We start from the raw sequence: 114,264 nt of genomic DNA on the forward strand, positions 1-114,264 counted from the left end.
GCAGGCAGAGCTGGAACAGTTAGCAGCCCGCGGTGCGAAGGTGGACCGCGAGGCGCGCAAGGAGGACTGGGGCCTGATGGAAGCATGGATCCAGGATCCCGACGGCACCAGAATCGTGCTGGTGCAGGTACCCGAAGGGCACCCGATCCGCCGGGACGTGCGCGAGCCCTAGCAACTGGTGCTGGCCTGCGCGGCTCGCCGCGATCACCACGTGTGCTGGCATCGAATGGGATCCGGCCACCGCCTGACCCCGGCGGGTACTAGCGGCTGGCGGCGAGGGCTTCGCGTACCTGCGCGGCAGCTTCGAGCAGCTGCGGCAAGACCACCTCGGCTGCCTGTTCGGCGCTCTGCGTAGTATCGGGGCGCACGCTCATCGACACGTTCATCGCGGCGACCACGGTGCCATCGGCACTGAATACCGGCACCGCCACCGAGCGCAGGCCGATCTCCAATTCCTGGTCCACCACCGCATAGCCCTGGGTACGGATCCGCTGAAGTTCAACGCGTAGCTGATCCGGGTCATCGATCCCCAGCCCGGTCATCGAATGCACGCCGGCGGCGATCACCGCCTCGCTGATTTCTTCAGGCTGGTAGGCCAGCAACACCCTGCCCATGGAAGTGTTGGCCGCCGGGAAGCGGGTGCCCACCGAAATGCCCACGCGCATGATCGAACGGGTATGCACCCGGGCGATATAGACGATCTGCGATCCGTCCAGGATGGAAGCGGAGGCCGATTCGTGCACGGCGGCCGACAGTTCCTCGAGCACCGGCTCGATCAGCTGCGGCAAGGTGGCGCTGGACAGGTAGGCATAGCCCAGCTGCAGGACCTTGGAGGTCAGCTCGAAATGCTTGCCGTCGGTGCGCACATAGCCCAGCTCCACCAGGGTCAGCAGGAACCGCCGGGCGGTGGCCCGGGACAGGGCGGTCCGTCCGGCGACCTCGGAGAGGGTCATCGACGCGTGATCGGCATCGAAGCTGCTGATCACTGCCAATCCCCGGGCCAGGGACTGGACCGATGTGGTTGTTGCTGCCTGCTCGCTCACCGTGCTCCTTGCGCGCGCTGGAAATGATTGCGGGGTGCGCTTCCGGGAATCGGATGCGCACCCCACTAATCTACTGGGTCTTCTAGGCCTGGGTCAGTTCCACCGGGACCTTGGCGGCCAGCTCCTCGAAGCTGATGCCATGGGTGGAGCGCACGAAGACCTTGGCATCGCGCAGCTCGAAGACGGCCACTTCGGTGTAGATCCGCGAGACGCAGCCCAGCCCGGTGACCGGATAGCTCAGCGTTTCAACCAGCTTGGATTCCCCGGCCTTGGTGAACAAGCTCATCATCACCCAGGTCGCCTTGGCGCCGATAGCCAGGTCCATGGCGCCGCCCACAGCAGGGATGGCACCTTCGGCACCCGTGTGCCAGTTGGCCAAATCGCCATCCTTGGAGATCTGGAAGGCACCGAGCACGCATACATCCAGGTGGCCGCCTCGCATCATCGCGAAGGAATCCGCGTGATGGAAGAAGGAGGCGCCGGGCAGCTGCGTGACCGGGATCTTGCCTGCATTGATCAGATCCGGGTCGATGTCCTCGCCGGTGGCCACCGGGCCCATGCCCAGCATGCCGTTCTCGGTGTGCAGGGTGACGCCCTGTTCCTTGGTGAGGTAGTTCGAGACGTTGGTCGGCTGGCCGATTCCCAGGTTCACGAATGCTCCGGCCGGGATGTCCGCGGCAACGAGCTGCGCCATTTCATCGCGGGTGAGCTTTGCTTCGGTGGTGGTCATTGCGCTCATTACTTTTCCCCTCCCAGTTCCACCACGGTATCCACGAAGATGCCCGGGGTGATGACGTTTTCCGGATCGATGGAACCGGCCTGGACGACCTCGTCCACCTGCACGATGGCCGACTTGGCCGCGGTGGCCATGATCGGGCCGAAGTTCCGCGCGGTCTTGCGGTACACCAGGTTGCCCAGCGTGTCGGCCTTCAGTGCCTTGATCAGCGCGAAATCGGCGTGGATCGGGGTTTCCAGCACATAGCCCTTGCCATCGATCACGCGGGTTTCCTTGCCCTCGGCCAGCAGCGTGCCGTAGCCGGTGGGGGTGAAGAACCCGCCGATGCCTGCGCCGGCGGCGCGGATGCGCTCGGCCAGGTTGCCCTGCGGAACCAGCTCCAGCTCGATTTCCCCGGCCCGGTAGGCCTCATCGAAGTGCCAGGAGTCGGACTGGCGCGGGAAGGAGCAGATGATCTTCTTGACCCGGCGTTCCTTGATCAGCAGGGCCAGGCCGGCGTCGGCCTGCCCGGCGTTGTTGTTCACGACCGTCAGGTCCTTCGCGCCGCAGTCCAGGAGCGCGTCGATCAGTTCCATCGGCTGGCCGGCGTTGCCGAAGCCGCCGATCAGGACGGTGGCGCCGTCGGTGATCCCGGCGACGGCGTCCGCGGCCGAGGTGGCAATACGTGGTGCCATGATGCTGCCTTTCTACAAGCTACTTGGTTGCGTTCACGTTCTCGACGACGACGGCCAGTCCCTGGCCCACGCCGATGCAGATGGCGGCGATGCCGAAGCGTTCGCCGGATTCCTGCAGCCGGCGGGCGACGGTGCCCAGGATGCGCAGGCCCGAGGCGCCCAGCGGGTGGCCGATGGAGATGGCCCCGCCCCAGGCGTTGACGATCCCCGGGTCGATATCCCAGGCGCGGATGCAGGCCAGGGACTGGGCGGCGAAAGCCTCGTTCAGCTCGACGGAGGAGATGTCCGACCATTTCAGCCCGGCCTTGGCCAGCGCCTTGTTGGCGGCCTGGACCGGGGCGAAGCCGAAGAACTGCGGGTCCAGGGCGGCGGCGCCGTTGGAGACGATGCGGGCGATCGGTTCGGCGCCCAGCAATTCGCCGCCGCGCTCGGATCCGATGAAGGCCGCCGACGCGCCGTCGTTCATCGGCGAGGCGTTGCCGGCGGTGACCGTGGCATTCTCCCCGGTGCGGAAGACGGTGCGCAGCTTGGCGAGGGTTTCTGCGGTGGAATCAGCGCGGATGGTCTCGTCGCGGGTGACTTCGGTGCCGCGCTTGTTCGCCGGCGGAACCGGGACCACCAGGTTCTCGTACTTGCCAGCCTCCCAGGCGGCCGCGGCATGCTGGTGCGAGGCCGCGGAGAACTCGTCCTGGTCCTCACGGGAGATGTTGTGCTTCTCGCGCAGCTGCTCGGTGGCCTCGCCCAGCGATACCGTCCATTCCCCCGGCATGGCCGGGTTGACCAGGCGCCAGCCCAGGGTGGTGTTGGCCAGTTCCAGATTGCTCATCGGGAAAGGACGCTCGGTCTTGGGAAGCACCCATGGAGCACGGCTCATCGATTCGACGCCGCCAACCAGGACCAGGTCCGCGTCGCCGGTGGCGATCTGCCGGGAGGCCGCGATCGAGGCATCCAGCGAGGAGCCGCACAGGCGGTTCATCGTGGTGCCCGGCAGCGAGGTGGGCAGCCCGGCGAGCAGGGTGGCCATGCGGGCCACGTTGCGGTTTTCCTCGCCGGCGCCGTTGGCGTTGCCGAAGATCGACTCGTCGATGTCCGCGGCATCCAGCTGCGGTGCGCGGGCTACCAGCTCGCGCACGACATGGGCGGCCAAGTCGTCGGGGCGGTGGCTGGACAGTGCGCCGCCGATCTTGCCGAAGGGTGTGCGGATTGCGTCGTATAGGTAGGCCTGCTGCATCATCTCACTGCTCCATCGCTACGGGATGTTCACATTGTGAACTTATGTTCGTATGTTGAACTTTATCATTTACCGCCGTCGGCTTCAATAGATTTCCCGCACCGAGGCACCGGCCACGAAAAAGGTGCCCCACCGCCTGGGCGGTGGGGCACCTCGGACCCGCAATCCCCTAACTGGGCGTTGAACGCGACATTCAACGGCTGCCACCCGCTGGCTGCGTCGAACACCGGCTCCTGCACCGCCAGGCTGCAAATGGATCCGATAAAGCTTCCGTCCTCGCCGTAGGCGATCTCATCCCATCTGGCATCAAGGTCCTGGCAGGACACCGGCTCGATCCCGCTGCTCGACTTCCCGCCGGAGTCGAGAACTTCCCCGGCGGCGCGCTCCAGCCCGAAGTTGGCGAAGGCAACCTTGCTTTCGCCATCCTCGTCCTGGAATTGATCGAGGCTGCTGGAGATTTCCGTGATGCTGAATTCGCCAGCTGCGATGCTCCCGCCCCCGGCGTAGGCCTGGTCAATCTGCGCGATCTGCTCCTGGCACAGCGCGCAGTCCGAGGCGGAGAACTCCTTGAGTGCCGCCGTGTCGCCGGTTTCCACCGCATGATTCAGCAACGCCACCCAGTAGCCGATGGCGGCCTCGAGGCCTTCCCCGGAATGCTCTTCGAGAACTTGGGGCCGCTGCGGAACTTCGGCGGCCTGCTGCGTGGAACCCGGGCCAGCTGCCGCCGTGGCGCCTGGCGGATTGCCGGATCCTTCCTCGGATACGCTGACGCAACCGCTGGCGGCGAGCATGAGCGCAGCCGACAGTGCAACAAGCTTCACTTCGCGAATTCGAACCATAACCGCCCGCTTCCAGTAGGTACGCCCCCATCCGCAACCGTTATTACATCAATCATTTGGAAAATAAGATGGCCCGGAGGTTAACTTCTGGATTGCTTTCGGCTGTTTGCAGCTCGTGTTCCCTGGTCATTCGGGCTACTCGTTGCTTCCTCAAGGGAGGATGGTTACGGCTGCTCGGCCAGCTCCCCGGGGCCCTTGCTCAGTTCCGAGCTGGTCATCGGTGCGCGGGATTCTTCTGCCCCGATGTGCTTGGGCTTCTTGCTGACGCCGAACTTGCTGCGCTCCACGACGGGGTTCAGCTTCCCGTCTGGATCCGGCGGCGAGTCGCGGTGCTCTGCCATGGTGTCCTCCCTCAGTCCTGGCGCGTTCACGGCTCCGGACCACTGCGGGCGCCTGGCCGGGCCCGCAGGCTAGTGGTCATCGGGATGCCTGTGCTCATCGTAGGCGTGCTCCGGGCTGCGGGTCTAACATTTCTCGTGTTGGCTTGCCCTGAATCGGCTTCTGGCGGGCCACTGGCGTGCTGGCCTGCTGGTCTAGAGTAGTTCCATGGCCAATTCGACCAGCGGGGACTCGATGCTGGACCGCCTGGTGCGGATCCTGGATGCCTTCGACGCGCACAACCCGCAGCTGACCGTCAACGCCCTGTCCCGCCGGGCCGATGTCCCCCGGGCCACGGCCTACCGGCTGGTCGAATCGCTGGTCTCCCACGAACTGCTCTCCCGCGATGACGATGGCCAGGTGCGCCTGGGCCTGCGGCTGTGGGAGCTGGCCAACCGCAGCGCTTCCACGCTGGGCCTGCGCCAAGCCGCCTTGCCCTTCATGGAGGACATCAACCAGCTCATCGGCCAGAATACCCAGCTATCGGTCCTGGACCGGGATGAAGTGCTGATCATCGAGCGACTCTCCCGGCCCGGGTCCGTGGTGAACCAGGCCAGCGTGGCCGGCCGGATGCCGGTGCACCGCACCTCCATGGGCATGGCCTTGCTGGCATTTGCTCGGCCCGAGGACATCGCCGGCTATCTGGGGCGCCACCATGCGGCGGTGGACGCAACCCATCCGGATTTCCGCGCCGAGATCGCAGAGATCCGCCGCAACGGCTTTGCCTCCTTCGATGGATTCATCGACCCGGAGACTACCGGGGTCGCCGCCCCGATCTTGGACGAATCGGGCTACCAGCTGGCGGTGATCTCGGTCGTGGTGCCCAGGGGTTCGGGAAACTTGCAGTCCGCCGCGCTGGCGCTGCGCACCGCGGCCCGCGGCATTTCGCGGTCCTTGGCCCCGGCTTCCTGATTCCGGCTGGCCCCGGCTAGGCCCACTGGCCCTGCAGGGCCGCGAGCGTCTCGGTGACCATGGCGCTGCGGCTGACCGATTTCGGCATGGCCGCCACCAGCGAATTGGGCTCGGTGCGCTCGGAGAGCGGCCGGAAGACCAGCGGCCGGTCCTCCAGGCTGCTCTGCGTGGGCTGCATCAGCAGCGAGTAGGCCAATCCGCGGCCCACTACCGCGTGGATGGAAGGCACATTCGCCAGCAGCCAGCTGACCTGCGCGGTGGCCCCATGGCGCTTGAACTCGTCCAGCGTATGCTGCAGGGCGGGCTCCAGGTCCAGGAAAGCGGCCGGGTACCGGGCCAGCTGGGAGAAGCTGATCTGCTCGAACCCGGCCAGCGGATGCTCGGGGCTGACCACGACCTGGCGGTGGAATTCCTTGAGCACCACCAGCGCGCAGTCGGGCCCGAACTGGGTCTCGTAGCCGATGGACAGCTGGGTGCGGCCGGAAAACAGCGCCTCCTGGATCTCGGGGCCGCTGCCTTCGATGAAGCTGAGCTGCAATTGCGGATGCCTGGTGCTGAACCACTCGATGAGGTGCGGGATGACATGGACCGCCAGCGTGGTGAAGACCCCCAGGCTCAGCCGCCCGGTCAGTCCGGTATGCACCTGGGAAACGGCTTGGCGCAGGTGCTCCACCTGGTCGGTGATGATCCGCGCCCGGGTGGCCACCTCCTGGCCTTCGACGGTGAGCGCGATGCCGCGCCCGCGCTGGCGCATGGCGAGCGTGACCCCCAGCGCCTGCTCCAGCTGCCCCAGGGCCAGGCTGACCGCCCCCTGGCTGACGTGGCACAGCCGCGCCGCCTGGGTGACGGATTGCGTTTCGGCGACCGCTGCGAAGTATTCGAGTTGCCGCAATGTCAGTTCACTCATTAGTTCTCCTTATGCCTGTATGCAGTAATTCTAGCTAGGCAAATGTGACGGGGGCCACCAAGATGGAATGAGCACCAGGGGAAGCAGCCCTTCCCCGGCACCATCCGTTGAAAGCGAGAGATCCGCCATGGGCCAATCCGAAGAACCGGCCGACCTGATTCCCTACGTCGTCACGCTGGGCACCGCCGGCGGCCCGCGCTGGTGGAAGGACCACCGCGGCACCCCGCGCTTCGGCATCGCCACCGCGGTGGTGGTCGGCGAGACCTGGTACCTGGTCGATTGCGGCCAGGGCGCAGGGCGCCAGGCCAATGCGGCCGGGCTGCAGCTGCCGCAGCTGGGCGGGATCTTCATCACCCACATGCACTCGGACCACACCGTGGATTTGCCTTCGCTGCTGCTCTTCGGCGCCTTCGAGCTGAAGAACACCGAGCGCGGGCCGATCCCGATCGTGGGTCCCGGCGACCGCGGCAAGCTGCCGCCGCTGTCCCCGCGGGCCACCTCGGTGCCCGAGCCCATTGCCCCCTCGCGTCCGACGCCCGGAATCGAAGGCCTGGTCTCCGGGATCCTCTCCGCCTACGCCACCGACTGCAACGACCGGATCTTCGATTCGCTGGCGCTCTCCCCGGCCGTGCAATTCGACCCGCGCGAAATCCGCCTGCCCGAGTCGCTCGGCTTCGACCCGGATACCGATGTGGCTCCGCCGATGGATCCCATCGAGGTCTTCCGCGACGGCAACGTCACCGTGTCGGCCATCCTGGTCTCCCACCACCCCACGGCCCCGGCCTACGCCTTCCGCTTCGACACCGCCGCCGGTTCGGTGACGATCTCCGGGGATACCGCTCCCTGCGCCAACCTGGCCACCCTGGCCCGGGGCACCGACCTGCTGCTGCACGAGGCCATCAACCTGGAGGTCCTGGCCGCGCAGTACTCCGACGCGCAGATGCTGCAGGCCACCATGGACCACCACCGCCGGGCCCACACCACCGCCGCGCAGGCCGGCAGGATCGCCACCGAAGCGGGGGTCGCCCACCTGGCCCTGCACCATCTGGTTCCCAGCTACAGCCCTCCCGAAGCCTGGCAGGAAGCACGTACGGCCTTCAGCGGGCGGCTCACGATCCCCGATGACCTCGACGTGATCCCCTTCGGGCCGGCCGCCCGCGCCACCCCGGCGCCGGCCACGGCCAGCACCCGCAGCAACTAGCATCCACAGCAAAGCACCGAAAGGACAGGGCCATGAGCCAGAACCCGCACGCAGGACCGGCAACGCCGGCACCGCAAGGCACGACCTACCACGCCAACCCCAAGGAGATGCGCAGGATCCTGTTCTCCAGCTTCCTGGGTACGGCGGTGGAGTACTACGACTTCATCCTCTACGCCACGGCCGCGGGCATCGTCTTCAACCAGGTGTTCTTCGCCGGCCTGGATCCGAATGCGGCCCTGTTCGTCTCCTTCGGCACCCTGGCAGTGGGCTATATCGCCCGCCCGCTGGGCGCATTCATCTTCGGGAACCTGGGCGACAAGATCGGGCGCAAGGCCATCCTGATCACCACGGTGCTGGCCATGGGCATCGCCTCGACGCTCATCGGCCTGCTGCCCACCACCGCGCAGATCGGCCTCTGGGCACCGGTGCTGCTGGTCAGCCTGCGCATCTTCCAGGGCCTGGCCGTGGGCGGCGAATGGGGCGGGGCGATGCTGCTGGCCTTCGAGAACTCGAAGAAGAGCTCGCGCGGCTTCGCCTCGGCCTTCGCCTACATGGGCGCCCCGGCAGGCACCATCCTGGGCACGCTGATCCTCTCCGGGATGTCGCTGCTGCCCAAGGCCGAATTCCTTTCCTGGGGCTGGCGGGTGCCGTTCGTCTTCTCCGCGGTGCTCATGATGCTGGCGATCTTCATCCGCATGCGCGTTTCCGAGTCCCGGATCTTCACCGAGGTCTCGGCCGCCGCGAAGAAAACCAAGAAGCGCATCCCCATCGCCGAGCTGTTCCGGAACCACCGCAAGCCGCTGATGACCGCGGTGGTGGCCGGACTCTCGGGCCAGATGGCCCAGGGGCTGATGGGCGCGTGGGCGATTTCCTTCGCCGTGCAGCAGGCCATCCTGGCCCAGACCGAAGTGCTGAACATCAAGGCCATCGGCGGGGTCTTCACCGTGCTGGCCATTATCACCGCCTCCAAGCTCAGCGACCGGCTGGGCCGCCGCCGCATCCTGATCTGGGGAAATATCGCCGCGATCATCCTCGCCTTCCCGGTGATGGCCTTGCTGGAGATGGGCAGCACCATGGCCTTCATGCTGGCCATCGTGCTGGGACTGAGCCTGGTCCAGGGATTCACCTCCGGGCCCTATGGCGCCTTCGCCGGCGAGCTGTTCCCGACCGCGGTGCGCTATTCCGGAACGTCGGTGGGCTACCAGCTGGCTTCCACCCTTGGCGCCGGGTTCACCCCGATGATCGCCACCGCCCTGGTGATCGCCGGCGGCGGGAAGCTCTGGCTGGTGGCGGTGCTGTGGATGGCATTCTCCGCCATGTCCCTGGCGGCGCTGCTACGCTCGCAGGACCGCTCCGGCTCCGAGATCCAGAACCTGGATGCGGAGATGGGCTCGGGCCCGCTGGTGGACAAGTCCCGCAGGGCGCAGGGCCAGGAGGCTGCCGCATTGCGCCACTGAATCCCGCGCGGCTTCGGCGCAGGTGTCAGCCGTGCTGCGCGGTATCCTCGCGCAGCAGTTCCAGCGCGGCGGCAACCCGCCGCGGCATGGTGTGCCCGGCGGGCAATACCGCCACCACCGAATTCTGCTCCATCGCATCGGCTACCGGCACATAGACGACCTCCAGCCCGTCGTAGGTCGTCCCGGTGGCCGGCACGCTGTTGGCGAAGGAATAGCCCAAGCCGCGGCCCACGAGCGAGCGGATATTCTCCATGCTGGTGCTGCGCCACCTGATGTCCAGCTCCAGCCCGTGCGACTGGACCAGCGCGGTCAGCCGCTCGGCGGTGGGCGGGACATCGAGGATCACCGCCGGCTCCTCAACGATCTCTGCCAGCCGCAGCGAGTCGCGCCCGGCGAAGCGGTGCCCGGCGGGCAGCATGATCTGCAGGTGTACATCGACCACATGCTCGCTGCGCAGGTCCTCGTCCGTCTGCCACGCATAGCCGAAGGCCAGATCCAGCTTCCCCTGGCGCACGGCGTCCTGGATCGGGCCCGGGGCTCCCTCGGAAATGCGCAGGTCCACCAACGGGTGCCGCTGGGTGAAGTACTGGGCCAGCGGCGGCACCAGCCGGGGCGCCAGCGTCGGGCTGCACCCGACGCGCAGGGCGCCGCGCATCTGCTCGACGCTTTCGGACACGGCCAGCTCGGCCTCGGCCACGCGCTCCAGGACCGACCGGGCATGGCGGGCGAATTCGGTGCCGGCCGCGGTGGGCAGCAGCTTGCGCGACCGGCTGCGGATCAGCAGGTCGGCGCCCAGGGATTTCTCGAGCTGCGCGATGGCCATGGAGGCCGCGGCCTGGGAAATATGGCAGGCGGCGGCCGCGGCAGTGACCGAGCCGTGGTCAACGACCGCCACGAAGTACTGGAATTGCCGCAGGGTCAGCTCAGCCATAAGTTCCTCTGATGGTTTGTATTGATTCAATTGATTATCCATATTGTGTGTCGCGGAGCACACTTGTTACAAGCCAAGCCACATCGACCACCAAGGTGACACCCATGAGCAACAAGACCGCCGGGACGGCAAGGACGCCGCATTCCCTGCACTCCGATTCGCTGAACACCAAGGACATGCGCCGCATCCTCGCTTCCAGCTTCATCGGCAGCGCCATCGAGTACTACGACTTCATCCTCTACGCGACGGCAGCTTCCATCGTCTTCAGCCAGGTGTTCTTCGCGGATCTCAGCCCCTCCTTCGGGCTCTTCGCCTCCTTCGCCACCCTGGCCGCCGGCTACGTGGCCCGCCCGCTGGGCGGCATCGTCTTCGGCCACTTCGGCGACCGGATCGGGCGCAAGAAGATGCTGGTGCTGTCCATGATGATGATGGGCGTGGCCACCACGCTGATCGGGCTGCTGCCCACCACCGCGCAGATCGGCATCCTGGCCCCCACCGCCCTGGTGCTGCTGCGCGTGGTGCAGGGCATCGCGGTCGGCGGCGAATGGGGCGGGGCCGCGCTCATGGCCCTGGAGCATGCCCCGGCCTCCAAGCGCGGCTTCGCCACCTCCTTCGCCAACGCCGGCGGTCCGGCCGGCGCCATCCTGGCCACCCTGGTCGTCTCCGCCTTCTCGGCCATCGCCGGGGACCAGTTCCTGATCTGGGGCTGGCGCATCCCGTTCCTGCTCAGCGCGGCGCTGATTGCCGTGGGCCTGGTCATCCGGCTCAAGGTCGCCGAGACCCCGATGTTCAGCAAGCTCGCCGAAGCCAGCGAGAAGCGCAAGCTGCCGCTGCTGGAGGTGCTGCGCAACCACCCGCGCGCCGTGGTGCTGGCCCTGCTGGCCACCGTCAGCTTCTACTGCTGCCAGGGGCTGCTCACCGTCTGGGGCGTCTCGGTGGCCGTGGGCGAGGGCGTGGACCGCTCCGGGGTGCTGAACTGGAAGGCCGCCGGCGCGGTGCTCACCTTGATCGTCACCTTCTGGGCGGCCCGGATGAGCGACCGCGTGGGCCGCAAGCGGATGCTGGTTCTCGCCGGAATCGTCGGCATCGTGCTGGCCTACCCGCTGATGGCGCTGCTGAACAACGGCACCCTGTGGGGCTTCGCCGTGGCCATCGTGATCGGCAACGGACTGGTCCAGGGCCTGCTCTACGGGCCGATCGGCGCCTTTGTCGCCGAGCAGTTCCCCACCCACGTGCGCTACACCGGCGCCTCGCTGGCCTACCAGGGCGCCTCGGTGGTCGGTGCCGGATTCACCCCGATGATCGCTTCCGGGCTGGTCATCGCCGGCGGCGGCGGATTCTGGCTGGTCGCAGTATTCTGGATGCTCGTGATGGCCATCGGCCTGGGCGCGGTGCTGCTGACCCGCGAAAGCTCCAAAACCAGCCTCTCCTAGCAGCCAGTTGGCCCCCGCCGACCACCGCCTTTGCAATACGGTGGACGGCGGGTGCCCTTCATGCGCCAGCAAGATCCCGAAGAAAGAGAACAGCCCCATGCCCGCACAGATCAATTCCGGCCCGTACCCCGTGCGCGGCTACGCGAACTTCACCGGGGAGGTCTCGCAGAAGGCTAGCGAGTCCATCCCGGCCTGGAATCCCCCGGTGCGCGCGCCGCAGGGCGCACCGAATGTGGTCGTGATGCTCATGGACGACATGGGCTACAGCGACATCTCCCCCTTCGGCGGGGAAATCGACACCCCGGCGCTAGCCGAGATTGCCGCGGAGGGCTACCGGCTGGGCAACTACCAGACCCCGCCGATGTGCGCCCCGGCCAGGGCCGCCCTGCTCACCGGGATGAACCCGCACCGCGCCGGCTTCGCCTACGTCCCGCACATGGACCCCGGCTTCCCCAATTCCGCCATGGAATTGCCCGAAGACGCCCCAACGCTAGCCGAGAGCTTCAGGGCCGGCGGCTACGCGACCTTCATGGTCGGCAAGTGGCACCTGACCGTGGAATCGAAAATGCACGATGGCGCAGAGAAGAGCAGCTGGCCGCTGGCCCGCGGCTTCGACCGCTACTACGGCTGCATGGACGGGTTCACCTCGCTGCTGAACCCGCACCGGCTGGTGCGGGACAACAGCCAGGTAGTGGTCGATGAATACCCCGAGGGCTACTACCTCACCGACGACTTGACCGGCCAGGCGCTGGGGATGCTCACCGAGCTGCGCGCCAACGACCCGTCCAAGCCCTTCTTCCTCTACTTCGCCCACCAGGCCGTGCACGGCCCGCTGCAGGCCAAGCCCGCGGACCTGGAAAAATACCGAGGCCGCTACGACGCCGGATGGGACCACGTGCGCTCCGCGCGCTTCGCCCGGCAGATCGCCGAAGGCCTGTTCCCCGAAGGCACCGCCTGCGCCCCGCGCAACACCGAGCCGGGAGCCGCGGTGGCGCCCTGGGATGAGCTGGCCCCGGAGCAGCAGCAGCTGTTCGCCCGCTACATGGAGGTGTACGCGGCGGCCGTGGACAACGTGGACCAGAACCTCGACCGGCTCATCGGCCACCTGAAGGCCACCGGCGAATACGAGAACACCATCATCATGTTCACCTCCGACAACGGGGCCACCGCCGAGGGCGGGGACACCGGCACGCGCAGCTACTTCAGCCGCTTCGGCACCCCGCGCTTCGGCCTGCCCGAAGGCTGGGATCCCGATGTGGCCCGCGACCCGGAACTGATCGGCGGGCCACGGGCCTATGCGCACTACCCGCGCGGCTGGGCCTACGCCTCCAACACGCCGTTCCGGCTCTACAAGACCCACACCTACGGCGGAGGCACCCGCGTGCCGATGCTGTTGTCCTGGCCGGCCGGGCTTCCGCGGTCCGCAGCCGATGACGGGATCCGCCACCAGTACGCCTACGCAACCGATATCGGCGCAACCCTGCTGAATCTGGCCGGGATCGCGCCGCTGGGTCAGCGCCACGGAATGCCGGCGCAAGAAAGCGACGCGGTGCCATTCGATGCCTGGCTGCGCGATCCTTCGCAGCCCTCGGCGCACACCGAGCAGTACACCGAGCTCAACGGCCGCCGCGCCTTCATCGATGGCAAATGGAAGGCCGTGGCCCCCGAGCCCAACGGCCCCGGCTGGGAGCGGTGCGCCTGGGAACTCTACGATGTCGCCGCCGATCCCGCCGAGACCATGGACCTGGCTGCCGCCCACCCGCTGAAGGTCCTTGAGCTGGCCGAGCGCTGGCAGGCTGCCGGCTGGCGCAACCAGGTCTTCCCGCTCAATGACGACGGCTCGTTGAACCGCAACCGCCCGGCCACCGAACTGGCCCTGGAGCAACCGGTCACGCTGCGTCCCGGCGCCCCGAGCCTGGAACGCTTCCGCAGCGCCAAGCTGACCCGGCTGCGTTCCTTCAGCATAGATGCGCAGCTGGAGCACCGGATGCACGACGCCGGCGTCATCGTGGCGCACGGCGACCAGGGCGGCGGCTACGTGCTGTCCGTCCAGGACGGGCGGGTGCATCTGGGCTACAACCAGTACGGCACGACGCGCCGCACCAGCGCGCCCCTGGCCACCGGCGACCGGCAGATCACGGCCGAGTTCAGCGCCCGGCCCGGGCTGCGCTGGGATATCCGGCTGCTCGTGGACGGGGTGGAAGCGGCCCGGCTCGATGGCCTGCTGCAGCTGGCCGGCATGGCGCCCTTCGCCGGGATCAGCGTCGGGCTGGACCGCGGCGGGCCGGTGGACTGGGAGCTTTCCGAGCGCCACGGCTGCTTCCGCTACAACGGGAGCTTGCACCAGGTGCGCTATACGCCGGGGCCGAAAGCCGACTACAACCCGGAGCAGATCCTGGCCCTGGACCGGGCCATGGCCCGCGCTTTCGAGTAGCCGCCGCACCGCGCCGCGCAGCTGGCTAGCTGCGCGGCGCGACGGTGCGGAAACCGGTATTGCTGCTGGCGGAGTCCGCGCTGTTGGAGGTGCGGGCCGCAACCCGGTAGCGGTTGCAGTAGGAATCGTGGCAAAGGAAGGATCCGCCGCGCATGACCCGGCCGTGCCCGATGGTGGGCCCGGCCGGATCCGCACCGGGAGAATTGCGGTAGTACTTGGGCAGGAACCAGTCGGAGCACCATTCCCAGACATTGCCGCTCGTCTCGTGCAACCCGAAGCCGTTGGGCGGGAATGAACGGACTTCGGCGGTGCCCAGAAAACCATCCGCACAGGTGTTGCGCACCGGGAATTCGCCCTGCCAGATATTGCACCGGTGCTCGCCCTCCGGCCCGAGCAGCTCATCGCCCCACGGGTACCGCTTGGATTCGAGCCCGCCGCGCGCGGCGTACTCCCATTGCGCCTCGGTGGGCAGCAAACGCCCGGCCCAGGCGCAATAGGCCTGCGCGTCGTTCCAGGAAACCTGGACCACCGGATGCTGCGGAATCTGCCGCCAGCTGGATTCGGCACCGTGCGGGTGCGCCCAGCTGGCCCCGCGCACGGTGAGCCACCAGCCGGCACCTTCGGCGCTGCCCAGGATGTCCTTGTCCGGGGCCTGGGCCAGCAGGTGGAAGACCGCCGAATAGCCATAGGCCTCGGACTCGGTCCGGTACCCGGTGGCTTCCACGAAGCGGGCGAATTCCGCGTTGGTCACCGTGGTGGCATCGATCGAGAAGCCCGACAGTGCCACGGCGTGCACCGGCCCCTCCCCGTCCTTCGCGTAGCCTTCGCCAAAGGCATCCCCCATGGCGAAGCTGCCTGCGGGCAGCGCCACCTCGGCAACCTGGCGAGTTGCCGGATCAATGCCGGCCTGCGGGAGCCCAGGCACGGCCGCGGGTGCGGCGCTGGACCCGGTTTCGGGGTGCTGACGCTGGGCAGGATGGCAGCAGGACACGGCGGACCTCCTTAGTGGAATCTGGTTTCTCCCAGCCTAGCCGAGCGCTGCCGCCCGGGCTCGCCAGCCCTTGGCGGCGCCCTAGCGCACCCGGAACACGTCGATGCGCACGCCGCCGGGGCGCCGTTCGCCCACGCCCAAGAACAGGGTGCGGTTCATCCAGGCATGCGGCCCGGAGTCATCGGCCGAGAGGTACGGGACGCAACGGAAGTAGACGCGGGAAGGATCCACCTGCTGCCCGGCCATCATCTTCTCCAGGTCTGCCGGGTCCGCCGAGCGCACCGCCCGGTTTTCCACCAGGATGCGCTGTCCATCCTCCAATTCCAGGACGTAGTTCGCTTCCAGCAGGGCCAAGTCCGCGGTCGGATAGCGCTGGAAGTCGGCCCCGGCATCCAGCACCTTGCCCTGGATCCCGGGGCCGGCTACGCGTCCGCCGCGGATCGGGGCCACCCTCCGGATGCCCTGTGCGGTGGCGCCGATGTCGATGGTCTCACTGACCTCGACCTCGATGGTGGCCACGAAGTCCAGTGCGGGCGGGGTTGGGTTCTGCTCCATTCCAGGTCCTTTCAAGGGTGCTTGTTTCCATTGTCCAGCAGGCCCGGGCTATTCGGCCTTGGCCGGCTGCGCAGCGGCATCTGCGGCGGCTGGTTGCTGCCGGTTGCCCGTTCCCGGCGAGCGCAGCATCCCCAGGGCGGCCGCGGCAACCAGCACCACGATGCCCACGCCCAGGTAGAGCTGGCCGGCGGTCCACGAGGCATCAAGCAAGCTGCCGGCAGCCAGCGGGGCGAGGATGGCGCCGAACCGGCCGATGCCGATGGCCCACCCGACGCCTGTTCCGCGCGATTGCGGAGCGTAGGAGGCCGGGGCCAGGGTATACAGGCCGGCAACGCAGCCGTTGATCAGCATGCCGACCAGGACGCCGAGCACGAAGGCCAGGGCGAGGATGCCGGCGGCCGAGATGAAGACCACCATGAGCACCGAGGAAAGCACGGTGAACGCGATGAGCACCTTGCGGACGGCCCATTTGGCAGTCAATGCGCCGAAGAGCAGGGAACCGAAGGTGCCGCCCAGGGTCAGCATCAAACCGCCTACCACGCCCTGGCTTTCGGTCATGCCCGCGGTAACCAGCAGCTTCGGGGTCCAGCTGTTCACGAAGTAGAAGCCGAACATCACGGCGAAGAAGGCAACCCAGATCACCGTGGTCACCCGGCGGGTATCCGGCGAGAACAGCGCGAGCACGGCGTTGCCGCTTCCCTTTGATCCATCGTTGCCCTGCTCGGGCAGGACTACGTCCTCGGCACCCAGGCGCATCTTGCGTGCCAGCTGGCCCAGCTTCTGGCTGGTTCGCGCGGTACGCCGGGTTAGCAGGAAGTCCACGGACTCCGGAACGACGGCCAACAAGGCGAAGAAGGCAGCCATCGTCAGCGCACCGCCGAAGATGAAGACCGAGCGCCAACCATAGTGCGCCTGCAGCCAGACTGCGGCCATGCCGCCCAGGGTGGCGCCGACACCATAGCCAGCGGTGTAGATGCTCACGGCCATGCCGCGCCAGCGCCCATTTGAGTACTCGCTGGTGATCACGTTGGTGCATGCCAGGATGCCGCCGACGCCCAGGCCCGTGACGATACGCCAGATGGCAAGGGCCGTCATGGAATCTGCGGTGGCGGAGAGGAACATGCCCGCCGAAGCGAGCGCGGTGGTGCCCAGCAGCATCGGGCGGCGTCCGAACAGGTCGGCAAATGGGGCCAGGAACAACGAGCCAGCGGCCATGCCAAAGAGGCCCGCGCTCAGCAGCACGCCCAGCGCGGCTCCGTTCAACGAGAATTCTTCGGAAACCTGGTTCGAGGTAAACGCCATGGCCAATACATCAAAACCATCGAGGGCGTTCAAAAAAGTGCAGACTGCGACGACCAGCCATTGGAAGGCCGACATCGGTGAATTTTCAATTCTCTGCTTGATGTCCATGGGGAACTATCTCCAGTTTCGGGGTGCACCAAGCCACCCGCCGAGCCGTTTCTGCCTGCCGGCGGTGGTGCCTAGATGGGAATTCAGCTAGTTCGGTTCGATGGTGACCACAGCAGGCCCGCCACCGGTGGCGGCATCGGCTTTGGCGCCGGTCTTCGAGGTAATGGCCCGTGAAACGCAGCAGTTCATCTTGCTCGACTGGCGTTTTTGCCGTTCGGAGTAGAACACGTCGCGGTGGTCGATATGACCGGTGATCTCGGTGATGCGCACCTCGCACAATCCGCATTCGCCCTTGCGGCAGTCGGACATCATCTGCGCCCCGGCATCTTCCAAGGCCTCAAGCATGGACCGCCCCTGCGGAACGGCCACTTCCAGGCCCAGCTTGGGAACCCGGACAATGAATTCTTCGGGGTCATGCCAGCCGGAGTTGCCAAAGGTTTCATAGCGCAGCGCCGAAGGTTCCAGCTCGCGCTCTACCCAGCCCCGGCGAACCGCATCCATGAGCCGGATCGGCCCGCACATGTACAGTTCCGTTTCCTGACCAGCACGTCCAAGCAACTCGTTGACCTTCAGCGACGTGCCCTCGTCATCAACGTGGACTTCCAGCCGGGAACCGTGCTCGGTTTGCAGTTCGGACAGGTAGGCCATGGCCGAACGCTTGCGTCCGGCGAAAACCAGCGTGTAGTCAGCCTTCAATCCCTTGAGCACCGAAGCCATATTCGCCATGGCGGTGATGCCAACACCCCCGGCCAGCAGGATGTAGTGCTTGGCTCCCACGCGCAGCGGGAAGTTCTGCAATGGCTGGGTGATCTGCAGCCGGTCCCCTACCGACAGCTCGTGCATGTAGGTCGATCCGCCCCGGGACAGCGGCGCCTTGAGCACGCTGATCGCCAGAGTTGTTCCGTCGGCGCTGGATTCAACTACGGAGTAGGAACGCTTGGCATCATTGCCGTTGATCTGTACCGCCAGATCAATGTGGGAGCCTGGCTCGGCGCGCTTGGGCAGCTGCGGGGCGAGTTCAATGCGCTTGATCCCGTCGGCCACCTCCACGATGCGGGTGACTGCCGCGTCCTGCCAGACTTCAATATTCGTCGCTGCCATTGCGTTGGCACCAACCTTTCAGTTTGAGCGAGGGAACCGGCTAGGCGCGGGCGGACTGGTTTGCTTCGGCTGCGAGCATGCCTTCGAGGATGCGGCGGACCCACATGCCTCCGGCGTCGATGTTCAGGTTGTAGAACTCGTAGTCCGGGTTGGCATCGATGGCTTCCTGCTGGGCCTTGAGCATCGCTTCGTCCTCGCCGAAGACGCCATGCACGCCGTCACGCAGCTGGGTGGTGATCAGCTGGCTGTCAAGGCAGTAGTTGCGCATGAACGCCCAGAAGTAGTGCGAGGAGCGATCGGTTTCCGGGGTAATGGTGTTCACGACGAAACCATTCACGCCTTGGCTGCGGTCGCCTTCCGGTGCTCCGGTGCCGGCCTTGGCCACACCCACGTCAATGGTGATGGTTGCCGGTGCTTCGAAGTGGATGATCTGCCAGCGGTCTACCTTGCCCTCGAAGCCCGGGAACTTATCGCGCATGTTCTTCAGCCAGAACGGCGGTGCATCGATATTGTGCATCCAGCGGGTGACGGTGACCTTGTTGCCCTCGTGCGTGGTGATGAATTCCGAGTCGCTGAGCTCATCCTGGCCGATCGAGGAGGAATGCACGAATTCCTCATGGGTCAGGTCCATCAGGTTGTCCAGGATCAGCTGGTAGTTGCAGTCCGCGGCAATGGTCATGCCGTCGCCTGCCCATTGGTCGGAAGACATCTGGTGCATGTCCGGGACCCGATCCGGGTCTGCCAAGGATGGGTCGCCCATCCAGATCCACACGTAGCGGTAGCGCTCGACCAGGGGGAAGGAGGGAACGGTGGCCGAGGGGTTGATGGTCTCCTGGGCGGGCATGGAGACGCAGCGGCCAGCGGAGTTGTAGACGATGCCGTGGTAGGGGCACTGCAGTCCGTCTTTGCCTACGGTCTTGCCCATGGACAGCGGGGCCAGCCGGTGCCAGCAGGAATCGGCCAGCGCCACGGCCTTGCCGTCTTCGGTGCGGTAAAGGGCTACCGGACGCTTGGCGATGGTGCGGGACATGGGCTTGCGCGTGACCTCGTGGTCCCATGCCGCTACGTACCAGGCATTGAGCGGGTGGCCCATGATCTTGGCGGTGGTGGTGCTCTTGGCTGCAACCTCGGTCATGGCAGTCCTCTCGATGGCGGACCCGGCTGCGCTCAGCCATGGCGGATCCAGTATGTGATTTGCTCAAGGGTGGAATTCGGCAAACTATCTATGCACATAGATAGTTTGCATGCCATTAGAATAGCTATACACATAGTGATTGGCAACACATTTCCGGAAAGAGGCGATTTTGAGTCTTCGCAACGCGCTGCTTTCGCTGCTGACAGTTGAGCCAATGACCGGCTACGACCTGTATAAAGTCTTCGAATCCTCGGTCGGGCACGTCTGGCACGCACCGGACTCGCAGATCTACCCCGAGCTGAAACGCATGGAATCCGAGGGGCTCATCACGGGCCAGGATGTACCGTGGGGTCCGCGCGGAAAGAAACGGCAATACACCATCACCCAGCAGGGAGTTGCCCAATTCAAGGGCTGGATGAACACCCCGCTGGAGTACGCACGCACCCGCGATCCGGCGCATCTCAAAGCGGCTTACCTGGAGTGGGCGGAACCCGAGGCCGCACGTGAGCAAATGCGAGGGCATATCGCTCATCACCAGTCCCTGCTCAAGCAATGGCAGGAACGGATCACCGAATTGGAGCAAGGTTCGAACTCCATGCTCGCCAAGCGATTGAAGAGCACGCCGCGCAAGGATTGGGAAGCGACGGTCGCCTATAAGCGGTTCACCTACGAGGGCCTGATTGCCCGGGCAGAAGCCGAAATCCAATGGGCTACGCGCGGGCTGGAACTCATCGATTGCTTGAACGCCTGAGAGCTGCTGGCGGGCGCAGGAAAGCCGCCGGTCCCGCAAGGACCGGCGGCTCAGCTTGCTACTTGGGGTCCGTCAAGAACTTCGTCTTGGCTTCCTCCGGACGATGCCCCTGCTTGGCCTTCTGGATTTCGGCATAGACGTGGTGGCGGAGTTCGGTGAACCGCGGCAGCGACCGGGTCTCCAGCTGGTCGCGCTCTGCCGGCAGGTCAATGGCAATATCCTCCTGCACCACGGTCGGCGACGAGGAAAGAATGATCACCCGCTCGCCCAGGTAGATCGACTCGTCGATATCGTGGGTCACGAACAGCACCGTCACGCCCAGCTTCTTCCAGACATTGCGGATCAAATCCTCGAGGTCAGCACGCGTCTGAGCATCAACGGCCGCGAACGGCTCATCCATCAGCAATACCTCTGGCTGGTAGGCCACCGCGCGGGCAATCGCCACGCGCTGCTGCATGCCGCCGGAGAGCTGCCAAGGATAGGACTTGGGCACATGGGCCAGCCCCACGGCCTCCAGCGCCTCGTCGACCAGCTTCTTGCGCTCGGCCTTGGGCACCCCGGCATTCTTCAGAGGCAGCTCCACATTGTCGGCCACGCGCAGCCACGGAAACAGCGAACGGCCGTATTCCTGGAAGACCACAGCCATTTTCTTGGGCGGCCCCGTGACCTTCTGGCCGTCCAGCAGCACTTCGCCGCTGGTGGCGCCCAGCAACCCGGCAATGCACTTGAGCAAGGTGGTCTTGCCCGAGCCCGAAGGGCCCACCAGGCAGACCAGCTCCCCGTGCCCCAGGTCAAAGGTCAGGTCGCGGACGGCTTCGATATCGCCGCCGTCAGTGTGGTAGACCTTCTTCAGGCCACGAACCGAAAGCAGCGCTTCGCCTTCTGGCAAGGTGCGTCCACCGGTGGTTCCATTCTGGCTAGACAGCATTTTCAACCTCTTTCAGACCGTTGTACCAGCGCAGCACGCGGCGTTCGATCCACTGGAAAATAAATGACATGATGACACCGATCAGACCCAGCACCACGATGCCGGACCACATTTCCGGAACAGCGAAGGAGCGCTGGAACTGGACTATCGCGAAGCCCAGCCCGGAGGAGGACGCGAACATCTCGGAAATGACCATCAGGATCAGCCCGATCGACAGGCACTGGCGGATGCCGGCCATGATGGTCGGGGTGGCGCTGGGCAGCACCTGGTAGCGGATCCGCGAGAAACCGCTGATCCCGTAGGAACGGCTTGTTTCGTTCTGCACCGGGTCGATGGCGCGCACGCCTTCGATGGTGTTCAGCAGCACCGGCCAAATGGCTCCGGAGATGATGACTGCGATCTTCATTCCGTCGTTGATGCCCACCAGCAGCATCAGCACCGGAATCAGCACCGGCGGCGGCAAGGCGCGGAAGAATTCGAAGACCGGCTCGGTGATGGCCCGTGCGGTGCGGTTCAAGCCCACCAGCAGGCCCAGCAGCACGCCGAGCACGATGGCCCCGAGCACGCCGAAGACCAGCCGCTGAATGCTTGGCAGCACATCGGTGAACATCCGTTCGCCGATCCAGGTCTCGATAAAGGTCCTGACCAGGTCGGCCGGGGTGGGAACGAAGAAGCTCGCTCCGCCCAGGGTGGCGGCAACCCACCAGAGGACCAGCAGGATAGGCAGGGCCACGAGGAAGGTCAATGACTTCAGGGTTCTCATGCGATGACTTCTCCTCGAACAGAGGCATGCCAGGAGAGCACGCGCTTCTCGACCACGCGCATGCACAGGTTGATCACCACGCCCAGCAGGCCGGTGGCCACGATCAGCGCGTACATTCCGGCAATTGCGCCGCCGGATTGGGCCAGCTGGATTTCCTTGCCCAGCCCCGGGGAACCGATGATCAGTTCCGCGGTGATCGCCAGGATCAGCGCTACCGCTGCTCCCAGGCGGATGCCGGTCATCAGGTACGGCAGCATGGTGGGGAAAATGACGTCGCGAATGCGCTGGAAACGGGAGAACCCGTAGGAGCGGGCTGTCTGCATCGCCACGTTGTCCACGTCCGCCACGCCGTAGAGCACCTGGATCAGCACCTGCCAGAAGCAGGCGTAGATGATCAGCATCAGAGAGGACTCGATCTTCGTGCCGAACATCAGCACCGCCAGCGGGATCAGCGCCACCGATGGAATCGGGCGCAGGAATTCGATGGTGGAGTTGGTGGCGCGGCGCAGGAAGGACGACATGCCGATGGCCAAGCCCAGCACCAGGGCCAGCAGCACGGCGATGGCCAACCCGATGAACCAGGCGAGCAGGGTCTCGCCCACAGCCACCCAGAAGGCCGTCAGCATGAAATCGGCGAACAGTGTCATCAGCACTTCTGAAGCCGGCGGCAGGTAGGCGGCCTGGACGATTCCCAGGGCCGGGAGCAGTTCCCAGATGCCAAGGAAAATCACGATGCCGATCAGCCCCCACACCCCGTTGGGCACCGCCGATCCGGTTCTTGCGCGCTTGGCCCTGCGCGCCCTCGCAGGTGCTGCGCTCGTGGCACTCATGGCAGCAGCTTTTCCAAGTCAACCGGCTTGGACAAGGTCCCGTAGCTTTGCGCCGCGTCGCCGAGCTTCTGCACGGCCTCGCGGTTGAAGTCGGTGCGGAAGCGCGGCAGCACCATTTCAGCGCGGACTTCCTCGCTGATCTTGGTGTACGTGCCGACGATGTCGCGGACCTCGTCGGGGTTCTGCTGCGCGTAGTCCAGCGACTTGTTCATCGCCCTGGTGAACTTCTGCGCCACCTCGGGATTTTCCTGCGCATACTGCGCCGAAGTGAAGTAGCCGGCAACATCCAGCTCCGGATCGAATTCGGCGAAGTTCGCCGACAGCATTTTCGCTCCGGCGTCCAGGGCCGAGCTCTGGAATGGCTCCAGGATCCAGGCCGCATCGACAATGCCGTTCTCCAGCGCTGCCGGGGCATCAGGGAATGGGCCCTCGACGAATTCGATGCTCCCCGGGTCTCCCCCGTCTTCTTCGACGATCGACTTGATGGTGGTGTCGCCGATATTCGACAGGTTGTTGACCGATACCTTCTTGCCGGCCAGGTCCTTCGGCGAGGAGATCTTGGAATCGCCCTTGACCAGCACGGAGCCGACATCCGAGGTGCCATCTCCCGTGGTGGAGATGCCATTGGCAACGAATTTCATGTCCAGGCCCTTGTCATTGGCGACCATCACGGAAATGAGGTTTGAGAAGGCGAAATCGTAGCTTCCGGATTGGATGCCCGGGACGATGGCCGAGCCTCCGGTGGCGGTTTCGATTTCCAAATCCAGGCCTTCGTCAGCGAAGAAGCCCTTGGCGTCCCCGAGCCAGATGGGTGCGGTATCCACGATCGGGATCACGCCGACGGTGATTTGCTCTAGCGAGCCCTGGGCATCGGCGGAGTTGTCTGCTCCTCCGCTGGGTGAACCGGAGCTGCAGGCGGCCAGCGCGAGCACTGAGATGGAAGCGAGTGCGAACTTGAGCGAGTGTTTCATGGCGAATTCCCCCATTGTGGTGCGATTGCCGCTGCGTCCCCGGCTTCCCGGGGCCGCAGCAGCATGAGTGCAAAGCAGTTGGATTACTTGATGACCAGCTGGTCCATGTCCGGGGCCTTATCTAGGAATCCGAACTTGGCCGCCAGCTCGCCGAGCTTGGTCAGCTCGGGAAGCGGGGTTTCAGCCTGCCAGGTTTCCATCAGCAGTCCCTGGGCCACCTTGGCGTCCATGTTGATGAAATCGGGAAGCATGGCGCGGGCGGCATCCGGATCGCTTTCAGCCGTTTCGAGAACTTCTGCCATCGCGGCCTTCCAGTTCGTGATGACCTCGGGGTTCTCCTCGGCGAACTTGCCGCTGGTGAAGCTGACCATGGTTGGCATGCCGGCAATGGCATCCTGGTTCGGGTAGCCCACCAGCTCGTTGTCCTTGTTGGCCAGCGCGCGGGAGAGGAATGGCTCTGGGACCCAGATCGCGTCGACGTTGCCGCGGTCCAGCTGGGCTTCCATATCCGGGAACGGCATTTCGCTGAACTTCAGGTCCCCAGGATTGGCTCCGGCCATCTCCGCCGATTCCATGATGGTCAGATCGCCCTGGGTGCGCAGCGCGTTGACCGAGGTGGTCTTGCCTGCCAGGTCCTTCCAGCCACTGATTGCCGAGTCCTTGCGGGCAACTACGCCGTTGGCATCTTCGCCTGAGCTGCGGGACTCGGAGTAGCCGGTGACGATCTTCATGTCCAGGCCCTTGTCCGCTGCGGTCATCACCGATAGCGGGTTTCCTACGGCAATGGCCAGTTCGCCGGTGGAAACTGCGGGCAGCATTGCCGCTCCGGCGTTGGAGGTGCTCAGCTCGACATCCAGGCCGTGCTTCTCGAAGGTGCCGGTATCGATGCCCTGCTGCACTGCTACCGACGGTGCGATGGGCAGGATGCCCACGGTGATCTTGGTCAGCGAGCCGTCTTCGGCGGCCGCGGCATCGCTTCCTTCGGCTTCCCCCGAGCCGGAGAGCGACCCTCCGCCGCAGCCAACCAGGCCCAGTGACAGGACTGCCGCACCTGCGAGTAATGTAGACCAGCGCTTATTCATATTTCCCCCTAGAAAGCCAGTGCCCCGGTCCCGAGTGGCAGACCGCGAAAAGCGTGTGATTTGAGACACATAACCAGACTAGGGTAATCATTGAAAAAGTCAATGGTTGACCTTGTAATGATTTAACTTCTAAGGCTGCAGGCCAGATCCTGGCCGATGGTCAATGGTTTCCAGCCCGGACGCTGCCATCAACGCCCGGGCTGGAAACCCTCAACTGTATTGCTTTGCGCAGATCGGCTTTGCGGATCTTTCCGCTGGCCGTGCGCGGCAGTTCATCGAGGAATACTGCGGTGCGCGGAATCTTGTAGCGGGCCAGCCGGCCATTGAGATGGGCCACGATCTCCTCCTGGCTCAGCGAGCTTCCCGGCTTGAGCACGGCGATCGCACGCGGCACCTCGCCCCATTTATCGTCCGGGATCCCAATGACCGCGACAGACTCGATTTCGGGCAGCTCCATGATGGCTTGCTCCACTTCCGCCGGGTAGATGTTCTCACCGCCGGAAATAATCATGTCCTTCAGGCGATCCGAGATGAACAGGAAGCCTTCCGCGTCCACATGCCCGATATCCCCGGAACGGAACCAGTCGGGTTCGTAGAAGGCGCCGGCACTAGCTTCAGGGCGGTTCCAGTATTCCTGGATGACATTGGGACCGCTGATCAGGATTTCGCCCACCTCGCCGGCGGGCAGCTCGTTGCCCAGGGAATCGGCAATGCGGATATCGGTGAAGAAGTGCGGCAAACCTGCCGAGCCCATTTTCGGGCGGGAATGCGCGGCTTGCAGCAAGGTGGCTCCCGGTGCGGTTTCAGTCAGCCCGTATCCGCCGCTGAACCCCAACCCGCGGGCCTCGTAGGCTTCCAGTACACGCAGTGGCACGGCCGAGCCGCCGCAGGTGAGCATTTGCAGCGAGGACAAATCGGTGTCCGCCCACTTTTCGTGCTCGGCCAGGAGCTGGAAGGTGGTTGGCACCCCGGAAAGCTGGGTGACCTGGTAGCGTTCCACCGCATCCAGGACGGCAGCGGGTTCGAAGCGCTCCTGCAAAACCACAGTTCCGCCCTTGAGCAGCATCGGCAGGGCGCCCATGCCCAGGGCCGCCACGTGGAACAGCGGAGCGATGAGCAGGACCACCGATTTGCTGGTGATGTCGTAGTCCACGATCACGTTGTAGGAATTCCACGTCATGTTCGCGTGGGTGAGCACCGCGCCCTTGGGCGTGCCAGTGGTTCCCGAAGTGTAGAGGATGATGGCCGGGTCTTCGAGTTCCACGGCGATGTCCCCGTGCGCGGCATCGCCGGCCTGCAAAGCCCGCTCATAGGAGCTGTCTTCGCAAGGAACCAGCGCGACGTCCCAGGCCCGGGCCACCGGGCTGCCGGCAATGGCCGCCTGCGCTTCATCAGCGAAGTTCTGGATATAGACCAGCACTTCGCTGCCCGAATCGCGCAAGGCGAAGTTCAGCTCCCGGGGAGCCAAGCGCACATTGAGCGGCACAAACAACGCACCGAGTTGCGTGGCGGCGAACATGGTCTCCAGATAAGCAGTGTGGTTGGCCCCGAGGAACGCCACGCGGCTGCCCCGGGTAATCCCCTGGGCTGCCAGGGCACTGCTGAGCTTGTCGATGCGTTCTGCCAGCTGAGCGTAACTCAGGCTGACTCCCGCGTGGATCACCGCAACCTGCTGCGCGGACTTCACCCGGCGCCGGTGGATCCAGTTGCCAAACCCCTTATTCAACATCTGTCACTCTTTTCATTAGGTCGATCGTTGCGGCTATCGCGCTGGCCCAGCAGCGCTGCGCCCTAGGCGTAGAAGCGGTAGAGGCCGCGGGAGACAACGGCCGGCTTCGTGCCGCCCTCCACTTCGACCACCTGGTCCACTGCGATCTGGTATCCGCCCTTGACCTCTTCCACTTCGGCAATTACGGCCTTCATGCGGACCTTGGAGCCCACTGGCACCGGAGACGGGAAGCGGACTTTTTCCAGGCCGTAGTTGACCTTAGTCTTCACGCCGGTGACATCGAAGAGCTCGGTCCAGAAGGCGATCTGCAGGCTCAGGGTCAAATAGCCATGGGCAATCGGTCCGCCGAATGGCCCGTCCTTGGCCTTTTCCGGATCGGTATGGATCCACTGGTGGTCATCGGTCGCGTCAGCGAAGGTGTTGACCTGTTCCTGGGTGACCACACGGTATTCGCTGTAGCCCAGGTCCTTGCCCTGTGCGGTGGCGAGGTCTGCGTAATCCAAAATGGTCGGTGCCATGGTGTTTCTCCTGGTGTTGTGTTGGTTGTTTGCGGAAGTTCGTTGCTGCCGGATTCAGCGGAAGGCGCTGACCCCGGTAATTGCCCGCCCGATGATCAGCGAGTTGATTTCGTGGGTGCCTTCGTAGGAATAGATGGCTTCGGCATCGGCGTGGTGGCGGGCCACGTTGTTCTCCAGCAGGATGCCGTTGCCGCCGCAGGCTTCCCTGGCCAGGGCCGCGGTTTCGCGCAGCATCCGGGCTGTGAACATCTTGGCCATCGCCGAGTTCTCGTCGCGGTAGATGCCGGCTTCTTGCTGCTGGGTCAGGCGCACCACCATGGCCAGGCAGGCGGTGGCGTTGGAGAGCATATGCGCCAGCTTTTCCTGGATGAGCTGGAAGGAGCCCAGCGGCTTGCCGAACTGGCTGCGCTTGGCGACGTAGTCGCGGGCCGATTCATAGGCCCCGAAGCACACGCCGGTGGCAATCCAGGCGACATCCGAGCGCATATTGCGCAGGCACGCAGCGACGTCCGCGAAGGAGTTGATCTCCGCCAGCCGCGCGGCGGCCGGGACCCAGGCATCGGCAAGCTCGATGTCGGCGTTCTGCATGATGCGCAGGCTGGTCTTGCCCGGGATCTTGCTCAGTTTCACGCCGGGCGCGTCCGTTGGCACCAGGAAGCACTTGACCTGCGAGTCGGCCTCGTCGCGGGCGAAAACTGCCAGCACGTCGGCTTGGCTGGCGCCACCGATCCAGCGCTTTGCGCCGTTGATCAGCCAGCCAGCTTCCCCGTCGCGCTGCGCCTGCTTTGCCGAGGTCGCCAGCCCTCCGGCGATATCCGAGCCGTGGTCCGGCTCGGTCAGCGCGAACACTCCTTTATAGGCGAAGGAAGTGATCTGCGGTTCCAGCTGCGCAACCTGCTCTGGGCTTCCGCCCAGATTCACCGTGGTGCGGAACAGGCCCGACTGCGCGTTGTAGAAGGTGGCTACCGAGGCATCCATGCGGCCCAGCTCGAAGTTGCGGAAACCGGCATAGAGGCCCGAGGGGCGCTGGCCCGCTTCCAGGACTTCGGCAGGTTCCATCAGCTGGGCGTCGACCAGCGGCGCGATAATCTGCTCCGGGAATTCCCCACGCTCCCAGTAGTCGTCGAGTACCGGGCCCACATGCTCTTCCAAAAGGGCACGCAGGCGCGACAGGGCATCGCGCTCCGCCTCGCTGAGCAGATCCTTGAATCCGTAGAAATCGCTGGTGGCCACTGCTTCCATCAGCCCTGCACCCCCAGCACGCGAAGCGCATTGCCTTTCAGGATCCCCGGGCGGACTTCATCCTTCAGGTCCAGCTCGGCAAAGGCGCCAAGCCATTTCTGCGGAGTGATCAGCGGGAAATCGGTGCCGAACAGCAGCTTGCGCGCGAGCACGTTATTGCCCATCTTCACCAGCGAGGCCGGGAAGTACTTGGGGCTCCAGCCCGACAGGTCGATGTAGACATTAGCCTTGTGGGTGGCAATGGAATTCGCCTCGTCCTGCCAGGGCACCGAAGGGTGGGCCATGACGATGGCCAGGTTCGGGAAGTCCGCGGCCACATCGTCCAGCAGCATCGGGTTGGAATAGCGCAGCTTGATGCCGCGACCGCCGGGAAGTCCGGCACCCATCCCGTTCTGCCCGGTGTGGAAAATGCATGGCAGGCCCAGTTCCTGCAGCGTCTCCCACAGCGGGTAGAAGCTCTCATTGCTTGGGTCGAAGCCCTGCAATGACGGGTGGAATTTGAAGCCGCGCACTCCCAGGGACTCGGCCTGGTACCGCGCGTCGTCAATAGCCTGCTGCCCGCGGCGCGGATCAACCGAGCCGAAGGGAATCAGCACGTCATTGTTCCGGGCACAGCCTTCCACCAGATCCTCGATGGAGTTCGGATCATGCCCCAGCGCGGTGCGCGCATCGACGGTGAAGACCACTGCGGCCATCTTCAGGTCGCGGTACAACTGCGCGATGCTGTCGATGGACGGGGTCCGGTCCGCTGACTTGAAATACGCTGCCGAGGCCTCGAAGAGGTCTTCCGGCATGGCCTTGTGGCCGCATTCATCGACTTCAAGATGCACATGCATGTCGATGGCGTCCAGCGCCGCGAAGTCGATTCCGAGTTCATAACGTGCAGTCATGGCTTTTCCTCCGGGCGTTACTTGGCTGGTTCCGGGCGGAGTTCTCCAGGAAGCTCCGGGAACTTCTCGCCGACGGACTGCTGGTTGCCCGCGAACGGGAACCGTTCCTGCAGTGTTGCATAGTCCCAGCCGCCGTCGTGGAATTCCGATTCGATGGCCTCGGGGTGGCTCCACAGCTGCAGCCGGTCGCCGCCGGCGCCAATGGCCTGGCCGGTGATGCCGCCAGCTTCCTCGGAGGCGAGGTAGGCGATGAGCCCGGCCACGTCGTCGGCGGTGCCGAAGCCCAGGTCCTTGCGGAAGAAGTCCGGCATGGCTTCGCCGCGCTCATCGGCTTCGACGGCCTTGGCGAAGAACGGAACGGTCTTGGTCATTTCGGTAGCGGCCACCGGGATGACGGCGTTGGCGGTGACGCCGGCGCGCTTCATTTCCATGGCCCAGGTGCGCACCATGCCCACGATGCCGGCCTTGGCCGCAGCGTAGTTGCTCTGGCCGAAATTGCCGCGCTGGCCGGTGGGCGAGCCAATGGCGATGATACGGCCGGAGACATTGTTCTCCTTGAAGTAGCCGTAGGCCTCGCGGACGCAGGTGAAGGTGCCGCGCAAGTGGACGTTGATGACCAGGTCGAAGTCCTCGTCGGTCATTTTCAGCAGCGACTTGTCGCGCAGCACGCCTGCGTTGGTCACCAGGATATCCAGGCGGCCGAAGTTCTCCACCGCGCCGGCAACCAGTGCCTTGGCGGTTTCAGTGGAGCCCACCGCCGCTACGACGCCTGCGGCTTTGCCGCCGGCCTCGGCGATGGAGGAAACGGCCGCTTCCACAGCCGCTGGGTCAACATCGTTGATGATGACCGCAGCGCCCTGGCGAGCCAATTCTTGCGCGTAGCTCAGACCTAGTCCGCGTCCGCTTCCGGTGACGATGGCAACTTTCCCTGCTAGCGACATGAGTTCTCCATTTCAATGGGTGTTTCGATTGCTCCCCCTCGGTGAAAAGTGGGAACCTTGACTACATACATAAGAACTTTAATCCTTGAGAAAGTCAATGGTTTATTTTTTCATGAAAAGTGAGGATAATGGAGTGAGCAGCAAAATCACTGCCAAATCAGCGAAGGAAGAGCAGTTCATGAAATGCGACCTCGTGCAGGAGCTGAACTTCCTGGTGGCGCGCATGCGCTCCCTGGGGTCCAGCCGAGCCAACCACGCACTGAAGCCCCTCGGCCTGAAGGTGCGCTCCTACTCCGTGCTTTCTTTGGCATGCAGCGACATCATGCCGACCCAGCGCGACCTGGCAGAGTTCCTGGCCCTGGACCCGAGCCAGATCGTCCCCCTGGTGGACGGCCTGGAATCCGGAGGGCTGGTCTCGCGCATGCCGGATCCGAAGGATCGCCGCTCCAAGGTCATCGTGGCCACCGCTGCCGGGCGGAAGCTCTATGCGCAGGCCAGGAAGGTCACGAAGCAGAATGAGGATGAGACCCTGGAGGCGCTCACCCCGGGCGAACGCCTTCAGCTGCGCGACCTGCTATCCCGCGTCGCCTTGGCCGAGGCCGAGTAGCGACGCCGGAAGTATTCTCATTCATTGAGAATGCGCCTGCCTGCCGGGTCGCATGCACCGCATCCTGATGGAAGTTCTTCTTACTTCCTTAGACCACATGCATCGGTCCGGCAACGCAGCCGGGCGCTCGGTTGCTGGTCCAGACGACAGCAAGGCAGGGTCCCATGGTTCAGAATCCGCGCATCCTCAAGACCAAGGTCGGCATCATCGGCGGCGGCCCAGCCGGGCTCATGCTTTCGCATCTGCTGGCCAAAACCGGCATCGAGAACATCGTCGTGGAAATGCGCGACCACGAGGCCATCCGCAACACCCACCGTGCCGGAATCCTCGAAGCCCAAGCGGTCAAGATGCTCACCGAGTCCGGCGTGGATGGACGGGTCCTGACCCACGGCGACGAGCACGCCGGCATCGACCTGCGCTTCAACGGCGAATCCCACCCGCTGGACTTCCGCGACCTGGTCGATGCCACCGTCACCCTGTACGCGCAGAACGAGGTCTTCGTTGACCTGGCCGCGGCGCGCCAACGCGACCAGGGCGATGTGCGGTACTCCTGCGAAGTCACCGAGATCCTGGACTTGGAGACCTCCACCCCGAAGTTCCGCTTCACCGATGCGCAGGGCAACCTCTTCGAGGTGCATGCGGATGTGATCGTCGGCGCCGACGGCTCGCGCTCCTTCGCCCGCCGCCAGATGCCCGAAACCCTGCGCAAGGACTTCAAGGTCGCCTACCCCTTCGCCTGGTTCGGAATCCTCACCGAAGCACCGAAATCCGCCCCGGAGCTGATCTACGCGAACTCCCCGCACGGCTTCGCGCTGATCTCCCAGCGCAGCGACACCGTGCAGCGCATGTACTTCCAATGCGACCCGAACGAAGACGTGAACGCCTGGAACGATGACCGCATCTGGGCCGAGCTGCAAAAGCGCGTGGACGGACCGGATGGCTTCCAGCTGAAAACCGGGGAAATCTTCGACAAGACCGTCCTGGGCTTCCGCTCCTTCGTGCGCGAACCGCTCTCCCACGGGCGCCTGTTCCTGATCGGCGATGCCGGGCACACCGTCCCGCCCACCGGAGCCAAGGGCCTGAACCTGGCCTTCGCCGATGTGAAGGTGCTCTTCGAGGCCCTGGACTCCTACTTCTCCACCGGCAGCGAGCAGCTGCTGGACGGCTATTCGGACCTGGCGCTGAAGCGGGTGTGGAAGGCGCAGAACTTCTCCTACTGGATGACTTCCATGCTGCACACCCCGGTTGGCGGGGACCCGTTCATGGCCAAGCGCGCCTTGGGCGAGCTGGAAACCGTCACCTCCTCGCGGTTCGGCCAGCAGTACCTGGCCGAGTCCTACACCGGCTGGCCCCACGCTTAGAACCTCTAACCATCCTCCGCACCTTAGAAAGGAGCCCGCAATGAGCACCGAAACCGCACCGCAGGACCGCACCGAAGCCGAGTCCTTCAACAACTCGCATCTTCTGGACCCTGCGGCAACCACCGCCAGCCAGGAAGAAATCAGCGGCGAGATCGCCGATCTCCACGAGGCCTACCGCCAGGAGGTCATGGCGGGCAAGAAAGCCGAAACCCAGCCGCGCGTCGACTTCGCGCCCTACCGCTCCTCGCTGCTGCGCCACCCGACCAAGAACCTGCACCACGCTGACCCGGAAACCATTGAGCTGCACTCCCCGGCTTTCGGCCAGCGCGACGTGCATGCGCTGGAATCGGATCTGACCATCCAGCACAACGGCGAGCCGATCGGCGAGCGCATCGTGGTCGCCGGCCGCGTGCTCGATGGCGACGGCCGCCCGGTGGCCGGGCAGCTGGTGGAAATCTGGCAGGCCAATGCCGCCGGACGCTACATCCACAAGCGCGACCAGCATCCGGCCCCGATCGATCCGAACTTCACCGGCGTGGGACGCGCCATCACCGGCCCGAACGGCGAATACTCCTTCACCACCATCAAGCCGGCACCCTACCCGTGGAAGAACCACCACAACGCCTGGCGCCCGGCGCACATCCACTTCTCGCTGTTCGGCACCGACTTCACCCAGCGCATGATCACCCAGATGTACTTCCCTGGTGACCCGCTGTTCAGCCTCGACCCGATCTACCAGGCGATCACCGACAAGGAAGCGCGCGACCGCCTGGTCGCCAGCTACGACCATTCGCTGACGACCCATGAATGGGCTACCGGATACTACTGGGACATCGTACTCACCGGCTCCAACCGCACCTGGATGGAAGATGAAGAGGGAGACCACTAGCATGGCTCAGGCACCAGAACTGAAGCTGGCCCCCACACCGGGTCAGACCATCGGCCCGTTCTACGGCTACGCATTGCCCTATGAGAAGGGCAATGAGCTGATCAGCCAGGCCCATCCCCGCTCGGTGCGCCTGCACGGGATGGTCTATGACGGCAACGGCGAGGCCATTCCGGACGCCCTGCTGGAAATTTGGCAGGCCGACGAGAACGGCAATGTCGTTTCCCGCGATGGCTCGCTGGTCCGCGACGGCTACACCTTCACCGGGTGGGGACGGGCGGCGGTGGATAACGCCGGGCACTACACCTTCACCACCGTGAACCCGGGCGCTACCGAAGAGGGCAAGGCCCCGTTCATCATGCTCGCGGTTTTCGCCCGCGGCCTGCTCAATCGCCTGTTCACCCGCATCTACCTGCCGGAGGACACCGAAGCGCTGGCTAACGACCCGTTGCTGTCATCGCTGGGCGAAGCAGAACGCGCAACGCTGATTGCTGCTCGCGAAGACGATGGCTCGCTGTGCTTCGATATCCGCCTGCAAGGCGGGAACGAAACGGTGTTCCTCTCCTACCCGCGCGAGAGCTAGTTGCCACCGCGACACCCCGCTGGATTGCCCCAGTGCCCGCACTGTTACGGGCGTTGGAGCGCCCGGCGGGGTGTTGCCCGTTGCCGGGCACTACAGTTCTAGATAGACGGCTTATACGCTCAACAGCTAAGAATCGAGGCACCGAATGGATGGCGCAGACTACGGCGTGCTGGCCCCCGCCTGGGCAGGAACTGCGGCCGGGGCATTGGCCAGCGATGCGTCTTTCGTCCAAGCCATGCTGGATGCCGAAGCCGGATGGGTGCAGGTCCAGGCGGATGCCGGCCTGTGCAGCGTCCAGGATGCGCAGGCCGTGCGCGAGGTGGCCCGCGCGGACCGCTACGACCTGGCCTTGCTGGCCTCCAGGACACCGGATGGGGCCAATGCGCTCATCCCGCTGCTGGGCATGATGCGCGACCTGCTCAAGCACGACGGGGCCGCGGCAACTGCGGGCACCGCGTTGCACCGCGGTGCCACCAGCCAGGACATCATCGACACAGCGCTGATGCTGGTCCTGTCCAAGACGCTCACGCTCACGCTGGCAGATCTGCGCAGCACCGCTGGCGGGTTGGCTGCCCTGGCGCAGGCCCACCGCGGGACCGTGTGCATTGCCCGCTCGCTGACCCAGCATGCGCTGCCCACCACCTTGGGCTGGAAAGCGGCCAGCTGGCTCTCGGCCGTGCTGGATGCCGAGCAGCAGCTGGATGCCGCGGCGCGGCAGCTGCGCTTGCAATGGGGCGGTGCGGTGGGCACGCTCGCCTCCCTGGAGCAGCTGCTCTCCGGCCAGCCGGAGACAACGGCCACAAGCCAGTCGCTGTCCTCGGATCTGGCGGCCCTGCTGGGCCTGGAGGATCCGGGAACGCCCTGGCACACCAACCGCATGCCGATTCTCCAGCTTGGCTCCGCACTGGGTGCGGCCATTGCCGCGCTGGGGACCCTGGGCGCTGATGTGCTCACCGCCTCCCGTCCGGAAATCGGCGAGCTGTCCGAACCTCGCGAGGCCGGCAAGGGCGGCTCCTCGGCCATGCCGCAGAAGCAGAACCCGGTGCGCTCGGTACTGCTGCGCAATGCGGCATTCAGCGCCCCCGGATTGCTCTCCACCCTGTTCACTGCTGCCGGCACCGCGGTGGATGAACGCCCCGATGGCGGCTGGCACGCCGAATGGAGTGCCCTGCGCGAACTGGCCCGGCTGGCATCAGGGGCGGCATTCCACGCTTCGTTCCTGGCCAACGGCCTGGGAGTGGATCGCGCTGCCATCGAGCGGAACCTCGCCCTGGGCGGAGATGCCGTGCTCTCCGAACGACTCGCTGCCGCCCTGGCTGATCTGGTGGTCGGCGGAAAACCGGCCATCCAGGCATTGGTGCGCCGCAGCCTCGACGAGGGCATTTCCCTGCGCGATCTGCTGCGCCTGGAAATCTCCGTGCATGACTTGAACGACCAGGACCTCTACGAATTATTTGATCCAGCTGGCTACCTCGGTGCCGCGGATCGCTTCACCGAAACCGTACTCGCCGATTACTCGGCACGGAAGGAATCATGGCAGTCCCGCAACTAACCCCCTCCTTGCTGCACACCGACAAGGCACTTCCCACCCTCATCGTCGGCCCCTCGCTGGGCACTGCGGCCCTGCCGCTGTGGGCTCCGGCCTTGCCTTACCTCAAGGACAAGTTCCAGGTCATCGCCTGGGACCTGCCGGGGCACGGCGAAAGCAAGCCGTCCACCGAAGCCTTCTCGCTGGCCGAACTGGCTACCGGCGTCACCAAGGCCGTCGAGGCGCTGCGTGCCGACGGCGTCATCTCCGAGGGCAGCAAGCTGTACTACGCCGGAGTGTCGGTCGGCGGGGCCACCGCCCTGCAGCTGGCCGTGGACCACGCCGGCTTCTTCGACGCGTTGTCCTCCATCTGCTCTGCGGCGAAGATCGGCACCCCCGACGGGTGGACCGACCGTGCCGAGCTGGTCGCCAAGGCCGGCACCCCGACCATGGTCGCCGGTTCTGCCGAGCGCTGGTTCGCACCGGGATTCATCGAGAAGGAGCCGGTGATCAGCACCGAGCTGCTGCACAGCCTGCAGAACGCTGACCGCTTCGCCTACGCCCACGCCTGCGGCGCCTTGGCAGGATTCGACGTGCGCGGGCAGCTGGCTTCAACCAGCGACCCGATCATTGCCATCAACGGCGCACAGGACCAGGTGTGCCCTCCGGCAGACGCGGAGTTCATCGCCGAAAATGCACCCCGCGGAACCATGGCGGTCATCGATTCGGCCGCCCACCTGGCCCCGGCCGAAGCACCCGAAGAGACCGCGGCCTTGCTGGCCGAGTTCTTGCTGGCCAACTAGAAGCGAGGACTTGCAGAAATGGCTGATTCACCGCGCCTTCCCGGCGATACCTATGATGCTGGCATGGAGGTACGCCGCCAGGTGCTGGGCAACGAGCACGTTGAGCGTTCCACCAGGAACTCGAATGAGTTCACCGACGAATTCCAGGAAATGATCACCCGCTACGCATGGGGCACCATCTGGACCCGCGACGGCCTGCCGCGCACTACCCGCAGCGCCATCACGCTGACCGCAATGATCGCCGGGGGCTACTGGGAAGAACTGGAAATGCATGTGCACGCGGCCCTGCGCAATGGCATGGCTCCCGAAGAAATCAAGGAAGTCTTCTTGCAGTGCGCCATCTACTGTTCCGTTCCGGCGGCGAACGTGGCGTTCAAGGTCGGCAAGAAGGTGCTGGAGGAGTACGCGGCAGCCGAAGGCCACTAGCGGTGGCACCGCGCCGCTAGCGGCGCGCCGCCGCGGCTTGCCGGATCGAGTGCAGCAGGGCCCACGGGACGATGCCGCTGGTGCGCGGGTTGCGTGGCGAGGGGTGGTTCTTGATCGAGAAGCTGTACTCGCCGGCTGGGCCGCGCGCCTCGACTCGGTGCTCGGTCAGGCCTGCCTCCGGGTCGGCGATCAATCTGGCTGTCACCGCATCCCAATCCCCCACAGCCAACGCCACCGCCGCGGCCACATTCAATGACTTCGGGAAGTCCTGGGCCGCTGCCGCGGCTGGACCGCGAAATACCTCTACCGGTCCGGCGGCCTGCTCCAATTCACCGCGCCGCTGCGCATCCATCCACGGCTGCACCAAGGTGGCCGGCAGCTTGCGCGTCGTCACCAGCACCTGGTCGATGCCGCCCATCCGGGCAGCCGCGCCCAGCAGGTCCAATCCGCCGATGGCCCCGGCAGTGCTGGAAAAGCGTCCAGGTCCGGCGGCCTGCACTTGCGCGGCGAACTCCGGGTCAGCCAGCGCTCCCATGGAACTGGCCAGCAGGTCAACCCCGCAGGCCAGGATGCGCACCGCATTCTCGCGCAGGGCTTGCTGGCCCGCGCATTCGACCACCAGGTCGCAGCGCTCCAGGGCCGACTCCCAGCTCAGCTGCTCATGCTCCAGCCCGGTTTGCGGACGGCGCAGGATCACCCCTTCGAGCTGGGCACCGTGCACCGTCCCGGCTGCCAGTTGCTCCGCCACCACGGAGCCGATCGCCCCGTGGCCCAGTATTCCCACCCGATACATGCTGCCCGTGGCCATGCCCGTCCTATCCGAAAAGATCGATGTAAGCTACCGCCAGCTTAGGCCAGCTCGCGGGCTCGGCACGAACTGCCAGCTGGCCAGGGTGCGGGCCGTTGCCGCTAGTGCCGGGAAGCGGTCGAATGGTCCGTGCGTTCCATGAGCCGGGAGGCGCCATATCCGATGAGGATGCCCCAGAAGGCGGCATGGATGTTGAACAGGTCCAGGCCGGAAATGGTTACCACGAACGTCACGAGGGCGCCCAGGGTGAATTTGGTGGCGAAGGCCGTCACAAAGGCCTGCTGCAGGGCCTTGAGCATGGCGATGCCTCCCAAGGCCAGCACGAAAGCCTCTGGGGTGGCCAGCATGAAGCGCGTCAGCGTTGGAGCGAACAGGGCGAAGAGCAGGGACAGGAGGCCATAGACCACCGCTGCGGTGTACTGGCGGTGCTTTTCGCCAGATGATGTGAGCAACGCGTTGGTTGGCCCGGTGACGCAGGCGGACACCGCACCGAAGCATGCGTTCAGGATCGAGAACCCGCCCGAGGCCAGCGCAAAGGCATTGACCGGGGGACGGTGCCCGGCAGAGCGCAGCACCGCGACACCCTGGCCGTTCTGCACAATCAGCACGGTGATGGCCAACGGCACTACCAGTTCCAGCTGCGCAGCCCAGCTGAATTCCGGAGCGGTGAACACCGGGGTGGCCAGCACGGGCCCGCCAGCTGCGTCCAACGCGAACTGGCCGCTGGCGGCCACCGCGATGACCCCGGCGATCAGCGTGCCCAGCACCGGGGGAATTCTTCTGCCCAGCGCCGGCACCGCAGCGAGCAGGACGAAGACCAGCACCATGGGGCCGGCCACCACCGGGTTGGCTTGGGTGGACGAGACGATGTCGGTGCCGAAGCGCAAGAAGACCGCGGCCACCATGGCCATCACAATCGGCATGGGTATGGCCGCCATGATCCGGCGCACCACCCCGGTAGCGCCCAAGGCCAGGACCAGTACCCCGGAGACGAAGAACGCCCCGACCACCTCGGGGAAGGACAGGTGCTGCAGCGAAGGGCCCAGCAGCACCGTGCCGGGGATGGACCAGGCGAATCCCAGCGGCTGGCGGTAGAGCAGGGACATCACGATGGTCGCCAACCCGGCGGAGAGGAAGATCCCGCAGACCCAGGAAGCCATCTCGGCCTGGGACAGCCCGCCAGCGGCACCCACCGCAAGGGTGACCGCGATGGGGCCCGAAGCGGAGAACACCAGCCCGATCACGCCATTGCTGGCATATACCCCGCCCACGTCGCGCAGCAGGTCGCGGATTCCGGCAGGCCGTTGCGCGGCCCGCTCCAGCAGCGGTTCGCGTGGTGCCCGCGCAGCTGCTGGAGCCGATTCGCGGGTGGGCAGGTTATCGGCGGGTTTGGGCATGTGCGCTCCTGGGCGATGATGGCAGTGGCATTAATAGTCCACCACCATTGCACGGCTCCAGGGGCCGTGGGACGTGGCGCATTGATCCGGGGTATGGCATTCCTAGGATAGTTCTGGCTGCTGGCTGCCACTGCACGCAGGGCTAGGATAAGACCGGGGCGATGCGGCCCGCGGATGAAAGGAATGCAGGGATGAATTCCAATACCGAGCTCGGCGAATTCCTCAAGGCCCGGCGGGCCCTGGTCAGCCCGGCAGGCGATGGCGGCCCCCGGCGGCGCGTGCCTGGGCTGCGCCGCGAAGAGGTCGCGGTCCTGGCCGGCGTGAGCACCGACTACTACACCCGGCTGGAACAGGGCCGGCACAAGCGCCCCTCCGAATCCGTGCTCGGCGCGTTGGCCAAGGCCCTGGAACTGGATGAGACGGCCGCCGGGCATTTATTCAACCTGGCCCGCTCGGTGTCCGGCTCCGGGCGCAACAGCCCGTCGAGCAGCATCCAGCGGGTACGCCCCTCATTGCATCAGCTGCTGGATTCCTTCACCGGGCATCCGGCCTTCATCCGCGGACGGCGTACCGAGGTGCTGGGCATGAATGCGCTGGCCGCCAGCCTGCTCACCGACTTCCTCGCCAAGCCGGTGCGCCACCGCAGCCTGATCCGCTGGGCCTTCCTGGATCCCGAAGCCAGGCAGCGCTACGCCGACTGGGAGCAGATCGCCGCCTCGATGGTCGGCACCTTGCGCCTGGATGCCGGGCGCCAACCACATGATCCGCTGCTCGCGCAGCTGGTCGGAGAGCTGTCCATGAACAGCGAAGAATTCCGCACCTGGTGGGCCGATCACCGGGTGGTCGAGCGGCGGGACGGGATCAAGCGGTTCAACCATCCCCAGGTGGGCTATCTGGAGGTCAACTACGAGGCCTTGGACGTGACCGGGGCACCAGACCAGACCCTGTTCATCTACACCACCGACCCGGGCTCGGACTCCGAAGCGAAGCTGCGCGATCTGGCCGCGCTGCTCAACGGCCAGGGACCGGCACCCGAAGCCTAGCTGCGTGCTGGGATCAGCGATTTGCCGAGCCAGCTGCGCTCCAGCTCGTTGAGCGGGCGCGACGAGACGCCATCGGCTGCCAGCGGCACCATGACCGTGGTCGAGTCGAATACCGGCTGCCCGTCCTGGTAGCCGATGCCCCGCACGGTGAAGGACTTGTTGCCCAGCCGGCTGATGCCCATGCGGATGAGCATCTCGGGCTGGTAGTACAGCGGGCGCAGGTAGTCGATCTGGATCGATGCCACCACGGTGCCGAATTCGAAACGGCCTGTTGTCCCGTCCTCGCGCGTCCAGCGGATGCGGGCTTCTTCCATCAGGGTCACGATGCGCGCATTGTTCACATGGCCCAGGGCGTCCTGGTCCGACCAGCGCAGCTGCAAGATGACTTCGGTAGCCGCGGCCAGTCCATCGTTTGTCGTTTCGCTCATGGAACCCATTGCACCAGAAACCCGGGCTGGCTACTGCGCCCGTGACGGCTCATGAACTTGGGCCATCGCCGGAAGGCACCCAGCGTGCATCCTCGTTGTTGGCGTCCAGGCAGATCCATTCCTGTGCAGGCCCGTAGCACCGCAGCTCATCGGTGAACCAGAACGTCTGGTCCGGGTCCCACCCGGCGATCACGCTGGCGTATTTATCATCGATGTCGAGGCATTGCCCGGCGAGCGCCAGATAGGCGCCGATGCCCAGATGCACCCCGTCGTAATCGCGCGCCACGGCCAGCCAGTCGGGGGTCTTCCATGCGCCGTCGCGCCCGGTGGCCAGGTACCAGTCGTGGCGCTTGTGCGCGGTGACCTCGATGCCGTGCTCGCGGCAGAGCCGGATCCAGTCCTCGGCCGTGGCGATCTCCAGCACCTTGGCTGCGGGAGGCACGCTCGTGAACCTGACGCTGGCTTGCTCCCATCCGAAACCGTCTTCCACGCAGCTCAGGCCCACTGGCTCCCGGTCTGGGAACACACCGGTAGTGGAGGGCAGGCGGCTGCTGGGCTTGGACCACCATTCCCCGCCGAAGCTGCCCAGCGGGGTGCTGCTCATTTCGGCGGCATCGCGGGCTTCGGTCGCCAGGACGCCGGCCCTCCACTCCTGCAGTAGGCCCAAGGCATTGCTGCCGGGAGCCTGCGTCCTGCCCTGCGGGTCATGCTGGTCGAATTCGACCTGGAATTGGTTGCGCAGATCCACGGGATCCAGCCACCAGGCCGCGAGCCCGCTGTCCGCCAGGTGCCGGGCCACGCGCTCAAGCGGCGCGGCCAGTTCCGGCAACGCCAGCAGGGTGTCTTCCCCATCCGGTTCCTGCCAATAGCGGGCACTGTCGACCGAGCGGACCAGCGCTTGCTGCAGCAGCGCTGCGGTGGCCGGAACCAAAGTGGTGCCGTCCAGGCGCCGGGCGATCTGCTGGACACTGGTTTCGGGCATGCTGGATTCATCCGCGCCAAACAGGCCAACGCTTTCGCCGCGTTCTACCGCTACGTGATACGCGGCGTAGAACATTGCCGCATGCAGCGGATGCTCCCCGAACGCCGGTAGCAGCTTCTCTTCGCTGGCAGTGGCGAACTCCCACAACATCCTGCGCCCGCGCGCGCCTGCCATGAGCGCCTGCACTAGTTCCATCCGCGCCACTTCATTTCACTGGTTCGAAAACAGTAAATCCCGCCAAGACAGTCGATAACTATTTACGGGATCGATTATTAGACATTACCTGAGCAGGGGTTGCAATTCACCTGCCATTGGCACCGTGGAAGACGGCCGGCCAAGGGGCCGGCAGATTGTCCCCACCCGGAGGAACGTTCGTGAAAATCTTCGCTCGACCCGGCAAAACCAATCATCTCACCCCACTGCATCTCACCGCCGGAAGCCTAGTTGCCATTGCAGCTTCCACCGCATTCATCGGCGCCACCCCGGAACTCGAGGCAGTGCCGGCAGCCAAGTCCGCCGCGGACTGGAGCTCCTCGGCCTACCGCGGGTCAGTCGAGGTGATCCCGGCAGGAACTGGCCGCAGCGGCACCGCGCAAGAGACGCTCGACGGAGTGGTCTTCGAGGATCGCAACAAGAACTCCACGCAGGATGCCAACGAGCCTGGCCTACCGAACGTCACGGTTTCCAACGGCCGCGACGTCGTGGCCACCGATGGGCAGGGACGCTACGAACTTCCGGCCTACAACAACATGACCGCGTTCGTCACCCAGCCCCGGGGCTTCCAGGTTCCGGTCGACGACGACAACGTCGCCCAATTCTTCTACACCCACCTGCCTGAAGGCTCCCCGGACCTGAAGTACGACGGCATCGCCCCGACCGGGCCGCTGCCCGAGGCAGTCAACTTCCCGCTGGTGGCCAGCAGCGCCACGCAATCGCCCGAGCAGAGCTGCGTCATCGGTGCGGATGTGCAGACCTATACCCAGCAGGAAGTCGAGTACGCCAGGGAAGGCGCTTTCGCCGATCTGGCGGCCCGCACCGACTACACCGGCTGCGGTGCCTTGTTCATCGGCGACCTCGTGGGCGATGACCTGACCTTCTTCCACCAGACCCGAGAACTGTCCTCCATGCTCAACGGTCCGGCCCGGTTCCTGCCGGGCAACCACGACATCGACTACGACTCGCTGGACGGGCAGCACGAGTACGATTCCTTCCGCGCCCAGTTCGGTCCGGAGTACTACTCCTACGACACGGGCAAGACTCACGTCATCGCCCTGAGCACCATCGATTACCCGACTGCGGTTCCGGCCAAGAAGAGCGACTACACCTACGATCTGGGCAAGCGCCAGCTGCAGTGGCTGCGCGCGGACCTGGCCGAGGTACCCAAGAACAAGGCCATCGTCCTGGCCGGGCACAGCCCCCTGCTGGAGTTCTTCTACAGCGACGAGCATTCCACCAAGCAGGTCCGGGAGATCTACGAGCTGCTGGAAGGACGCGAGGTCGTTTCCCTGGGCGGGCACACCCACATGTCCGAGAACCTGCGCGCCGGGGACCTGATGGATGGCTGGCGCGACGAGGTCGGCGAGGCAGGCCTGCCCTTCACGCACCTGACTGTCCCAGCCATTTCCGGGCAGTGGTATGACGGACGGGTTACCGAGAACGGCTACCCGACCTCCATCCAGCGCGACGGGACCCCTCCGGGAGTGCTCACCTTGGACATCAAGAACACCAAGATCACCGAGCGCTTCACCGTGACCGGCGGGGATACCAGCAAGCAGATGTCCCTTGGCTTGAACACCCCGGCGTACCGGCAGTGGTACGAGGAGAATCTGGAAAAGGAGCGCGGCACGGTTCCGGCCCTGGATGACCCGCTGGCGGTGAGCCGGCAGGGACTGGCCGAGGACACCTGGCTGACCACGAATTTCTGGATGGGCAGCACCGGCTCCGCTGTCGAGGTCTCCATCGACGGCCAGGACCCGGTTGCGGCCGAGCGGACGCAGAAAATGGCCGGCGAACGCCCGCTGTCAGGCGCCGAGTACTCGGATCCGGCGGCCATCGCCGAGCAATTCGTCCATGGTGGCGGCTTCGCCGAGAAGACCAGCCACCTGTGGCGCTTGGAACTGCCAGATGATCTCTCCGTCGGGGCGCACACCGCCACGGTGACTGCCACCGACGTGCATGGGCGTTCTTTCACCGAGGAATTGGATTTCACGGTCATCGGGTAGCGCCATCCTTCGTGCGTGCATGAAAAACTCCCCAAAAGTTGTTGTGACTTTTTCAGTCCAACTTTTGGGGAGCAGTTCAATGAGCAGGCACCAGCTTTTTGTTACGCCCGCAGTGGGACAGCATCGGCTGAAGGTGCCTAGGATGAATCCATGCGCATTGCAATCCTGGATGATTACCACAACGTGGCCCGCTCGCTGGCCGATTTCGACGGCCTCGCCGTCGCCCTGGACGCCGAAGTCACTGTCTTCACCGAGCACCTGGGCCACGAGGACAGCACCGTCGTCCAGGCGCTGCAGCCCTTCGACGCCATCGTCGCCATGCGCGAACGCACGCCTTTCCCGGCCGCCCGGCTCAATGCCCTGCCCAACCTGAAGCTGCTGGTCACCACCGGCCGCCGCAACGGATCCATCGACCTGCAGGCTGCCAAGAACCAGGGCATCGTGGTCAGCCACACCGGCTACGTGGCTACCGATGCCGCCGAGCACACCTGGGCGCTGGTCCTCAGCGCCGCACGCCGACTGGACGTGGAGCTGTTTTCCGCGGACCGCCCGCTGGCGGCTGGCTCGGGCTGGCAGACCACTTTCGGACTGGGCCTGTCCGGCAAGACCCTGGGCGTCTACGGCCTGGGAAATCTGGGAGCGAAGGTTGCGAAGGTCGGCTTGGCCTTCGGCATGCGGGTCATCGCCTACAGCCAGAATCTCACCAAGGCCCGCGCCACCGAAGTGGGCGTGGAACTGGTCTCCGAAGCCGAGCTGTTCTCCACCAGCGACATCGTCACCGTGCATCTGAAGCTCTCGGAGCGCAGCACCGGGGTCATCGGACCCAAACAGCTGGCGTGGATGCGTCCCGATTCCATCCTGGTCAACACCTCGCGCAGCAGGATCGTGCAGACCGACGCGCTCATCGACGCGCTGGACAGCCGGCAGCTGCACCTGGCCGCGGTGGATGTTTTCGACGTGGAACCGCTGCCGACCAAGGACCGGCTGGCCGCTACCCGGGGCGTGATTGCCACCCCGCATATCGGCTATGTAACCATCGAGCAGTTCGAGATGTTCTACCGCGACGCGGTGGAAGACATCCGCGCGTGGGCTAGCGGCGCACCGATCCGGGTGCTGGCCTAGGTACCCGGGGACACTGCACACTGCTGAACGGCTGCCGGGCCCGCCTATTCGGTGCGGCGGCCTGGAGCGAACGTCCGCTTGGCAACCACCACCGTTGCTGCAGTGATCACCATGAGGACGAGCACCGTCCATGCCTGTGTTTCGCTGGATCCGCCGAGGGCAAGAACGGCGCCGCCTGCCAATCCTCCGCCAGCCACCGCGAGGTTGAATACGGTCACGAACAAGGATTGGGCCACGTCGGTATTTTTGCCGGCGCGATCTGCCAGGCAGGTTTGCAAGAGCACCGGTGCTCCTCCGAATCCGATCCCCCATAGGATTATCGCGGTGGCAGCCGCCAGGCTGCCCAGTTCAGGATGCGCCAACACCAAACCGGCAATTCCCATCACAGACAGGCAACCGAGAATCAGGACCCTCATGGCGCGGTCAATGACGAGTCCTGTGATGGTGATTCCGGCGAAGGATGCCACCCCGAATAGCAGCAAGCCCAAGTCGAGGTTCAGGCCACTGGGAGATAGCACAGGCGCGATGTAGGTATAGAGCACGTTGTGGGCCAGCACCCAGAACAGGGCCACGAACAGGACCATGCGAACTCCGCGAATCCGCAGTACGCTGCCTAGCGACGGCTTGCGAGTTTCTGGCCGCCCAGCAATTGGGGGCAAAGAAACAAGGATCCAGAAAAACAAGGCAAGTGCCGCGACCGAGATGCCCAGAAATACCCATCGCCAGTCAACGATTGATCCAGCCCAAGCTCCCAATGGGACCCCGAGCGCCAAGGCGATCGGTTGGCCTAGCCCTGCGATGGTCAGCGCACGTCCCTGCAATGATTCGATAACGAGGCTTCTCGCGTACCCGGACATGACGCCCCAGATGAGAGCCGCTGCCGCACCAGCAGCAAACCGGGCAAGGAGCACCAGGGGATACCACGGAGCCAGTGCTGTTACGGTGTTGAAAAGTACAAGTCCCAGTACTGCGCAGAGCAGGACCTTCTTCCGGTCCATGCGGCGGGTCGCAAAAATCAGCGGAATGGCAGCGAGGAGCGAACCGACTGCGTATAGGGTGACCAGCTGGCCAGCGCCTGCAGGTGAAGTCCCGAGCCCTGAAGCCAACTGCGGCAATAACCCGGCCGGCATGGTTTCTGTAAATATTGCCAGGAACCCCGCTGAGGACAGGGCCAGGAGTGCACCCCACGGAAGGCGGGCTCTCGCTTGGAACGGCTGGTAACTGATCGGTGACGTTGTTGTCATTGGGCATCATTCCGAGATTGAAGGGCGAAGTGATTGCTGAAACGTGGTAATCGGATAGTGAATTGGCCCGCGGCCAGTGCAGCCACCGCCAGCGAGAAGCCAAGGAGCTGGCCGGCGTTGAGCGATTCCCCGCCAAGGCCCACCCCGAGCGCCGCTGCAACCAGCGGGGAAAGCATCCCTAAAAGGGCCGTGGAAGTGACCGGAAGACGCCCCAGGCCACGGAACCAAAGGGTGTAGGCCAGCAGTCCGCCTACGAGCCCGAGCCACAGATATCCGGCAAGGCCCGAAGCCGGCACGCTGTTGGGGAATCCTTCAAGCAGCATTGTTGGCATCAGCAATACGAGGCCACCGGCAGTCAGTTGCCAACTGGCGAAACCCATTGCCCCGAGACCTGCAGGCCGGCCCCACCGTTTGGCCAAGACCAGGCCCAGGCCCATGGCGAGGCATCCGCCCAATCCAGCAAGAATTCCTACTGGGTCAAGCCTGGCGGCGGGTCCGAGGACTACAAGCCCTACGCCCAGAACACCGGTGACGGCCCAAGCCAACTGCCATCCGGAGGGGCTTTGCCTCAGGATCAGCACTGCGAGAATTGCAACGACAAGCGGTTGCACGGCCCCGAGGGTGGCGGCCACTCCTCCCGGAAGCCGGCTCGCGGCCACGAACAGAAGTGGAAAGAAGAGTCCGACGTTCAAGAAGCCGAGCACGGCGGCTTTCCACCACCAGCCACCGCGAGGGAGCTGCCGTACCAAAAGCAGTCCGATGATCCCTGCCGGCAACGAGCGAACGAGCGCGGCGAACATCGGGTGCCCCGGGGGAAGCAGTTCCGCCGTCACCAAGTATGTTGTGCCCCAAACGGCCGGAGCCAACGCCGTCAGCAGGGTAGTGCCGGCACGAGAGCTCGTCATATGCGCAGGTGAAGGAGCCGTAGTTGTGATCATGCTTCAACTATCACGGTGAACTCATCAATCAGTCCAACACATAGTTTTCATGTCAACAATCGTGTGCCACGATAGATGAATGGAATTGCAGCAACTTCGCTATGTACTTGCCGTCGCAGAACACAAGAACTTCACGCGCGCTGCCCAAAGCTGCCATGTGGTCCAATCGGCCTTGAGCCACCAGATCAAGGTATTGGAGCACGAAATCGGGACTCAACTATTCGCTCGGACTAGCCGGAAGGTCGAACTGACCGAAGCCGGGGTTGCCTTCCTGCCATCGGCGCGAGCAAGCTTGGAAGCAGCAGAGCGCGCTGTCTCCGAGGCCCTGGCCACCACCGGCGAAATCCGCGGCAAGCTCAGCGTCGGAATCATTCCTACGGTTACCGGGATCGATCTGGCAGCTGCATTGGGGGAATTCCACCGCGACAACCCCGTAGTCCACGTCAGCTTAAGCACCGGGGACAGCAACGCGTTCATCGAGTCCATTCGGGCCGGTTCCATGGACGTTGCCGTGCTTGGCCTGCCCGGCAGCACCGCTCCAAAACAAGTAGCTTCCCGGATTCTCGCTCGTGAACGACTCGTTGCCGTGCTCGATGCCGGGCATCGACTGGCAGAACATCAGCGCCTGGGTCTCGTTGACCTATCTGATGAGCTTTTCGTGGATTTTCCTGCGGATTCACCGGGGCGAGCGCAGTCGGACATAGCGTTCGACTCCGTGGGAGTGTCCCGACACGTCGCATTCGAAGCAACGAACGTTGATCTGATGCTTGATCTCACCGCTCAGGGCCTGGCGATTGCCTTGATGTCCGAAGCGCTGGTTCCGGCCAATCGCGGACTTGTTGCCGTCCCGCTGTCCGACGGGCCCTCACGCACGGAATACCTTGCCTGGAGTGAATTCAATCCCAGCCCGGCTGCCCTCGCCTTCATTGCCATACTGGAGAAGAACTTCAAGGTCCGATAGAGCGTCGACGTCTTCTGGCGGCACGGCATTGGCAGGACCGGTGAAACTAGGGCTTCTGCGGCCGCGGCACGAAGAAGTAATGCAGGATCGCCACGACGGCGGCCCATGCGGACCCGATCAGCAGCCCCACCAGCACGTCAGAGACCCAGTGGTGACCGATGTAGATTCGCGAAGCGCCCATAGCCAGGACAAATAGTGCCGCGACGATGGAGATCAGGTACGCGTAGCGGCGCAGACCATAGATGATCGCCAGGTAGCTGGCGATGCCTATCAGCGCCGCCGAGTTCAGCGTGTGCCCGCTGGGGAACGAAAAGGTCTCCGGCGGCGCCGGGCCTCCGGGAACACCTTGGGGACGCGGCACCTGGAGGCTTGTCTTGAGAATAACGGTCAGCAGGACCGAGACCAGTGCAGTGAACGCGATGGCCGCCAGCGGCCACGCGCTGCGGGTTTTCCAGCACAGCAATGAGGTGATCACCAGCATGATCATGGTCATTCCCGGTGTGGATCCCCAGAAGTACAAGAAGTCGGAGACCGCAAACAGGAACGGCGACTGGTGCTCCAGTGCCCATTGGTAGGCTGGGGCATCCAGATCCCTGGCCCAGCCGCCCGCGTGCAGGGAGACCAGCACCCTGCGGGTGAAGTAGAACATGGCGACAACCAGCCCGAAAATGATCCACAGCACCTGTGCGCCGCGGGAACGTTGGCCTTGCCGGAAATACCATGAGGATCGCATGTCTTCCATCGTATCGGGGCGGGCGCGAAGCGCTGAACTCGAGCGATGCGGAACAATGGAAGCATGACGATCAAGGTGCTGGCAGTTGGCAAGAAACACGAATCCTGGGTGGACGAGGGAATTTCCCGCTACGAGAAGCGGCTGAAGAAGCCCTTCAATCTCACCTGGCAGCTGCTGAACCATTCCTCGCGCGAGAACGACGCGGCCCGCACCGAGGAGTCTGCCCGCATCCTGGCGAAAATCGATGACCGCGACTTCGTGGTTCTGCTCGATGAGCGCGGAAAGAACGTGGACTCCCCCGCGTTGGCCAATACTTTGCGCACCCCGATTGATGCTTCGCGCAACGTTGTCATCATCATCGGCGGCGCGTACGGCGTGGACGCGTCCGTGCATGCGCGGGCCAATTTCACCTGGTCGCTTTCGAAGCTGGTCTTCCCGCACCAGCTGGTGCGCTTGATCCTCACCGAGCAGCTCTACCGCGCGCAGGACATCCTGGCAGGCGGGAAGTACCATCACGTTTAAGCCATTCCCTTGACTTTCCAACTTGGAAAGACAAGACTTTCCATAACGGAAAGTGGGGAATTCATGGCTGAGGGGCAAGAACGAATCGACAAGCTGACCGCCGCGGAGCGCCTGGCCTCCGCGGACCAGGCCTCGAACAAGATGGTCGCTGCCGGCACTTCTTCCCGGGCCACCCTCTTCGTGTATGTGGTGCTCGGGAGCACCGCGATGAGTCTTGAACATGTCCTTTCGCCGAAGATGGCTCTGGGGTTATTCGCGGCGGCTGTCCTTGCAGCCCTCGTGCACTACATGATTACGCGCAGCCGCGCCAAAATGCGCCCTTTGCTCAGCAGCTCGGCAACCTACGGCTGGTACGCGTTCCTGGCTTCAATGATCGTGATGTGCCTGCGCTTTTGGGTCGCCGAGGACCCTTGGAGCATCGGTGCGAAATTAGTCGTTTCCTGCACCGCCTTATGGCATTTGCTTTCCTCCGCGCAAACGGCATGGGACAAGGACCGTGTGCAAGATGCCCAGGAAATGGCGGTCTAGCCAGGTGAACAATTCGCAGATCCCCTCGGAGCGCGAAGCCGCTTCCCAACTCGCCGCGGCCGAAGAAGCCGCGAGCGGCACCGTCAGCGCCACCGAAGCCCCCGGGGCATTCATGATTGTCCTGGGCCTCGTCACGGCGGCAATCTTTTCGCTCTACGGAGTCATCGACATCGCCCTTTGGTACTGGTCGCCGGTGCTCTATGTGCCATTGATCGCCTGGTACGCCTACTGGTCGCGCCAGCGGCCCAAGTCCCGTCCTGCATTGAGGCACTCGGGCAAATACATCGCTGTCATGCTGTTCATGATGCTCGCCCTGCAATTGTGCACCTTCTGGATTCCCCAGACTTGGCTGTTCGCGATACCCAAATTCCTCGCATTAGCCGCTGTCTTCACCGGTTCCCTGTGGATCATGCGCCGCGAAACCATCAAATCCCGCATCAAGGATGGAAATGAACAAGCCATCTAGCAATGCGCAATTCGACGAGCTGATCCATGCACCCATCCGGCTGCGCATTTGCGCCAGCCTCGCCCCGGTGCAGTGGGCAGAATTCGCGCACCTTCGCGGCATCCTCGATGTCGCCGACTCCGTCTTGAGCAAGCACCTCAAGCAGCTCGCCGATGCCGGGTATATCGGCATCGAGCGGTTCACCAAGCTGGGGCGCAGCCATATGCGCGTTTCACTGACCAAATCCGGACGCCGGGCCTATGTCAGCCATGTGGCGGCCCTGCGGGAGATCACGGCGGGCGGATAATGGCCGATCTTGTCGTTCGCAGACCGTAGTATCGATTCCATGAGCGATGTCCTGTCCCGGTTCGGCGCAGCCACCCGCAAGTGGTTCACCGACGTCTTCTCCGCGCCCACCGTTGCCCAGAGTGGCGCCTGGGAATCCATCTCGGACGGGAAGCACACCCTGGTCATCGCGCCTACCGGCTCGGGCAAGACCCTGGCCGCGTTCCTCTGGGCGCTGGACCGGCTGCACCACGCGGAACTTGATGCTCCGGCATTGCCGGGGATGGACTCCGATGCCGATCATCCAGCAGGCAATGGCACCAAGGTGCTCTACATTTCTCCGCTGAAGGCCCTCGGGGTCGACGTGGAGCGCAACCTGCGTTCTCCGCTCGCTGGCATCCGCGCCACCGCGCACGAAATGGGCTTGTCCCAGCCGTCGGTATCTGTGGGAGTGCGCTCGGGAGACACCCCGGCCAATGACCGGCGCAAGCTGCTCAAGGACCCGCCCGAAATCCTGATCACCACGCCCGAGTCGCTGTACCTGATGCTCACCAGCCAGGCACGCAAGACCCTTGCCGATGTGCACACCGTCATCATCGATGAGGTCCACGCGATTGCCAATACCAAGCGCGGAACCCATTTGGCCCTGTCACTGGAACGGCTCGACGCGCTGCTGCCCGCCCCGGCCCAGCGCATCGGGCTCTCTGCCACCGTCGAGCCGCCCGAAGAAGTGGCCCGCTTCCTGGCCGGGTCCGCCCCGGTGAACATCGTGCGCCCGCCGTCCACCAAGAAATGGGAGTTGGCGGTGCGCGTCCCGGTGGAAGACATGACCGATCTGCCTTCCGCGGCCGGAGCGCATGATCTGGGTCCGGGTTCCTCCCCCGCGGCATCGGCGAGCATCTGGCCGCATGTGGAGAACCAGCTGGTGGATCTGGTGCTGGACAACCATTCGACCATCATCTTCGCCAACTCCCGCCGGCTGGCCGAGCGGCTGACCGGGCGGCTGAACGAAATCTACGCCGAACGCGAGGGATTCAGCGCCGAGGATGCTTCCACCTCCACCCCTGCAGCGCTGATGGCCCAGGCCGGCTCCACCGCTGCCGCGCACCCGGAAGCTCCGTTATTGGCCCGTGCCCACCACGGCTCGGTGTCCAAGGATTCGCGCGCCCAGATCGAGGAAGACCTGAAGCTGGGCAAGCTGCGCGCCGTGGTGGCTACCAGCTCCCTGGAACTCGGCATCGACATGGGACTGGTGGATCTGGTGATCCAGGTCGAATCCCCGAACTCGGTCTCCTCGGGGCTGCAGCGCGTGGGCCGTGCCGGGCACCAGGTCGGCTCGGTCTCCCGGGGCGCTTTCTTCCCCAAGCACCGGGCGGACCTGCTCTCCACCGCCCTGGTGGTCACCCGCATGCGCCAAGGAGCCATCGAGAAGATGGTGATCCCCGCCAACCCGCTGGATGTGCTGGCGCAGCAGACCCTGGCCGCGGTGGCCATGGACGACTTGGACGTAGAGCAATGGTTCGACACCGTGCGCCGCGCCGCCCCCTACCAGCAGCTGCCGCGCAGCGCCTATCTGGCCACCTTGGACATGCTCTCGGGCAAGTACCCTTCGGATGAATTCGCCACGCTCAAGCCGCGGCTGATCTGGGACCGGGATGCCGGCACCCTCACCGCCCGGCCCGGGGCGCAGCGCCTGGCCGTGATTTCCGGCGGCACCATCCCGGACCGCGGGCTGTTCGGGGTTTTCCTGGCCGGATCCGAGGATGACAAGGCGCCCAAGCGCGTGGGCGAGCTGGACGAGGAAATGGTCTACGAATCGCGCGTCGGGGACATTTTCGCCCTCGGGGCGACCAGCTGGCGCATCGAGGACATCACCCACGACCGGGTGCTGGTCACCCCGGCCTTCGGCCAGCCCGGAAAGCTGCCCTTCTGGCACGGCGACGGGCTGGGACGCCCGGTGGAGCTCGGGGCGGCGCTGGGCGAATTCACCACGAAGCTGCTGGCCAGCGAACGCGCCGAAGCGGCCGAAGTGCTGCACGGCAGCGGGCTGGATCCGTTCGCCGCGAACAATCTGCTCAACTACCTGGACGAGCAGCGCCGGGCCACCGGCCAGGTGCCCAACCACCAGAATTTCGTGATCGAGCGCTTCCACGACGAGCTGGGCGACTGGCGGGTCATCCTGCACTCCCCGTTCGGCTTGGCCGTGCACGCCCCGTGGGCGCTGGCCGTCGGCGCGCGGGTCCGCGAACGCTGGGGGCTGGATGCCTCGGCGATGGCCGCCGACGACGGGATCGTGCTGCGCATCCCCGCCATGGACGATGAGCCGCCCGGGGCGGACCTCTTCGCCTTCGAAGCCGATGAGATCATCGAGGTGGTCACCTCGCAGGTGGCCAATTCTGCGTTGTTCGCCTCCCGCTTCCGCGAATGCGCCGCCCGCGCCCTGCTGCTGCCGCGGATCAACCCGACCAAGCGCACCCCGCTGTGGCAGCAGCGCCAGCGTGCCAGCCAGCTGCTGGATGTGGCCCGCAACTACCCGGACTTCCCGATCATTCTGGAAACCGTGCGCGAATGCCTGAATGATGTCTATGATCTGCCGGCGCTGTCCAGGATCCTCTCCAGCATCTCCTCGCGGGCCATCCGCCTGGTGGAAGTGACCACCGAGCTGCCTTCGCCCTTCGCCCAATCCCTGCTTTTCGGCTACGTGGCGCAGTTCCTCTACGAATCCGACGCGCCGCTGGCCGAACGCCGCGCCGCCGCCCTGAGCCTGGATCCGGTGCTGCTGGGCGAATTGCTCGGGCGCAACGACGTGCGCGAGGTGCTGGACCCGCAGGTCATCTCGGCCTTGCAGGAGCAGCTGCAGCATCTGGCAGCCAACCGCCGGTTGGCGGGCATGGAAGGCGCCGCGGACCTGCTGCGGCTGCTGGGTCCGCTGGATGCCGGGCAGCTGGCCGTCCGGCTGCGCGATCCGGCCGATGACGAGGCGGCGCTGGATCCTGCCAGCGCCCGGGCCCACGCCGAGGCCCTGGTTTCCACGCGCCGGGCTTTCACCTTGCGCCGCTCCGGCCAGCTGGTGTACGCGGCCATCGAGGATGCCGGCAAGCTGCGCGATGCGCTGGGCACCCCGCTGCCCACCGGCATCCCGGCGGCCTTCCTGGAGCCTGCCACCGCTCCGATCCAGGACCTGGTCTCGCGCTTCGCCCGCACCCACGCCCCGTTCACCCTCGGGGAGCTGGCCGCGCAGCTGGGACTGGGCGTCGCGGTGCTGCGCCCCGTTCTCGACCAGCTGGTGGCCGCCGGCCGCTTGTCGCTGGGGGCCTTCCGCCCGCTGGAGCTCGTCCCCGAAGGCGTGGCCGGCGACGAATACTGCGACGTGGCGGTGCTGCGCACCATCCGCACCCGATCCCTGGCGGCGCTGCGCGCCGAGGTGGAGCCGGTGGACCAGCACACCTACGGGCGCTTCCTGCCGGCCTGGCAGCAGATCGGTTCTTCGCTGCAGGGAGCCGACGGCGCCTATGAAATCGTTGCCCAGCTCGCCGGCGCCGAGGTCCCCGCCTCCGCCCTGGAATCCTTCGTGCTCCCGGCCCGGCTGAGGGGCTACCAGAATTCCTGGCTGGATGAGCTGTGCAGCTCCGGGGATATCCTGATCTGCGGCGCCGGAGCCGCCGGGGGCAAGGACGGCTGGCTGTCGCTGCACACCGCCGAGCATGCAGCGCTGAGCCTTCCCCAGCCCGATGCCAGCGCGCTGCAAGCCCTGGACCTGCGCGTGCTCCAGGCCTTCGAGTCCACCGGCGCCTACTTCGCCGAGGAGCTGGCCGGGCGCATCCACCGCAGCGATGAGCCGGCGGCCAGCAGCCACGAGGTCGCCGAATCCTGCTGGAGGCTGTTCTGGGCCGGGTACATTTCACCGGATACCATGGCGCCGATCCGCGGCTACCTGGCCGGCGGAAGCACCGCGCACAAAATCGCCAAGCCCGCCCCGCGGGCCCGCGCCGCACGATTGAACCGGCTCTCCGGGCTGAACCGGCTGGCCCGGGAACAAGCCGGCGGGCCGGCGCGCGGCTCGCGCGGCGCGGCCCGCTGGTCGCTGCTGCCCGCACCGGTAGCGGACCCCACGATCAGCGCCCACGCCACCGCGGAAATCATGCTGGAACGCTACGGGGTGCTCACCCGCGGCTCGGTGGCCGCCGAGTCGGTGCCCGGCGGCTTCGGCCAGCTCTACCGGGTGCTCTCGAAGCTGGAAGAAGCTGGCCATGCCCGGCGCGGCTACTTCGTCGAGAAGCTCGGCGCCGCCCAGTTCTCCACCTCCACCACCATTGACCGGTTGCGCGGATTCCAGCTGGCCGATGACCCGCGCCGCCAGTCGGTGGCCACGGTGCTGGCTTCCACCGATCCGGCGAACCCCTATGGCGCGGCGCTGGCTTGGCCTGCGACCGAAACCGGGCACCGCCCCGGGCGCAAGGCCGGCGCAATCGTCGGGCTGCTCAACGGGGCCCTGAGCCTCTATCTGGAGCGCGGCGGGCGCACGGTGCTGACCTTCGGGCAGCTGCCCGAGCCGTCCTGGCGCATCCTCGCCACGGCGATGGTCGCCGCGCTGCGCACCGCCCAGGTCGACAAGATCGCCATCGCCACGGTCGACGGGCAGCCGGTGCAGGACCATCCGGTCGGCGCCGCCCTGCTGGGCGCCGGTTTCTATGCGACGCCCCAAGGCATCCGCTTCCGCCGCTGACCCGCTATCGAAGGAGCGCTGCCCATGCCCGAAGGCGATACCGTCTACCGCGCCACCGCCCGCCTGCACCAGGCGCTGGCCGGCGAAATCCTGCTGGCCTCCGATTTCCGCGTCCCGGCCCTGGCCACCGTGGACGTCGCCGGGTACACGGTGCGCGAGGTCGTCCCCCGGGGCAAGCACCTGCTGATGCGCCTGCAGCCGCCGGCTACTGCGAACCCGGCCTTCGCTCAGCCTGCGCTGACCTTGCATTCGCATCTGCTCATGGACGGGCGCTGGGATCTCTATGCGCCAGGCGAACGCTGGAAGCGCCCGGCGCATACCGCCCGGGTGGTGCTGGAAACAGCAAACGCCAAGGCCGTGGGCTTCGAGATCGCCCAGGTGAAACTGCTGCCAACCGAACAGGAATCCGAGGTGGTCGGCCATCTGGGACCCGACCTGCTCGGGCCGGACTGGGATGCGCAACGGGCGCTGGACAACCTGCGCGCCGATCCGCAGCTGGGCATCGGCCAAGCGCTGCTGGACCAGCGGATCATGGCCGGGGTGGGAAATGTCTACCGCAGCGAGATCCTGTTCCTGCGGCGCGTGCATCCGCTCACCGCGGTGGGCGAGGTGGCCGGCCTGCCGGCATTAATCGAACTGGCCCACCGCTTGCTGGTGGTGAACAAGGACCGGTCGCGGCGGGTGACTACCGGGCAGCCGCGCACCCGCGACCCGCTGTGGGTCTACGGCCGGGCGTCGAAGCCCTGCCTGCGCTGCGGAACCCGCATCGGGCTGCTGCGCATTCCCTCGGCTTCCACCGGTGCCGAACGGGACTGCTACCTGTGCCCTTCCTGCCAGCCAGCGGCCTAGGCGGCGGGGCGCGGCTGCAAGCCTAGAGGTCGACTTCGCCCTGCACGCAGCTGCTCACGTCGCCTCCCACCCAGACCACGCCGTCCTCCACGCGCAGATGCACCCGGCCCTGGTACCCGATCGCGGTGCCTTGGGCGGCGATGTAGCGTTCGGGAGCCAACCCGGAATCGGCCAGCCACCGGGCCAGGCCCGCATTGAGGCTGCCGGTGGCCGGGTCTTCCCACACTGGGTCCCCGCCGACGAAAGCACGCACTTCGAACTGCGTGCCGGCCCCTGGCTCCTGCGGACCTGCAACCCCGATGGCCAGCGTCCCCAGGGCGTTGGGATCCGGGTCCAAGGCCAGTACCTGCTGCGCACTGGAGAGCCTCACCCCGATCCATTCCGGGCCGTTGACCAGCCATGAGGCATCCTGGATCTGCTCCCGGGGAATCGCCAGTACCTCGGCGATGCGCTGCACCAGCAATTCGGCAACCGGTTCGTAGCGGGTCAGCGGCGGGGCAGCGAACCATAGCCGTTGCGGCTCAACGCGCACCTCCACCAGCCCGGCGGCGCATTCCTGGATGACCCGTCCCTTCTTCTTGGGAACCCCGCCGGCCTTCAGCCAGGCAAAGGCCGAGCCCAGCGTCGGGTGGCCGGCGAAGGGGAATTCCTGGGTGGCAGAGAAGATCCGCACCCGGTAGTCGGCGGCCGGATCCTCCGGTTGCATCAGGAACGTGGTCTCGGCCAGATTGGTCCACTTGGCAAATCCTTGCATCTGCCCGCTGGCCAGGCCTTCTGCATCGTGGACCACAGCCAAGGGGTTGCCCAGATATGCAGTGGGAGAAAAGACGTCGACTTCGCTGTATTTACGCATGGCCATCGAACCAACCTAGCAGACCGCGGCCTGCGCGGTCCTGGCAAAGATGGGAGAATAGCCCCTATGGCTATGGAATCCCCGCTTCCCGTGCGCAACGGCGTCAATGCAACTCGTCTTCGCCTCCCGCGGACCGGTTCGTGGGCAACTGTCGCAGATTATTTGCTTGAGCGCTTCGGCCATGTGGATCCAGAGGGCATCCTGCGCCGCTTCGATGATCAGCAGATCGTTGGCTTGGGCGGCACTCCGCTCACTCGCCAGACGCCCCTGGGCGAGCACGAATTCATTTGGTACTACCGTTCCCTGCCGGTAGAAACTCCCATTCCCTTTGAAGCCAGGATCCTGCACCAAGACGAGCATCTGCTGGTCGTGGACAAGCCGCATTTCCTCCCCACCACACCCGGCGGACGCTTCATCCAGGAATCCGCGCTGGTGCGCCTGCGCAACCAGACCGGCATCGATGATTTGGTGCCGATGCACCGGCTGGACCGGGCCACCGCCGGGGTCATTCTTTTCGCGGTGAATCCGGCGACCCGCGGCGATTACCAGATGCTCTTCGAACGCCGCGAGATCGCCAAGCGCTACAAGGCGGTGGTCGCCCTGCAGCCGGGCGAAGGCCTGGAAACTGGACGGGTGCTGCATCCAAATGGGGAGCATTCGCAGGTCAAACCGGAATCCGAGCTGCGTGGCCTGCTGCAGCGGATGCCGCTGCTCTTCGAGAACCGGATGGCCAAGGTCAAGGGCCAGCTGCGTTCCATTGTGGAAGAAGGCGAGCCGAACGCCCAGACCCTGGTCAAGCTCGAGGCGATCGGAACGAGCACCGGTTTCCATGCCGGGCTGGAGGTCGCCTTGATGGATCTGGAACCGCGATCGGGCAAGACCCATCAGCTGCGAGTGCACCTGGCTTCCTTGGGCCTGGGCATCATCAATGACGCGTTCTATCCGCGGCTGTGGGACCTGGCCCCGGATGACTACCGGCGCCCGCTGCAATTGCTGGCGCACACCATTTCCTTCACCGATCCGCTGACCGGCCACGCGCGCAGCTTCAGCTCGCAACAGCGGCTACTGGAAGCGCCGTCGGTCCCATAACCTCTTCTCACGGGGGAAGAATTGCCCTAGGCTGGTGCCTATTATCCCGTGCCCCGTAAGGATGAAGGCAAGATGGCCGAACACCAGCGGACCCCGCAACTCGATTCCCTGGTGGAGTCGGCCCAGTCTGCCATTGCTTCGGCGGCAGAACGGTCCTCCTTCGTGTTGCCCTACTCGGCGCCAGATCATCGCCCCAACCCTGCAGTGGAACCTTTCGACACGGTCCGCGGATACCTCTTGGGCGCGTCGGGCTTATTGCTGCTGCTGACCTCGTTGGCGTTGCCTTCCGGCTTGCATGGACGCGCGCCGTCCAGCCTGCTGGATACCAGCCTGGTGCATTCGGTGTTGTGGCCGGCAACTGCCATCACGCTGGTCCTGAGCGCCGCGTTTTCGCTGCGCCGCGATCAGCTTTCGGCGCGACGCCAACGAATCATTTCCGTTTATTCGATCCCGGCCACAGCGATGATGGCCTGCGCCATCACCCTGGCCTCCGGGTTCTTGGCCATCAGCGCTGCCATCCTGGCAACCATCGCTTCGCTGCTGTCCCTGTACGGCGTGCTCCAGCTGAACAGGAATACTGCGCGAAACCGCTTGGAGCGCTGGGCAACGGATGCCCCGGTAAGCTTCTTTGCCGGTTCCAGCCTGGTCTATGCCCTGCAACTCTGGTTTGCCGCCGCCGGATGGAATGACGGCGGGCAGGGACTTCCTGCTGTGGTGGTGGCGGCCGGAATTTCAGTGGTTGCCGCCGCCTTCGCCCACTCGGAGCGCGGCCGCCACGCCTTTGCCAGCGGCTTCGGAATCTGCATGATCGCCGCTGCCATCCAGGGCTGGCTCAATGAGTCCGCACCGCTGTGGGTCTGCGCGGTCTGGATCTTCATGGCCTTGCTGGTCTTCCTGATGGCCGAGAACCGCCGGTTCCAGATCAGCCATGCCGAGCACCGTGCGCAGCGCGGCAAGCCCATAGAGTTCTAGGACTGGCCGCGCCCGCCACGGGTGCCTAGCGTGGCGCCATGCGGATGGCTCCATCAAGGCGAATGGTTTCGCCGTTGAGCATCGGGTTGGCCACGATGTGCTCCACCAATGCCGCGTATTCTTCCGGACGTCCAAGACGCGAAGGATGCGGCACCTGGGCTCCGAGCGAGTCCTGGGCAGCCTGCGGCAGGCCGGCCATCATCGGCGTGTGGAAAATGCCCGGTGCGATGGTCATGACGCGGATCTGGTGGTTCGCCAGCTCGCGAGCCAGCGGCAGGGTCATGGCCGCTACTGCTCCCTTGGAGGCCGCATAGGCCGGCTGCCCGATCTGGCCGTCAAAGGCCGCCACCGACGCGGTGTTGATGATGACCCCGCGTTCGGTGGTTCCCTGCTCATCGCTCAGCGCTTCGCTATGCGCCATGGCTTCTGCGGCCAGGCGGATCACGTTGAAGGTGCCGTTGACATTGATGTCCAGCACCTTGGCGAAGCGCTCCAGCGGCAGCACTCCGTCGCGGCCCAGCACCTTGCCTGGTGTTGCCACACCGGCGCAATTGACCAGCACCCGCAGGGTGCCAAGTTCCTTGGCACGTTCGATGCCGGCAGCCACCTGCTGCGCGTCAGTGACATCAGCTGGCACGAAGCGGACATTCGCGCCGATCTCGGCGGCGATTTCATCGCCATCCTCACGCGGCAGGTCGAGTACCACCACATGCCTGGCGGCGGTGGCCAGCTTCTGCGCCGTGGCGCGTCCCAATCCCGATAGGCCGCCGGTGACCAGAGCGACTGAATCCTGCAACTGCATATTTACCCCTTTGTAGACAGTGGTCTTGTGATCTACATTACTGGCCAGTTGCGTGGAGGCGAAGACTCTTGCCCGCGGGCATGGAAAAACCGCTGGACCCCGCGATGGATCCAGCGGCTCTTGCACTGTCCTGCAGCCTAGTGGCTCGGAACCGTCGCAGGCTCGGCTTCGACTCCAGCCGATTTCTTCTTGCCGCCAAGCAGGAAACCGATCACCACGATGCCGACGCTGCAGCCGGCACCGATCAGGAAGCCAGGTTGGAAGCCTTCGACCGAAGCGGTCAGCGGATCGCCGCCAGCTGCGATCTTCGCGGCGGTGGATGAGGCGACAACGCCAACCAGCAGGGCGGTGCCCATGGCGCCCGCCAACTGCTGCAAGGTCGAGAGCAGGGCCGAACCGTGCGAGTGCAGGCTGTGCGGCAGCGGGTTCAGCGCCGTGGTGAAGGCCGGGGTGAAGATGAAGGCCAGGCCCAAGCTCATCACCAGGTGCATGACAACCAGCAGCCAGATCGGAGTGTCCACATCCAGGACCACCGCGTAGCCCAGCAGCGAAACCAGCAGCACCAGGGCGCCGGGAACGATCAGCGGACGGGCGCCGACCTTGTCGTAGAGCTTTCCGACCAATGGCGCCAAGACACCCATCAGCAGACCGCCCGGGAGCATGATCAAACCGGTGGTCAGGGTTTCAATGCCCAACACGTTGGTGAAGAACATCGGCAGCAGGATGATCACGCCGAACAGCGAAATCATCGAGAACATCATCAGCACCAGCGAAAGGGTGAAAGCCCTGTAGTTCAGCGGACGCAGATCCAGCAGCGCCTTGTCTTCCTTCTGCAGGTTCAGCTGCAGGAAAACGAAAGCGAGCAGGCACAGAATCGCGCCAACAAGGATGCCCAGGTTCAGCGGGGTGACGCCAACCGACAAGCCGCTGAGGCCGTAGACCAGGCCGCCGAAACCCGGGATGGCCAGAATCAGCGAAGGAATGGACAGCGGCGTCGAGGCGCCGTCAACGTCCTTGGACAGTCGAGGGGTGCCGATCAGCAGAGCCGCTACCGCGATCGGGATGATCACGATGAACATGAATCGCCACGACAGGTACTGCAAGATCAGTCCGGATACCGTCGGGCCGATGGCCGGGGCTACGGAGATCACGATGGAGACATTGCCCATCACCACGCCGCGGCGCTCAGCAGGGACCAGATGCAAGATGGTGGTCATCAGCAGCGGCATCATGATGGCGGTGCCGCTAGCCTGGATCACACGGGCCACCAGCAGGACGCTCAGGCCCGGCGCGAGGGCAGCCAGCAGGGTGCCCAGAGTGAACAGGCCCATGGCCAAGACGAAGACATTGCGGATGCTCATCCGCTGAAGCAGGAAGCCGGTCATTGGAATGACCACGGCCATAGTCAGCATGAAGATGGTTGACAGCCACTGAATTGCGTCAGCGGTGACATTGAATTCATCCATCAAAACAGGCAGGGCCACGTTCATGATGGTCTCGTTCAGGATGACCACGAAGCTGGAAACAATCAGCACCGCAATCGTGGTGAAGTTCTGTTTGCTCAGTCGTTCTGGAGCGTTCGTCACGGCAGGAATCTGCTTCCACGAGGATTCGGAAAAAGGAAACGCTATCTGACGCTTGCGGCTGCTTCGCCGGGCAAGAAAGTTCAAATAGCTCTATCGATTTTATCGCTTGGGATTGCGGTGCACTAGGGGTGCAGGAAACCTTATAGGTGAGTTCGGCAACACAGATCCAGCTTCACGGAATGTCGAGGGTTTGTGTACGAAGATAGAACCATGAACGTGCGCACTCCTGACCCATACCCTGGATGGCTCTCCGAAGAAGACCTCTACGAGGCACGGCAGCGCCTGCCCATGCTCTACGTCGAGGCCATTCCCGTGCGCCTGGACCCGCTGGGCTACGTCAACGAGGTGGGCCTGCTGCTCACCGGCGATGATGACGGACGCATGCTGCGCACCTTCGTTTCGGGGCGCGTGATGTACCGCGAGACCATACGCGCCGCGTTGATCCGCCACATCGAAAAGGACCTGGGCACCATGGTGCTTCCGCAGCTTCCGGCTTCACCGGTGCCCTTCACCGTTGCAGAATACTTCCCGGCGCCGAGCGAAACCGGCCTGACCGATGATCGCCAGCATGCCGTATCCATGTGCTACATCGTGCCGGTTCGCGGCGAGACCAGCCCTCGCTCCGATGCGTTGGAGCTGACCTGGCTTTCGCCCAGCGAAGCGCTCAGCTCGGACATCCAGGGCGAGTTCGCTGGCGGTCGAGAAAATATTCTCCGTCAGGCATTAGCCCATGTCGGAGTGAATATTTAGCCCTGCTGCCCGCTGTTTGGAATGATTCCCTGCCGGCGCTTGATGATTGATCCAACCCAGCTTCCCAAGAGCACCCCGAGCATGCCCACGGTGCAGCCGATCAGGGTCTCGACCACGCGGTCGTACATCACCGAGCCGCTCAGGCCCGTCACCAGCGAGACGCCCACGAGCGCCATCGGGGTAATGAAAACCTGCGCCAGGAAATAGTTGCGCATGACCAGCAGCTCGGCCATGAATTGGCATATGGCGATGAAGGCGAGCAGGATCCAGACCTGCGGGTTCAGGAAGATCAAGACCGCCATCAGGACCATGCCTGCCAGGGTGCCGAGCATTCGGTGCACGCCTCGCCGGATGCGCAAGGTCGTGGTGTGCCCGACCAGGGGAACCACCGCGGCCACCATCGCCCAGTAGTTGTGCCCGGCTTCCAGGCTGCTGCCCACGGTATTGGCCAAGGCGCCGGCCACGCCGGCTGTCAGGATGTAGAACAGCCCTTCCCACCAGATGGCCTTGCGGACGTTATCCGATAGTGGCGGCAGCGGGGTGCGCTTCCACAAGCTGGTCCACTGCCCGAGTGCACCGGCCGCACCGATGGCTACCGACAACAAGATCGTCAGGGCCGACACGAGCAGGGCTTCGCCGATTGGCGCGGGGACGGGGATCGAGGCAATTGCCGCGAATGCGAAGATGTGGAACAGCGAACCGCCGGGCCGCAGCCGCATGAAACCCACCAGCACCGAGCAGGCACCGGCCACGAGAGTCGTCGCGCCAACTACTTGCCACTGCTTGATTCCAGGGTCCGAATGGTCGATCCACCAGTGCGAAGTGGCCAGCGCCAGAGCGATTACCGCGAAGAACAAGGCCCCGGAACGCACCTGCATCCGCAACCGGTTCCAGTAGCCGTCCACGCGCCCATACACGCCGGTAAAGGCGCCGAACACGGCAAAGACCACAAGGTCCAGCCGGTCAATCGCGAAGAGCGTGATCAGAGGCGCAAAAACACCGATGCCGGTGCGCAGGCCGATCCAATGGTCCTTGCGGGCAGGCCCCAGCGTAATGAGCGCCTTGGCGGATTCCTTCAGATTCTCCAGACCCACATCTTCCTTCCGTCGCGTTGGACACAACACGTACGCTCCATTATTCGCGCTTTGCCTTGTGAAGCGTTAGGTTTTGGCGCACATTGCCCCTGTCGTTTTCCTCACCGCGCGGTTAATACGGCACACTTGGTACGTGTCCGAAAAGAACTTTGACCCCAGTGCCCCGCATGCCCGCCAGGATGAATTCGGCTTTGAAGTCGGAACCCGGCTGACCGCTCCGGACGGTTCCCCGATGTTGGGACGTACCGGCGTTATCCGTACCCCGCACGGCGACGTCAAGACGCCCGCGTTCATTGCGGTAGGCACCAAAGCTACCGTCAAGGCAGTCACCCCGGTGCAGGTTCAGGAGCTTGGCGCGCAGGCTGTGCTGTCAAACGCCTACCACCTGTATCTTCAGCCGGGCGCGGATATCCTCGATGAAGCTGGCGGACTAGGCAAGTTCATGGGCTGGCAGGGGCCGACCTTCACCGACTCCGGCGGATTCCAGGTCATGAGCCTGGGCTCGGGCTTCAAGAAGGTCATCGATATGAAGTCCGTAGACCAGTCTGGTCCGGACGACGCCGTGGCCCCGGGCAAGGAACGCCTGGCCAATGTGGACGAGGACGGCGTCTGGTTCAAGTCCCATCTCGACGGCACCAAGCACCGCTTCTCCCCTGAGATCTCCATGGGCGTGCAGCACCGGATCGGCGCGGACATCATGTTCGCCTTCGACGAGCTGACCACCTTGCAGAATTCCCGCGGCTACCAGGTCGAGTCCCTGGAGCGCACCCGGCGCTGGGCCGAGCGCTGCATTGCCGAGCACTTTGCATTGACCGACTCCCGCGAAGGCAAGGAATACCAAGCCTTGTTCGGCGTCATCCAGGGCGCCCAGTACGAGGACCTGCGCCGCAAGGCCTGCCAGGACCTGGGGGCCATGGCCTTCGATGGCTTCGGCATCGGCGGCGCCTTGGAGAAGGAAAATCTGGGAACCATCGTCGGCTGGTGCGCCGAAGAGCTTCCAGAGAACAAGCCGCGCCACCTGCTGGGCATTTCCGAGCCGGATGACGTCTTCACCGCGATTGAGAATGGTGCCGATACTTTCGACTGCGTCTCGCCCACTCGCGTTGCGCGCAACTCGGCGTTCTATACCCCCTGGGGCCGTTTCAATCTTTCCGGCGCACGCTACAAGCGGGATTTCACTCCGCTGGTGGAAGGCTGCGAGTGCTATGCCTGCAAGAACTTCACCCGTGCGTACATTCACCACCTGTACAAGGCCAAGGAACTGCTCAGCCACACGTTGATTTCCATCCACAACGAGCAGTTCACTGTTTCGCTGGTTGAATCCGCGCGCCAGGCGATCGAAGATGGAACCTTCTTCGAGCTCAAGGACAAGGTGCTCTCCAGCTACTACGCTGACGAACCGGATCCGCAGGGCCAGCCGGCCGCCCTGTAGCCAAGGGCCGCAAAGCAGTCGAGGCATCGATTCTCCACGCACTGGGCAGTGCAAGGAGAATCGATGCCTCTGGCTTTTCTAAGCCGAAGCCCTCTGCCCTGCGCGGGTCATCGGCAAATGCATGGTCCCGTCGTCGTCATAGTCTTCTCCGGAGCGGAGGAAACCGAACTTTCCGTACCAGCCCTCCAGCTGGGTCTGGGCGCTGAGCTGGATCTCCGCCTCCGGAGCGCAAAGCGCCACGGCACGCTGCATGAGCTCCCCGGCCAGGCCCCGGCCTCGGGCTTCTGCGGCCGTTGCAACCCGCCCAATCCGCGGAGTGCCGCTTGCGCTGTCCATGATTCGCACAGTGCACAGCACTTTTCCGTTCTCGGTGGCCACCAGATGCACAGTGCCGGCATCCAGATCGCGGCCATCGATGTCCGGGTAGCACGATCGCTGCTCGACGATGAATACCTCGGCACGCAGTTTCAGTATTGAGTAGAGCAATTCTGCGGAAAGCCCATCGGGCTCGTGGATGGAAATCAAATCGTTCATCCTCCAAGACTACCTACGCCCCCGCGCCCAGCTTCCTGCCGGAAACTTGAAGCAGGGCACTTGCGCCAAAGAGCATTGCCGCGATCCACAGCAACAGGGGAATGGGAGTACCGGGGCTGAGCACCAAGAAGAAAATCGGCGAGAACGTGGCAGCTGCCCGAAGGAAAGTCGCTGTTTCCAGGAAAAGATACGTGGCCACGGCCGAGTCGCTGGTGGCTCCCCCGAGTAATGCATCCCAGTCCCGTTCTTCCCTGCTGGCGTGGGCACTGCTTGCCGCAGCACACCCCAACGCGGCGACCAGGCCTGCGGCAATCCAAAGCCAAATGCGATCCAGCTGGATCATGCCCAGCATTCCCAGCCCGCCGGTCAAGAACAGCAAGGCGGTGGCTGAAAAGAGCATCGCATACAGCGTTACTGCCCGCATCAGGCGCTGTTCCGAAATCCCTAGAAGCTGGGTGAGCTGCCGTTCGGAAACGAGCGGTGCAATGGTCGCGGAAATGCTCAAGGTGAGAACCAGGCAGAGCACCAGGTAAAAGGCCGCTGCGCTCAGCGGGTTGGCAATTCGCTGAACCGTGGCGGCCAACGCGAAAGCCAGGAGCAGGAACCCGGCCACCGAATGCCAACGGCCTCCCCTCAGCAAACGGAGGCAGAGAATGCGCCACGCCACCGGCAACTTGGCGGTGAGCTTGCCACCGCGTGCGCGCCTGCGGCTAATAGCGGATGTCGCCGGAGCCGAGAGGCCTCGCGAGTCGCCCTGCATCAAAGCCCCCACGGCGAATTGCTGGTGCTCTCCGGCAAAACGCAACGCCTGGCCCGGAATCTGGTCAAAATGGCGAAACGCACCGTACGTACTCGCGCCGCTAAGTACCAGGATAACGAGCAAGGCGAGCACCCAGGCAGCCGGCTTCAAGGTGGCCGCAGCCATAGCGCCAACCAGGCTTTGGGCCCAAGGAATCTGGAACATCAAGAGCATCCACAGCACGGCCAAGGCGATGAGCAGCCCGAGGCCCACCCAGTCGCAGATCCGTCGCGCAGCTATTTGGTGGTTCTTCCCCTGGATCGCCGTGGCCGCGTTGGCAAGCCCGACACCGGCCACTGCGAAGCAGGCGAGCCCAAGGACTGCAACGGGTACCGGGAGCGATCCGGCCAGCCCCAGCATCACGATCAGCCACAACGCACCGGCAAAGCTGCTCGCGAAAAGACCGATGAGCACCGCATTTCGCCAAGTCGGCTGGCGGATAGCCCGGAGCTTGACCGGTAGCGGCAGCCACCAGTCGGCCTTGGCCGCACTGAGCCCGCAAGGCCCCAGGTAGAGCATGAGCCGAAAGGTTGCCAAGCCGGCCAAGGCCAATAGCACGAAAGAGAGGTCCTGCAAGCGCCAGACGGCGCTGGGCAGCTCACGGTGCGCTACGCCCTCGCCCAAGAGCACAAACAGCATGCCAAAGAGTGCGCTGAAGAGGTAGGCCAACGCCACCAGCGCGGCCAGCACCCAGACATAGGCATCGGAAAAGCTGTCGAATTTCTCGGAGAAATTCCGCCGCTTCTTGGCTCTATTGACCAGTTCTCGAGGATTGAAATCAACGGCATGGCTTGCAACCCGGCTAGCGCTCAAGCCACTGCGCCCCTGCCTGCGGATCAAGCAGTTCACCCTCGTCTTCATCCAGAAGCAGCACTTGGTCCACGCAGCTTCGCACCATCAGCGGATCATGGGTCACCGCTAGCAAAGTTGTTCCCCTGGCGCGTACCCCGGCAAGCCGCTGGTACAGCTTCTGCCTGATACGCAGGTCCAGGCGTTGTTCCGGTTCGTCAAGAATCAGCAGTTCTGCCGGACGGATCAAGGCCGCGGCGAGCAGCAGCTTACGGCGCTGGCCAGAAGACAGCTCGCCGGGAAGGTGATCGGCAGCAGCAGTGATTTCGAAGAAGTCGAGTTCTGCTTGGACTAACTGGGCCCAATCATCCAGTCCGTGTCCACGAGCGACCATTTCCAGATGTTCGCGCACGGTGAGTTCTTCGAAGAAGGCGCCGTCGGTGACCTGTACTGCGACGGTACGGCGAAAATGCTCCGAGCTTTCATTCACGGGAAGGCTTTGGAACTCGACGGTGCCTTCCACCGGAATGAGATGTCCCAGGATGGTGCGGATCAGTGTTGATTTTCCGCTGCCATTGGCACCGATAATTCCTAAGCCAGCACCGGGAGCCAGCTGCAGGTTGATCGGCCCGCAGATCACGCGATTGGGATAGCCAATGGTCAAGTCGCGTGCTTCTAGCTGAACTTCAGCGCTTTGACCTGTCTGCATGCCATCGATTCTAGTGTCCGGATACAGCTGTGGGCATCGCCCTCACGGATGATGCCCACAGGATCACTAGCTTGCGACGGCCGCTTGGCTGTAGCCAGGTTCGCGCTTCTTGAACCATTTGATGACCATCGAGGTCACCGGAACAAACAGGACCTCCACGGCAGTCTTGTAGATGAAGCCCACCACCACGTAGTTGATGAATGTCGGTGCATCGGCGATGCCGATAACTGGCGCTGCAATGGCACAGAAGATCAGGGTATCCAGGAACTCCCCAACACCGCTGGAGCCGATCAAGCGGAGAATCAGCCCGCGCTCGCCGGTACGTTCCTTGAGCTTGACCAGCACCCATGAGTTGGCCAGCTGCCCCACCAGGAAGCCGCAAGCGGAGGCGACGACGATCTGCCAGATCGGGCCAAGGGTGCGCTCAAATGCGTCTTGCCCGTCGTAGAACTCGGCTGATGGCAATTGGATCATGACCCAGAAGCAGAACACTGCGAAGAACGCCAAGGCGAAAGTCACCAGGATTGAACGGCGAGCCGCCTTCAATCCGTAGACTTCCGCAATGACGTCGCCCAGAATGTAGGCCAGCGGGAAGAGGAAGAAACCGCCATCGGTGATCAGCGGACCGAAGCTGACACCTTTGGAGGCGCCGATGTTCGAAAGAATCACGACCGCGCCCATCAAGGTGAGCACCGTGGAGAAGTAGGGAGAACCCGAAGAAGCGAAAACCGCGTTCTTGGTTCGAATCAGATTGTTGCTGGCGTTGGAATCGCCCATGAAATTTTCCTTGTCAAAGTGGTTCGCCAGAACATCGCTAAAAGGCGCGGCTCTGCCCACGAATCAAAAGGGTGGAGGTTCCATGCCTGCGCGCTGTCCCGCTGTATTAGCACTTACGCAACAAGTATCCCATGCATAACTGCGGCCACGTTCTCACCTGTTGAAGACCAACCATGTTTCAGAAATCAAAGAATTCCAAAATTCATATCTCACTTGAATGTCTTCGAATTATAAATTCGAGGAAACAAATAGTGCAGTGACCGTCCTCCCGTACATCAGCATGAAAATTTTCCTTTTTTTGAACGCGTTCAAATAATTGGTAGAATCGGATCCACCCACTTCCATCCAAAGGCTCCATGACAACGCAACCACGCACCGAAAAAGGCCAGCAGACCCAAGCCAAGCTCTTGGCAACTGCCTTGGAGTGCTTTGCCACGGACGGATATAAAGCCTCGAGCATGCGTGCCATTGCTTCGAACGCAGGGGTTTCCCTGTCGCATGCGTACTACTACTTCAAGTCCAAAGAGGAGATCGTTGCCCAGCTCCTGCTGAACCTGCGCAGGGAACAATATGATCTTTGCGCGGGGATGCTCGCAGAGGGAAATACCCTCGAAGCCAACATCCGCGCAGTACTCGACACGGGCGTCGAAGCGTTGGCTCCCTATCACGATTTCGGGCCTGCGTTCCTGCGTCTGATGCTCGCGCGCGATATGGGCAACGACGAGATTTCCAGCATTGAATTGGAGATATGGGAGAAGGTCGTTTCCGGATCCCGCCCGTTGCCCCCATTGGGCATACGACGCGATCTGCCGAAGTTCTTACTGCTGGTTTCCCGCCAGATCTTCTCGGCGTGGGCTTTCGACCAGTCACCGCAGCAGCGCCGATCCAGGCTTCTGATGAAGAACATGGCACCGGTTGCCGCCAAGTTCGCGGTGCTCTGCCGCTTGCCTGTGGTGCGCTCGCTCTTTGAAGATGTGCTGGCACTGATGGATCCAGGGCCAGCAGGGATTGATGAAGTGGCCATGGCAGATCCTTCACCGCTGAGACGGCCGAAAGCCTCCTGAAAAGCTGCGGATTGCGCGAGCCGGCAAACACCCTGACACAGAGTTCCGTATCACCGCGCCTTAAGGCGTAAAGTCAAACATGCCGATAGGTGATCCCTAGCGAACCAAAGGAGAATGCAGCACTATGAGCGCAATGGCACGAGCACTGCCAAGCTGGACCCACGACTACGCCACGCTGCGTGATCGCATTGCTTCCTTCCCGAACCAGCACGAGATTCGTTCGGTGAATCAAGACGGTGAAGACGTGGAAATCCTCCGCTACTGGCCTGATGCTTCCTGGTCCGCGCCAAAGGACGCGCAGCGCTTGATCCTCTTGGGCACTCCCAACGACGGCACCGCTGCAGAACTCGCCACTTCGGGTTGGCAGCCAAGCACGACCATGCATCTGCTGGCCGGCAAGCCCGACGACGTCGAGCAGGTAGTCAAGCTCGCCGATACGTCCGGGCTTTTCGAGGCTCCAATGGATAACTATGACGTCGTTGAGGTGACCGACTTCGACCGTCCGGTCGCCCGAGGACGCATGCGCTACGGCGAAAACTACGGCCTGCTTACCGACCCGGACCTTTTCTCCCCCGCTGATCCCGATGCGGCTCGCCGCGCGGTACTGGCTAACTTTGCAGGCGCAGCTTTCGGCCACGGGCTGCCCTGGCTGCTGCTGGTAGCCACCGCAGAACACGCCCAGCAGCTTCCCGAGGGCTGGTCCAAAGCGACCACGCTCAGCTTCTGGCAGCACGGCTAATCCCATTCCCTACCCGCACTACCCGCAATTGAGACTATGACTAATACAAACACTGCCTCTCCAGCCATGACCCTGACCATCGCTGGTTCCGAAGCCACTGGCGGCGCAGGCGCCCAGGCCGATTTGAAGACCTTCCAGGAACTGGGAACCTTCGGCATCGTGGCTTTGACCTGCATCGTCTCCTTCGATCCCAAGGACTCCTGGAACCACCGCTTCGTTCCCGTTGACCAGCAGGTAATTGCCGATCAGCTCGAAGCCATCCAGGCCTGCTACGAGGACAAGCTCAGCACGGTCAAGCTGGGCATGATGGGCTCGCCAGCAACGATCAACACCGTTGCCACCGCGTTGAATTCCCAGCAGTGGGACAACGTACTGCTGGACCCGGTGCTGATTTGCAAGGGCCAGGAACCAGGCCACGCACTGGACACCGACGAAGCCCTCAAGGCTGCCTTGCTGCCCTTGGCTACGTTCGTCACCCCGAACCACTTCGAGGCTGAACAGCTCTCGGGAATCAAGATCACCACCGAAGATGATCTGATCGAAGCCGCCAAGAAGATCCACGAGGTCTCCGGCGCGGCGGTCCTGGCCAAGGGTGGAGTCCGCATCGCTGGCGAAGACGCCGTGGACGTTTTCTACGATGGCACGACCCTCGAGGTCTTGCGCGAGAAGAAGATCGGCGAAGTTGCGGTCTCCGGCGCGGGCTGCTCGCTGGCCGCAGCCGTAACTGCAGAGCTGGCCAAGGGCGCTACCCCGCTGGAGGCAGCCCGCACAGCCAAGGCGTTTGTCACCGAAGGCATCCGCAACCGCGTTTCTGGCAACACCCCGTTTGACGCACTCTGGCAGGGCGGCCGCCGCTAGGCCCTGGCTGCTGGAGTGTTTGCTGGCCACTGCCGTTCACGGCGGTGGCCAGCAAACTGCTTTAACCGTGGTCCCAGTCATTGGCCTAAGCCAACCGCACTTGTTATGGTTATTCCGGAAGTGCTCAGAATCAATGCGTGGAGAACCACAGGAAGGAGCGGTCGGCTATGCAAGCCACTTTGACGCTCTGCCCGTTCGTCTGCGTATCGAACGGGGTTGGCAACACATTTTCCGCTTAGGGCTTCTGCCTTAGGCAATGTTCCAGTGCCCCCAATTTTTCGTTCCCTTGCAGACCTCAACACCTTGACGATTCGTGATTCCGCGCGCCCATGAAGCGCGTGCGGACTATTTGAGGATTTCCCATGCAGCCATTGACCGAAAAAACCATCCGTTCTTCCTTCATCAACGCCAGCCGCCAAGAAGCGAAGAAATTGACCCTTCCCGAAAACTTTGCCTCCCTCGAGTGGGATTCGCTGGAGTACCTGGGTTGGCGCGACCCGAAAATGATGCAGCGCGGCTACCTGCTCCACACCGACGAAGCGGGGCAGACCCGCGGCATCCTCTTGCGCCCCACCGACGGTGGCCGCAAGCCGACCAACGCCACGATGTGCGAGATGTGCCGCGATGTGAACATCCCCTGCGCGGTAGGCATGTGGACGACCAAGCGCGCTGGCCAGGCTGGACGTGACGGCAATACCTTGGGGACATTGATCTGCCTGAACTTCGAGTGCTCACGCAATGTGCGGATCCCGCCTCCGAAGAATCCGATCTACCCGGACCCAATGGTTGTCGTTGCCGAGCGCATCCAGCTGCTCGACGAGCGCGTGCATAGCTTCCTGAACCGCCTCTAGGCAACCGCAGCCTTCAAGCCGATTCCGGCGCCGCCCGCCCAGCAAGTAGTGAACTGATGAGTAACAAAGCGTCCAAATTTTCTCAAAAATGGACGGGCCCATCAGGCCTTGCTGGGCGGGTTTGTCGCAGTGGTTCGCGGATTTTATTGTGAAATTCCCAAGCCAGCACAATATCCAGCCAAAGGTTACTATTCAATAACCCCTTGATATATGAGCTACGTCACCTAAGATTCCAGCTATGGGTATACGCACTAGCGGACGTTTACCCCGGACGATCATCAAGGCTCGCACCGCTTTTATGTCGCCCGCCCATGACGGGAGCAGCACCGCTATCCAGCCCAGCTAGGAGAATCATGGTCACTCGCCGCACGCAGAGAGTGCCGCGCCTGATTTTGGGATCAGCCACTGCGCTTGCACTGGCTGTTACCTTGTCAGGACCGGCAAGCGCAGCAGGAATCCCCCAACCAGGCGACGGCGAAAATGCCGCGTCCCTGCCAATCACCAGTTCATCAGCGCTGTCCAACCTGAAAGTCTCCGGACCTCTTGCCAAATCAACTGGTGAAGTGTCTGTTTTCGTTCAGTTCCAGGGTGATGGCGCCTTCGAGACGGTGAAGAAGTCCGGCAAGAAGAAGGACACTGCCAAGGTCAAGAAGATCGGCAAGGAGGTCAAGGCCAAGGGCAAGCAGCTGGCAGCCGAGGCCAATTCGAAGGTCATCTACACCACGCACAACGCACTGCAGGGTGTCGCACTGACCGGTGATGCCGCTGATCTGCGCAAGCTTGCACAGCGTAGCGACGTTGCCAAGATCAGCTCCATCGTTCCCAAGAAGCCCTCCAACCGCAGCTCGGTAGTTGACACCGGCGCCCTGGAATCATGGAAGTCCCTGGACAAGACCGGCGACGGCGTCAAGGTGGCTGTACTGGATACCGGTGTGGATTACACCCATGCCAGCTTCGGCGGCCCGGGCACCTTGGAAGGCTACAAGGAAGCCCAGGCTTCCGATGAGCTGCCCGGTGCAGATTCGGGCCTGATCGACACCAACAAGTTCATTGGCGGTTGGGACTTGGTTGGCGATGACTACAACGCCGACTCCGACGATCCCACCTACCAGCCAATTCCGCATCCGGACCCTAACCCGCTTGACTGCCAAGCTGCCGGACACGGCTCCCACGTTGCCGGAACCACCGCAGGCTATGGCGTCAACGCCGATGGCTCGACCTTCACCGGGGACTATTCCTCGCTGGACGCCGACGCGCTGGCGCAGATGAAGGTCGGCCCGGGCTCGGCCCCTGACGCACAGCTCATCGGCATCCGCGTCTTCGGTTGCGGCGGCTCCTCCTCCGTGGTTGGCCAAGCACTGGACTACGTACTTGATCCGAACGGCGACGGCGACTTCTCGGACCGCGCCGACGTGGTCAACATGTCCCTTGGTTCGGATCATTCCCCGGCCAACGACCCTGAAAATGACATTGTCGACGCCCTGAGCGCAGCCGGCATCCTCTCGGTTGTCGCTTCCGGCAATGCCGGTGATGTCACCGACGTGGGCGGTTCGCCGGGCAACTCGCGTTCCTCGCTGACCGTAGCCAACTCCGTTGGCTCGCACGTCACCCTGGACAAGATCCAGGTCGATGGCCCCGACAATGTCGCCGGTTCGGCCTCGGGCCAGTACTCGGCGAACTTCAACTACACCAATGCTGATCCGGCCGCCTTGTCCGGAGAAGCAGTGATGGCTCCGGCCGATAACGCATTCGGTTGCGACGCTTTCGAAGAAGGTTCGCTGGAAGGCAAGTGGGTTTGGCTGCAGTGGAGCGAGAACGGCGAGTTCCCTTGCGGTTCCGGCGCCCGCTTCAACAACGCTGAAGCCGCCGGTGCCACCGGCGTCCTCTTGGATGCAGAAAGCAACCTGTTCGATGCAGGCATCGCCGGCAACGCGACCATCCCAGGTGCGCAGTTCACCTTGGACGAGTCGAACAAGCTGCGCCCAGCAGCTGAAGCTGGCACGCTGCAGGTTACCCTGTCCCCCGAATTCGTTGGCGGTTCCTCCAGCGAGTCCGGCGTTGCAGACACGCTGAATTCCTCTTCATCGCGTGGCGTCCACGGTTCCAACGGCGTGGTCAAGCCGGATGTGGCTGCCCCAGGTACCCAAATCGGCTCGGTTGGCGTGGGCACCGGTACCGGCACCGCCGTGATGACCGGTACCTCGATGGCCACTCCATTGGTTGCCGGTATCGCCGCGCTGGTTCTGGAAGACAGCGACTACACCCCATATGAAGCCAAGAGCATCATCATGAACACCGCGGCCACCGACATCAAGGCCGCCAATGGCGAAGCCTACGGTCCGAACCGTGTTGGTTCCGGTCGCGTGATGGCCGATGCAGCACTCCAGAGCCCTGCTTTCGCCTACGATTCCGAGGCAGCGGATCTGACCAGCGTGGTCTTCGGCGTTATCGAGCTGGTAGGCAAGAAGCCGTTCAGCGCGCAGCGCGAAATCACCATTGAGAACACCAGCGGCAAGGCGCAGAGCTACGACGCCAACTACGTGGCCGCTACCGAGATCCCAGGCGCAAGCTTCACCTTGGATCGCAGCAGTGTCACCGTGCCGGCCGGCGGCAGCGCCAAGCTGAACGTCACCCTGAGCGTTGACCCGCAGCAGTGGGCCAAGACCATCGATCCAACCATGGCTACCAGCCAGTCCGGTCTGGCTCGTGCCTGGGTTGCCGATGCCAGCGGTCGCGTCGAGCTGACTGCCAGCAATGCTCCGACCCTGCGCATTCCAGTCCAGGCAGCACCCAAGCTGGCTGCTGACATGGAGGGCAAGCTCAAGAAGATGAAGAAGGGCGCGGATACCACCACCCTGAGCCTGAAGGGCAAGGACATCACTGCTGGCGAGGGCGCTACTTCGGTCACCTCCCTGCTCGGCGCCTTCGAACTGGGTGCTTCGAGTGAACGCGGCGACGATTCGCTGGACAGCATCCCGGCGGCCCGTTCCGTGGACCTGCAGCACGTTGGCGCATCGAGCACCGCTGCCCGCACCGGTGTGGCTGACGGCCTGCTGAACGTCGGCATCTCCACCTGGGCCAACTGGGCCCACCTGGCTGGCGGCACCGAGCTGGATGTCGAGATCGATACCAATGGCGACGGCGAAGCCGACTTCGTTACCTTCAACGCCGCATTCGACGAAGTTGACCTTGACCTGGCAGCAACCTTCAACCTCGCCACCGGCGAGCAAGTTGATCTGCAGCCAGTGAACGGCATGCTCGGCGATGTCGATACCAACACCTTCGACACCAATGCAGCGGTCTTCCCGATCTCCCTGTCAGCCCTGGGGCTCGATGAGGATTCGTCGGAGATCTCCTACCGTGTGCTGGGCTACTCCTGGTACAACACCGATGAGAACGGCTCGATGATCCCGGTTGACCAGACCGACTGGATCGACTTCAACGTGGCAGCGCCACAGGTTGATTTCGGTGCAGAAGGCACCTTGTTCACCGATCTGTCCGGTACCCAGATCCCGGTGACCGTTGCAGACAGCACCAAGGCATCGAAGGCACTGTTGCTTCACCTGCACAACGGCAATGATGACCGTGCACAGGTTCTGGAAGTAACTGACGGAAAGAAGAAGGGCAAGAAGTAGGCCTTCCACCTCCCAAGAGCAGGCCCGGGGCACTTCCTAGCGAGTAAGGAAGAGCCCCGGGCCTACACCTTTAAAAATCCAGCCGCGCAGCTTATTGCATGCGCAGCTTCTCTTCGAGAACCAGTACTGCGGCTTCTCTTACCTGGGCCGCGAATTTCCCATCGGCCTTGGCCTCGGCTGCCAGGGCCTTCGCCATGGTGATGGCCGGAGCCGATTTTACGCATAGCGGAACAGTTCCGCCGGCGGCCACGAACTTCACTGCGCGCTCGCCCACCGGCAGGTAGCCGACCTGCTTGGCTTCACAGAGATCATCGGAAATCACGATTCCCCCATACCCCATTTGCTCACGCAGCAATCCGGTGATGATCTTCGAAGAGAACGGTGCATCATTCTTTCCATCGAGCCGGGAGTAGCGGGCGTTGGAGACCATGACCCAGGACTTGCCCTGCTCGATAGCCTGCTCGAATGGCTGCAGATCGCTGGAGTCCGCATCGATCTTCGTATCGGTCACTTTGGTACTGGTATCGGTGTTCCCAGCGACCCGCCCCAATCCGGGGAAGTGCTTGACTACCGGTTGCACGCCTTCGGAGCGCAGCGCTTCGTTCACCGTCGAAATGGCCTTGGAGACCCCCGAGGCGTCATGCGCGTATTCGCGGCCAAAGTAGCCGATGGGTGCGTTGCCGGTGCCGATACTGGCAGGAACAACGTCCGCCACCGGAGCCAAATTCACGTTGATGCCGGCTTCAGCCAGTTCTTTCCCGGCGGCGCCCACTTCACGCTCCAGCTTCGATACAGGCCACCCTCCCTGCGTCAACGCAGTCGGCAGTTCGGTGAAACCGGGGCCCTGGAGCACCCGGACAAAGCCCCCTTCCTGATCGGTGGCCACCCAGACCGGCAATTGCCCGGGAATGCCGGACTCCAAGCCCTGGGTAATTTCCTGGACCTGGGCGGCGGTCTGCTTCACCGGCAGTTGCGAACGGCCATGCAGGAAGACATTGGAAATTCCCTGCTTCTTCAACGCAGAAATTTCCGCAGCGGTTGCTCCTGTTGCCGGGACACCGGCCATCACGAGGCTCGCTGCCTGTTCGCTGGCGCTCAGCTCGTCGGCCAGCGCTTCTGCTTGCTGGCGCAGCGAGGGCTCCTGGCTGCGGCTAGGCGATGGGCTTTCTTCAGCCCCGGAGTTGCCGGACGGGCTGGGAGTTGCCTGCTGCGCAGGAGTCCTCGTACTGCTCGGGCTGCTGGAGCTGCCCGCGGACGTGCTCGAAGCTGGTTCTTGGGCATTCGGCGCACTGCAGCTAGCGAGCATCACCGTCATCAGGATTCCGACTGACATGAGCTGCTTGGCACGGGTAGTCATGAGATCATCCTTCCACCGTAAACTGCGAAGTTGCCGAAGAGCCGAGAACCTTTTGTCGTGGGCAGAACGCTAGGCACGCACCACCAGCAGTTCATCCCAGTCGGTGGTGTAGCGCTGCGAAATATGCTCTCGTTTCATTGACCATTCAGGGATTTTGGCCATCCCGGCATGCCCCAGGCCAATGGATTTGGCACCGAATCGAAGGGAGATATCCTGGACTACCGAAGACACGTTCTCTTGTTCCTCGGCAGCCGGATCGGGACTCTGGCCAAAGAGGTCCAGCTGTGGCTCGCCCGGAGAATCGCTGAGCCCGGAGAGTATCACTCCCCCGCGAACATAGTCCATTCCCGGTTTCATCAGATCCCGCATCGCGGCAATTGCCAGCTTGCTGAGCACGATGGGATCCCGCGTCGGACGCGGCAGGCGCACCTGGGCACTGGGGAATGAGGCTTCTCCCCGGGCGAAGCGGCTGGTGCCCGCGGTGACGGTAAGCAATGAAGCGTACAGGCCTTCGCGCGCCAAGCGGCCGGCAGCCTTCTGCGCATAGATGGACATGACTTCTTCCATCGCTTCATAGGTGCGCACCGGCGTGGAGAAGGAACGGGTGAACATGACCTGGCCGCGGTCCGCGCGCTCCTCCACCGGACCGATGCAACGTTGCCCGTTGAGTTCGAAGACCGTGCGCTGCAAGACGACAGAAAACTTCTTGCGGATCGCCAAAGGGTCAGCTGCTTGCAGGTCCGCGATGGATTCAATGCCCATGGCTGCCAGCTTGGCACCGGTTTTGCGGCCCACGCCCCAGACATCGGTGACTGGAACCCGGTTCAGGATACTGCCCAGGACCTCGGGATCCATGAGCTGCTGGACGCAGACTCCGCCCAGTCCCGGATTGTGCTTGGCAATATGGTTGGACAGCTTCGCCAGGGTCTTGGTGGATGAGACACCCACGCAGACTGGCACCCCAATAGTCTTGTCAATGGCGGCACGGATCTGGGCCGCGGTGCTGCGCACCTGCTCCAGGTTGCCTTCCAGGCCGACGAAAGATTCATCGATGGAATACACCTCGTGCCAGGTCCCGAAGCGTCCGAGCAATTCCATGACCCGGGCAGAAATATCCCCGTACAGTTCATAGTTGCTCGACCGCACCGCAAGGTTGTGGGAGTCCATATATCGTTGGACCTTGAAGAAGGGTTCTCCAGTAGGAATGCCCAGATCCTTGGCTTCCTGGGAACGGGCCACCACGCAGCCGTCATTGTTCGACAGCACCACCACCGGACGATTGCGCAGCGAGTAGTCGAAGGCCCGCTCGCAGGAGACGTAGAAATTGTTGACGTCGACCAGGGATACGTGGTCAGCGGACATGATGCAGGCACCTGGTAATGACGCCGAAGACACTGACCTCATCGCCTTCGGCCAGTACTACGGGCAGGGGCGATTCATCGCTGAGCAGCCCAACCTCGTGGCCGTCAATCTGCCAGCGGCGCACCAGCATCTGCCCGTTGAGGTTGACGATGACCACAGAGCCGTGGCGCACGGCCAGCGATCGGTCCACGATCACTTCATCGCCGTCGAAGATACCAGCTGACCGCATGGCGTGGCCCGAGACGCGCATGATGAAAGTGGAGACACGGTCACGGACCAGCAACCGGTTCAGGTCCAGTCCGCCGTCAAAATAATCGCGTGCTGGCGAGGGGAAACCCATGGCGGATACCGCTTGGACCGGCCCTTGGGTTGCTCCCGGAGGCATCAGCTCCTGTTCTTCAGCCACACCCCACCACTTTCTAGTACAAATATTCGAATACTTGAATTGTAGCGTGTTATCCAGCAACCTTCATGTTTCCGGCGAGCGCGCTAGCCCCGGGACTCCGTGGCAGAGGTCCTCCCATGGACCCTGGCCTGTGCTTTCCAGCTGTACAGCGCGGCGGATACAACGATAACCAGCAGCGTCGCGGCACCGGAGATCACGATAATTGCCCTGGCCGGGCCAATCAGCAATCCCGGGGTGCCGATGAGATAGCCCAATGCGACCATGATGTTGATGAGCATCCGCAGCTGCGCCCAAGCAGCACCATGGCGGGATTCCGGCACGTATTCGTAAATGGCTGTTCGCACTCCAGTATTGTGCAGTCCATTGCCCAGCCCGCCGGCAAGGAACACCAAGGCCAGGCCAGCCGCGTTGGACCAGAGCCCTTCCGTGAGGATCGCGGCGCCCACCAGCCCTCCACCGAGCAGAATCGGCAAGGCGCTTCGGGTACCGAAGCGGCGATTGCCTCCCAGCAGGGAACCGAACACTGCGCCCACGGACCAGGCACCGAGCAATACCGCGTATCCAGTGTCGTTATCGGTGATCCCGCGCAGGTAGAACACCCCCGAAACGCCTTCTGCTGCGGTAAACAGCACGATCGCTGCCACCGGGAGCAGCAAGATCCGCAATTGTGGATTGCGCGTCAATGCAGCTCCACCGGGCGATACCGGTCCACCCGGATCCGGCTCGTTCCCTGCGTCTGCTCCTTTCCCGTTGGCGGCTTGCGAGCGGGACAGGAAGATGGCCGCCAGGGCCAGTGCCAGGAATCCTGCCGCCGCGTACCAAAGCACCGCGCCGATCCCCGCTTTCGTGAAGACGAGTGAAGCTATCGCCGGCGCGATGATTCCCGCCAGGGACGTCGCTACGACAAGGAAGCTGCTGGCACGAGCAATGCTGAAGCCTCCGCGGATGCGCGGAATGATCTTGAAAATGACCGCTCCGTTAACCACCGCGCAAATACTGGCCACAGGCATCAAGGCGAGGCTCGCGAAGATATTGGAGGCAATGGCCATCACCGCGAAGATCGCCACGTGCACGCACAGGTTCAGGATCCACACCCGGACAAGGGCTGACCCGTCCACCCAACGCCCTATAGCCGGAGCGGTAAGGATCGGCGGAACCAAGCCGGCGAGGAACAACGCGGTTACGCCCCAGGACCCCAACTGATCCGCGGATTCCAGGGTCAAGGCAAAGACCGCCATGCCCTCGCCGAGCATGGAGAGCAATGCAACCACGCAGAACAGGACGCAACGCACCGAAGACTGCACCTGGCCCCCTTCCTCCGCGCTCATGCCACGCTGGCCTAAAGGTTCTAGTCTATGGGTAGGAGGATTCGCCTCCGAGGACATATCGCGCCAAAGGAGTCTCGTGAAAGTATTACTGGTCAGCTGCGGAGATGTCGCCACCGAGGCAGGACTGCGGCTCCAGCAGGAGGGCCATCGCATCACCGGCTGGCGGCGCAACAGCCAGAAGCTGCCCGCAGGATTTACCGGCCACAGCGTAGACCTGCTCGATGCCGCCCAGTGGCCAAGCATCGATCCGCAGACCGAAATCGTCGTGCTCACTCCCGTGCCGGCCACCCGCGATGCCGATGGCTACACGCGCGGCTATCTGCAGGTCGCCAAAGAACTGGCTTCACGGCTGGCAGCCCAATGCCCCAATCTTCGCCGGCTTATCTACATCTCCTCCACCGCAGTGATGGGCGGCGCCAACGGAGAACTCGTCGACGAATCAGCACCGCTTGCCCCAGCTAGCCCCACCGCGCAGGTCCTTGCGCACACCGAGGCAGCGCTCGCCGGCAGCGGCCTGCCGGTAACAATCCTGCGGGCGTCGGGAATCTACGGCCCGGGCCGCACCCGGCTCATCGATCACGTCACTGCCGGAGCCGCACAGATTCCCGCGGGCTCGCATTGGACCAACCGCATCCACCGCGATGACCTGGCCGCGGCCATCGTTCACGTTGCGGCGCTGCGAGAGCAAGCCGCTGGCCTCTACCTGGCCAGTGACAGCACCCCAGCCCAGCTAGGCGAGGTCTACCAGTTTTTGGCCAAGGAACTTGGTTTGCCTGCGCCGGAAGAGGCAGGACAAGCCCCGGCACGACGTGCTGCCGACCGCCGGCTCGATAATTCCAAGCTGCTAGCCAGCGGGCTTGAACTGCAGTATCCGGGATTTACCGAAGGCTACCGCGCGATCCTTGCCGGGACATCAACCCGCCATGCCTAAAGCGCGTAAAAGACAGCCTTAAAGGAAAACCGGCTTGCAGCGCATCGCCATGATGCACCGCAAGCCGGTTGTTTTATTTCGTTCCGGGTGTGGACCGAAACGCTTAGAACCCCTTGCGCAGGGGGTTGAAGTGCCGGGCGATGCCTGGAACCTGCTGGCCAGCAATCTGGGCAGCCAGGATCTTGCCAGTCAGCGGTCCCAGCGCAACGCCCCACATGCCGTGGCCGCCGCCAACCGACACGCGCGAGGATCCGGTCTGGCCAATGAGTGGCATGCCGTCCGCGGTGCATGGGCGTCCACCCACCCATTCTTCTTTGCGGTTCTCCCAGTTAATCCCCTGGTAGACCGGGGTCGCAGCGGCAACGATGGCCTCAATGCGCTTCGGCTCCAGCTTGTGGTTGGCGTCGCGGAATTCCATGGTGCCGGCGATGCGGAAACGATCGCCCAGCGGGGTGCAGGCAACGCGCTGGGTCGGGAAGTAGATCGGGTGCGTTGGCATGTGTTCCGGCTCCACGGTGAACGAGTAGCCGCGGCCTGCCTGAACCACAACGTTCACACCGAACTTGCTGGCCGTGTCGGTCATCCAAGCACCGGTAGCCAGCACCACGTGATCCGCGGTGATTGAACGGCCTTCGGAACCGATGACGGTGACCGAGCCGCCATTGTCGCGCACATCGGTGACGTTGAAGGCTCCGATGATGTCGCCGCCGCGGGCGATGACGGATTCGGCCAGTGAATCCATGAACTTCGGCGGGTTGATGTAGCGCTGGTTCTTGATGGCTACGCCCGCAGCGACCTTATTGGACAGGGTCGGCTCGATGCCGCGCAACTCGTCGCCGGTGAGCAATTCGTAATCAACTTCGCCGCCGGTCTTCTCGATCATCTCGAATTCATGCAGCAGCGCATCGCGGTCGCTGAGCGAGGTGAATCCGGTCAAGAATGGATTTGCCGGCTTGGTCGGCTCCTGCACGCCCGGCCCTGCCGAAGTCGCCTGCGCGATTTCGTCGAAGGCATCCAAACCGGTTGCGCCGATTTCCGAGTAGACCCGCATGGCTTCTTCCCACTTCTTCGGGGTCGAGTGCCAGGCAAAACCGATCAGGAAGCGGAGCAACTTGGCATCGGCCTTCAGCGGAATGTACAGCGGGGATGCCGGGTCGAGCATCATCTTCAGGCCGTTCTTGAAAATTGCAGGCTCCGCGATGGGCAGGGTCAGGGCCGGGGTCAACCAGCCGGCGTTACCCCAAGAGGAACCGGACGCGACGCCGCCGCGATCCACGACGGTAACCTTAATGCCCGCTTCCTGCAGGTACCAAGCGGTCGACAGGCCAACAAAGCCAGCGCCTACAACAACGACATGATCTGGCACGCCTACTCCAGCCATGATCCACTCTCCTAGCATTTCGACGGCCTCTCCACACGAGCCCGCATGTCTTCACTGTCGCGCGATCCCCAGGGAAAATCAACGCGTCCTGACGATTCGACGGTGAGCGCCACCACACCGGCAGGAGGTTCGTGTTTCTTGCGGTAAATGATTGCCTCTTCCGAACTTTCAACAATTACTTACTCCCGTACGGGAACTTTCCCCAGAGGCTGCATCACTATCGCCCATCGAGAACTTCGCCCCCAGCGCGTCCTGCGTAGACTGGAGAGAAGCGAATAACCAACCCCGCCGATCAGCCATTTCTAAGGAACTGCACCACACTCATGGCCTCACGTGAACCAGCCAAGAAGAAGCCTGCCCAGGGTCATCCAGCCCGCCGTTCCGGCGCCAGCAGCGTGCCTTTTGAATCCGAAGTGCGCCAAGCTCTTCAGCCGTTCAAGTCCTCGCTCTTCCGCCACTTCCACGAAGAGGGCCAGGCAGCCAGCGAGACCCGCGCAGCGCTCGAAGGGCTCACTACCCTGCTGACCGTGCATGCCCAGTTGCGCCAGAGCGTTGACGTCAAAACCCTGGATCCGACGATTCTGGGTGAACAGCTGGGCCACTTGACGTCGCTGGGCAAGGAAGTTTCGGAAGCCAGCGCTGCGATCCTCAAGCATTACCTGACTTTCCTGGGCACGACCGCTAATTTCGGCGGAAGCGTGGATGACTTCAAGCAGACTTTCGAATTCCTCTCCCGCATGGCTGGCGATTCACCCATCGTGGCACCCTATCTCGAAGATGATGAGGCCAACGGCAGCCTCGAAGCGATGCCCTTCGTTTTTGCGGCTCGCGAGTTGATCAGCTGGGTTGGCGAAGGCAAGCCGACCACCCCAGCTGGCGTACTCACCGGCGATACGCTGCAGGATGCGGCCAGCGCGCTGGGCCTGTTCGTCAAGGTCGATGAATCCGCCGGCGTTCCAGAGGATGCCCAATGGGAGCCGGAAGACGGCACTGCCGTTTCTTCGCTGGCCGACGTTCCACGCCTATCGGCATACTGGGACGCCCTGATCGGCACGGCCATGCTGCGCTACCAGGAACCGAACGCAACCCCAACCGAGTCGCTCAGCGATGCGCTGCTGGCATCCAGCGGACAAGGCGCCCGCTTGGTCAAGGAGCTGATTGCAGAGGTTCTCTACTCGCACATCCTGATCAACACCTTGGAGCAGCCGGGCAAGGCGCAGATCGCCGAGATGGTAGCCGGCGTGTTGAGCAATGCCGCATCATCGACACCGCCACGTGCCGAGTTCGCGTTGCAAGTTCCGACCGAAGATGACCTTCCCGCCGAGCAGCATCACTTGATTGCCAGCCTTGAGGAGGTTGTCCCCCAGGTCGAGTCCCTGCTGCGCGTCTTCGAGCGCGAAGGCCTTGTCGAGATTAATGACGAGATCACGATTCCTGTGGTCTTGCGTTCTTCACTGGAACGAGCGCTGGCCAAGGTTTCTGATGACGTTTTGAAAGACACCCAAGAGGCAGAGGCCTCCGAGGTTTAGACCACCAGCAACGGCAAAGGGTGCGAGAGCTAATTCGAGTTCTCGCACCCTTTGCCGTTGATTCATCGATTAGGCGCTGCGCGTGGCCAGCTCGGCGTCGTGCCACGGCAGGCGATCGAACCATGGGCCCCGCTTGGTTCGCCGGCCTTCACGGCCAAAGAATCTGCGGTTGCTTCTGCGTTGATCGCAGCATCTGCCGTCTTGCTATCAAAGCCGCCCTTAGGCTCCACGGCCAGGCCTTATTGTTGCCAAACAACCGTATCCGCCTGGGTACTCATGCGCTCTCGCTTCCCAGACAGGAAATGCTCTCCATAGGCGCAACACCCCGCCACGCAGGCCCATTCCGGCCTGAGGTGTGAGGCAGAACGCAGAAACACGGGCTGGGTTTAAGTTATAAAAGGTACGTTGCATTACTGACAGACAACGGCGTGCGATGGGGGCACAGCGCCGATGAAAGATCAGTCCGTTTACGCAATGCAACGTACCTTTTAATCACCCTCGGATCCTTAGTGATGCCACTCGCAAAACACCACCAAGTACCTTCCCGGTGATCGGTCTTCACCGATACATGTCTAACTTATCGCGTCCTGCGAAAATCCGAAATCATACTTTAGTAGGAGGGCAGGGGTCAGAACGGGATGCTTGCGCGCAGTGCCCAAACACCGTTTTCGGAACTGGTTGCAAACTTTCCACCAAATGCACGCATCCTGTCACCCATGCCAATCAGGCCTGTCCCGCCTTCGGGCAACCCACTCGCCTTCTTGTCGAAATTCCCTATCTGATTAGTAATTTCCAGGATGCCCTCTGCCCCTTGGACCGTGAGTTCGAAGGTGCACTTCCCGCCCAAGGCACCGTGCTTTATCACATTTGTTGTACCTTCTTGCATGACCCGATAAATCGCAGTCTGTGCAGAACGGGGCAATTCGGAAATTTTCTCGTCAGTGGTGGAGCTCACCTCGAAATTTGCCTCTTTTAGCCTCTGAACGAAAAGTTCTGCACCCTGAAGCGCGTAAACAGTAGTAGCGGCCGGCTTATCAATGCCCTGGGACGAGGGATCTGCCATGGTCCCATCAGCCCTCAGGACATTGAGCATCAGGCGTAAATCGTGCAAAGTCTCAGTACTCAGTTTGGCGATGACATCCAGAGCTTCGAGGGCCTTCTGCCCATCGTTTGCGAATTTCGCGGCCTTCGACTGCATGGCCACGACCGTGATGTCATGCGCGACAATATCGTGCAGATCCCGGGCAATGTTCTTTCGCTCCCGGTCGACAGCAAGACGAGTCTGCTCTTTGACCGTATGCATTTGCCGAAGAGCGAGCTCGTTCTTCTCGCGCAGCAAGTAAATATTCCTCGTTAAGAAGAACGCCATCGCCGTCAACGGGGCAATCCCGACAAGCAGAACCGCGTCTTGCCCGGACTGGATGCCGAACTGCACCATCCACGCTGCGGACAAGGTTAGGAATAAGGCCCTAACACTCATGGCACTGGCCGTAGCTGCCAGCGCCGAAAAAATCATGAATGAAACGACAGTCCAGAAGAACAAGGCGCCGTCCGTGAGGAAGAAATAGGCAACTGCCACAAACAATCCGACGGATACGGCAACCCAGCGAAGACCAAGCGCAAGAATTGCGCACAGTCCTACGCCGAGCAACGCGCCTCGAACCGAAATATCCGACGAACCACTAAATCCGTCTTCCAGCAGAGTCACGAACTCACTACTGGAAACCGCGATCAGAACCGCAATACCAGTCCAAACAATGACACCCCGACCAGCGAAGAGCTTGGTCAGGGTGTCCTTTAGTCGTCCATTCATATGCCGAATAATTCCCGGCTCAGATGATCAAGTCAAATAAACCGCGTTATGGGCAGGCGACGCCGTAGCGTTTGCAGAACCACTCCGAGAAGGCTGAGCCAAAGCCAGCAGGAGTAGCAACGTTGCCACTGCTGGAGGCTGGAGAGCTCGCAGCAGATGCAGGAGCTGCCACGGCGGTCAATGGTGCCAGAACTAATGCTGCTACGGCCAGCATTTTCAAACCCTTCATAACAAACTCCACATCAGATCAACTTATATACTTTCAGGTGAACAGGCCAACATGAGGCCACCCACATCGAATCAGAGGAATCAGATGGAACAAATAAAGGTCCTTATTGTCGATGATGAACCTCTAATTCGGCATGCGTTGGGCACAATCCTAGCAACAGACCCCGGAATTGTAACGGTTAATTCTGTTGAAAATGGACAGGCCGCCGTCGAGTATTGCAGCGGCAATCAAGTGGACGTTGTGCTCATGGATTTGCAGATGCCGATAATGGACGGGGTTAGCGCTACTAAAGCAATCAAATCTGCCGAAGACAGCCCCTCAGTGCTTGCCATTACCGCCTTTTCTTCGGACGACTATCTGGTTCCGGTACTGACCGCTGGGGCCAGCGGATACTTGGTAAAAGACTCTGAACCAGATGAAATTATTCATGCGATCCATGCCGTTCACCAAGGAACTGCAGCCATTTCCCCGTCGGTTTCTTCTGATCTAGTTTCTGCGGTTCGCGAAGCTTACCGGGATAATTCCCAAGACATTCAAGAACTGGCCTATGACTTGGGAATTACCAATCGGGAATTCGAGATTCTAAAACTGCTCGCACGCGGGCTAAACAATACCGAGATTTCAAGAACTCTGACTATTTCCGAAACCACGGTTAAAACCCATATGGCGAAGATTTTCGTTAAGCTGAATGTTCGCGATCGGGTCCAGGCCCTGGTTGCGGCCGCGCGTATGGGCCTTATCGAAATCCCGAAAGACTAGCGCCTGCTTTCCAGCTATTAGTGTGAAGTCAACCTCTTTGACACCTTGCCCGGCTGGTTCGGGAATATCTGCGCGCCATATGCGTTGAACATGAGCATAGACCGCTCAAGTTTCTATTAGGAGGCTCACTTGCCAGCATTTTTCGGCGCACCGTCAGATGGCTCGTTTGAGGAATTCCTCTCTCGATTCCTGTCTTCACGTGCCCAGGCAGCACGTCCCATCGACCTCACGCGCCTGCTTTCCGCCCGCACCCACGAAGCGGTAGCCACCGCGGCAGCGATTTCCCAGGAGCATGGCCACGACGAGATTGATTCGCTGCACCTCCTGATGGCCCTGCTGCGCACCGAACCAGTCGGCGAGCACCTGACCGCCATGGGTATCGACATCGAGGCTTTGAGTGCAGATGCCATCGCGCGCATGCCCAAGTCCCAGGAGAAGGGCGAGAAACCATCCCACCTATCGTCGGCAGCTCAGCGCAGCCTCTTTGACGCCTATCAGGTTGCTCGTAACTACGGTTCGACCTACATCGACCCTGATCATCTTTTCCTGGCCTTCGTTTTCAACCCGGAATCTCCGGTCAGCCAGCTCCTGGCGCAGCACGGCATCACCGGCCAGTCCTTGCAGCAAGCCGCCATGGAGCAGGCCCAGCGTGGCCAAAACGATGCCCAGAACCAGTCCGATTCCGAGTCCGACGTGTCCATGCTCGAACGCTACGGAACCGATCTGACCCTGCTGGCCTCCGACGGCCAGATTGATCCGGTGATCGGACGCAAGGAGGAACTGGATCAGGTTATTGAAATCCTGGCCCGTCGCACCAAGAACAACCCAGTGCTGATTGGCGAGGCCGGCGTGGGCAAGACCGCCATTGCCGAAGGCCTGGCCCGCGCCATCATCGATGACCAGGTACCAGCCCAACTGCGCAATGCGGCCTTGATCTCCATTGATCTTCCGGGCATGCTCGCCGGAACCCGCTACCGCGGAGATTTCGAGCAGCGGCTCACCGGCCTGCTCGACGAGGTAGCCGCAGCCGAGGGGCAGGTGCTGATATTCATCGATGAGATGCATCTGCTGGTCGGTGCAGGCTCTGGCGAGTCCGGCAATATGGACGCCGCAAATATCCTCAAGCCGCGTTTGGCGCGTGGCGAGCTGCACATGATCGGCGCCACTACGCTCGATGAGTTCCGCAAGGTGGAGAAGGACAGCGCGCTGGCTCGGCGCTTCGGCAAGGTTACTGTCGCCGAGCCGTCGGAGGAAACTGCACTGGCCATTTTGGACGGCCTGCGCGAATCCTACGAGGATCACCACCAGGTGCAGTACACCCCCGAAGCGCTCAAGGCCGCGGTGACGCTCTCTGCCCGCTACCTGAACGACCGCCAGCTTCCTGACAAGGCCATCGACTTGATCGATATCGCCGGTGCCCGGCGGTCCATCGCTGCCGGAGATGCCGAGGATGTGCAGTCCCTGCGTGCCGAAATGGTAGACGCCGAGCGTGAGAAGTCACGCGCTATCGGCGAGGAACGATTCGAAGAAGCTGGCGCATGGCGTGACCACATCGTGGAGATGACCGCGCGCATCAAGGCTGCTGAGGAGGCCGGCGATGCAGGGGTCACCCGGGTAGTGGATGAGAAGCAGATTTCGGAAGTGATCTCCCGATCCACCGGCATCCCCACCTCGCGCATCTCGGGAGATGACAAGGCACGCTTGGCTTCGCTGGAAGATTCCCTGCATGCTTCGGTCATCGGCCAGCACGATGCCGTTGCCGCTGTGGCACGCGCCGTGCGTCGCAACCGTACCGGAATGTCGCCAGCAGGTCGCCCCATCGGCTCGTTCCTTTTCCTGGGTCCCACCGGCGTCGGAAAGACCGAACTGGCCAAGGCCCTGGCTGCAAACCTCTTCGGTTCGGCCGAATCGCTGGTTCGCGTCGATATGAGCGAATACGGTGAGAAGCACACCGTGGCGCGCCTGATCGGAGCACCTCCGGGGTACATCGGCCATGACGAGCCCGGCCAGCTGACCGAGAAGATCCGCCGCAACCCGTATTCGGTCGTGCTGCTCGATGAAATCGAGAAGGCCCACCCGGACGTGTTCAACGTGCTGCTGCAGGTACTCGATGACGGCCGGTTGACCGACTCAGCCGGGCGCACTGTCGATTTCTCCAACACGCTGATCCTGATGACCAGCAACCTCGGCGGCGAGTACTTGGCCAACAAGGCCGGAAACTTCGGTTTCACCTCCGCCAATGCCACCAGTGAGGCTGGAGAAATCCGGGCCAAGGTCATGGGCAAGGTACGCGAGTTCATGCGCCCAGAGTTCCTGAACCGGCTGGACGAGGTACTGCTGTTCTCCAAGCTCTCGCAGTCCGAGATTGGCCAGATCGTCAAGCTGGTCATCGCCGAGACCGAAGCTCGCTTGGTGGACCAGGAGCTGAAGCTGGAGGTGAGCGACGCTGCCGTACAGTGGCTGGCAAACGAAGGCTACGACCCCGAGTTCGGTGCTCGCCCGCTGCGCCGGCTGGTACAGCGGAAGGTACAGGATGCCATTGCCGACCTGCTGATCAGTGATTCGCTTGCCGCTGGTGACACCGTTTCGGTGGACTACGCCGCTGGCATGCTGAAGGTGCAGAAGAAAGTCGAGATGCCGACTCCACCTGCTCACAACGAGCACGCGCCAAACTACTTCGATAGCTAGGCCGGCATAGCCCATAAAGGGGCTTGCTTGCTCGGGACTTCCATCCCGGCCAAGCAAGCCCCTTTTCTTCACTTAGAAAGTGCGCTAGTCAGCTGCAGAAATGCAGTCAACCTCTAGCTAAGCAGGAAGACTCCCGGTACCTTTGACTGCATGGCGAACATTGGAATGATCACCCTTGATGCCCTTGACGAGAAAGCTGCCTCGGCTTGGTGGAGGGCTGTTCTGGGCGGGAAATATCTGGGCCAGTACCCGGGGTTCACCATGATCAGCGTCCCTGGCTTCAGCGCGAGGTTGGGGTTCCAAAAAGTTGATGAGATCACTGCCGGCAAGAACCGGGTTCATCTCGACTTGGAAGCAAGCACCAGCCGCGAGCAGGAAGTCGCCCGTTGCACAGCCGCTGGCGCAACACGCGTTGAGGACCACACCGAAGATCCCACTTTTGGCTGGACCATTATGCGCGATCCTTACGGAATCGTCTTTTGCATTTCCGACCCACACGAGGACTGAGGACATGTCGCTGTTCGCCAGGAAATCATCGGAGGCTTCGACTCACCGGGTGCAGATCCATTTTGCCCAGCCGATGACCGAACGCCTGCGCAAAGTTCATGAAGCGGGCCTGCTCGATACATTGTTGCCCAAATACAAGTCTTCCGGAACCATCATCAGCGCCAAGACCACATTGGACGCGGCCGAGGAGCCGATCTCCAGCGACATTAACCTTGAAGTGGCCACCCCCGAACCGAAGAAGCTGTTTTCCGAATTGCTCTCTTCGCTCATCGATGGAGGACTGGGGCATGGTTCCTGGCTGATTATTGATGGACAACGCACCGAAGTAGGCGGCAGCGAGTACGTTTTGCTTCGAACCAGGCTTGGGGCCGAATCGGAATCGGATCTGGAGCCAACAGTCAGGGCCCTGCAGCATGCATTGGGTGACGGCGAAATCGGATGGCATGAGGATGTCTACTACCGGCATGATGGCCCGGTGTTCGTTTACAACGGCGACTCCGCCCAAGCCATCATCCACGCATTGGAAACAGAACTGGTGAAGCATCCGTTGCTGGGCAACGCAGAGATCCTTTCGGTTTCCCCGCAACAGTAAAAGGACTCGATGGAACTCTCCACCACTAAGGTGCCTTCCGAGGAACAAATACTCTCGCTCTACAACGCGGTGGGCTGGAGCGCCTATACAGACAACCCAGACGTACTATTCGAAGGCCTGAAGAATTCAGCATGCGTAATCTACGCCTACGACGTAGACCACCAGTTAATCGGCCTTGTGCGCGTGGTCTCGGATAATGCCACCATCTGCTACGTCCAGGACATCCTGGTGCGTCCATCTACGCATCGCACCGGCGTAGGCCGTGCTTTGTTCTCTGCCGTACTAGTGAAATATGAGCATGTGCGTCAGCTGGTCCTGATCACCGATGATGAACCCGGGCAACGTGCCTTCTACGAATCCATGGGGCTCACGGAAGCGTCGGATTTCCGTCCCGGTGCGATCCGGACCTTTGCCAGATTCTCGTAACAGCTCTCCCTTCGCTGCCTGGCCTGTATAGACTGACCATTCATCGATAATGAGGAGTTATTCTTGCGCACCCGTTCGGTCATTGCCCTGTCATCGTTGGCTTTGCTTCTAGCAGGGTGCAATGCAGCTCCCGAACAAGCAGCGCCAGCCGATTCGACGGCGGCTTCCGTCGCTGGCTCCACTCCGGCGGCACAGCCCGCGGCCGAAACCGGTGAACCCGGTGAAACCGCCCCCGAGCCTGGACCCGCGGAGTTGGACGCCAACGCCAATTCGGGACAGGCCTGGGCAGATTCCAAAATTGAGATGTGGAAAGAAAACTCTGGCATCAAGTCCACCAAAGGCTTCTTGAATCCCTACAACCTAATGACTTCTTGGGAATCTCCAGCACCTGGTGCCATCAATATCTTCTTGGATAACAGCATGAAATTTGGAACCCAGATGCGGGAAAGCTACGAAACCAACGAGGATGAGCTGCGCATGATGGGCCGAATCATGTTCGAAAGCGTAGGCGAGGCCTCGCCGGAATTGGAATCTGTCACCTTCGCTACTGAAGACGGCAATAACTCAGGAACTTTCACCCGGGCTCGTACTGGTGCCGATCCCGAGGACCGCAAAGCCTGGGCCTCGGAAAAGTACACGCAGTGGCTGTCCGCCATGAACGATACCTACAAATCCCTATGCGGCGCTGAAATCACTAAGCTGGAAATCTACCGCACATGCCTGCCCGCTGACCCCCACGCCTACGTTGAGAAAGTCGAGTCGCCTGCGCTTGGCGAACTCGTCGTCACCCTCGCAGACGGTCCATGGATCGACGGCGAATACGACATGCCCGCATCGATCTTCGTCTCGGGAAATATGATGCTCAAGATCAACGAGCGTGCGGCAACCGGCGAAAAAGTTGAAAAGCTGACGGTACTGGCCAGAAATGGCGATGACACCGATACGGCACTCCGCAAGGACTGGGAAATGTAGTTCATTTCCTTTCATGATCAGTTGATGGGCCCTCAGCCCCTAGGGTGGTACCTATGACCCAAGAACTCTCCATTCCATACGAAGACCTGGAACTCAGCGCGCTCTGGGACCGAGCAAAGGCGGCGAAGGCCGTCATCGTGCTCGCACACGGTTCAGGTGCTGGAAAGGATCATGACTTCATGGCCGGCTTTGCGCTAGCCGCTGCGAATCTGGGTGCCAGCGTCCTGCGTTTTAATTTCCCCTACATGGATGCTGGAAAGAAGTTTCCCGACAAAGCGCCAGCGGCGGTCGCAGTGTGGCACCAGGTCCGCCGTTGGGTTGAAGAACACTTGGCTGAAGGCCTGCCAATCTTCACGGCAGGAAAGTCCTTTGGCGGGCGCATCGCTTCCCTGTCAGTTGCCGAGGGCATGCCCTCGGCAGGGTTGATCTTCCTGGGGTACCCGTTGCACGCGCCTAAGAAGGAAGAGAAGCTACGCGATGAGCATCTCTACCCGATTGCGGTGCCGATGCTTTTCCTCGAAGGCACCCGAGATCCCTTTGCCAACCCCGAAAAGATGGAAGAAGTCGCCAGCAAGCTGAACGAGCACAGCGAACTTTCCTGGTTCGAAGGTGGCAACCATTCCTTCAAGGTAGCCCGCTCCGGCCGCACCGTTGCCCAGGATGGCGCGTGGCTGGCGGAAACTGCTCTTGCCTTCATCTCCAAGCACATCGCATAGTCCAACGGTCCTAGTCCACCTGCTTTTCCAGGAATCGGTAGACCTCGGTTTCATCTACTCCGGGAAAGGCTCCGGTTGGCATGGCCGCCAGCAAGTGGGTATTGGCGCGCGTAGCCGGCCACGCATTGCCGAACCACTGGCTGGATAGGTCAGCAGGTGGACGGCGGCAGCAGTTCTCGTCCGGGCAGGTGGATTGGCAGCGCTCCTTGGTATCCCGCCCGCGGAACCACTTCACATGCTCAAAAGGCACGCCAATGGACAAGGAATACAGTCCCGAGGAATGGCGTTCGGTGCGCGCCGTGCACCAGAAGGTCCCATTGACGGTATCGGTGTACTGCTCGAAGGAACGGAACTTATCCATCTGCTCGAAGACCACGCGACTTGTCCAATACCGGCAAATGGTTTGTCCTTCAATGGCACCGGTGTGATCGGCTGGAAAGTTCACTCGGTCATTCTCATAAGCCTTGTGCAAGATGCCCGATTCGTGGACCTTCTGGAAGTGGCAGGTCATCCCCAGATGCTCGGTGGCAAGGTTGGTGAACCGGTGGGCTGCGGACTCATAGGACACGGCGAAAGCATCGCGCAGATCCTCGATGGCCAACTCACGGTTGTTCTTAGCTCGCCGCAAGTAGTCCACCGTGGACTTTTCCGGCATCATCAACGCCGCGGCAAAGTAGTTGGTCGCGACCCTCTGCGAGAGGAAATCGAAATAATCGGTTGGAGTCCTATGACCCAATACGTGATGCCCTAGCGCCTGCAGCAACACCGAACGAGGATCATGTTCCGAGCGGTTCGCCTGCGTCAGATAGATACGCTTGTTCTTCTGGTCAGTCACCGAACGCGTGGAATGCGGAAGATTGCCCACAAAGCGCAGGCTGAATCCCAGATGCTCGGCGATATCTGCTGCACGATGATGCGAGAGCGGCCCTGAATCGTGGCCAACTGCAGAGAGGACTTTGGCGGCTTCCTGCTCGATATCCTTGTAGTAGTTGTTGCGTTGGCGCATCTCATGGCGCAACGCGGTATTGGCCCGACGGGCTTCTTCAGGGGTCGCGGCCTGCTCGTTCAGGCGGCGTTCCAATTCATGCTGCAGTCCCACCAGGGATTCCAGGACGTCCATGGGCAGACGCGTGCCAACACGAACGGTAGGCAATCCCAAGGACTCGTACAGTGGACCGCGTTGGGCACGTTCCAATTCGATCTCCAAAGCAGCACGGCGCGATGGCGGTTCGGTGCCCAGCAGATCGTCGACTCCAACCCCCATGGCTCCAGCCAGGGACTTAAGCAGCGATAGCTTCGGTTCGCGCTTGCCGTTTTCAATCAGCGACAACTGGCTCGGCGCGGTGTCAACGAGCGCCGAGACATCATCCAAGGTCAGTTGCTTGCCCTTGCGCAGAAAGCGGATTCTGCGGCCGAGAGCAATGGCGTCGAGTTCTGTATCTTCGCTGCCAGCGCCATTGCCGGCTGAGTTCACTGGGCGATTCCATGTGGTTGCAGTCACATGACAAGGTTATGCCAAGGATCGTGAAAATTTCTAGATCTTCCGGATTCAACCCGTAATTCAATCGCCCAGCAGTGACGCGGAAGCAAATATTCACGGTTCTTTCCTTGCTTCCCCGGCGAGCTACTCTCAACAAATGCACAGCCTTTCTGCGGAATCTTCAGCGAAGCGCAAACGTTGAAACTACAAAGAGATCCCGCAAGGAGCACCATGCACGCAGTCTCCACCCGCCCCCTACCGGCCCCGCGCCATGCCCAGGATCCACCCCGGACTTTGGTCATCGTCGGCACCGATGGCGCAGGTAAAAGCACCACTATTGAAGCTTTAGTACAGCAGCTGCGCAACGATCGCATTCAGGCTCATAGGCTCGCAAACGTCGCCGCGCGGAGCTGGCTTACCAAATTCTCTCGCGCCCTGGGAATCACGTTCCCGACTTTCACCCAGGATTTCTTCGAAACTTCCATTCGCAGCTTCAATGTTGCCCGCAATATGCTTTTCGCGGCCCGCTCTCCCGGACTCAGCGTGATGGACCGGCACCTGTATTGCCAATTAGTGCTGCGGCGCTTACGTGGCCATCCTCCGGGACTGCTTCTCCCCTGGCTTGCGGCGAAAAGTACCGAGCACGCGAGAATTGTCCTGCTCGACATCGACCCCATCCTTGCCTTTGAGCGGATCAATTCCCGTGGCAAAGACGACGAAAGCATGGAATATCTCAGGGACAGTCGAAATGAGTATCTGCGTCTTGCGCAAGTGCACGGTTGGATAACTCTTGATGCCTCGCTGCCCACATCCCAGCTGGTTGAACAACTTCGCTTGGTCATCGGCAAGTAGACTCGTCCCATGAGCGAAGCACAAGCATCTTTTGCACCGGGTTCCATTCTCGAATTGGCGCAAAGCACCAAGAAGCAATGGGAGCTAGGGCAGGTCCGGCTCATTGCGAGCGGCATTCTGGCGCAGGACGGAACGTTGCGGTCCAGCGAACTGCGGGAATCAACCTGGCAACTGTCGATTCGCTCTATCGAGAAATCTGCAGCCTTCACTCCGTCGCCTTCGGCTCAAGTCTTCACGTTGATCGCCGGCGATTTCGTGCAGCTGGATGTAGACGGGCAAGAGCACGGATTGGAACCGCTGCGCCCGTTGAAATTCGAAACGAGAAATTCTGTCCAGGCGAGCCAGCCCGCCGAAGAACTGCTCATCGTGCACGTGGCCGCCGTTCCAGAGCAGGTACGAGCCACCGTTCGCATTGTCGAGCTGTCCAAAAAGCGCGAGCAATACCTCTTTGATGGGCAACTGGGCCTTTTGGTCCAGGGCTCCGCCAAGCTCTTGCTCGGCGACAGCGAACAGTCGCTGAACCTGCGTGACACCGTCGTTGGCTCTGACGCCGGTGAACCACGCATCTCCGGCCGCGGTTTCATGGTTGTGGTTTCTTTCGACCAGCCCTAGCCCGTTCCGGCTCAATCAGCCATGGTCGCAAGATCCATAAATCTTCGCACTCAGAAACTGCACTGCCGGCCAAGAATATCGGCCATAGCGACAAGTCCAGGCCCCCATCTGGCAAAAGCCAGCTACCAGTCCAGACTCTGATACTTCACGTTTTTTGGCCTGCTGCACAACGCCTGCCGTGGCGAATCAGCACCTGCGGTTTCCATAAAATCCCAGATCATCAGTGATTCGCCGATTCTCGCAGACCCCGGAATCGGTCTGCTTTGGCTTCGCCCTTATCCAGGCTTGCTGTTAAATTTCACTCTTCTTCGCTAGGGATTGATTCAATATCGGCAAATTTCCATGCCTTGACTCACATTCAGCGCAAGAAGCGATAAATTTCCATTTTTGTGAAGAAGTGAAAATCTTAATTCAAAAAACCTCTGTTGAAGCCCTCGCACCTGCGGAAAAGTAGTTGTCACGAAGAAGTTCACAAGATCACCTTCCGATCGACATGAACCCGCAGCTTGTGCGAAGGAGCCGAAGCAATGACTACTGAAAACACCAACGAAACCTCGATCGACAACCGCATCGCAGCCATCGAGAGCGACTGGGAAAACAACCCCCGCTGGAACGGCGTAACCCGCGACTACAGCGCTGCCGACGTCGTGAAGCTCCAGGGCCGGGTCCAGGAAGAGCACACCCTGGCCAAACGCGGATCCGAGAAGCTGTGGAAGCAGCTCACCGAGGAAACCCCCACCGGCGGCTACACCAACGCGTTGGGCGCACTGACCGGCAACCAGGCAGTGCAGCAAGTCAAGGCCGGCCTTCGAGCCATCTATCTTTCGGGCTGGCAGGTAGCAGCGGATGCCAACCTTTCAGGCCAGACCTACCCGGACCAGTCGCTGTACCCGGCCAATTCGGTTCCCCAGGTCGTGCGCCGCATCAACAACGCATTGCAGCGTGCAGACCAGATCGAGTTCTCAGAAGGCATCCAGACCGTCGAAGACTGGATGGTCCCCATCGTCGCTGATGCAGAAGCCGGTTTCGGCGGCCCGCTGAACGCCTACGAACTGATGAAGTCCATGATCACCGCTGGCGCATCGGGCGTCCACTGGGAAGACCAGCTGGCCAGCGAAAAGAAGTGCGGCCACCTCGGCGGCAAGGTGCTGATCCCGACCCAGCAGCACATCCGCACCCTGAACGCGGCCCGCCTGGCCGCCGACGTAGCTGGCACCCCTTCCGTAGTTATCGCCCGCACCGACGCTGAAGCGGCAACGCTGATCACCTCGGATGTCGATGAACGCGATCAGCAGTTCATCACCGGCGAGCGCACCCCGGAAGGCTTCTACAAGGTCACCAACGGCATCGAGCCATGCATCGCCCGGGCCAAGGCCTACGCACCGTACTCGGACCTGATCTGGATGGAAACCGGCACACCTGACCTGGAGCTGGCCCGCAAGTTCGCCGAAGCGGTCAAAAAGGACTTCCCGGACCAGATGCTTTCCTACAACTGCTCGCCGTCGTTCAACTGGAAGAAGCACCTGGACGATGCGACCATCGCCAAGTTCCAGCGCGAACTAGGCGCCATGGGCTTCAGCTTCCAGTTCATCACCCTGGCCGGATTCCACGCATTGAACCACTCGATGTTCGACCTGGCCTCCGGCTACGCGAAGGACGGCATGAGCGCCTACGTCGAATTGCAGGAACGCGAATTCGCTTCCGAGGCCGCCGGCTACACCGCCACCAGGCACCAGCGCGAAGTCGGCACCGGCTACTTCGATGCGATCTCCACGGCGCTGAACCCTAACGCCTCAACCCTGGCCTTGGTGGGATCCACCGAAGAAGGCCAATTCCATTAGACCCGGATGGGTCGATGGTGCTAGCCGGCAAAGGCGCCGGCTAGCACCAGCACCATTTCCAAGATTTTTAAGGACGCTGCCATGAACTCCCCCATCACCCTGAACAACATCACCATTACCGCTACCCCCGTTCGCTACCAGGAGCAGATCCTGACCAGCGAGGCCCTGGACTTCCTTGCGGCCCTGCACACCGCATTCGAACCGCGCCGTGCCGAGTTGATGCAGCGCCGCCAGGTCAACCGGGCGCGCATTGCCAATGGCCGCGATCCGAAGTTCCTGGACGAGACCCGCGCTATTCGCGAAGACGATTCATGGCAGGTCGCCCCGATCGCTCCGGGGCTGGAAGATCGCCGGGTGGAAATCACTGGCCCGATCGAACGCAAGATGACTATCAATGCGCTGAATTCCGGGGCCAAGGTCTGGCTGGCCGACATGGAGGATGCATCCTCGCCAACCTGGCAGAACGTCATCAAGAACCAGGTCAACCTGATCCGGGTGCTGGATCAGGACCTGGACTTCACCGCACCGGATGGCCGCGAGTACAAGCTGAACAGCTACGATCTGCAGCAGCTGCCAACCATCGTGGTTCGTCCCCGCGGCTGGCACCTGCCGGAGAAGCACCTGCTGGTTGCCGGCACCCCGATGTCCGGTGCGCTGGTGGACTTCGGACTGCACTTCTTCCACAACGCCAAGCGCCTGCTGGCAGCCGGACGCGGCCCGTACTACTACCTGCCGAAGCTGGAGAACCATCTGGAAGCACGGTTGTGGAACGACGTGTTCAACATGGCCCAGGATCTGATGGATATCGAGCGCGGCACTATCCGTGCCACCGTGCTGATCGAGACCATCACCGCCGCATTCGAGATGGAAGAGATCCTCTACGAGCTGCGCGAGCATTCCTCGGGGCTCAATGCTGGCCGCTGGGATTACATCTTCTCGATTATCAAGAACTTCCGTTCCCGCGGACCGCGCTTCGTCTTCCCGGATCGCGACACCGTGACCATGACCGCCCCGTTCATGCGGGCCTACACCGAGCAGCTGGTGCGTGCCTGCCACCGCCGCGGGGCTTCGGCCATCGGCGGGATGAGCGCATTCGTTCCCAACCGCAAGGACGCCTCGATCAACGAGCTGGCCTTCGGCAAGGTCCGCGAGGACAAGGCCCGCGAAGCAGCTGATGGCTTCGACGGCTCCTGGGTTGCCCATCCCGACCTGGTTTCGGTTGCCCGGGAGGTGTACGATGAGGTGCTCGGCGAGAACCCCAACCAGTTGCAGCGCACCCGCGAAGATGTCGAGGTTTCCGGCCCGGCCCTGCTGAACATCGAGAGTGTCATCGGCAAGATCACCGAACGCGGCATCCGCGACAACATCGAGATCGGCATCCGCTACATCGAGTCCTGGCTGCGCGGCAACGGTGCTGTGGCGCTGCGCAACCTGATGGAAGATGCTGCTACCGCCGAGATCTCCCGTTCGCAGCTGTGGCAGTGGATCCACCAGTCGGCGATCACCGATGAGGGCGAGATCATCACCCGTCGCTGGGTCCAGGAACTGGCCGAGGAGACCATGGAGGGGTTGGAGCGCTTCGAGGGTGATCGCTTCGAGGAAGCCGTGGAAATCTTCGAAGCTTGCGCCCTGCGCGATGACTTCCCGACCTTCCTGACCAAGAACGCCTACCTGCGCTACCTGGATGCGCCAGCCCGCACCCTGGAAATGGCAGGTTAGGCAGTACCCGAGACCCGGCCGATAGAAAACAGTCGTCCCTGAACGTCGGCCACGCAAAGCGGCATTCATCCGTTGGTAACCAGTCCAGCGGGTGGATGCCGTTTTGCGTGTGTGGTGGCTAGGCTGTAGCCATGGCTTTCCAGTTCAAGAACCCGGCCGAGGACCTGTGGCAGCCCGATCTGCTGGGCGAGGATTTCTCGCAACGGCCGCTGCCGATGTCGGACGGTTCCACCGCGACGTTGATCAGGCACCGTCCGCGCAGAACGCTGCGCCTGCCGCCGCCATTGCGCGGGATCGCGGTACTTTATGTGCATGGCTGGTCGGACTACTTCTTCCAGGCCGAGTTGGCTGGATTCCTGTCCGATGCCGGAGCGGATTTCTACGCACTGGACCTGCGCCATTATGGACGGAACTTGCCGGTAGACCAGGCCACCAAAATCGCCGAGCACAGAAGCCCGGGCTTCACCACCGATCTGGAGGAGTACTTCGAGGAATTCGACGCGGCACATCGCATCATTTCCAGCGCGCATCCGGGAACCCGCTTTGTCCTGCTCGCCCACTCCACTGGCGGGCTCAGCGCTTCTCTGTATGCGGCAGCCAACCCGCAGAAAGTTGATGCGCTGGCGCTGAACAGCCCGTGGCTTGAATTCCAGGCCAGCGAGATCGGGCGCACCGCCTTGGCGAGGATCGTCCAGGCGGCCAGCAGCCGCAACCCCCACCGCTTCTTGCCGACGGTGGATCCAGGGTTCTACACCCGCACGGTCTCCAGCCAGTTTTCCGGCGAATGGGATTACGATCTGGGTTGGCGCCCGGTCAACGGCTTCAAACTCACCGCGGGTTTCATCTCTGCCGTCTTCAATGCGCAAGCCAAGGTGAAGAAGGGGCTGGATCTCCAGATGCCCACCCTGGTGATGCTTTCGGCGGAAGACTATTTGCTGCCACGCTGGCACGACACCGCCACCCGCGCCGACGTGGCCTTGAATGTGCAGGTCGTCGCCCAGCGCAGCATCGACCTGGGCCGGGAACTGCATTTGGTGCGCCTGCCCGGCGCGCTGCACGACGTGTTCCTCTCCTCGCCAAAGATCCGCTCCAAGGCCTACATGGCGTTGGGCTCATGGCTTGCGGTCGTCAAGAACCGGCAGCGTGATTCGCTGGTGGCCTCCAGCATCCGCCGGATTGTTCCTTCCGGCATCTAGTGCGGCTTAGCCCGCGACCTTGCTGGGCACCTGGTCATTGACCAGTTCCAGCTGCCAATCGCCGGGCTCATTGCCGATAATGGCAACCGAGCCATTGCGGATGGTGTCCAGTTTGTAGCCGGCGAAGTGCGAGAGCGTGTAGCGGATAATGGTGCCGTGGCAGATTACCGCGACGTTCTTGCCCGGGTAGTCTGCTGCAATCTGGTTGATTGCGCGCAGGCCACGGTCAACTACAGATTCCAGTGGTTCAATTCCGCCACCGTTCTTGTCCGGCCATAGCGCCAGCGCTTCGGCCTCAACCATGCCCTCGCCCTGGGCGTAGTCGCGCTCGATCAGCAGGTCGTAGCTAGGACCCAGTTCCAGTCCCAGACCGTCGGCGATGATCTGTGCCGTCTCGCGTGCACGAGAGAGCGGCGAGGAAACGATAGCGTCCCATTGGCCGCCGTCCAGCACCGAGACAGCCTCGCGGGCTTGGGCTCGCCCGGTGTCGTTCAGGGGGATGTCGCTGGAACCCTGCAAGCGGCCTTCGAGGTTCCATTGCGTCTGTCCGTGGCGGACGAATCCTAGTTTCATATGCCCATTCTCCCACCCGGCAGGTGGCCAACAGCAACCGCTGGTGGCCAAGCTCACGATGGATCTGCAACACTTAAGCGCGTCATGGCTGCCTGGAGCGCATAGGATTTTCACGGCTGTGCCCTGCCTTTGGCGCGGGCCCGTCCCCATCGAACGCACCCCTTATAGGATCCGAGCATTACTATCGTGAACGAAATAAAGGCGTCTCTCGCCCGCGGGCTGACGGCCCGCCACATCCGCTTCATGGCCCTCGGCTCAGCTATCGGAACGGGCCTTTTCTACGGCTCCTCTTCTGCTATCCAGGCTGCTGGCCCTGCCGTCCTCTTCGCATACATATTTGGCGGCGCTGCCGTCTTCATCGTCATGCGTGCCATGGGCGAGATGGCTGTCAAGCATCCGGTTTCCGGATCCTTCGCTCACTACGCTTCGCGCTACCTGGGCCGCTTCGCCGGCTTCGTCACCGGCTGGACTTTTGCCTTTGAAATGGCCATTGTCGCGATCGCCGATGTGACCGCGTTCGGCATCTACATGGGCTTCTGGTTCCCGCAGGTGGCGCAGTGGATCTGGGTGCTGGCGGTCGTCCTGCTGATCGCTTCGATCAACCTGATGAAGGTCAAGGTCTTCGGTGAAACCGAATTCTGGCTGGCTATCATCAAGGTGACCGCAATTATCGCCATGATCATTGGCGGCGCCGCCCTGATCATCTTCGGCTTCAACGCCCCTGAGACCGAAACCGCAACCGGCATCGCTACCCTGATGAGCGCTGGCACCCTGTTCCCCAACGGCTTCGTGGGCCTGCTGCTCTCGTTCTCCGTCGTGATGTTCGCCTTCGGCGGCATCGAAACCATCGGCATCACCGCTGGTGAAGCAGCTGATCCTGCCAAGTCGGTTCCAGCCGCCATCAATACCGTGCCATGGCGCATCCTGCTCTTCTACGTAGCTTCGCTGGCCGTAGTCATGATGCTCTTTGACTGGCGCCAGATCGACGGCTCAGCTTCGCCATTCGTGCAGATTTTCGACGGTCTGGGCATCCCGGCCGCCGCCCACGTGCTCAACGCCGTGGTGATCACCGCAGCCGTTTCGGCGATCAACGCCGATACTTTTGGGGCTGGCCGCATGCTCTACGCCATGTCCGAGATCGGCCATGCTCCGAAGTCCTTTGGCCGCATCTCGCGTAACGGCGTGCCGTGGATGACCGTGGTCATCATGGCCATTGTGCTGCTGGTAGGCGTGGTGCTCAACGCCCTGCTCCCGGAGTCGCTGTTCACCGTCATCGCTTCCATCGCTACCTTCGCCACCGTTTGGGTGTGGATCATGATTCTGACTTCGTACCTGGCCATGCGACGCAAGGAAGCCGCAGCGGGCCGCGGACCGGCCGTTGCCCGCGAATACGCTGTGCCCGGCGGCACCGTTGCCGTATGGATCGCCTTGGCCTTCATGGTCTTCGTTGTCGTGCTCTTGGCCCTGAGCCCGACGACGCGTGTAGCCCTGTACACCGGAATCGCATGGCTCGTACTTCTGGCCGTGCTCTTCAAGCTGCTGGTACGCCCAGCGGCGCCGATCAAGCAGGACAGCGACTCCTTGCTGAGCTAGCCACCGCGCACTAAAATATGCCTGGTTTCGCATAAAGCGAAGCCAGGCATATTTTTTATGTCTTTCTACTTGATCCCGGTGGAGGTTCCGGCCTGAGGCTCCGAGGGCGGCTCCAGGCCATGGGGTGTGCGCAGCTCCTGGAACAACGCCAGGCTGGCCCACGCGAGCATGCCGCCTGCGACGATCCACAAGCTGCCGAGCCCCAGCCGCAGGTAGGCCAAGACGCCACCCAGGGAACCCATGGTGATCATCAGCCAAAGCACTGCGTAGCGCATCCATAGCATCCGGTAGCCGCCGCGGTCCGACCCGGTGGCCAACCCGATGATTGCTCCACCGAGTGCCTGCCCGAGCTTGACCAACGTGCCGGTCATATACGTCAGGCCCAGGGAAACCTCTCCCGAACGAGTGTAGGAAACATTGACCACGCCCATCGCGGCGGCCAGCAGCAGAGCCGTCAGCTGCGGCAAGAAATTCCCGGAGATGGCCGCAGCGAGCAGCAGTGCCGCACTGGAATACATGGCCACTGGCCGGCGTAGCCTATCGAGCCGGAAGGTAACCAGCGTTGCGAGGATGACACCTGCGACAAAGCAGCCCACCAAGGACATCGCCATCGCCCATCCGGCAAGGTCCCCTGTCATCAGCGCCACGGAGGAACTTGTGGAGTTTCCCGACATGAAGGAGAGGAAGTAGCCGCCGAAGTGCACGAATCCGACGCCATCAACAAAGCCTGCCATCGCCGTAATCGTTCCGGCGAAGAGGATTCCGCGCCATCGAAGGTTCTTTGCCACTTGCCCTGCTTTCTCTCGCCATCAGCACCATCCGGTTTCTGTAGGAGCCCTGCCATTATCTCCCCCGAAATCAGCAGCTGCGAATAAGGAATGCCCGGTGAGCAAAAGTTGTTACCTCAAGCATGAGCGAAAATACTGCTGTCCAGTCCCCGGAAGACAAGCGCATCCGCGTGGATATCTTCTCCGATATTGCCTGCCCTTGGTGCTTCATCGGCAAGCGCCGCTTTGAGCGGGGTGTCGAGGCGTTCGAATACTCCCAGAACGTGGATGTCTACTGGCACTCGTACCAGCTGGACCCGAGCCTGCCTGAGAACTATGACGGCAGCGAGGCCGAATACCTCTCCAAGATGAAGGGACTGGGCCAGGAACAGGTCGCCCAAATGCTCGACCACGTCACCGCCCAGGCTGCCGCCGAAGGATTGAACTACGACTTCGCCAACTTGAAGGTCGCTAATTCCTTCACTGCACTACGCGTACTGGAATACGCCAAGAAGCATGGTGCCGGAAACGAGATGAAGGAAGCGCTGCTTTCTGCCCACTTCGAGAAGGGCCTGAACACTGGAGACCTAGAAACGCTGCTCGAACTGGCCGGAACGCTGGGGCTGGATACCGGGGAACTGCGTGCGAAGCTCTCGTCCGGATCCTACGTTGAGGAAGTCAACGCAGATATCGTCCAGGCACGCGAGCTGGGCATCAGCGGTGTTCCTTTCTTCATCATTGATGGAAAGTACGGCATTTCCGGCGCCCAGCCAGCCGAGGTCTTCGCAAATGCGCTGGCCCAAGTGCATTCCGGAGATGTGCAGACCCCGTAGCCAGCTATTTGCTGCAGACCAGCTTGCCTTCAGAAGTATCGAGCTTGCGTTCTTTTTCCAGGCCGTCGAACTTCTCCCCCAGCGCCAGGTCCACCCGGCTGCCCCACTTCTTTTCGTCGTAGATGAAAACGATGCCGGGGATCTGGCGCTGCACGGTGAAAGCCTGGGCATAGCCATCAGGCCCGGCAATGACCGCGCCAGTGGTTTCGGAGAGCGACTTCCACCCGGAAGTCAGCGACGAAATCTTGAAGCCGCGCTTTTCCAGTGCCTCGGCAGTGTCACCCGCAAGACCCGAAATATCGGTAGTGTTCAGCACGCGTATTTCGACATCTGAAGGTTTTTGGTACTTGAAATCGATGGCCGGGCACTTGGGGTTTTCGATTTTCGTCTCGCTTGGCTTCGGGCTCGCAACGGCGACAGGCTCGCCACCCAACTTCAGCGTTCCATTGAAAACGAGTACGGCGCCGGCCAAAACCGCGATCACCAGCAGGGCCATCACGGAGAAAACAATGTTCTGGCGTTTGCGGGCACGCCGCTTAGCCTGGCCGTCCGAGCTGAAACTTAATTCTTGCTCGTCGACAATATGCGCACCGTGCCATTGCCCCGGGTCATCGCGATCACGCATCATTCCACCTTGCTCTGGTCAGCCTTCGGCAGCTGCTGGCCTGAAGGCGACGTCATCGTCATCCTCGTGGCGCTAGCTTATCTAACTAGCGTCCAGATCCAATATGCGTGCGTGTATTACCGAGCGATGATGAAGCGCCGAGCGCAGCGCGCGGTGCATCCCATCCTCCAGATACAACACGCCCCGATAGCGCACTACATGCGGGAACAAGTCGCCATAGAAGGTGGAATCCTCAGAGAGCAATGTTTCAAGATCCAAGGTGGCTTTGGTGGTGACCAAGTCAGCTAGTTTCACTTGCTGCGGGGGAAGTCCGCTCCAATCACGCGCCGAAGAATAGCCGTGGTCCGGGTATGGACGGCCTTCACCTACCGCTCGAAAAATCACTATTCAAGCATACGGACAAACTCTCCAGACCCACAGACCTGCAGATCAGGCGCTAGTTGGCAGGCCGCAGGAAGGCCACCTCCCGAGACGGCGCCGATTGAGCCGGGTGGCAGCCGGACTCGCCGCGCAGTTGCCGGGCGAATGCTACACGCGAATGCGAATAATCAGACACGCAATGCGAAAAAGCAAGGATTGTTACGCCAAGGGAAACTTGGAGGAACCGGGCGTAACTTTAGCTGGTAACAATCGCGTCATAAGGTGCACTCTGGGTTTATGAACAACGTAGTCACCGAGATCCCACTGCTCGATATTTCTACCGCACGCAATGCTGACGGCTCCTTCAACAAGGATTTCGTTGCCGCGATTCGCGACGCCGCACACCGCGTCGGCTTCTTCCAGATCGTCGGATACAGCGCATATGCCGGGCAGGACCAGGAACTGCTCGACACCATCGCAGAATTCTTCCAGAAGCCCGTTGAGCAGAAAATCAAGCTCGATAACCGCAATAGCGCCCAGTTCCGCGGCTACACCCGGATGGGCACCGAAATCACCCGCGGCCGCGCCGATGCCCGCGAACAGATCGACTACGGACCGGAACGCGAGACGTTGGCGGTCGTTCCCGAGGACAAGCCGTACTTGAACCTGCAGGGCCCGAACCAGTTCCCTGCCGATTTCCCCCAGCTCGAAGAGCGCGCCATGGCGTGGGCCGAGCTGATGAACAAAACCGGCCACGAGCTGCTTTCGGCCATCGCTGTGGGGCTGGGCTTGCCCGAAGGCCACTTCGACGAGCCATTCGCCAACACCCCGTCATGGATGGGCAAGTTGGTGCACTACGTTTCGGGCGACGTCGTACCAGAGTCGGGCAACCAGGGCGTTGGCCTGCACGCCGACTACGGCTTCGTCACCCTGCTGCTGCAGGACCAGGTTGGAGGGCTGCAGGTGCAACCCTACGGCCAGGAAGAGTGGATCGAGGTGCCGCCGACCCCGGGTGCATTGGTAGTGAACCTCGGGGAGATGCTCGAAGTCGCGACCAACGGCTACCTGATGGCCACCATCCACCGCGTCATTGCGCCACCAGCTGGCGTTGACCGCTACTCGGTGCCGTTCTTCTACTCCCCTCGACTGGATGCAGTGATCGACAAGGTCGAACTGCCAGCCGAGCTGGCTGCCGAAGCTCGCGGCGTCTCCGATGATCCGGAAAACCCAATGCTGGCTTCCTACGGTGCCAACGTGCTCAAGGGATGGCTGCGAGCCCACCCGCAGACCGCGGCCATCCACTACCCAGAGCTGGCCAAGGGGCGCAAAAGCGCCTAGGCCGTGAGCTTCTGCAGGGATCAGGAGCTGCACACGCAAAACCTGTTGGCGTCGAGCTGGTGAGAGATTACCGGCCCGGCGCCAATAGGCATTTAAAGCGCCTCGCTTATTCGACGCCGGAAAGCACGCAGAATTCGTTGCCTTCAGGATCAGCCATCACGATCCAGCTCTCGTCCTCCCGCTGGCCCACATCGGCGTAGCTGGCCCCCAAAGAGATCAGGCGATCAGCTTCTTCTTGCTGCTGGGCGTTTTGAGGACGCAGGTCCAGATGGAGGCGATTCTTGATGCTCTTGGTTTCGGGCACTTGCGCGAACGTCAATTTCAGCCCGCCCGGGCCTTGGGATTTGGACCCAATACTGACCAAGCCGGCTTCTTCTTCCAATACGTCATAATTCAGCGCTTCGCACCAGAACCTCGCCACCAGCATCGGGTTCGCGCAGTCGACGGCGATTTCGCTCAATACACTTGCCATAGTCTTACCTTGCCGAAAGATTGCTGAACAGTTGCCACGGATACTACCCGCCAGGTTCTTGCAATGCCGGTAAGCGCAAAAAAATAATGTCCCGCCTCAGCGTTTTCACGATGAGCCGGGACATTAAATTCGGCGGAGGATAGGGGATTTGAACCCCTGAGGGCGTTAACCCAACACGCGTTCCAGGCGTGCGCCATAGGCCGCTAGGCGAATCCTCCTCAGTTTGCTCCGTGGAGCAGGATCCAGCATATCTAAATTCTCGCTCAATCACGAATCGGACGTTTCCACGTTGCTTCCCAGCTCATTCTTGAGGCGCCAAACCCCTGAAATTCGGTAATTTTGCACCTTTTCACCATCCCGATCTTTTCTTCAAAGGCTGCCGTTTGAACAGATTAATACTGTAAACATGAGTAAAAGAGAGGTATTTCACAGCCAAGACGACCCTCGCCGACTGCCCATCAGCCCGCCCGGGACAAGGAGTATCCCCGGAATCGATGGTCTTTGGGCCGCGAACCTGGACAAAGACAATCTCTTTACCCAGATCGCCGCTACCGCCATAAACCTTTATGACCAGTCGCCGGTCACTGCATCCGCCCAGGGCCTGGAGCGGCTGAAGACCATTGCCCGGCTGCACAGCATGCTGGATGCTGCCGAGGCAGCGGTGTTGGCCGATAGCTACGAATATTCGGTCGCCGAGACGATAAGCCACGGAACCCAAGAGCCGCTGCTGGATGAGCCCGGCACAACGGAAGAAACAGCTGAAACTCATTCTGCCTACTTCTACGGTGTCAATCGCTCCGACGAGTCGCTGATCCGTTCTTCCTTTGTTGCCGAGGCATCGGTGGCAATGCGCTCCTCGGAAAAGAAAGTCCAGGACAAGTTGTTCTTCGCCGAAGGACTGCGCCATCTTTGCGCAGACACTTTGGACGCCCTGAGCGTCGGTGAGATCACGACCAGATCCGCGCAGGAGATCGTCAAGCACTCTCAGGATCTGGCACCCGATGACGTGGCACTAATGCAACGAACCTTGCTGCCGATAGCGCGGCAGGCCGCTGACTCCGCGATAGCCCTACGTGCCAGGAAAATGCGTGAGCGATTGCATCCAAAGCCCATTGAAGAACGCCACAAGAAAGGTGCGGAGGACCGCAAGATCACCTATTGGCACGAGGCCAATGGAATGAGCGTGATTCAGCTGCATCTGCCGGTGGAAAAGGCGTTGGGCATTATCAATACGGTCAATTGGCATGCCGTACGCAATGTTGATCCAGCTGATAACCGGACCGAACAGCAACGACGGCTGGACATTGTTTGCGATGCGTTGCTCGATGGTTGGCCCGCAACCGAAGGGACCCCGCTCAAAGCTCGTGTAGCTGTCACGATTCCTGCGCTGGAAATGCTGGCCAACCCTAAACGCGCACTAGCTGACCTTGAGGGCTATGGGCCGATCCCAGTAGGGACAGCGCTGCTGATCGCAAAAGACGCCCCGTCTTTCATCAAGGTGCTCACCGATCCTTGGTCGGGGGCAGCTATAGACGTTGGCCGCGAAAAGTACCGTCCGTCCAAGGCGCTGCGTGATCTGCTGCGAAATCGGGATATCGTCTGCCGCTTCCCCGGGTGCAATCGGCCCGCCGAAGCATCCGAGATTGACCACATCGATGCATGGGCAAAGGGCGGGCACACCACGCGCAGCAATACGCATTTATTGTGCAAGCGGCATCAGATGTTCAAGCACGTGCTGGGATGGCAAGCCACCTATCTTCCGGACGGTTCAGTGAACTGGCGCTCCCCCAACGGCATGATTTGTGTTGAGCTTCCCGGCAGCGTCACCAGCGTCCAGAACTTCGACTTCGAGAAGGAGCAGACGCCCATGTTGCCTACCGTCCAGCTCAATGACCGCGTTCGACGCGTACTTGGGTGGCTAGAACCGCCTGAAGAAGCGACCGGCTGAGGACGAACAGCATTTTTGGTCAAGATCTCTGAGCCATGATTTGCAAGCTGAGAGCAAGCGCACGCCTGCCGATTTTCATCCAAGCGCCAACCTCGGGTAGTATTTTTGGTGACCCCTCGTGTGGTGTCATCCTGTTGAACTCCCCCAGGACCGGAAGGTAGCAAGGGTAGATGGGCTCTGGCAGGTGCATGAGGGGTCTTTTACTTTCTTACGCAAGCCGAATGGAGTCCACGTGGGCGCTGGCCGTTTCGCCCCTAGCCCTTCGGGGCCACTCCACCTTGGCAATTTGCGCACGGCCATCCTCGCTTGGCTTTTCGCCCGCTCCTCGCAACGCAAATTCCTACTGCGCATTGAAGACTTGGATCGTGTTCGTTCCGGCGCCGAAGCCACCCAAATTGCTGAATTATCGTCCTTGGGCCTTGATTTCGACGGCGAAATTCTCCGACAGTCCGACCGCCTTCCGATTTATCTCCAGGCCGTTGAGCGGCTCAAGGCCCGCGGCTTGGTCTATGAATGCTTCTGCTCGCGCAAGGACATCGCCGAAGCCGGAAGTGCTCCGCATGCTGCGCCCGGCGCCTACCCGGGAACCTGCCGCGATCTGAGCGCCAGTGAACGCTCGGCTAAAGCACAGAACCGTCCAGCCGCCTTGCGACTGCGTTCAGAAGTGAACGAATTTTCTGTTCATGACGAACTATTCGGCGATTACACCGGTGCGGTAGATGATTTCGTCCTGATCCGCAACGATGGAGCTCCCGCCTACAACCTTGCGGTTGTCGTCGACGATGCGTTCTCAGGCATCGACCAGGTCGTGCGCGGAGATGATTTGCTCTCTTCTGCGCCGCGGCAGGCCTATCTGGCAACGCTACTGGGCTACACGGTCCCGGCCTACGCGCACGTACCGCTGGCACTGAACACCAAGGGCCAGCGCTTGGCTAAACGCGACGGTGCAGTAACACTCGAAGAGATCACCGAACAAGGTGTGCATCCAGCCAACGTTGTGGCGATTTTGCTAGAGTCATTGGGCTTGCCCAGCACAAGTTTGCAGGCAGCCCTGGAAGCTTTCGATCCGGCGAATCTGCCACGTGAACCGTGGACCGTCGAACCATTGAATATTGTCCAACAGCTGATGCCTAAAGCATCAGGCAACTGATAGGGAACCGGTGTGAGTACAGCGCTATATCGCAGATATCGTCCCGATACGTTTGGCGACGTTATCGGCCAGGAGCACGTTACTGCGCCCTTGATGACGGCGCTGGAGAAGAACCGCGTCAACCACGCCTACCTATTCTCCGGTCCGCGCGGTTGCGGCAAGACGACTTCTGCCCGCATTTTGGCCCGTTGCTTGAACTGCGAGCAGGGCCCTACGCCCGTTCCTTGCGGCACCTGCCCAAGCTGCGTGGACCTTTCCAATGGTGGCCCGGGTTCGCTGGACGTCATCGAGATTGACGCAGCCAGCCATGGCGGCGTCGATGATGCCCGCGATCTGCGCGAGCGCGCAACCTTCGCGCCGACTCGCGACCGCTACAAGATCTTCATCATCGATGAGGCCCACATGGTCACGGCGGCAGGCTTCAATGCCTTGCTGAAGATCGTTGAAGAGCCACCGGCGCACATCAAATTCATCTTCGCGACTACCGAGCCGGAAAAGGTCATCGGCACCATCCGCTCGCGTACCCACCACTACCCATTCCGCCTGGTTCCGCCAGAGGCATTGCTGGCGTACCTGCAAGTGCTCTGCGAACGCGAAAGCGTCGCGGTAGCCGAAGGCGTACTGCCACTGGTGATCCGTGCTGGCGGCGGGTCGGTCCGCGACACCCTTTCGGTGCTGGATCAGCTGATCGCTGGTGCCCGCGATGGCAACCTGGATTACGAGACGGCCATTGCACTGCTGGGCTACACCCACTCGACACTGCTCGATGAGGTCACCTTGTCGCTGCACGAATCCGATGGCGCTGGTCTGTTCGGTGCGATTGACCGCATCATCCAGACCGGTCTGGATCCCCGGCGCTTCGTTGAAGATGTGCTGGAGCGCTTCCGCGATCTGATCATCGCCAAGGCCATGCCAGAAGGCCTGGAGAAGATCTTGCGCGGCGTACCAGAAGACCAGCTTGAATCCCTTCGCTTGCAAGCTGGCTTGGTCGGTGCAGGCGAACTATCGCGATGGGCCGATGTCACCAACAAGGCCCTGAGCGAGATGACCGGCGCAACTTCGCCTCGTCTGCACCTGGAATTGCTGGCCGCGCGCTTGATGCTGCCCGGTTCGCAGAATTCCGACAGCGCTTTTGCCGCTCGGCTGGATCGGTTGGAGCGCCATGCGATGACCGGTGGAGCGCTGCCTGCGCTTGATGAGAACGACGCTGCAAGTGCTGGTGCCTCAATGAACGCCACTCCTAACCCGGGCGCCGCGCGTCAGGGTGCTGCCGCAGTACGCGAAGTCCTGGCCGCCGCCAAATCCCGTCGTGACGGTGCACCCGAACCGGCTGAAGCACAGGGCGAACCAGTGGCTGGCGAACAGGCCCCACAGGTTCAGCCAAATCATGCCCAGCCGCAACCGCAGGTTCCCGAGGCTCCAGCGCAAATGCAGCAGCCCGTGCAGCACGCAGAACCAGTTCAAGCTCAGCGCACCGAGCAGCCTCAAGAGACTCCGCAGCCAGTTCCTGCCCCGCAGGAAACGCATCCTCAGCAGTCCGCGCCATCACAGCCACAGCCACAGCCACAGCCACAGCCACATGATGATGATCCAAATGCTCCGCTGGATCCAGGCGCGGCAGCGTCGCTGAACACTGGTGAAGCCGCTGACTGGGGCGCAACTTGGGGCCCAAAGGGCGAAAACTACTCGGTGACCACCGAGGTGCAGCCTGGTCCGAGTATTCCGGCAGCTCGTCCGGAAGGCGTGGCACCATTCAGCTTGGTTCCTGATCCTTCCAGCGGTGAAGACCTGTCATTCGGCACCGGGGTCTCCATTGATGACGTGAAGCAAAATCCTGCCATGGCCGAATTCGCACGTCGTGCGGCTGCCAACCGGACACCACAAGTACCGCAGTCGGCACAGCCGCAACAGGCACCAGAAGCTAGCCAGGCTGGCGTGGATGCTCAGCGCCACGCTGCCCACCAGGCGCAAGAACAAGCCCAACGCGAACAAGCTGAACGCGAAGCACAACAGCGCGCCGCACAAGAACAAGCCCAACGCGAACAAGCTGAACGCGAAGCACAACAGCGCGCCGCACAAGAACAGGCCCAACGCGCTCAAACACCGCAACAGCAACAGCAACAACAGGGTGCTCAGCAACCTCAACATGGTGCCCCTAGCGGGATGCCGCAGAGCCAGCCAGCACCACAGGACACCGGCTCACCGGTGGCGATGTTCCAGCAAGCGTGGCCAACGATCTTGCAGCAGTTGCAGGGCAGCTCGCGCGTCCTGCATTCCATGGTTGCCACCTATGGCTCTGTGGCAGGCTTCGATGGCCGCACCCTCACCTTGGCGTTCAGCAATACTGGCCCAATTGTGAATCTGCGCAACCGGCCGGATCTGATGAATACGCTGACCGGGGTTCTGTCCCAGGTCACCGGTGCACCGATCGAAGTGGTCCTCACCGAAGGCGGCTCCAACCCCAACGGTGGTGGTTCCCCAAAAGGTGAGCGCCGGCCAATCCCGGCGCCAACCCCAGCACCAACTAAGTTCACCAAGGCTGTAAGTTCTGCTGGGGCGGCTGCGCGCGCTGCGGCACGGGCCCAAGCTGCCGCTCCGGCACCGCAGCAGCGTCCGGTATCCGCTGTGCCAAGCTCGGCACCAGTCGCGCCTGCACCACGCGCCCATGACGGGTACGACAGCTCCTACGATGACGTCCCGCCTCCAGCGGATGAACCCTACTTCGACGAGCCACCGTTCCCAGATGACCCGTACTACGTGCCAGCTGGTTCTGTTCCGGAAGCGCAGCAGGTGCAGCCGCAGCAACAGGCTCCGGTCCCGGCCGTGGCTCCGCAGCCGACCCCGGCAGCGCCAGCGCCGGCGGCTAGTGCACCACGGAGTTTCGGTGGACCTCCGGTGGCTCCTAAGCCCCGGATGACTGCCGGAATGACAGCGCGCCAGGCTGAGGGCGGTGTTCCGAACATTGCACGTCCGGTTTCTTCGACCCCGTTGCACCCGGAAAGCACCACCGATTCCTTCGGGAATCTAGCGGTTGGCGAATCCGGGCAGCAGGCTCCACAAGCTGTGGCGCCATCAGCTCCATCGGTTCCGGAAGCCCCGGCGCCGCGGGCTGCCCAAACGCAGCCGCAGGTCCGCCCCCAGCACCAGGAACAGCCTCGCCAGGAACCGGCCGCACCGGTGCAACCCCCGGCAGCCCCGCAGCCGGCCCCTGAATCCGCTCCGGGATGGGGCGCTCCACAGGCTGAACCGGCACCGGATCCTGCGGATTCCGCACCGGCGGCCTCAGGCCGCATGAGCCGATACCAGCAGCTGATGGACCAGGCGAAGAACGCACCCAGTGCGCCGGCGCCTGCCCAGGCGGCGAGCGGCTGGGGCGGTCCTGCTTCGGCTCCCGCGCCTGCTCCGGTGCAAGAGCCCGAGGAATTTGTCCCGAGCGACGATGATATCGAGGTCGAGGATTCGGCACTGATCGGTGTTCCAGCCGTGGAACGCCTGCTCGGCGGCATGGTCATCGAGCAGCGCGACGTCAACGGGAATGTAGTGGAAATCAAACGAAGCTTGTAGCCGGCACCACGGCGAACTGTCGGAGTGAGACACTAGGGTGTACCACGGAACGATTTCACGGTATTGAAGCAAGCTAGAAAGTAGGCGCACGTGTACGAAGGTGCTGTACAGGAACTGATCGACGAGCTCGGTCGCTTGCCTGGCATCGGCCCGAAGTCGGCTCAGCGCATTGCTTTCCACATTCTTGACGCCGATGCCGAGGACATGACCCGGCTCGCCGCCTCGATCCAGCTGGTCAAGGAAAAGGTGAAGTTCTGCGAGATCTGCTTCAACATCTCGGAGCAGGAAACCTGCGCCATTTGCCGCGATGAACGCCGCGATGGCACCAAGATCTGCATCGTGGAGGAGTCCAAGGACGTCCTGGCCATTGAGCGCACCCGGGCATTCTCCGGCAAGTACCACGTGCTCGGCGGTTCCATTAATCCGCTGGCAGGCGTTGGCCCGGAACAGCTGCATATCCGCGAGCTGGTAACCCGCTTGGCCGATGACTCGATCACCGAACTGATCCTGGCCACCGACCCGAATCTCGAAGGCGAAGCCACCGCCGTGTACTTGGTGCGCGCGCTAGCCCCTTTGGGCATCCACATCACCCGGTTGGCCTCCGGCCTGCCGGTGGGCGGCGATCTGGAATACGCCGATGAAGTGACCCTGGCCCGCGCTTTCGAGGGACGTCGCGCTGCCGGCCGCACCGCGCCGGGTCCGGCCCGCGCCAAGGCCCAGAAGCAGGGATCCGAGGAGAAGGCGCCGCAAGATCAGTCCGGAGAACCTGCAGAGAAGCCGAAAGCCCAGCTTTCCGAACCTCGCCTGCTGCACGTTGGCGGTGCGCCGGTTGCTTCCAGCAACGCTGGCGAAGGGCCTTCGCATCCGGTAGTTCCCGAGATGGATAACCGTCGCAGCCAGTAGTTCTGGTTGTCTTGGAACGCTCTGCACTCTTCCGGTTCGCCGGCTTGAGCGCAGGGCGTTTTTCTATGCCAGCACGATGATGTGGGGTGAAACACGCTTAGTTGATAATAGTCAACTATCGCCGTATAGTTGATATCAATCAACCATTCAGGCCCTCTATGCCTGACCCTAAATTTTTGGAGCTTCCATGACCGCAACCGCACCGGTCGCCAAGCCCAAGATGACTCACCGCGAAATCCTCACTGCCCTCACGGGCATTTTGATGGGCATGTTCGTCTCCATCTTGGCCAGCACCGTCGTTTCCAGCTCGCTGCCAGTGATCGTCTCCGATCTCAACGGCAGCCAAACCGCCTACACCTGGGTGGTCACCGCCACCTTGTTGGCGACCACCATCTCCACTCCGATCTGGGGCAAGCTCGCCGACCTGGGCAACCGCAAACTGCTGCTGCAGATCTCGCTCGGCATCTTCGTGCTGGCCTCGGCCGCCGCAGGTTTCTCGCAGGACACCAGCTTCCTGATCACCATGCGCGTCGTCCAGGGCCTTGCCGGTGGCGGCGTTGGCGCCTTGGCGCAGATCGTCATGGCCGATTTCCTCTCCCCTCGCGAACGCGGCAAGTACATGGGGCTGTTCGGCGCCGTCATGGCCGTTGGCACCGTGGGCGGCCCGCT

104 protein-coding genes, 1 tRNA gene, 1 other RNA gene and 1 pseudogene (2 of these 107 running past the window's edge) are annotated in these 114,264 nt (G+C 62.7%); 56 read left to right on the plus strand and 51 right to left on the minus strand.

The window, feature by feature from the left end:
• Positions 1-172 carry the 3' portion of a VOC family protein gene (locus ACIOTL_RS12975; RefSeq protein ID WP_400343003.1) on the plus strand. 98 nt of this gene lie to the left of the window's left edge, so the window shows 172 of its 270 coding nt (coding positions 99-270); its start codon lies beyond the left edge, outside the window; it ends in the stop codon at positions 170-172.
• A gap of 88 nt (positions 173-260) precedes the next feature.
• On the opposite strand, the gene ACIOTL_RS12980 is transcribed toward ACIOTL_RS12975, so the two are convergent.
• The 6 genes from ACIOTL_RS12980 to ACIOTL_RS13005 all read right to left on the minus strand — a co-directional run bounded on the left by ACIOTL_RS12980 (position 261) and on the right by ACIOTL_RS13005 (position 4,864).
• Positions 261-1,043, minus strand: a complete 783-nt coding sequence (locus ACIOTL_RS12980) for an IclR family transcriptional regulator C-terminal domain-containing protein (RefSeq protein ID WP_133834402.1) — start codon at positions 1,041-1,043, stop codon at positions 261-263.
• A gap of 82 nt (positions 1,044-1,125) precedes the next feature.
• Complete coding sequence (locus ACIOTL_RS12985; RefSeq protein ID WP_105658562.1) at positions 1,126-1,782, minus strand: 3-oxoacid CoA-transferase subunit B; 657 nt, start codon at positions 1,780-1,782, stop codon at positions 1,126-1,128.
• Positions 1,782-2,453 (minus strand): 3-oxoacid CoA-transferase subunit A, encoded by a 672-nt coding sequence (locus tag ACIOTL_RS12990; RefSeq protein WP_400343005.1) that lies wholly within the window; start codon positions 2,451-2,453, stop codon positions 1,782-1,784. Before ACIOTL_RS12990 ends, ACIOTL_RS12985 begins: the two co-directional genes overlap by 1 nt.
• Positions 2,454-2,472: 19 nt before the next feature.
• A complete protein-coding gene (locus ACIOTL_RS12995) occupies positions 2,473-3,684 on the minus strand; it encodes a thiolase family protein (protein WP_388024653.1) in 1,212 nt (403 codons plus the stop codon).
• Positions 3,685-3,749: 65 nt separating this feature from the next.
• Positions 3,750-4,505: a DUF6318 family protein gene (locus ACIOTL_RS13000; RefSeq protein ID WP_388024423.1), complete on the minus strand. Its 756-nt coding sequence runs from the start codon at positions 4,503-4,505 to the stop codon at positions 3,750-3,752.
• Positions 4,506-4,687: 182 nt separating this feature from the next.
• Positions 4,688-4,864 (minus strand): hypothetical protein, encoded by a 177-nt coding sequence (locus ACIOTL_RS13005; RefSeq protein ID WP_388024425.1) that lies wholly within the window; start codon positions 4,862-4,864, stop codon positions 4,688-4,690.
• A 205-nt stretch (positions 4,865-5,069) separates the two neighbouring features.
• Here ACIOTL_RS13005 and ACIOTL_RS13010 point away from each other — a divergent pair, with 205 nt between their 5' ends.
• Positions 5,070-5,813 (plus strand): IclR family transcriptional regulator, encoded by a 744-nt coding sequence (locus tag ACIOTL_RS13010; protein ID WP_388024426.1) that lies wholly within the window; start codon positions 5,070-5,072, stop codon positions 5,811-5,813.
• Between the two features lie 16 nt (positions 5,814-5,829).
• On the opposite strand, the gene ACIOTL_RS13015 is transcribed toward ACIOTL_RS13010, so the two are convergent.
• A complete protein-coding gene (locus ACIOTL_RS13015; RefSeq protein ID WP_388024428.1) occupies positions 5,830-6,720 on the minus strand; it encodes a LysR family transcriptional regulator in 891 nt (296 codons plus the stop codon).
• A gap of 127 nt (positions 6,721-6,847) precedes the next feature.
• On the opposite strand from ACIOTL_RS13015, the gene ACIOTL_RS13020 reads away from it, so the two are divergent.
• Both ACIOTL_RS13020 and ACIOTL_RS13025 read left to right on the plus strand, forming a co-directional pair.
• A complete protein-coding gene (locus tag ACIOTL_RS13020; RefSeq protein WP_388024430.1) occupies positions 6,848-7,921 on the plus strand; it encodes an MBL fold metallo-hydrolase in 1,074 nt (357 codons plus the stop codon).
• A 32-nt stretch (positions 7,922-7,953) separates the two neighbouring features.
• Positions 7,954-9,378, plus strand: a complete 1,425-nt coding sequence (locus ACIOTL_RS13025; RefSeq protein WP_388024431.1) for an MFS transporter — start codon at positions 7,954-7,956, stop codon at positions 9,376-9,378.
• A 25-nt stretch (positions 9,379-9,403) separates the two neighbouring features.
• Here the strand turns inward: ACIOTL_RS13025 and ACIOTL_RS13030 are convergent, their stop codons facing one another.
• Entirely contained in the window at positions 9,404-10,309 is a 906-nt protein-coding gene (locus ACIOTL_RS13030) for a LysR family transcriptional regulator (protein ID WP_388024433.1), read from the minus strand.
• A 104-nt stretch (positions 10,310-10,413) separates the two neighbouring features.
• On the opposite strand from ACIOTL_RS13030, the gene ACIOTL_RS13035 reads away from it, so the two are divergent.
• Both ACIOTL_RS13035 and ACIOTL_RS13040 read left to right on the plus strand, forming a co-directional pair.
• A complete protein-coding gene (locus tag ACIOTL_RS13035) occupies positions 10,414-11,742 on the plus strand; it encodes an MFS transporter (protein WP_388024435.1) in 1,329 nt (442 codons plus the stop codon).
• A gap of 97 nt (positions 11,743-11,839) precedes the next feature.
• Positions 11,840-14,176: an arylsulfatase gene (locus ACIOTL_RS13040; RefSeq protein ID WP_400343008.1), complete on the plus strand. Its 2,337-nt coding sequence runs from the start codon at positions 11,840-11,842 to the stop codon at positions 14,174-14,176.
• A gap of 25 nt (positions 14,177-14,201) precedes the next feature.
• On the opposite strand, the gene ACIOTL_RS13045 is transcribed toward ACIOTL_RS13040, so the two are convergent.
• The 5 genes from ACIOTL_RS13045 to ACIOTL_RS13065 form a co-directional block, all read right to left on the minus strand.
• Positions 14,202-15,167 (minus strand): formylglycine-generating enzyme family protein, encoded by a 966-nt coding sequence (locus ACIOTL_RS13045; protein ID WP_388024439.1) that lies wholly within the window; start codon positions 15,165-15,167, stop codon positions 14,202-14,204.
• A gap of 81 nt (positions 15,168-15,248) precedes the next feature.
• Positions 15,249-15,722, minus strand: a complete 474-nt coding sequence (locus ACIOTL_RS13050) for a DUF3237 family protein (RefSeq protein WP_388024440.1) — start codon at positions 15,720-15,722, stop codon at positions 15,249-15,251.
• 48 nt (positions 15,723-15,770) lie between these two features.
• Positions 15,771-17,099 carry an MFS transporter gene (locus ACIOTL_RS13055; protein WP_388024442.1) on the minus strand — a complete coding sequence of 443 codons (1,329 nt, stop codon included), beginning with the start codon at positions 17,097-17,099 and terminating at the stop codon, positions 15,771-15,773.
• Between the two features lie 120 nt (positions 17,100-17,219).
• Positions 17,220-18,233 carry a PDR/VanB family oxidoreductase gene (locus ACIOTL_RS13060; protein ID WP_388024444.1) on the minus strand — a complete coding sequence of 338 codons (1,014 nt, stop codon included), beginning with the start codon at positions 18,231-18,233 and terminating at the stop codon, positions 17,220-17,222.
• Between the two features lie 40 nt (positions 18,234-18,273).
• The gene (locus tag ACIOTL_RS13065) at positions 18,274-19,368 is read right to left on the minus strand and encodes a Rieske 2Fe-2S domain-containing protein (protein ID WP_388024446.1); all 1,095 of its coding nucleotides are present in this window, start codon (positions 19,366-19,368) and stop codon (positions 18,274-18,276) included.
• Between the two features lie 169 nt (positions 19,369-19,537).
• On the opposite strand from ACIOTL_RS13065, the gene ACIOTL_RS13070 reads away from it, so the two are divergent.
• Entirely contained in the window at positions 19,538-20,119 is a 582-nt protein-coding gene (locus tag ACIOTL_RS13070; protein ID WP_400343011.1) for a PadR family transcriptional regulator, read from the plus strand.
• A 58-nt stretch (positions 20,120-20,177) separates the two neighbouring features.
• On the opposite strand, the gene ACIOTL_RS13075 is transcribed toward ACIOTL_RS13070, so the two are convergent.
• The 10 genes from ACIOTL_RS13075 to ACIOTL_RS13120 all read right to left on the minus strand — a co-directional run bounded on the left by ACIOTL_RS13075 (position 20,178) and on the right by ACIOTL_RS13120 (position 30,013).
• Positions 20,178-21,047 carry an ABC transporter ATP-binding protein gene (locus ACIOTL_RS13075; RefSeq protein WP_388024450.1) on the minus strand — a complete coding sequence of 290 codons (870 nt, stop codon included), beginning with the start codon at positions 21,045-21,047 and terminating at the stop codon, positions 20,178-20,180.
• Positions 21,037-21,810 carry an ABC transporter permease gene (locus tag ACIOTL_RS13080; RefSeq protein ID WP_388024451.1) on the minus strand — a complete coding sequence of 258 codons (774 nt, stop codon included), beginning with the start codon at positions 21,808-21,810 and terminating at the stop codon, positions 21,037-21,039. The genes ACIOTL_RS13075 and ACIOTL_RS13080 overlap by 11 nt, the downstream gene beginning before the upstream one ends.
• On the minus strand, positions 21,807-22,640 hold the full coding sequence (locus ACIOTL_RS13085) for an ABC transporter permease (protein WP_388024453.1): 834 nt from the start codon (positions 22,638-22,640) through the stop codon (positions 21,807-21,809). Before ACIOTL_RS13085 ends, ACIOTL_RS13080 begins: the two co-directional genes overlap by 4 nt.
• Positions 22,637-23,611 (minus strand): ABC transporter substrate-binding protein, encoded by a 975-nt coding sequence (locus ACIOTL_RS13090; protein ID WP_400343014.1) that lies wholly within the window; start codon positions 23,609-23,611, stop codon positions 22,637-22,639. The genes ACIOTL_RS13085 and ACIOTL_RS13090 overlap by 4 nt, the downstream gene beginning before the upstream one ends.
• Before the next feature lie 83 nt (positions 23,612-23,694).
• Positions 23,695-24,693: an ABC transporter substrate-binding protein gene (locus tag ACIOTL_RS13095; RefSeq protein ID WP_400343016.1), complete on the minus strand. Its 999-nt coding sequence runs from the start codon at positions 24,691-24,693 to the stop codon at positions 23,695-23,697.
• 160 nt (positions 24,694-24,853) lie between these two features.
• On the minus strand, positions 24,854-26,422 hold the full coding sequence (locus ACIOTL_RS13100; protein WP_400343017.1) for a long-chain fatty acid--CoA ligase: 1,569 nt from the start codon (positions 26,420-26,422) through the stop codon (positions 24,854-24,856).
• 62 nt (positions 26,423-26,484) lie between these two features.
• Complete coding sequence (locus ACIOTL_RS13105) at positions 26,485-26,940, minus strand: MaoC family dehydratase (RefSeq protein ID WP_388024459.1); 456 nt, start codon at positions 26,938-26,940, stop codon at positions 26,485-26,487.
• A gap of 54 nt (positions 26,941-26,994) precedes the next feature.
• Positions 26,995-28,182, minus strand: a complete 1,188-nt coding sequence (locus ACIOTL_RS13110; protein WP_388024460.1) for an acyl-CoA dehydrogenase family protein — start codon at positions 28,180-28,182, stop codon at positions 26,995-26,997.
• Positions 28,182-29,072: an amidohydrolase family protein gene (locus tag ACIOTL_RS13115; protein ID WP_388024462.1), complete on the minus strand. Its 891-nt coding sequence runs from the start codon at positions 29,070-29,072 to the stop codon at positions 28,182-28,184. The genes ACIOTL_RS13110 and ACIOTL_RS13115 overlap by 1 nt, the downstream gene beginning before the upstream one ends.
• Before the next feature lie 17 nt (positions 29,073-29,089).
• A complete protein-coding gene (locus ACIOTL_RS13120) occupies positions 29,090-30,013 on the minus strand; it encodes an SDR family NAD(P)-dependent oxidoreductase (RefSeq protein ID WP_388024463.1) in 924 nt (307 codons plus the stop codon).
• Between the two features lie 133 nt (positions 30,014-30,146).
• On the opposite strand from ACIOTL_RS13120, the gene ACIOTL_RS13125 reads away from it, so the two are divergent.
• The 7 genes from ACIOTL_RS13125 (at position 30,147) to pcaC (ending at position 36,207) form a co-directional block, all read left to right on the plus strand.
• Entirely contained in the window at positions 30,147-30,620 is a 474-nt protein-coding gene (locus ACIOTL_RS13125; RefSeq protein ID WP_388024465.1) for a MarR family winged helix-turn-helix transcriptional regulator, read from the plus strand.
• Positions 30,621-30,784: 164 nt separating this feature from the next.
• Positions 30,785-31,981 carry a 4-hydroxybenzoate 3-monooxygenase gene (locus ACIOTL_RS13130; RefSeq protein ID WP_388024466.1) on the plus strand — a complete coding sequence of 399 codons (1,197 nt, stop codon included), beginning with the start codon at positions 30,785-30,787 and terminating at the stop codon, positions 31,979-31,981.
• A gap of 40 nt (positions 31,982-32,021) precedes the next feature.
• A complete protein-coding gene (pcaH, locus tag ACIOTL_RS13135) occupies positions 32,022-32,870 on the plus strand; it encodes a protocatechuate 3,4-dioxygenase subunit beta (RefSeq protein WP_388024468.1) in 849 nt (282 codons plus the stop codon).
• Between the two features lies 1 nt (position 32,871).
• A complete protein-coding gene (gene pcaG / locus ACIOTL_RS13140; protein WP_400343021.1) occupies positions 32,872-33,450 on the plus strand; it encodes a protocatechuate 3,4-dioxygenase subunit alpha in 579 nt (192 codons plus the stop codon).
• Positions 33,451-33,595: 145 nt separating this feature from the next.
• Positions 33,596-35,002 carry a lyase family protein gene (locus tag ACIOTL_RS13145; RefSeq protein ID WP_388024469.1) on the plus strand — a complete coding sequence of 469 codons (1,407 nt, stop codon included), beginning with the start codon at positions 33,596-33,598 and terminating at the stop codon, positions 35,000-35,002.
• Positions 34,984-35,781, plus strand: coding sequence for an alpha/beta fold hydrolase (locus ACIOTL_RS13150; protein ID WP_166650807.1), 798 nt, complete (start codon positions 34,984-34,986; stop codon positions 35,779-35,781). The genes ACIOTL_RS13145 and ACIOTL_RS13150 overlap by 19 nt, the downstream gene beginning before the upstream one ends.
• A gap of 18 nt (positions 35,782-35,799) precedes the next feature.
• Positions 35,800-36,207: a 4-carboxymuconolactone decarboxylase gene (pcaC, locus tag ACIOTL_RS13155; protein WP_105658571.1), complete on the plus strand. Its 408-nt coding sequence runs from the start codon at positions 35,800-35,802 to the stop codon at positions 36,205-36,207.
• Positions 36,208-36,223: 16 nt separating this feature from the next.
• Here the strand turns inward: pcaC and ACIOTL_RS13160 are convergent, their stop codons facing one another.
• Complete coding sequence (locus ACIOTL_RS13160) at positions 36,224-37,015, minus strand: aspartate dehydrogenase domain-containing protein (protein ID WP_105658572.1); 792 nt, start codon at positions 37,013-37,015, stop codon at positions 36,224-36,226.
• A 101-nt stretch (positions 37,016-37,116) separates the two neighbouring features.
• The gene (locus ACIOTL_RS13165; RefSeq protein ID WP_105658573.1) at positions 37,117-38,412 is read right to left on the minus strand and encodes a benzoate/H(+) symporter BenE family transporter; all 1,296 of its coding nucleotides are present in this window, start codon (positions 38,410-38,412) and stop codon (positions 37,117-37,119) included.
• Between the two features lie 191 nt (positions 38,413-38,603).
• Between ACIOTL_RS13165 and ACIOTL_RS13170 the strand changes: the two genes are divergently transcribed.
• On the plus strand, positions 38,604-39,455 hold the full coding sequence (locus tag ACIOTL_RS13170) for a helix-turn-helix transcriptional regulator (RefSeq protein WP_400343025.1): 852 nt from the start codon (positions 38,604-38,606) through the stop codon (positions 39,453-39,455).
• Here ACIOTL_RS13170 and ACIOTL_RS13175 read toward each other — a convergent pair.
• Both ACIOTL_RS13175 and ACIOTL_RS13180 read right to left on the minus strand, forming a co-directional pair.
• Positions 39,452-39,883 carry an acyl-CoA thioesterase gene (locus ACIOTL_RS13175; RefSeq protein ID WP_388024474.1) on the minus strand — a complete coding sequence of 144 codons (432 nt, stop codon included), beginning with the start codon at positions 39,881-39,883 and terminating at the stop codon, positions 39,452-39,454. The genes ACIOTL_RS13170 and ACIOTL_RS13175 overlap by 4 nt on opposite strands.
• Positions 39,884-39,932: 49 nt before the next feature.
• On the minus strand, positions 39,933-41,060 hold the full coding sequence (locus ACIOTL_RS13180) for a hypothetical protein (protein ID WP_388024475.1): 1,128 nt from the start codon (positions 41,058-41,060) through the stop codon (positions 39,933-39,935).
• A gap of 179 nt (positions 41,061-41,239) precedes the next feature.
• Here ACIOTL_RS13180 and ACIOTL_RS13185 point away from each other — a divergent pair, with 179 nt between their 5' ends.
• Positions 41,240-43,087: a calcineurin-like phosphoesterase C-terminal domain-containing protein gene (locus ACIOTL_RS13185; RefSeq protein ID WP_388024476.1), complete on the plus strand. Its 1,848-nt coding sequence runs from the start codon at positions 41,240-41,242 to the stop codon at positions 43,085-43,087.
• 150 nt (positions 43,088-43,237) lie between these two features.
• A complete protein-coding gene (locus ACIOTL_RS13190; protein WP_400343027.1) occupies positions 43,238-44,209 on the plus strand; it encodes a D-2-hydroxyacid dehydrogenase family protein in 972 nt (323 codons plus the stop codon).
• Positions 44,210-44,253: 44 nt separating this feature from the next.
• On the opposite strand, the gene ACIOTL_RS13195 is transcribed toward ACIOTL_RS13190, so the two are convergent.
• Both ACIOTL_RS13195 and ACIOTL_RS13200 read right to left on the minus strand, forming a co-directional pair.
• Positions 44,254-45,453: an MFS transporter gene (locus tag ACIOTL_RS13195; RefSeq protein WP_400343029.1), complete on the minus strand. Its 1,200-nt coding sequence runs from the start codon at positions 45,451-45,453 to the stop codon at positions 44,254-44,256.
• Positions 45,450-46,391, minus strand: coding sequence for an EamA family transporter (locus tag ACIOTL_RS13200; RefSeq protein WP_388024480.1), 942 nt, complete (start codon positions 46,389-46,391; stop codon positions 45,450-45,452). Before ACIOTL_RS13200 ends, ACIOTL_RS13195 begins: the two co-directional genes overlap by 4 nt.
• A 79-nt stretch (positions 46,392-46,470) precedes the next feature.
• On the opposite strand from ACIOTL_RS13200, the gene ACIOTL_RS13205 reads away from it, so the two are divergent.
• A complete protein-coding gene (locus tag ACIOTL_RS13205; protein WP_388024481.1) occupies positions 46,471-47,352 on the plus strand; it encodes a LysR substrate-binding domain-containing protein in 882 nt (293 codons plus the stop codon).
• Positions 47,353-47,398: 46 nt separating this feature from the next.
• Here the strand turns inward: ACIOTL_RS13205 and ACIOTL_RS13210 are convergent, their stop codons facing one another.
• Entirely contained in the window at positions 47,399-48,085 is a 687-nt protein-coding gene (locus ACIOTL_RS13210; protein WP_400343032.1) for a phosphatase PAP2 family protein, read from the minus strand.
• A 63-nt stretch (positions 48,086-48,148) separates the two neighbouring features.
• Here ACIOTL_RS13210 and ACIOTL_RS13215 point away from each other — a divergent pair, with 63 nt between their 5' ends.
• The 6 genes from ACIOTL_RS13215 to ACIOTL_RS13240 all read left to right on the plus strand — a co-directional run bounded on the left by ACIOTL_RS13215 (position 48,149) and on the right by ACIOTL_RS13240 (position 55,440).
• The gene (locus ACIOTL_RS13215) at positions 48,149-48,607 is read left to right on the plus strand and encodes a 23S rRNA (pseudouridine(1915)-N(3))-methyltransferase RlmH (RefSeq protein WP_180993116.1); all 459 of its coding nucleotides are present in this window, start codon (positions 48,149-48,151) and stop codon (positions 48,605-48,607) included.
• A 63-nt stretch (positions 48,608-48,670) separates the two neighbouring features.
• A complete protein-coding gene (locus ACIOTL_RS13220) occupies positions 48,671-49,135 on the plus strand; it encodes a hypothetical protein (protein WP_400343034.1) in 465 nt (154 codons plus the stop codon).
• Positions 49,136-49,139: 4 nt separating this feature from the next.
• A complete protein-coding gene (locus ACIOTL_RS13225) occupies positions 49,140-49,601 on the plus strand; it encodes a hypothetical protein (RefSeq protein WP_400343036.1) in 462 nt (153 codons plus the stop codon).
• The gene (locus tag ACIOTL_RS13230) at positions 49,585-49,887 is read left to right on the plus strand and encodes a transcriptional regulator (RefSeq protein ID WP_105658582.1); all 303 of its coding nucleotides are present in this window, start codon (positions 49,585-49,587) and stop codon (positions 49,885-49,887) included. The genes ACIOTL_RS13225 and ACIOTL_RS13230 overlap by 17 nt, the downstream gene beginning before the upstream one ends.
• 39 nt (positions 49,888-49,926) lie before the next feature.
• On the plus strand, positions 49,927-54,591 hold the full coding sequence (locus ACIOTL_RS13235) for an ATP-dependent helicase (RefSeq protein WP_400343038.1): 4,665 nt from the start codon (positions 49,927-49,929) through the stop codon (positions 54,589-54,591).
• Positions 54,592-54,615: 24 nt separating this feature from the next.
• The gene (locus tag ACIOTL_RS13240) at positions 54,616-55,440 is read left to right on the plus strand and encodes a DNA-formamidopyrimidine glycosylase family protein (protein WP_400343040.1); all 825 of its coding nucleotides are present in this window, start codon (positions 54,616-54,618) and stop codon (positions 55,438-55,440) included.
• A 22-nt stretch (positions 55,441-55,462) separates the two neighbouring features.
• Here the strand turns inward: ACIOTL_RS13240 and ACIOTL_RS13245 are convergent, their stop codons facing one another.
• On the minus strand, positions 55,463-56,299 hold the full coding sequence (locus ACIOTL_RS13245) for a PhzF family phenazine biosynthesis protein (protein WP_332487419.1): 837 nt from the start codon (positions 56,297-56,299) through the stop codon (positions 55,463-55,465).
• A gap of 60 nt (positions 56,300-56,359) precedes the next feature.
• Here ACIOTL_RS13245 and ACIOTL_RS13250 point away from each other — a divergent pair, with 60 nt between their 5' ends.
• Together ACIOTL_RS13250 and ACIOTL_RS13255 are read left to right on the plus strand one after the other, a co-directional pair.
• The gene (locus ACIOTL_RS13250; protein ID WP_105658586.1) at positions 56,360-57,382 is read left to right on the plus strand and encodes a pseudouridine synthase; all 1,023 of its coding nucleotides are present in this window, start codon (positions 56,360-56,362) and stop codon (positions 57,380-57,382) included.
• 72 nt (positions 57,383-57,454) lie between these two features.
• The gene (locus ACIOTL_RS13255; protein WP_400343043.1) at positions 57,455-58,354 is read left to right on the plus strand and encodes a hypothetical protein; all 900 of its coding nucleotides are present in this window, start codon (positions 57,455-57,457) and stop codon (positions 58,352-58,354) included.
• Between the two features lie 25 nt (positions 58,355-58,379).
• Here the strand turns inward: ACIOTL_RS13255 and ACIOTL_RS13260 are convergent, their stop codons facing one another.
• Both ACIOTL_RS13260 and ACIOTL_RS13265 read right to left on the minus strand, forming a co-directional pair.
• The gene (locus tag ACIOTL_RS13260; protein WP_105658588.1) at positions 58,380-59,156 is read right to left on the minus strand and encodes an SDR family NAD(P)-dependent oxidoreductase; all 777 of its coding nucleotides are present in this window, start codon (positions 59,154-59,156) and stop codon (positions 58,380-58,382) included.
• Positions 59,157-59,293: 137 nt separating this feature from the next.
• Positions 59,294-60,742 carry an MDR family MFS transporter gene (locus ACIOTL_RS13265; RefSeq protein ID WP_400343044.1) on the minus strand — a complete coding sequence of 483 codons (1,449 nt, stop codon included), beginning with the start codon at positions 60,740-60,742 and terminating at the stop codon, positions 59,294-59,296.
• Positions 60,743-60,952: 210 nt separating this feature from the next.
• Between ACIOTL_RS13265 and ACIOTL_RS13270 the strand changes: the two genes are divergently transcribed.
• Entirely contained in the window at positions 60,953-61,492 is a 540-nt protein-coding gene (locus ACIOTL_RS13270; protein WP_105658590.1) for an NUDIX hydrolase family protein, read from the plus strand.
• On the opposite strand, the gene ACIOTL_RS13275 is transcribed toward ACIOTL_RS13270, so the two are convergent.
• On the minus strand, positions 61,489-62,586 hold the full coding sequence (locus tag ACIOTL_RS13275) for an FUSC family protein (RefSeq protein WP_400343046.1): 1,098 nt from the start codon (positions 62,584-62,586) through the stop codon (positions 61,489-61,491). The genes ACIOTL_RS13270 and ACIOTL_RS13275 overlap by 4 nt on opposite strands.
• A gap of 133 nt (positions 62,587-62,719) precedes the next feature.
• Between ACIOTL_RS13275 and tgt the strand changes: the two genes are divergently transcribed.
• Positions 62,720-64,018, plus strand: a complete 1,299-nt coding sequence (tgt, locus tag ACIOTL_RS13280) for a tRNA guanosine(34) transglycosylase Tgt (RefSeq protein ID WP_400343047.1) — start codon at positions 62,720-62,722, stop codon at positions 64,016-64,018.
• Positions 64,019-64,096: 78 nt separating this feature from the next.
• Here the strand turns inward: tgt and ACIOTL_RS13285 are convergent, their stop codons facing one another.
• From ACIOTL_RS13285 to ACIOTL_RS13300, 4 genes are all read right to left on the minus strand, one after another.
• Positions 64,097-64,552, minus strand: a complete 456-nt coding sequence (locus ACIOTL_RS13285; protein WP_400343049.1) for a GNAT family N-acetyltransferase — start codon at positions 64,550-64,552, stop codon at positions 64,097-64,099.
• Positions 64,553-64,565: 13 nt separating this feature from the next.
• A complete protein-coding gene (locus ACIOTL_RS13290) occupies positions 64,566-66,164 on the minus strand; it encodes a hypothetical protein (RefSeq protein WP_400343050.1) in 1,599 nt (532 codons plus the stop codon).
• On the minus strand, positions 66,154-66,849 hold the full coding sequence (locus ACIOTL_RS13295; RefSeq protein WP_105658594.1) for an ATP-binding cassette domain-containing protein: 696 nt from the start codon (positions 66,847-66,849) through the stop codon (positions 66,154-66,156). The genes ACIOTL_RS13290 and ACIOTL_RS13295 overlap by 11 nt, the downstream gene beginning before the upstream one ends.
• A 66-nt stretch (positions 66,850-66,915) precedes the next feature.
• On the minus strand, positions 66,916-67,626 hold the full coding sequence (locus tag ACIOTL_RS13300) for a queuosine precursor transporter (RefSeq protein ID WP_105658595.1): 711 nt from the start codon (positions 67,624-67,626) through the stop codon (positions 66,916-66,918).
• A 356-nt stretch (positions 67,627-67,982) separates the two neighbouring features.
• Between ACIOTL_RS13300 and ACIOTL_RS13305 the strand changes: the two genes are divergently transcribed.
• The 5 genes from ACIOTL_RS13305 to ACIOTL_RS13325 all read left to right on the plus strand — a co-directional run bounded on the left by ACIOTL_RS13305 (position 67,983) and on the right by ACIOTL_RS13325 (position 74,773).
• Entirely contained in the window at positions 67,983-68,690 is a 708-nt protein-coding gene (locus ACIOTL_RS13305; RefSeq protein ID WP_105658596.1) for a TetR/AcrR family transcriptional regulator, read from the plus strand.
• 124 nt (positions 68,691-68,814) lie between these two features.
• The gene (locus ACIOTL_RS13310; RefSeq protein WP_332487405.1) at positions 68,815-69,429 is read left to right on the plus strand and encodes a hypothetical protein; all 615 of its coding nucleotides are present in this window, start codon (positions 68,815-68,817) and stop codon (positions 69,427-69,429) included.
• A 36-nt stretch (positions 69,430-69,465) separates the two neighbouring features.
• Positions 69,466-70,287, plus strand: a complete 822-nt coding sequence (locus ACIOTL_RS13315; protein ID WP_332487402.1) for a hydroxymethylpyrimidine/phosphomethylpyrimidine kinase — start codon at positions 69,466-69,468, stop codon at positions 70,285-70,287.
• A gap of 362 nt (positions 70,288-70,649) precedes the next feature.
• Positions 70,650-71,138, plus strand: a complete 489-nt coding sequence (locus tag ACIOTL_RS13320; RefSeq protein ID WP_105658599.1) for an FBP domain-containing protein — start codon at positions 70,650-70,652, stop codon at positions 71,136-71,138.
• A 563-nt stretch (positions 71,139-71,701) separates the two neighbouring features.
• Complete coding sequence (locus tag ACIOTL_RS13325) at positions 71,702-74,773, plus strand: S8 family serine peptidase (protein ID WP_400343053.1); 3,072 nt, start codon at positions 71,702-71,704, stop codon at positions 74,771-74,773.
• A 91-nt stretch (positions 74,774-74,864) separates the two neighbouring features.
• Here ACIOTL_RS13325 and ACIOTL_RS13330 read toward each other — a convergent pair whose 3' ends face one another.
• The 4 genes from ACIOTL_RS13330 to ACIOTL_RS13345 form a co-directional block, all read right to left on the minus strand.
• Positions 74,865-76,130 (minus strand): glycoside hydrolase family 3 N-terminal domain-containing protein, encoded by a 1,266-nt coding sequence (locus ACIOTL_RS13330; protein WP_400343055.1) that lies wholly within the window; start codon positions 76,128-76,130, stop codon positions 74,865-74,867.
• 69 nt (positions 76,131-76,199) lie between these two features.
• Positions 76,200-77,492, minus strand: a complete 1,293-nt coding sequence (locus tag ACIOTL_RS13335) for a Y-family DNA polymerase (RefSeq protein ID WP_105658602.1) — start codon at positions 77,490-77,492, stop codon at positions 76,200-76,202.
• Positions 77,482-77,898 carry a LexA family transcriptional regulator gene (locus ACIOTL_RS13340; protein ID WP_105658603.1) on the minus strand — a complete coding sequence of 139 codons (417 nt, stop codon included), beginning with the start codon at positions 77,896-77,898 and terminating at the stop codon, positions 77,482-77,484. Before ACIOTL_RS13340 ends, ACIOTL_RS13335 begins: the two co-directional genes overlap by 11 nt.
• An 83-nt stretch (positions 77,899-77,981) precedes the next feature.
• A complete protein-coding gene (locus ACIOTL_RS13345; protein ID WP_400343056.1) occupies positions 77,982-79,226 on the minus strand; it encodes a hypothetical protein in 1,245 nt (414 codons plus the stop codon).
• A gap of 76 nt (positions 79,227-79,302) precedes the next feature.
• Here ACIOTL_RS13345 and ACIOTL_RS13350 point away from each other — a divergent pair, with 76 nt between their 5' ends.
• Positions 79,303-80,157 carry an NAD-dependent epimerase/dehydratase family protein gene (locus tag ACIOTL_RS13350; RefSeq protein ID WP_400343058.1) on the plus strand — a complete coding sequence of 285 codons (855 nt, stop codon included), beginning with the start codon at positions 79,303-79,305 and terminating at the stop codon, positions 80,155-80,157.
• A gap of 103 nt (positions 80,158-80,260) precedes the next feature.
• On the opposite strand, the gene ACIOTL_RS13355 is transcribed toward ACIOTL_RS13350, so the two are convergent.
• The gene (locus ACIOTL_RS13355; protein ID WP_400343060.1) at positions 80,261-81,538 is read right to left on the minus strand and encodes an NAD(P)/FAD-dependent oxidoreductase; all 1,278 of its coding nucleotides are present in this window, start codon (positions 81,536-81,538) and stop codon (positions 80,261-80,263) included.
• Between the two features lie 323 nt (positions 81,539-81,861).
• Between ACIOTL_RS13355 and ACIOTL_RS13360 the strand changes: the two genes are divergently transcribed.
• Positions 81,862-83,067, plus strand: a complete 1,206-nt coding sequence (locus tag ACIOTL_RS13360) for a hypothetical protein (protein WP_400343062.1) — start codon at positions 81,862-81,864, stop codon at positions 83,065-83,067.
• Between the two features lie 628 nt (positions 83,068-83,695).
• Here the strand turns inward: ACIOTL_RS13360 and ACIOTL_RS13365 are convergent.
• Positions 83,696-84,880, minus strand: a complete 1,185-nt coding sequence (locus tag ACIOTL_RS13365) for a sensor histidine kinase (protein ID WP_133834357.1) — start codon at positions 84,878-84,880, stop codon at positions 83,696-83,698.
• A 313-nt stretch (positions 84,881-85,193) separates the two neighbouring features.
• Here ACIOTL_RS13365 and ACIOTL_RS13370 point away from each other — a divergent pair, with 313 nt between their 5' ends.
• From ACIOTL_RS13370 to ACIOTL_RS13400, 7 genes are all read left to right on the plus strand, one after another.
• A complete protein-coding gene (locus ACIOTL_RS13370) occupies positions 85,194-85,868 on the plus strand; it encodes a response regulator transcription factor (RefSeq protein ID WP_105658609.1) in 675 nt (224 codons plus the stop codon).
• Positions 85,869-85,997: 129 nt separating this feature from the next.
• Positions 85,998-88,556, plus strand: coding sequence for an ATP-dependent Clp protease ATP-binding subunit (locus ACIOTL_RS13375; RefSeq protein WP_332728243.1), 2,559 nt, complete (start codon positions 85,998-86,000; stop codon positions 88,554-88,556).
• Between the two features lie 150 nt (positions 88,557-88,706).
• Entirely contained in the window at positions 88,707-89,063 is a 357-nt protein-coding gene (locus ACIOTL_RS13380) for a VOC family protein (RefSeq protein WP_388024525.1), read from the plus strand.
• 4 nt (positions 89,064-89,067) lie between these two features.
• Complete coding sequence (locus ACIOTL_RS13385) at positions 89,068-89,655, plus strand: hypothetical protein (RefSeq protein ID WP_400343065.1); 588 nt, start codon at positions 89,068-89,070, stop codon at positions 89,653-89,655.
• Between the two features lie 9 nt (positions 89,656-89,664).
• Positions 89,665-90,081: a GNAT family N-acetyltransferase gene (locus ACIOTL_RS13390; RefSeq protein WP_400343067.1), complete on the plus strand. Its 417-nt coding sequence runs from the start codon at positions 89,665-89,667 to the stop codon at positions 90,079-90,081.
• A 252-nt stretch (positions 90,082-90,333) separates the two neighbouring features.
• Complete coding sequence (locus tag ACIOTL_RS13395; protein ID WP_400343068.1) at positions 90,334-91,053, plus strand: hypothetical protein; 720 nt, start codon at positions 90,334-90,336, stop codon at positions 91,051-91,053.
• A 53-nt stretch (positions 91,054-91,106) separates the two neighbouring features.
• Entirely contained in the window at positions 91,107-91,769 is a 663-nt protein-coding gene (locus ACIOTL_RS13400) for an alpha/beta family hydrolase (protein WP_105658615.1), read from the plus strand.
• Between the two features lie 10 nt (positions 91,770-91,779).
• Here the strand turns inward: ACIOTL_RS13400 and ACIOTL_RS13405 are convergent, their stop codons facing one another.
• On the minus strand, positions 91,780-93,270 hold the full coding sequence (locus ACIOTL_RS13405) for a helix-turn-helix domain-containing protein (RefSeq protein ID WP_400343070.1): 1,491 nt from the start codon (positions 93,268-93,270) through the stop codon (positions 91,780-91,782).
• Positions 93,271-93,480: 210 nt separating this feature from the next.
• On the opposite strand from ACIOTL_RS13405, the gene ACIOTL_RS13410 reads away from it, so the two are divergent.
• The 5 genes from ACIOTL_RS13410 to ACIOTL_RS13430 all read left to right on the plus strand — a co-directional run bounded on the left by ACIOTL_RS13410 (position 93,481) and on the right by ACIOTL_RS13430 (position 99,469).
• Positions 93,481-94,101, plus strand: coding sequence for a thymidylate kinase (locus tag ACIOTL_RS13410; RefSeq protein WP_400343072.1), 621 nt, complete (start codon positions 93,481-93,483; stop codon positions 94,099-94,101).
• Between the two features lie 9 nt (positions 94,102-94,110).
• Positions 94,111-94,713: a HutD family protein gene (locus tag ACIOTL_RS13415; protein ID WP_400343074.1), complete on the plus strand. Its 603-nt coding sequence runs from the start codon at positions 94,111-94,113 to the stop codon at positions 94,711-94,713.
• 527 nt (positions 94,714-95,240) lie between these two features.
• Positions 95,241-96,554: an isocitrate lyase gene (gene aceA / locus ACIOTL_RS13420; RefSeq protein ID WP_105659180.1), complete on the plus strand. Its 1,314-nt coding sequence runs from the start codon at positions 95,241-95,243 to the stop codon at positions 96,552-96,554.
• Positions 96,555-96,635: 81 nt separating this feature from the next.
• Positions 96,636-98,273 (plus strand): malate synthase A, encoded by a 1,638-nt coding sequence (aceB, locus tag ACIOTL_RS13425; RefSeq protein WP_400343075.1) that lies wholly within the window; start codon positions 96,636-96,638, stop codon positions 98,271-98,273.
• 131 nt (positions 98,274-98,404) lie between these two features.
• On the plus strand, positions 98,405-99,469 hold the full coding sequence (locus ACIOTL_RS13430; protein ID WP_400343077.1) for an alpha/beta hydrolase: 1,065 nt from the start codon (positions 98,405-98,407) through the stop codon (positions 99,467-99,469).
• Positions 99,470-99,475: 6 nt separating this feature from the next.
• On the opposite strand, the gene ACIOTL_RS13435 is transcribed toward ACIOTL_RS13430, so the two are convergent.
• Positions 99,476-100,042, minus strand: a complete 567-nt coding sequence (locus ACIOTL_RS13435; protein ID WP_105659183.1) for a histidine phosphatase family protein — start codon at positions 100,040-100,042, stop codon at positions 99,476-99,478.
• Positions 100,043-100,228: 186 nt separating this feature from the next.
• Between ACIOTL_RS13435 and ACIOTL_RS13440 the strand changes: the two genes are divergently transcribed.
• Positions 100,229-101,635 carry an amino acid permease gene (locus ACIOTL_RS13440; RefSeq protein ID WP_400343079.1) on the plus strand — a complete coding sequence of 469 codons (1,407 nt, stop codon included), beginning with the start codon at positions 100,229-100,231 and terminating at the stop codon, positions 101,633-101,635.
• A gap of 65 nt (positions 101,636-101,700) precedes the next feature.
• Here the strand turns inward: ACIOTL_RS13440 and ACIOTL_RS13445 are convergent, their stop codons facing one another.
• A complete protein-coding gene (locus tag ACIOTL_RS13445) occupies positions 101,701-102,423 on the minus strand; it encodes a YoaK family protein (protein WP_400343081.1) in 723 nt (240 codons plus the stop codon).
• A gap of 122 nt (positions 102,424-102,545) precedes the next feature.
• On the opposite strand from ACIOTL_RS13445, the gene ACIOTL_RS13450 reads away from it, so the two are divergent.
• Positions 102,546-103,235 (plus strand): DsbA family oxidoreductase, encoded by a 690-nt coding sequence (locus ACIOTL_RS13450; RefSeq protein WP_332730632.1) that lies wholly within the window; start codon positions 102,546-102,548, stop codon positions 103,233-103,235.
• A gap of 4 nt (positions 103,236-103,239) precedes the next feature.
• Here ACIOTL_RS13450 and ACIOTL_RS13455 read toward each other — a convergent pair whose 3' ends face one another.
• Together ACIOTL_RS13455 and ACIOTL_RS13460 are read right to left on the minus strand one after the other, a co-directional pair.
• On the minus strand, positions 103,240-103,863 hold the full coding sequence (locus tag ACIOTL_RS13455) for a LytR C-terminal domain-containing protein (RefSeq protein WP_400343083.1): 624 nt from the start codon (positions 103,861-103,863) through the stop codon (positions 103,240-103,242).
• 78 nt (positions 103,864-103,941) lie between these two features.
• Positions 103,942-104,244, minus strand: coding sequence for a type II toxin-antitoxin system VapB family antitoxin (locus ACIOTL_RS13460; RefSeq protein WP_105659188.1), 303 nt, complete (start codon positions 104,242-104,244; stop codon positions 103,942-103,944).
• Positions 104,245-104,517: 273 nt separating this feature from the next.
• Here ACIOTL_RS13460 and ACIOTL_RS13465 point away from each other — a divergent pair, with 273 nt between their 5' ends.
• Entirely contained in the window at positions 104,518-105,558 is a 1,041-nt protein-coding gene (locus tag ACIOTL_RS13465) for an isopenicillin N synthase family oxygenase (RefSeq protein ID WP_105659189.1), read from the plus strand.
• Between the two features lie 106 nt (positions 105,559-105,664).
• Here the strand turns inward: ACIOTL_RS13465 and ACIOTL_RS13470 are convergent, their stop codons facing one another.
• Positions 105,665-106,030: a VOC family protein gene (locus ACIOTL_RS13470; protein WP_105659190.1), complete on the minus strand. Its 366-nt coding sequence runs from the start codon at positions 106,028-106,030 to the stop codon at positions 105,665-105,667.
• Positions 106,031-106,163: 133 nt separating this feature from the next.
• A tRNA-Ser gene (locus ACIOTL_RS13475) sits at positions 106,164-106,248 on the minus strand.
• Between the two features lie 188 nt (positions 106,249-106,436).
• On the opposite strand from ACIOTL_RS13475, the gene ACIOTL_RS13480 reads away from it, so the two are divergent.
• The 6 genes and pseudogenes from ACIOTL_RS13480 to ACIOTL_RS13505 form a co-directional block, all read left to right on the plus strand.
• Positions 106,437-107,978 carry a DUF222 domain-containing protein gene (locus ACIOTL_RS13480; protein ID WP_400343086.1) on the plus strand — a complete coding sequence of 514 codons (1,542 nt, stop codon included), beginning with the start codon at positions 106,437-106,439 and terminating at the stop codon, positions 107,976-107,978.
• Positions 107,979-108,085: 107 nt separating this feature from the next.
• Positions 108,086-108,182: signal recognition particle sRNA small type (ffs, locus tag ACIOTL_RS13485), an RNA gene on the plus strand.
• A gap of 28 nt (positions 108,183-108,210) precedes the next feature.
• Positions 108,211-109,128, plus strand: coding sequence for a tRNA glutamyl-Q(34) synthetase GluQRS (gene gluQRS, locus ACIOTL_RS13490; protein ID WP_105662409.1), 918 nt, complete (start codon positions 108,211-108,213; stop codon positions 109,126-109,128).
• A 12-nt stretch (positions 109,129-109,140) separates the two neighbouring features.
• Complete coding sequence (locus tag ACIOTL_RS13495) at positions 109,141-112,692, plus strand: DNA polymerase III subunit gamma and tau (protein WP_400343088.1); 3,552 nt, start codon at positions 109,141-109,143, stop codon at positions 112,690-112,692.
• A 90-nt stretch (positions 112,693-112,782) separates the two neighbouring features.
• Positions 112,783-113,373 (plus strand): annotated as a pseudogene (gene recR, locus ACIOTL_RS13500) (recombination mediator RecR); the annotation flags it as partial.
• A gap of 409 nt (positions 113,374-113,782) precedes the next feature.
• Positions 113,783-114,264, plus strand: partial view of an MFS transporter gene (locus ACIOTL_RS13505; protein ID WP_105657996.1) — the beginning only. The gene runs 1,141 nt beyond the window's last position; 482 of the gene's 1,623 nt are visible here — the first part of the coding sequence; the start codon lies at positions 113,783-113,785; its stop codon lies off the right edge, out of view.

The organism is Glutamicibacter sp. NPDC087673 (assembly GCF_044743255.1).
Classification (GTDB): Bacteria; Actinomycetota; Actinomycetes; order Actinomycetales; family Micrococcaceae; genus Glutamicibacter.

Excerpts from the sequence above, each read along its gene's own strand:
- ACIOTL_RS13105 (WP_388024459.1), bottom strand. The coding sequence starts at position 26,940 with ATGGCACCGACCATTTTGGATTACGCAGACCTCGCCACCGCACAGGGC.
- ACIOTL_RS13330 (WP_400343055.1), bottom strand. The coding sequence starts at position 76,130 with ATGACTACCCGTGCCAAGCAGCTCATGTCAGTCGGAATCCTGATGACG.
- ACIOTL_RS13150 (WP_166650807.1), top strand. The coding sequence starts at position 34,984 with ATGGCAGTCCCGCAACTAACCCCCTCCTTGCTGCACACCGACAAGGCA.
- ACIOTL_RS13300 (WP_105658595.1), bottom strand. The coding sequence starts at position 67,626 with ATGGGCGATTCCAACGCCAGCAACAATCTGATTCGAACCAAGAACGCG.
- ACIOTL_RS13310 (WP_332487405.1), top strand. The coding sequence starts at position 68,815 with ATGAGCGCAATGGCACGAGCACTGCCAAGCTGGACCCACGACTACGCC.
- ACIOTL_RS13255 (WP_400343043.1), top strand. The coding sequence starts at position 57,455 with ATGGCCGAACACCAGCGGACCCCGCAACTCGATTCCCTGGTGGAGTCG.
- ACIOTL_RS13190 (WP_400343027.1), top strand. The coding sequence starts at position 43,238 with ATGCGCATTGCAATCCTGGATGATTACCACAACGTGGCCCGCTCGCTG.
- ACIOTL_RS13010 (WP_388024426.1), top strand. The coding sequence starts at position 5,070 with ATGGCCAATTCGACCAGCGGGGACTCGATGCTGGACCGCCTGGTGCGG.
- ACIOTL_RS13080 (WP_388024451.1), bottom strand. The coding sequence starts at position 21,810 with ATGAGAACCCTGAAGTCATTGACCTTCCTCGTGGCCCTGCCTATCCTG.
- ACIOTL_RS13450 (WP_332730632.1), top strand. The coding sequence starts at position 102,546 with ATGAGCGAAAATACTGCTGTCCAGTCCCCGGAAGACAAGCGCATCCGC.
- ACIOTL_RS13110 (WP_388024460.1), bottom strand. The coding sequence starts at position 28,182 with ATGGAAGCAGTGGCCACCAGCGATTTCTACGGATTCAAGGATCTGCTC.
- ACIOTL_RS13410 (WP_400343072.1), top strand. The coding sequence starts at position 93,481 with ATGCACGCAGTCTCCACCCGCCCCCTACCGGCCCCGCGCCATGCCCAG.
- ACIOTL_RS13085 (WP_388024453.1), bottom strand. The coding sequence starts at position 22,640 with ATGAGTGCCACGAGCGCAGCACCTGCGAGGGCGCGCAGGGCCAAGCGC.
- ACIOTL_RS13400 (WP_105658615.1), top strand. The coding sequence starts at position 91,107 with ATGACCCAAGAACTCTCCATTCCATACGAAGACCTGGAACTCAGCGCG.
- ACIOTL_RS13025 (WP_388024431.1), top strand. The coding sequence starts at position 7,954 with ATGAGCCAGAACCCGCACGCAGGACCGGCAACGCCGGCACCGCAAGGC.
- ACIOTL_RS13245 (WP_332487419.1), bottom strand. The coding sequence starts at position 56,299 with ATGGCCATGCGTAAATACAGCGAAGTCGACGTCTTTTCTCCCACTGCA.
- ACIOTL_RS13240 (WP_400343040.1), top strand. The coding sequence starts at position 54,616 with ATGCCCGAAGGCGATACCGTCTACCGCGCCACCGCCCGCCTGCACCAG.
- ACIOTL_RS13015 (WP_388024428.1), bottom strand. The coding sequence starts at position 6,720 with ATGAGTGAACTGACATTGCGGCAACTCGAATACTTCGCAGCGGTCGCC.
- ACIOTL_RS13165 (WP_105658573.1), bottom strand. The coding sequence starts at position 38,412 with ATGCCCAAACCCGCCGATAACCTGCCCACCCGCGAATCGGCTCCAGCA.
- ACIOTL_RS13380 (WP_388024525.1), top strand. The coding sequence starts at position 88,707 with ATGGCGAACATTGGAATGATCACCCTTGATGCCCTTGACGAGAAAGCT.
- ACIOTL_RS13195 (WP_400343029.1), bottom strand. The coding sequence starts at position 45,453 with ATGACAACAACGTCACCGATCAGTTACCAGCCGTTCCAAGCGAGAGCC.
- ACIOTL_RS13430 (WP_400343077.1), top strand. The coding sequence starts at position 98,405 with ATGGCTTTCCAGTTCAAGAACCCGGCCGAGGACCTGTGGCAGCCCGAT.
- pcaC (WP_105658571.1), top strand. The coding sequence starts at position 35,800 with ATGGCTGATTCACCGCGCCTTCCCGGCGATACCTATGATGCTGGCATG.
- ACIOTL_RS13315 (WP_332487402.1), top strand. The coding sequence starts at position 69,466 with ATGACTAATACAAACACTGCCTCTCCAGCCATGACCCTGACCATCGCT.
- ACIOTL_RS13470 (WP_105659190.1), bottom strand. The coding sequence starts at position 106,030 with ATGGCAAGTGTATTGAGCGAAATCGCCGTCGACTGCGCGAACCCGATG.
- ACIOTL_RS13075 (WP_388024450.1), bottom strand. The coding sequence starts at position 21,047 with ATGCTGTCTAGCCAGAATGGAACCACCGGTGGACGCACCTTGCCAGAA.
- ACIOTL_RS13040 (WP_400343008.1), top strand. The coding sequence starts at position 11,840 with ATGCCCGCACAGATCAATTCCGGCCCGTACCCCGTGCGCGGCTACGCG.
- ACIOTL_RS13095 (WP_400343016.1), bottom strand. The coding sequence starts at position 24,693 with ATGAATAAGCGCTGGTCTACATTACTCGCAGGTGCGGCAGTCCTGTCA.
- ACIOTL_RS13360 (WP_400343062.1), top strand. The coding sequence starts at position 81,862 with ATGGCCTCACGTGAACCAGCCAAGAAGAAGCCTGCCCAGGGTCATCCA.
- ACIOTL_RS13115 (WP_388024462.1), bottom strand. The coding sequence starts at position 29,072 with ATGACTGCACGTTATGAACTCGGAATCGACTTCGCGGCGCTGGACGCC.
- ACIOTL_RS13285 (WP_400343049.1), bottom strand. The coding sequence starts at position 64,552 with ATGAACGATTTGATTTCCATCCACGAGCCCGATGGGCTTTCCGCAGAA.
- ACIOTL_RS13130 (WP_388024466.1), top strand. The coding sequence starts at position 30,785 with ATGGTTCAGAATCCGCGCATCCTCAAGACCAAGGTCGGCATCATCGGC.
- aceB (WP_400343075.1), top strand. The coding sequence starts at position 96,636 with ATGAACTCCCCCATCACCCTGAACAACATCACCATTACCGCTACCCCC.
- pcaH (WP_388024468.1), top strand. The coding sequence starts at position 32,022 with ATGAGCACCGAAACCGCACCGCAGGACCGCACCGAAGCCGAGTCCTTC.
- ACIOTL_RS13060 (WP_388024444.1), bottom strand. The coding sequence starts at position 18,233 with ATGGCAGCGACGAATATTGAAGTCTGGCAGGACGCGGCAGTCACCCGC.
- ACIOTL_RS13465 (WP_105659189.1), top strand. The coding sequence starts at position 104,518 with ATGAACAACGTAGTCACCGAGATCCCACTGCTCGATATTTCTACCGCA.
- ACIOTL_RS13260 (WP_105658588.1), bottom strand. The coding sequence starts at position 59,156 with ATGCAGTTGCAGGATTCAGTCGCTCTGGTCACCGGCGGCCTATCGGGA.
- ACIOTL_RS13480 (WP_400343086.1), top strand. The coding sequence starts at position 106,437 with ATGAGTAAAAGAGAGGTATTTCACAGCCAAGACGACCCTCGCCGACTG.
- ACIOTL_RS13235 (WP_400343038.1), top strand. The coding sequence starts at position 49,927 with ATGAGCGATGTCCTGTCCCGGTTCGGCGCAGCCACCCGCAAGTGGTTC.
- ACIOTL_RS13355 (WP_400343060.1), bottom strand. The coding sequence starts at position 81,538 with ATGGCTGGAGTAGGCGTGCCAGATCATGTCGTTGTTGTAGGCGCTGGC.
- ACIOTL_RS13055 (WP_388024442.1), bottom strand. The coding sequence starts at position 17,099 with ATGTCGGCCTTCCAATGGCTGGTCGTCGCAGTCTGCACTTTTTTGAAC.
- ACIOTL_RS13145 (WP_388024469.1), top strand. The coding sequence starts at position 33,596 with ATGGATGGCGCAGACTACGGCGTGCTGGCCCCCGCCTGGGCAGGAACT.
- ACIOTL_RS13200 (WP_388024480.1), bottom strand. The coding sequence starts at position 46,391 with ATGATCACAACTACGGCTCCTTCACCTGCGCATATGACGAGCTCTCGT.
- ACIOTL_RS13385 (WP_400343065.1), top strand. The coding sequence starts at position 89,068 with ATGTCGCTGTTCGCCAGGAAATCATCGGAGGCTTCGACTCACCGGGTG.
- aceA (WP_105659180.1), top strand. The coding sequence starts at position 95,241 with ATGACTACTGAAAACACCAACGAAACCTCGATCGACAACCGCATCGCA.
- ACIOTL_RS13065 (WP_388024446.1), bottom strand. The coding sequence starts at position 19,368 with ATGACCGAGGTTGCAGCCAAGAGCACCACCACCGCCAAGATCATGGGC.
- ACIOTL_RS13030 (WP_388024433.1), bottom strand. The coding sequence starts at position 10,309 with ATGGCTGAGCTGACCCTGCGGCAATTCCAGTACTTCGTGGCGGTCGTT.
- ACIOTL_RS13005 (WP_388024425.1), bottom strand. The coding sequence starts at position 4,864 with ATGGCAGAGCACCGCGACTCGCCGCCGGATCCAGACGGGAAGCTGAAC.
- pcaG (WP_400343021.1), top strand. The coding sequence starts at position 32,872 with ATGGCTCAGGCACCAGAACTGAAGCTGGCCCCCACACCGGGTCAGACC.
- ACIOTL_RS13390 (WP_400343067.1), top strand. The coding sequence starts at position 89,665 with ATGGAACTCTCCACCACTAAGGTGCCTTCCGAGGAACAAATACTCTCG.
- ACIOTL_RS13435 (WP_105659183.1), bottom strand. The coding sequence starts at position 100,042 with ATGAAACTAGGATTCGTCCGCCACGGACAGACGCAATGGAACCTCGAA.
- ACIOTL_RS13365 (WP_133834357.1), bottom strand. The coding sequence starts at position 84,880 with ATGAATGGACGACTAAAGGACACCCTGACCAAGCTCTTCGCTGGTCGG.
- ACIOTL_RS12990 (WP_400343005.1), bottom strand. The coding sequence starts at position 2,453 with ATGGCACCACGTATTGCCACCTCGGCCGCGGACGCCGTCGCCGGGATC.
- ACIOTL_RS13035 (WP_388024435.1), top strand. The coding sequence starts at position 10,414 with ATGAGCAACAAGACCGCCGGGACGGCAAGGACGCCGCATTCCCTGCAC.
- ACIOTL_RS13455 (WP_400343083.1), bottom strand. The coding sequence starts at position 103,863 with ATGATGCGTGATCGCGATGACCCGGGGCAATGGCACGGTGCGCATATT.
- ACIOTL_RS13295 (WP_105658594.1), bottom strand. The coding sequence starts at position 66,849 with ATGCAGACAGGTCAAAGCGCTGAAGTTCAGCTAGAAGCACGCGACTTG.
- ACIOTL_RS13215 (WP_180993116.1), top strand. The coding sequence starts at position 48,149 with ATGACGATCAAGGTGCTGGCAGTTGGCAAGAAACACGAATCCTGGGTG.
- ACIOTL_RS13020 (WP_388024430.1), top strand. The coding sequence starts at position 6,848 with ATGGGCCAATCCGAAGAACCGGCCGACCTGATTCCCTACGTCGTCACG.
- ACIOTL_RS13250 (WP_105658586.1), top strand. The coding sequence starts at position 56,360 with ATGGCTATGGAATCCCCGCTTCCCGTGCGCAACGGCGTCAATGCAACT.
- ACIOTL_RS13050 (WP_388024440.1), bottom strand. The coding sequence starts at position 15,722 with ATGGAGCAGAACCCAACCCCGCCCGCACTGGACTTCGTGGCCACCATC.
- ACIOTL_RS13175 (WP_388024474.1), bottom strand. The coding sequence starts at position 39,883 with ATGAGCGAAACGACAAACGATGGACTGGCCGCGGCTACCGAAGTCATC.
- ACIOTL_RS13415 (WP_400343074.1), top strand. The coding sequence starts at position 94,111 with ATGAGCGAAGCACAAGCATCTTTTGCACCGGGTTCCATTCTCGAATTG.
- ACIOTL_RS13305 (WP_105658596.1), top strand. The coding sequence starts at position 67,983 with ATGACAACGCAACCACGCACCGAAAAAGGCCAGCAGACCCAAGCCAAG.
- ACIOTL_RS12995 (WP_388024653.1), bottom strand. The coding sequence starts at position 3,684 with ATGCAGCAGGCCTACCTATACGACGCAATCCGCACACCCTTCGGCAAG.
- ACIOTL_RS13335 (WP_105658602.1), bottom strand. The coding sequence starts at position 77,492 with ATGTCCGCTGACCACGTATCCCTGGTCGACGTCAACAATTTCTACGTC.
- ACIOTL_RS13180 (WP_388024475.1), bottom strand. The coding sequence starts at position 41,060 with ATGGAACTAGTGCAGGCGCTCATGGCAGGCGCGCGCGGGCGCAGGATG.
- ACIOTL_RS13270 (WP_105658590.1), top strand. The coding sequence starts at position 60,953 with ATGAACGTGCGCACTCCTGACCCATACCCTGGATGGCTCTCCGAAGAA.
- ACIOTL_RS13160 (WP_105658572.1), bottom strand. The coding sequence starts at position 37,015 with ATGGCCACGGGCAGCATGTATCGGGTGGGAATACTGGGCCACGGGGCG.
- ACIOTL_RS13320 (WP_105658599.1), top strand. The coding sequence starts at position 70,650 with ATGCAGCCATTGACCGAAAAAACCATCCGTTCTTCCTTCATCAACGCC.
- ACIOTL_RS13345 (WP_400343056.1), bottom strand. The coding sequence starts at position 79,226 with ATGAGCGCGGAGGAAGGGGGCCAGGTGCAGTCTTCGGTGCGTTGCGTC.
- ACIOTL_RS12985 (WP_105658562.1), bottom strand. The coding sequence starts at position 1,782 with ATGAGCGCAATGACCACCACCGAAGCAAAGCTCACCCGCGATGAAATG.
- ACIOTL_RS13205 (WP_388024481.1), top strand. The coding sequence starts at position 46,471 with ATGGAATTGCAGCAACTTCGCTATGTACTTGCCGTCGCAGAACACAAG.
- ACIOTL_RS13370 (WP_105658609.1), top strand. The coding sequence starts at position 85,194 with ATGGAACAAATAAAGGTCCTTATTGTCGATGATGAACCTCTAATTCGG.
- ACIOTL_RS13090 (WP_400343014.1), bottom strand. The coding sequence starts at position 23,611 with ATGAAACACTCGCTCAAGTTCGCACTCGCTTCCATCTCAGTGCTCGCG.
- ACIOTL_RS13230 (WP_105658582.1), top strand. The coding sequence starts at position 49,585 with ATGAACAAGCCATCTAGCAATGCGCAATTCGACGAGCTGATCCATGCA.
- ACIOTL_RS13100 (WP_400343017.1), bottom strand. The coding sequence starts at position 26,422 with ATGTTGAATAAGGGGTTTGGCAACTGGATCCACCGGCGCCGGGTGAAG.
- ACIOTL_RS13220 (WP_400343034.1), top strand. The coding sequence starts at position 48,671 with ATGGCTGAGGGGCAAGAACGAATCGACAAGCTGACCGCCGCGGAGCGC.
- ACIOTL_RS13170 (WP_400343025.1), top strand. The coding sequence starts at position 38,604 with ATGAATTCCAATACCGAGCTCGGCGAATTCCTCAAGGCCCGGCGGGCC.
- ACIOTL_RS13120 (WP_388024463.1), bottom strand. The coding sequence starts at position 30,013 with ATGTCGCTAGCAGGGAAAGTTGCCATCGTCACCGGAAGCGGACGCGGA.
- ACIOTL_RS13210 (WP_400343032.1), bottom strand. The coding sequence starts at position 48,085 with ATGCGATCCTCATGGTATTTCCGGCAAGGCCAACGTTCCCGCGGCGCA.